The organism is Paenibacillus selenitireducens (assembly GCF_002021565.1).
Taxonomy (GTDB): Bacteria; Bacillota; Bacilli; order Paenibacillales; family Paenibacillaceae; genus Paenibacillus_K; species Paenibacillus_K selenitireducens.
The window spans coordinates 1-115343 of record NZ_MSZX01000001.1; the positions used below are offsets into that span (position 1 = coordinate 1).

The 115343-nt window shown below is 45.2% G+C and carries 105 protein-coding genes, 3 tRNA genes and 8 pseudogenes (1 of these 116 running past the window's edge); 78 read left to right on the forward strand and 38 right to left on the reverse strand.

Going from position 1 to position 115343, the window contains the following annotated elements; genetic code table 11:
- Positions 1 to 54: 54 nt before the first annotated feature.
- Positions 55 to 480 carry a DUF3888 domain-containing protein gene (locus BVG16_RS00005; protein WP_078496412.1) on the reverse strand — a complete coding sequence of 142 codons (426 nt, stop codon included), beginning with the start codon at positions 478 to 480 and terminating at the stop codon, positions 55 to 57.
- 225 nt (positions 481 to 705) lie between these two features.
- Here BVG16_RS00005 and BVG16_RS00010 point away from each other — a divergent pair, with 225 nt between their 5' ends.
- A complete protein-coding gene (locus BVG16_RS00010) occupies positions 706 to 1032 on the forward strand; it encodes a GNAT family N-acetyltransferase (protein ID WP_078496414.1) in 327 nt (108 codons plus the stop codon).
- A gap of 264 nt (positions 1033 to 1296) precedes the next feature.
- Positions 1297 to 1872 carry a dihydrofolate reductase family protein gene (locus BVG16_RS00015; RefSeq protein ID WP_053435337.1) on the forward strand — a complete coding sequence of 192 codons (576 nt, stop codon included), beginning with the start codon at positions 1297 to 1299 and terminating at the stop codon, positions 1870 to 1872.
- 146 nt (positions 1873 to 2018) lie between these two features.
- Here the strand turns inward: BVG16_RS00015 and BVG16_RS00020 are convergent, their stop codons facing one another.
- From BVG16_RS00020 to BVG16_RS00035, 4 genes are all read right to left on the reverse strand, one after another.
- Positions 2019 to 2543 (reverse strand): spore coat protein, encoded by a 525-nt coding sequence (locus tag BVG16_RS00020; RefSeq protein WP_078496416.1) that lies wholly within the window; start codon positions 2541 to 2543, stop codon positions 2019 to 2021.
- Positions 2544 to 3127: 584 nt separating this feature from the next.
- Complete coding sequence (locus BVG16_RS00025; RefSeq protein ID WP_078496418.1) at positions 3128 to 4183, reverse strand: alpha/beta hydrolase; 1056 nt, start codon at positions 4181 to 4183, stop codon at positions 3128 to 3130.
- 117 nt (positions 4184 to 4300) lie between these two features.
- Positions 4301 to 4969, reverse strand: a complete 669-nt coding sequence (locus tag BVG16_RS00030) for a TetR/AcrR family transcriptional regulator (protein WP_158081575.1) — start codon at positions 4967 to 4969, stop codon at positions 4301 to 4303.
- Positions 4970 to 5504: 535 nt separating this feature from the next.
- Positions 5505 to 5732, reverse strand: a complete 228-nt coding sequence (locus tag BVG16_RS00035; RefSeq protein WP_078497228.1) for a hypothetical protein — start codon at positions 5730 to 5732, stop codon at positions 5505 to 5507.
- Between the two features lie 807 nt (positions 5733 to 6539).
- On the opposite strand from BVG16_RS00035, the gene BVG16_RS33940 reads away from it, so the two are divergent.
- The gene (locus BVG16_RS33940) at positions 6540 to 6791 is read left to right on the forward strand and encodes a MerR family transcriptional regulator (RefSeq protein ID WP_078496423.1); all 252 of its coding nucleotides are present in this window, start codon (positions 6540 to 6542) and stop codon (positions 6789 to 6791) included.
- A 202-nt stretch (positions 6792 to 6993) separates the two neighbouring features.
- On the opposite strand, the pseudogene BVG16_RS00050 reads toward BVG16_RS33940, so the two are convergent.
- Positions 6994 to 7131, reverse strand: a pseudogene (locus tag BVG16_RS00050) (RCC1-like domain-containing protein); the annotation flags it as partial.
- Positions 7132 to 7323: 192 nt separating this feature from the next.
- Between BVG16_RS00050 and BVG16_RS00055 the strand changes: the two are divergent.
- Entirely contained in the window at positions 7324 to 9186 is a 1863-nt protein-coding gene (locus BVG16_RS00055; protein WP_078496425.1) for a terpene cyclase/mutase family protein, read from the forward strand.
- Positions 9187 to 10162: 976 nt separating this feature from the next.
- Here BVG16_RS00055 and BVG16_RS00060 read toward each other — a convergent pair.
- On the reverse strand, positions 10163 to 10375 hold the full coding sequence (locus BVG16_RS00060) for a hypothetical protein (protein ID WP_078496427.1): 213 nt from the start codon (positions 10373 to 10375) through the stop codon (positions 10163 to 10165).
- Between the two features lie 447 nt (positions 10376 to 10822).
- Positions 10823 to 10945: a hypothetical protein gene (locus tag BVG16_RS33625; protein WP_269845566.1), complete on the reverse strand. Its 123-nt coding sequence runs from the start codon at positions 10943 to 10945 to the stop codon at positions 10823 to 10825.
- A gap of 119 nt (positions 10946 to 11064) precedes the next feature.
- Between BVG16_RS33625 and BVG16_RS00065 the strand changes: the two genes are divergently transcribed.
- The 3 genes from BVG16_RS00065 to BVG16_RS00080 all read left to right on the forward strand — a co-directional run bounded on the left by BVG16_RS00065 (position 11065) and on the right by BVG16_RS00080 (position 12091).
- Positions 11065 to 11271, forward strand: coding sequence for a ribbon-helix-helix protein, CopG family (locus tag BVG16_RS00065; protein WP_078496429.1), 207 nt, complete (start codon positions 11065 to 11067; stop codon positions 11269 to 11271).
- Between the two features lie 83 nt (positions 11272 to 11354).
- Complete coding sequence (locus BVG16_RS00070) at positions 11355 to 11552, forward strand: hypothetical protein (RefSeq protein ID WP_078496431.1); 198 nt, start codon at positions 11355 to 11357, stop codon at positions 11550 to 11552.
- Positions 11553 to 11788: 236 nt separating this feature from the next.
- Positions 11789 to 12091 (forward strand): LexA family protein, encoded by a 303-nt coding sequence (locus BVG16_RS00080; protein WP_078496435.1) that lies wholly within the window; start codon positions 11789 to 11791, stop codon positions 12089 to 12091.
- A 64-nt stretch (positions 12092 to 12155) separates the two neighbouring features.
- Here the strand turns inward: BVG16_RS00080 and BVG16_RS00085 are convergent.
- Together BVG16_RS00085 and BVG16_RS00090 are read right to left on the reverse strand one after the other, a co-directional pair.
- Positions 12156 to 12329 (reverse strand): annotated as a pseudogene (locus BVG16_RS00085) (SpoVR family protein); the annotation flags it as partial.
- Positions 12329 to 12841: pseudogene (locus BVG16_RS00090) on the reverse strand (DUF444 family protein); the annotation flags it as partial. The pseudogenes BVG16_RS00085 and BVG16_RS00090, both read right to left, overlap by 1 nt.
- Positions 12842 to 13053: 212 nt before the next feature.
- On the opposite strand from BVG16_RS00090, the gene BVG16_RS00095 reads away from it, so the two are divergent.
- From BVG16_RS00095 to BVG16_RS00125, 7 genes are all read left to right on the forward strand, one after another.
- Complete coding sequence (locus tag BVG16_RS00095) at positions 13054 to 14016, forward strand: BadF/BadG/BcrA/BcrD ATPase family protein (protein WP_158081577.1); 963 nt, start codon at positions 13054 to 13056, stop codon at positions 14014 to 14016.
- 42 nt (positions 14017 to 14058) lie between these two features.
- On the forward strand, positions 14059 to 14787 hold the full coding sequence (locus BVG16_RS00100; RefSeq protein ID WP_078496440.1) for a sugar isomerase domain-containing protein: 729 nt from the start codon (positions 14059 to 14061) through the stop codon (positions 14785 to 14787).
- A 191-nt stretch (positions 14788 to 14978) separates the two neighbouring features.
- On the forward strand, positions 14979 to 16139 hold the full coding sequence (locus tag BVG16_RS00105; RefSeq protein ID WP_078496442.1) for an ROK family transcriptional regulator: 1161 nt from the start codon (positions 14979 to 14981) through the stop codon (positions 16137 to 16139).
- A 26-nt stretch (positions 16140 to 16165) separates the two neighbouring features.
- Positions 16166 to 17179: an asparaginase gene (locus tag BVG16_RS00110; RefSeq protein ID WP_078496444.1), complete on the forward strand. Its 1014-nt coding sequence runs from the start codon at positions 16166 to 16168 to the stop codon at positions 17177 to 17179.
- 14 nt (positions 17180 to 17193) lie between these two features.
- Positions 17194 to 18669 (forward strand): dipeptidase PepV, encoded by a 1476-nt coding sequence (gene pepV, locus BVG16_RS00115; RefSeq protein ID WP_233146852.1) that lies wholly within the window; start codon positions 17194 to 17196, stop codon positions 18667 to 18669.
- An 18-nt stretch (positions 18670 to 18687) separates the two neighbouring features.
- The gene (locus BVG16_RS00120; RefSeq protein WP_078496446.1) at positions 18688 to 20142 is read left to right on the forward strand and encodes a leucyl aminopeptidase family protein; all 1455 of its coding nucleotides are present in this window, start codon (positions 18688 to 18690) and stop codon (positions 20140 to 20142) included.
- Between the two features lies 1 nt (position 20143).
- A complete protein-coding gene (locus BVG16_RS00125; protein WP_078496448.1) occupies positions 20144 to 20839 on the forward strand; it encodes a copper homeostasis protein CutC in 696 nt (231 codons plus the stop codon).
- Positions 20840 to 20896: 57 nt separating this feature from the next.
- Here the strand turns inward: BVG16_RS00125 and BVG16_RS00130 are convergent, their stop codons facing one another.
- From BVG16_RS00130 to BVG16_RS00150, 5 genes are all read right to left on the reverse strand, one after another.
- Entirely contained in the window at positions 20897 to 21724 is an 828-nt protein-coding gene (locus BVG16_RS00130) for a carbohydrate ABC transporter permease (protein ID WP_078496450.1), read from the reverse strand.
- A gap of 16 nt (positions 21725 to 21740) precedes the next feature.
- A complete protein-coding gene (locus tag BVG16_RS00135) occupies positions 21741 to 22622 on the reverse strand; it encodes a carbohydrate ABC transporter permease (protein WP_078496452.1) in 882 nt (293 codons plus the stop codon).
- A gap of 76 nt (positions 22623 to 22698) precedes the next feature.
- The gene (locus tag BVG16_RS00140) at positions 22699 to 24030 is read right to left on the reverse strand and encodes an ABC transporter substrate-binding protein (protein WP_078496454.1); all 1332 of its coding nucleotides are present in this window, start codon (positions 24028 to 24030) and stop codon (positions 22699 to 22701) included.
- A 213-nt stretch (positions 24031 to 24243) separates the two neighbouring features.
- The gene (locus BVG16_RS00145; RefSeq protein ID WP_078496456.1) at positions 24244 to 25857 is read right to left on the reverse strand and encodes a response regulator; all 1614 of its coding nucleotides are present in this window, start codon (positions 25855 to 25857) and stop codon (positions 24244 to 24246) included.
- Entirely contained in the window at positions 25854 to 27650 is a 1797-nt protein-coding gene (locus tag BVG16_RS00150) for a cache domain-containing sensor histidine kinase (RefSeq protein WP_233146853.1), read from the reverse strand. The genes BVG16_RS00145 and BVG16_RS00150 overlap by 4 nt, the downstream gene beginning before the upstream one ends.
- Before the next feature lie 151 nt (positions 27651 to 27801).
- Between BVG16_RS00150 and BVG16_RS00155 the strand changes: the two genes are divergently transcribed.
- Together BVG16_RS00155 and BVG16_RS00160 are read left to right on the forward strand one after the other, a co-directional pair.
- Positions 27802 to 28062 carry a hypothetical protein gene (locus BVG16_RS00155; RefSeq protein WP_144027246.1) on the forward strand — a complete coding sequence of 87 codons (261 nt, stop codon included), beginning with the start codon at positions 27802 to 27804 and terminating at the stop codon, positions 28060 to 28062.
- Positions 28017 to 29570 (forward strand): recombinase family protein, encoded by a 1554-nt coding sequence (locus BVG16_RS00160; protein ID WP_078496460.1) that lies wholly within the window; start codon positions 28017 to 28019, stop codon positions 29568 to 29570. The genes BVG16_RS00155 and BVG16_RS00160 overlap by 46 nt, the downstream gene beginning before the upstream one ends.
- A 45-nt stretch (positions 29571 to 29615) precedes the next feature.
- On the opposite strand, the gene BVG16_RS00165 is transcribed toward BVG16_RS00160, so the two are convergent.
- Positions 29616 to 30470, reverse strand: a complete 855-nt coding sequence (locus BVG16_RS00165; RefSeq protein WP_078496462.1) for a DegV family protein — start codon at positions 30468 to 30470, stop codon at positions 29616 to 29618.
- A gap of 199 nt (positions 30471 to 30669) precedes the next feature.
- Positions 30670 to 31401: an NAD-dependent protein deacylase gene (locus BVG16_RS00170; RefSeq protein WP_078496464.1), complete on the reverse strand. Its 732-nt coding sequence runs from the start codon at positions 31399 to 31401 to the stop codon at positions 30670 to 30672.
- A gap of 65 nt (positions 31402 to 31466) precedes the next feature.
- Here BVG16_RS00170 and BVG16_RS00175 point away from each other — a divergent pair, with 65 nt between their 5' ends.
- The 4 genes from BVG16_RS00175 (at position 31467) to BVG16_RS00190 (ending at position 37230) form a co-directional block, all read left to right on the forward strand.
- Positions 31467 to 31985, forward strand: a complete 519-nt coding sequence (locus tag BVG16_RS00175; RefSeq protein ID WP_078496466.1) for a DNA-deoxyinosine glycosylase — start codon at positions 31467 to 31469, stop codon at positions 31983 to 31985.
- Positions 31986 to 32142: 157 nt separating this feature from the next.
- Positions 32143 to 35076 carry a DUF5107 domain-containing protein gene (locus BVG16_RS00180; RefSeq protein WP_078496468.1) on the forward strand — a complete coding sequence of 978 codons (2934 nt, stop codon included), beginning with the start codon at positions 32143 to 32145 and terminating at the stop codon, positions 35074 to 35076.
- Between the two features lie 55 nt (positions 35077 to 35131).
- A complete protein-coding gene (locus tag BVG16_RS00185) occupies positions 35132 to 35338 on the forward strand; it encodes a CAT RNA binding domain-containing protein (RefSeq protein ID WP_078496470.1) in 207 nt (68 codons plus the stop codon).
- A gap of 134 nt (positions 35339 to 35472) precedes the next feature.
- Complete coding sequence (locus BVG16_RS00190; protein WP_078496472.1) at positions 35473 to 37230, forward strand: ABC transporter ATP-binding protein; 1758 nt, start codon at positions 35473 to 35475, stop codon at positions 37228 to 37230.
- Positions 37231 to 37298: 68 nt separating this feature from the next.
- Here BVG16_RS00190 and BVG16_RS00195 read toward each other — a convergent pair.
- Together BVG16_RS00195 and BVG16_RS00200 are read right to left on the reverse strand one after the other, a co-directional pair.
- Positions 37299 to 37958: pseudogene (locus tag BVG16_RS00195) on the reverse strand (DUF444 family protein); the annotation flags it as partial.
- A 147-nt stretch (positions 37959 to 38105) separates the two neighbouring features.
- The gene (locus BVG16_RS00200; RefSeq protein WP_078496475.1) at positions 38106 to 38507 is read right to left on the reverse strand and encodes a hypothetical protein; all 402 of its coding nucleotides are present in this window, start codon (positions 38505 to 38507) and stop codon (positions 38106 to 38108) included.
- A 186-nt stretch (positions 38508 to 38693) separates the two neighbouring features.
- Here BVG16_RS00200 and BVG16_RS00205 point away from each other — a divergent pair, with 186 nt between their 5' ends.
- Positions 38694 to 39068, forward strand: a complete 375-nt coding sequence (locus tag BVG16_RS00205; protein WP_078496477.1) for a DUF423 domain-containing protein — start codon at positions 38694 to 38696, stop codon at positions 39066 to 39068.
- 22 nt (positions 39069 to 39090) lie between these two features.
- Entirely contained in the window at positions 39091 to 40773 is a 1683-nt protein-coding gene (locus BVG16_RS00210) for a putative bifunctional diguanylate cyclase/phosphodiesterase (protein ID WP_078496478.1), read from the forward strand.
- A 57-nt stretch (positions 40774 to 40830) separates the two neighbouring features.
- Here BVG16_RS00210 and BVG16_RS00215 read toward each other — a convergent pair whose 3' ends face one another.
- Entirely contained in the window at positions 40831 to 41139 is a 309-nt protein-coding gene (locus tag BVG16_RS00215; RefSeq protein WP_078496480.1) for a hypothetical protein, read from the reverse strand.
- A 201-nt stretch (positions 41140 to 41340) separates the two neighbouring features.
- On the opposite strand from BVG16_RS00215, the gene BVG16_RS00220 reads away from it, so the two are divergent.
- On the forward strand, positions 41341 to 41646 hold the full coding sequence (locus BVG16_RS00220) for a YunC family protein (protein WP_078496482.1): 306 nt from the start codon (positions 41341 to 41343) through the stop codon (positions 41644 to 41646).
- An 86-nt stretch (positions 41647 to 41732) separates the two neighbouring features.
- Here the strand turns inward: BVG16_RS00220 and mtnA are convergent, their stop codons facing one another.
- Both mtnA and mtnK read right to left on the reverse strand, forming a co-directional pair.
- Positions 41733 to 42791 carry an S-methyl-5-thioribose-1-phosphate isomerase gene (gene mtnA, locus BVG16_RS00225; RefSeq protein WP_078496484.1) on the reverse strand — a complete coding sequence of 353 codons (1059 nt, stop codon included), beginning with the start codon at positions 42789 to 42791 and terminating at the stop codon, positions 41733 to 41735.
- Positions 42788 to 44008 carry an S-methyl-5-thioribose kinase gene (mtnK, locus tag BVG16_RS00230; protein ID WP_078496485.1) on the reverse strand — a complete coding sequence of 407 codons (1221 nt, stop codon included), beginning with the start codon at positions 44006 to 44008 and terminating at the stop codon, positions 42788 to 42790. Before mtnK ends, mtnA begins: the two co-directional genes overlap by 4 nt.
- 212 nt (positions 44009 to 44220) lie before the next feature.
- Between mtnK and BVG16_RS00235 the strand changes: the two genes are divergently transcribed.
- From BVG16_RS00235 to sufB, 6 genes are all read left to right on the forward strand, one after another.
- Positions 44221 to 44808 (forward strand): DUF1802 family protein, encoded by a 588-nt coding sequence (locus BVG16_RS00235; protein WP_078496487.1) that lies wholly within the window; start codon positions 44221 to 44223, stop codon positions 44806 to 44808.
- 180 nt (positions 44809 to 44988) lie between these two features.
- Entirely contained in the window at positions 44989 to 45771 is a 783-nt protein-coding gene (gene sufC / locus BVG16_RS00240) for a Fe-S cluster assembly ATPase SufC (protein WP_078496489.1), read from the forward strand.
- 20 nt (positions 45772 to 45791) lie between these two features.
- A complete protein-coding gene (gene sufD, locus BVG16_RS00245) occupies positions 45792 to 47096 on the forward strand; it encodes a Fe-S cluster assembly protein SufD (RefSeq protein WP_078496491.1) in 1305 nt (434 codons plus the stop codon).
- Positions 47093 to 48319, forward strand: a complete 1227-nt coding sequence (locus BVG16_RS00250; RefSeq protein WP_078496492.1) for a cysteine desulfurase — start codon at positions 47093 to 47095, stop codon at positions 48317 to 48319. Before sufD ends, BVG16_RS00250 begins: the two co-directional genes overlap by 4 nt.
- A complete protein-coding gene (sufU, locus tag BVG16_RS00255) occupies positions 48306 to 48734 on the forward strand; it encodes a Fe-S cluster assembly sulfur transfer protein SufU (RefSeq protein ID WP_078496494.1) in 429 nt (142 codons plus the stop codon). Before BVG16_RS00250 ends, sufU begins: the two co-directional genes overlap by 14 nt.
- Before the next feature lie 33 nt (positions 48735 to 48767).
- On the forward strand, positions 48768 to 50165 hold the full coding sequence (gene sufB, locus BVG16_RS00260) for a Fe-S cluster assembly protein SufB (protein WP_078496496.1): 1398 nt from the start codon (positions 48768 to 48770) through the stop codon (positions 50163 to 50165).
- Positions 50166 to 50301: 136 nt separating this feature from the next.
- Here the strand turns inward: sufB and BVG16_RS00265 are convergent, their stop codons facing one another.
- Positions 50302 to 51372 (reverse strand): HD-GYP domain-containing protein, encoded by a 1071-nt coding sequence (locus BVG16_RS00265; RefSeq protein ID WP_078496498.1) that lies wholly within the window; start codon positions 51370 to 51372, stop codon positions 50302 to 50304.
- 498 nt (positions 51373 to 51870) lie between these two features.
- Between BVG16_RS00265 and BVG16_RS00270 the strand changes: the two genes are divergently transcribed.
- The 27 genes and pseudogenes from BVG16_RS00270 (at position 51871) to BVG16_RS00385 (ending at position 74178) form a co-directional block, all read left to right on the forward strand.
- Positions 51871 to 53313, forward strand: coding sequence for a bifunctional metallophosphatase/5'-nucleotidase (locus BVG16_RS00270; RefSeq protein ID WP_078496500.1), 1443 nt, complete (start codon positions 51871 to 51873; stop codon positions 53311 to 53313).
- Between the two features lie 34 nt (positions 53314 to 53347).
- On the forward strand, positions 53348 to 54193 hold the full coding sequence (locus BVG16_RS00275; RefSeq protein WP_078496502.1) for an undecaprenyl-diphosphate phosphatase: 846 nt from the start codon (positions 53348 to 53350) through the stop codon (positions 54191 to 54193).
- Between the two features lie 121 nt (positions 54194 to 54314).
- A complete protein-coding gene (locus BVG16_RS00280; RefSeq protein WP_078496503.1) occupies positions 54315 to 55409 on the forward strand; it encodes an HD-GYP domain-containing protein in 1095 nt (364 codons plus the stop codon).
- Positions 55410 to 55561: 152 nt separating this feature from the next.
- Entirely contained in the window at positions 55562 to 56707 is a 1146-nt protein-coding gene (gene yfkAB, locus BVG16_RS00285; protein ID WP_078496505.1) for a radical SAM/CxCxxxxC motif protein YfkAB, read from the forward strand.
- A gap of 26 nt (positions 56708 to 56733) precedes the next feature.
- Positions 56734 to 58062, forward strand: a complete 1329-nt coding sequence (locus BVG16_RS00290) for a hemolysin family protein (protein WP_078496506.1) — start codon at positions 56734 to 56736, stop codon at positions 58060 to 58062.
- A 162-nt stretch (positions 58063 to 58224) separates the two neighbouring features.
- Positions 58225 to 58452, forward strand: coding sequence for a spore coat associated protein CotJA (locus BVG16_RS00295; RefSeq protein WP_078496508.1), 228 nt, complete (start codon positions 58225 to 58227; stop codon positions 58450 to 58452).
- Positions 58449 to 58724 carry a spore coat protein CotJB gene (locus BVG16_RS00300; protein WP_269845567.1) on the forward strand — a complete coding sequence of 92 codons (276 nt, stop codon included), beginning with the start codon at positions 58449 to 58451 and terminating at the stop codon, positions 58722 to 58724. Before BVG16_RS00295 ends, BVG16_RS00300 begins: the two co-directional genes overlap by 4 nt.
- A 38-nt stretch (positions 58725 to 58762) precedes the next feature.
- Positions 58763 to 59332: a manganese catalase family protein gene (locus BVG16_RS00305; protein ID WP_078496509.1), complete on the forward strand. Its 570-nt coding sequence runs from the start codon at positions 58763 to 58765 to the stop codon at positions 59330 to 59332.
- Positions 59333 to 59481: 149 nt separating this feature from the next.
- Positions 59482 to 59928 (forward strand): MarR family winged helix-turn-helix transcriptional regulator, encoded by a 447-nt coding sequence (locus BVG16_RS00310; RefSeq protein WP_078496511.1) that lies wholly within the window; start codon positions 59482 to 59484, stop codon positions 59926 to 59928.
- 33 nt (positions 59929 to 59961) lie between these two features.
- Entirely contained in the window at positions 59962 to 60600 is a 639-nt protein-coding gene (locus BVG16_RS00315; protein WP_078496513.1) for a nitroreductase family protein, read from the forward strand.
- A 39-nt stretch (positions 60601 to 60639) separates the two neighbouring features.
- Entirely contained in the window at positions 60640 to 60936 is a 297-nt protein-coding gene (locus tag BVG16_RS00320) for a putative quinol monooxygenase (protein ID WP_078496515.1), read from the forward strand.
- Between the two features lie 175 nt (positions 60937 to 61111).
- Positions 61112 to 61186: transfer RNA gene (locus tag BVG16_RS00325), tRNA-Glu, on the forward strand.
- Between the two features lie 8 nt (positions 61187 to 61194).
- A tRNA-Gly gene (locus tag BVG16_RS00330) sits at positions 61195 to 61269 on the forward strand.
- An 11-nt stretch (positions 61270 to 61280) separates the two neighbouring features.
- Positions 61281 to 61360: transfer RNA gene (locus BVG16_RS00335), tRNA-Leu, on the forward strand.
- An 859-nt stretch (positions 61361 to 62219) separates the two neighbouring features.
- Positions 62220 to 62387 (forward strand): annotated as a pseudogene (locus tag BVG16_RS33945) (ATP-binding cassette domain-containing protein); the annotation flags it as partial.
- A 410-nt stretch (positions 62388 to 62797) separates the two neighbouring features.
- Positions 62798 to 63784 carry a radical SAM/SPASM domain-containing protein gene (locus tag BVG16_RS00345; protein ID WP_158081578.1) on the forward strand — a complete coding sequence of 329 codons (987 nt, stop codon included), beginning with the start codon at positions 62798 to 62800 and terminating at the stop codon, positions 63782 to 63784.
- A 74-nt stretch (positions 63785 to 63858) separates the two neighbouring features.
- On the forward strand, positions 63859 to 64008 hold the full coding sequence (locus tag BVG16_RS32655) for a hypothetical protein (RefSeq protein ID WP_158081579.1): 150 nt from the start codon (positions 63859 to 63861) through the stop codon (positions 64006 to 64008).
- 68 nt (positions 64009 to 64076) lie between these two features.
- Positions 64077 to 64226, forward strand: coding sequence for a hypothetical protein (locus BVG16_RS32660; protein WP_158081580.1), 150 nt, complete (start codon positions 64077 to 64079; stop codon positions 64224 to 64226).
- Positions 64227 to 64339: 113 nt separating this feature from the next.
- Complete coding sequence (locus tag BVG16_RS32665) at positions 64340 to 64489, forward strand: hypothetical protein (protein WP_158081581.1); 150 nt, start codon at positions 64340 to 64342, stop codon at positions 64487 to 64489.
- A 330-nt stretch (positions 64490 to 64819) separates the two neighbouring features.
- On the forward strand, positions 64820 to 66061 hold the full coding sequence (locus BVG16_RS00350) for a radical SAM/SPASM domain-containing protein (RefSeq protein ID WP_158081582.1): 1242 nt from the start codon (positions 64820 to 64822) through the stop codon (positions 66059 to 66061).
- Entirely contained in the window at positions 66058 to 67011 is a 954-nt protein-coding gene (locus tag BVG16_RS00355; protein WP_078496522.1) for a S8 family serine peptidase, read from the forward strand. The genes BVG16_RS00350 and BVG16_RS00355 overlap by 4 nt, the downstream gene beginning before the upstream one ends.
- A gap of 26 nt (positions 67012 to 67037) precedes the next feature.
- A complete protein-coding gene (locus BVG16_RS00360; protein WP_078496524.1) occupies positions 67038 to 68714 on the forward strand; it encodes an ABC transporter ATP-binding protein in 1677 nt (558 codons plus the stop codon).
- Complete coding sequence (locus BVG16_RS00365) at positions 68702 to 69376, forward strand: response regulator transcription factor (RefSeq protein ID WP_078496526.1); 675 nt, start codon at positions 68702 to 68704, stop codon at positions 69374 to 69376. The genes BVG16_RS00360 and BVG16_RS00365 overlap by 13 nt, the downstream gene beginning before the upstream one ends.
- Entirely contained in the window at positions 69364 to 70578 is a 1215-nt protein-coding gene (locus tag BVG16_RS00370; RefSeq protein WP_078496528.1) for a HAMP domain-containing sensor histidine kinase, read from the forward strand. Before BVG16_RS00365 ends, BVG16_RS00370 begins: the two co-directional genes overlap by 13 nt.
- Positions 70579 to 70639: 61 nt before the next feature.
- The gene (locus tag BVG16_RS00375; RefSeq protein WP_456299472.1) at positions 70640 to 71314 is read left to right on the forward strand and encodes an ABC transporter ATP-binding protein; all 675 of its coding nucleotides are present in this window, start codon (positions 70640 to 70642) and stop codon (positions 71312 to 71314) included.
- Positions 71311 to 73725, forward strand: coding sequence for an ABC transporter permease (locus BVG16_RS00380; RefSeq protein WP_078496529.1), 2415 nt, complete (start codon positions 71311 to 71313; stop codon positions 73723 to 73725). The genes BVG16_RS00375 and BVG16_RS00380 overlap by 4 nt, the downstream gene beginning before the upstream one ends.
- Positions 73726 to 73746: 21 nt before the next feature.
- Complete coding sequence (locus BVG16_RS00385; protein ID WP_078496531.1) at positions 73747 to 74178, forward strand: hypothetical protein; 432 nt, start codon at positions 73747 to 73749, stop codon at positions 74176 to 74178.
- 170 nt (positions 74179 to 74348) lie between these two features.
- Here the strand turns inward: BVG16_RS00385 and BVG16_RS00390 are convergent.
- Both BVG16_RS00390 and BVG16_RS00395 read right to left on the reverse strand, forming a co-directional pair.
- Positions 74349 to 74861: pseudogene (locus BVG16_RS00390) on the reverse strand (PD-(D/E)XK nuclease family transposase).
- Positions 74862 to 75155: 294 nt separating this feature from the next.
- Positions 75156 to 75362 carry a tyrosine-type recombinase/integrase gene (locus BVG16_RS00395; protein WP_198957393.1) on the reverse strand — a complete coding sequence of 69 codons (207 nt, stop codon included), beginning with the start codon at positions 75360 to 75362 and terminating at the stop codon, positions 75156 to 75158.
- Positions 75363 to 75719: 357 nt separating this feature from the next.
- Between BVG16_RS00395 and BVG16_RS00400 the strand changes: the two genes are divergently transcribed.
- From BVG16_RS00400 to BVG16_RS00440, 10 genes are all read left to right on the forward strand, one after another.
- The gene (locus tag BVG16_RS00400) at positions 75720 to 77516 is read left to right on the forward strand and encodes a cache domain-containing sensor histidine kinase (RefSeq protein WP_158081583.1); all 1797 of its coding nucleotides are present in this window, start codon (positions 75720 to 75722) and stop codon (positions 77514 to 77516) included.
- The gene (locus BVG16_RS00405) at positions 77488 to 78924 is read left to right on the forward strand and encodes a helix-turn-helix domain-containing protein (protein ID WP_078496535.1); all 1437 of its coding nucleotides are present in this window, start codon (positions 77488 to 77490) and stop codon (positions 78922 to 78924) included. The genes BVG16_RS00400 and BVG16_RS00405 overlap by 29 nt, the downstream gene beginning before the upstream one ends.
- Before the next feature lie 104 nt (positions 78925 to 79028).
- Positions 79029 to 80381 (forward strand): ABC transporter substrate-binding protein, encoded by a 1353-nt coding sequence (locus tag BVG16_RS00410; RefSeq protein WP_078496537.1) that lies wholly within the window; start codon positions 79029 to 79031, stop codon positions 80379 to 80381.
- Positions 80382 to 80634: 253 nt separating this feature from the next.
- Positions 80635 to 80781, forward strand: coding sequence for a hypothetical protein (locus BVG16_RS32670; protein ID WP_158081584.1), 147 nt, complete (start codon positions 80635 to 80637; stop codon positions 80779 to 80781).
- Between the two features lie 35 nt (positions 80782 to 80816).
- Positions 80817 to 84788, forward strand: coding sequence for an OmpL47-type beta-barrel domain-containing protein (locus BVG16_RS00415; protein WP_078496539.1), 3972 nt, complete (start codon positions 80817 to 80819; stop codon positions 84786 to 84788).
- Positions 84789 to 84838: 50 nt separating this feature from the next.
- Positions 84839 to 85219, forward strand: a complete 381-nt coding sequence (locus tag BVG16_RS00420; protein ID WP_158081585.1) for an S-layer homology domain-containing protein — start codon at positions 84839 to 84841, stop codon at positions 85217 to 85219.
- 522 nt (positions 85220 to 85741) lie between these two features.
- Positions 85742 to 86188, forward strand: coding sequence for a hypothetical protein (locus BVG16_RS33030; RefSeq protein ID WP_078496543.1), 447 nt, complete (start codon positions 85742 to 85744; stop codon positions 86186 to 86188).
- Positions 86189 to 86203: 15 nt separating this feature from the next.
- On the forward strand, positions 86204 to 87073 hold the full coding sequence (locus BVG16_RS00430) for a carbohydrate ABC transporter permease (RefSeq protein WP_078497233.1): 870 nt from the start codon (positions 86204 to 86206) through the stop codon (positions 87071 to 87073).
- A 19-nt stretch (positions 87074 to 87092) separates the two neighbouring features.
- Positions 87093 to 87941: a carbohydrate ABC transporter permease gene (locus tag BVG16_RS00435; RefSeq protein ID WP_078496544.1), complete on the forward strand. Its 849-nt coding sequence runs from the start codon at positions 87093 to 87095 to the stop codon at positions 87939 to 87941.
- Positions 87942 to 87961: 20 nt separating this feature from the next.
- The gene (locus BVG16_RS00440; protein ID WP_332888750.1) at positions 87962 to 88774 is read left to right on the forward strand and encodes a polysaccharide deacetylase family protein; all 813 of its coding nucleotides are present in this window, start codon (positions 87962 to 87964) and stop codon (positions 88772 to 88774) included.
- 154 nt (positions 88775 to 88928) lie between these two features.
- Here the strand turns inward: BVG16_RS00440 and BVG16_RS00445 are convergent.
- Positions 88929 to 89303: pseudogene (locus BVG16_RS00445) on the reverse strand (Rpn family recombination-promoting nuclease/putative transposase); the annotation flags it as partial.
- Between the two features lie 19 nt (positions 89304 to 89322).
- On the reverse strand, positions 89323 to 90159 hold the full coding sequence (locus tag BVG16_RS00450) for an Rpn family recombination-promoting nuclease/putative transposase (protein ID WP_078496548.1): 837 nt from the start codon (positions 90157 to 90159) through the stop codon (positions 89323 to 89325).
- Between the two features lie 258 nt (positions 90160 to 90417).
- On the opposite strand from BVG16_RS00450, the gene BVG16_RS00455 reads away from it, so the two are divergent.
- The 5 genes from BVG16_RS00455 to BVG16_RS00480 all read left to right on the forward strand — a co-directional run bounded on the left by BVG16_RS00455 (position 90418) and on the right by BVG16_RS00480 (position 97309).
- A complete protein-coding gene (locus BVG16_RS00455; RefSeq protein ID WP_078496550.1) occupies positions 90418 to 91029 on the forward strand; it encodes a CPBP family intramembrane glutamic endopeptidase in 612 nt (203 codons plus the stop codon).
- A gap of 339 nt (positions 91030 to 91368) precedes the next feature.
- The gene (locus tag BVG16_RS00460; protein WP_078496552.1) at positions 91369 to 91914 is read left to right on the forward strand and encodes a M15 family metallopeptidase; all 546 of its coding nucleotides are present in this window, start codon (positions 91369 to 91371) and stop codon (positions 91912 to 91914) included.
- Positions 91915 to 92357: 443 nt separating this feature from the next.
- Complete coding sequence (secA2, locus tag BVG16_RS00470) at positions 92358 to 94643, forward strand: accessory Sec system translocase SecA2 (protein WP_078496556.1); 2286 nt, start codon at positions 92358 to 92360, stop codon at positions 94641 to 94643.
- A gap of 178 nt (positions 94644 to 94821) precedes the next feature.
- Positions 94822 to 96276: a YheC/YheD family endospore coat-associated protein gene (locus BVG16_RS00475; protein ID WP_078496558.1), complete on the forward strand. Its 1455-nt coding sequence runs from the start codon at positions 94822 to 94824 to the stop codon at positions 96274 to 96276.
- Entirely contained in the window at positions 96185 to 97309 is a 1125-nt protein-coding gene (locus BVG16_RS00480) for a YheC/YheD family endospore coat-associated protein (protein WP_144027248.1), read from the forward strand. The genes BVG16_RS00475 and BVG16_RS00480 overlap by 92 nt, the downstream gene beginning before the upstream one ends.
- Positions 97310 to 97374: 65 nt before the next feature.
- On the opposite strand, the gene BVG16_RS00485 is transcribed toward BVG16_RS00480, so the two are convergent.
- From BVG16_RS00485 to BVG16_RS00510, 6 genes are read right to left on the reverse strand one after another with little or no spacing between them, the layout of a single operon-like run.
- Positions 97375 to 98583, reverse strand: coding sequence for a YheC/YheD family endospore coat-associated protein (locus tag BVG16_RS00485; RefSeq protein WP_078496560.1), 1209 nt, complete (start codon positions 98581 to 98583; stop codon positions 97375 to 97377).
- A 6-nt stretch (positions 98584 to 98589) separates the two neighbouring features.
- Entirely contained in the window at positions 98590 to 99057 is a 468-nt protein-coding gene (locus BVG16_RS00490; protein WP_078496562.1) for a GNAT family N-acetyltransferase, read from the reverse strand.
- Between the two features lie 41 nt (positions 99058 to 99098).
- A complete protein-coding gene (locus tag BVG16_RS00495; protein ID WP_078496564.1) occupies positions 99099 to 100208 on the reverse strand; it encodes a YheC/YheD family endospore coat-associated protein in 1110 nt (369 codons plus the stop codon).
- Positions 100209 to 101582: a YheC/YheD family endospore coat-associated protein gene (locus BVG16_RS00500; RefSeq protein WP_078496566.1), complete on the reverse strand. Its 1374-nt coding sequence runs from the start codon at positions 101580 to 101582 to the stop codon at positions 100209 to 100211.
- Complete coding sequence (locus BVG16_RS00505; protein ID WP_078496568.1) at positions 101579 to 102709, reverse strand: YheC/YheD family endospore coat-associated protein; 1131 nt, start codon at positions 102707 to 102709, stop codon at positions 101579 to 101581. The genes BVG16_RS00500 and BVG16_RS00505 overlap by 4 nt, the downstream gene beginning before the upstream one ends.
- A 14-nt stretch (positions 102710 to 102723) precedes the next feature.
- The gene (locus tag BVG16_RS00510; RefSeq protein ID WP_078496570.1) at positions 102724 to 104082 is read right to left on the reverse strand and encodes a YheC/YheD family endospore coat-associated protein; all 1359 of its coding nucleotides are present in this window, start codon (positions 104080 to 104082) and stop codon (positions 102724 to 102726) included.
- A gap of 175 nt (positions 104083 to 104257) precedes the next feature.
- Between BVG16_RS00510 and BVG16_RS00515 the strand changes: the two genes are divergently transcribed.
- The 6 genes from BVG16_RS00515 to BVG16_RS00535 all read left to right on the forward strand — a co-directional run bounded on the left by BVG16_RS00515 (position 104258) and on the right by BVG16_RS00535 (position 110679).
- Positions 104258 to 105424: a DUF445 family protein gene (locus BVG16_RS00515; RefSeq protein ID WP_078496572.1), complete on the forward strand. Its 1167-nt coding sequence runs from the start codon at positions 104258 to 104260 to the stop codon at positions 105422 to 105424.
- Positions 105425 to 105458: 34 nt separating this feature from the next.
- Positions 105459 to 105794, forward strand: coding sequence for a YlbF family regulator (locus tag BVG16_RS00520; protein ID WP_078496574.1), 336 nt, complete (start codon positions 105459 to 105461; stop codon positions 105792 to 105794).
- Between the two features lie 178 nt (positions 105795 to 105972).
- The gene (locus tag BVG16_RS00525) at positions 105973 to 106275 is read left to right on the forward strand and encodes a hypothetical protein (RefSeq protein WP_078496576.1); all 303 of its coding nucleotides are present in this window, start codon (positions 105973 to 105975) and stop codon (positions 106273 to 106275) included.
- A gap of 6 nt (positions 106276 to 106281) precedes the next feature.
- On the forward strand, positions 106282 to 106434 hold the full coding sequence (locus BVG16_RS32675) for a hypothetical protein (RefSeq protein ID WP_158081586.1): 153 nt from the start codon (positions 106282 to 106284) through the stop codon (positions 106432 to 106434).
- A 72-nt stretch (positions 106435 to 106506) separates the two neighbouring features.
- The gene (locus tag BVG16_RS00530) at positions 106507 to 109257 is read left to right on the forward strand and encodes an Ig-like domain-containing protein (protein ID WP_158081587.1); all 2751 of its coding nucleotides are present in this window, start codon (positions 106507 to 106509) and stop codon (positions 109255 to 109257) included.
- Positions 109258 to 109341: 84 nt separating this feature from the next.
- On the forward strand, positions 109342 to 110679 hold the full coding sequence (locus BVG16_RS00535; RefSeq protein WP_078496579.1) for a DRTGG domain-containing protein: 1338 nt from the start codon (positions 109342 to 109344) through the stop codon (positions 110677 to 110679).
- A 172-nt stretch (positions 110680 to 110851) separates the two neighbouring features.
- On the opposite strand, the pseudogene BVG16_RS00540 reads toward BVG16_RS00535, so the two are convergent.
- From BVG16_RS00540 to BVG16_RS00560, 5 genes and pseudogenes are all read right to left on the reverse strand, one after another.
- Positions 110852 to 110989: pseudogene (locus BVG16_RS00540) on the reverse strand (erythromycin esterase); the annotation flags it as partial.
- Positions 110990 to 111492: 503 nt separating this feature from the next.
- On the reverse strand, positions 111493 to 112440 hold the full coding sequence (locus tag BVG16_RS00545; RefSeq protein WP_078496581.1) for a metallophosphoesterase family protein: 948 nt from the start codon (positions 112438 to 112440) through the stop codon (positions 111493 to 111495).
- Positions 112441 to 112470: 30 nt separating this feature from the next.
- Complete coding sequence (locus tag BVG16_RS00550) at positions 112471 to 112776, reverse strand: YtpI family protein (protein ID WP_078496583.1); 306 nt, start codon at positions 112774 to 112776, stop codon at positions 112471 to 112473.
- A gap of 52 nt (positions 112777 to 112828) precedes the next feature.
- On the reverse strand, positions 112829 to 113269 hold the full coding sequence (locus BVG16_RS00555) for a hypothetical protein (RefSeq protein ID WP_144027250.1): 441 nt from the start codon (positions 113267 to 113269) through the stop codon (positions 112829 to 112831).
- Positions 113270 to 113332: 63 nt separating this feature from the next.
- Entirely contained in the window at positions 113333 to 113659 is a 327-nt protein-coding gene (locus BVG16_RS00560) for a YtrH family sporulation protein (protein ID WP_078496587.1), read from the reverse strand.
- Positions 113660 to 113757: 98 nt separating this feature from the next.
- Here BVG16_RS00560 and BVG16_RS00565 point away from each other — a divergent pair, with 98 nt between their 5' ends.
- Positions 113758 to 115343 carry the 5' portion of a DNA polymerase III subunit alpha gene (locus BVG16_RS00565; protein ID WP_078496589.1) on the forward strand. It continues 2029 nt past the right edge of the window, so the window shows 1586 of its 3615 coding nt (coding positions 1-1586); the start codon lies at positions 113758 to 113760; its stop codon lies off the right edge, out of view.

Here is a 115343-nt window from a genome sequence, read left to right on the forward strand (position 1 = left end):
STRCSSATNDATACTNTRYCHNAGCDCTAACGGGCAGGTTAATCGAATAGTTAATCACGGATTTTGCAATTCAGGAGGTAAATCATATGTAGCTAAATGGGTGTGGTTAATTAACTCTACTGAAGGTCCATACGAAATTCGATACGTTAATCGGTCTTTTCCTACTGGAACATGGTGTCCTGCAGTCGGCTCAATTTCAAATGAAATTTCTAATTTGAAGCCACGGAATCCATTTATTCTTTTGGTTTCGGTTACTTCAATTTTCCACGGTGTAATTTCAGGCGAAAAAGTTTTTGAAATATTTGGGCGGTAATAGTTATCAAGAACTTCACTAATATAAGGAGTTAGCAAGTTCATGAGCATATCCTGTAGCCTAAGTTCTTCTGAGTCCTCAACGGGTTGATTTGCCGAAGCTATATTGGTTTGAAAAGAAGAAACAAGAACAAGCGATAAAAAAAAAGAAAAGATTATTTTTTTCATTTTATTTACAGACTCCTTTTATGGTTATTATTTACCAACTCCTTTAATTTATGTGGCTTATTAAGCTAACGGGACACGATAGCTTAATAAAAAAATAAAACGCGGCTGTCGGCATGATCGGCAACCGCGTTATGCTAATGGGCATGATATTACAAATAAAGGGAATAAATCCGTTGAGAACGAATACTATCTTTATTAATCAATTTAAGAAGGAGTCGAAATCTGATGATTCGAGAAGCTGAAAGATCAGATAAAGATCAAATATTCGATCTCTATAGCATGTTAGTGCCAAACAGAAAGGAAATGAATGTAGTCGAAGAACAAATTGAGACAATTAGAAGGGATCCAAACAATTTTTTACTTGTATTCGAGGAAAATGGAGAAATATTAGGTACGGTTACGTTAAATATTTGTTTGCAGCCTTTACATGGCTTTAGACCATATGGAGTAGTGAAGAATGTAATTGTTCATGAAAATTATGAACAAAAACTTTTACAGTATATTGAGGATTACTGCAAATCAATTGAATGTCATAGAATTATGTTTAGATAATATCTACATGTCAAAGAGCACATTAATTGAAATGGAAGGATACAGGATACAGTGGGTCAGTGTAAGGGATCTTCTATGAGATGGTCGTTCAACTAACGGGACACGATAGCGGAGGAGCTTGCAGCGATGCGGCTCCTCTTTTCTTATTGAAGTAACGGGCAGGTTTGGGATTAGCAATCCATAAGAAACAACCCAAGTTGAATTATGCTAAAATGTAGTAAATGTATAATGTAGATATCCCTCATGAACAAAGGAGAACTGAAAATGAGAAAACTCGTTCTATTTCTGCACGCATCGCTTGACGGTTTTGTAGAAGGGCCGAATGGTGAAATGGACATTGGCTGGGTTTCCTACGATGCTGATTTGGAGAAACACGCGAAAGAAATTCTGAGTACTGCCGACACTGTCATTTGGGGGCGTGGGACTTATCAGATGATGCACAGTTACTGGCCATCTGTGCCTTCGAACCCATCAGCTTCGCAGCATGAACGGAATCATGCCGAGTGGATCGAAAAGACAGCCAAAATCGTTTTTTCCACGACGCTGGAGAAAGTCGAATGGAATAATTCCAGACTCGTGAAAGAAGATGTCGAGGAAGAGATCAATAACCTCAAACAGCAGCCAGGCAAGGATATGGTCATCCTCGGCAGTCCTAGATTCGCACACCACCTTATGCAGCTTGATTTAATTGATGAGTATAAAATTACGGTTTCTCCCGTCCTGATCGGTAAGGGATTGCCGTTATTCCAAGGTCTCAAGGAGAAGATCAATCTTAAGCTAATCGAAAACAAGACCTTTGATTCTGGAGCCATAGGTCTCGTTTACCAGACGGTAAGATGACCTTGTCACCTAAGGTGATTACGCTAACGGGAAACGATAGTTTCATACCGTAAGGGCTGCCGAGTGGCAGCCCTTTATTCCGCTAACGGGCAGATTAGTTCGCCGGCAGGGCCCTTTGAATGATGTAATGTTTCGTTGACTGCCCCTTACATGTCCAACGCTTTCTGCGCGTGGGCCACATCCATCGCAAGTAGCAGGCCAAGGTCATACGCCGGGTAGTAACCGCGTTCCAACATGTAATTGAACACTTTTCCGTGCATATGAATGACTCTGTTCATATGTCTTTGAAACGCATCGCGCAGCTGTGGGGTTGCCGATTCCGTAAGGGGTATCGCATAAGCGCGGATCGACGATTTAAAGTAGGCGAGCAGATTTCCTCCATAAAACGCTGTCATATCGCCCTCTTTCCCCATAAACCCGGGCATTTCTTGGACACTGTCATCCCGGAACGGCGTCGGAGCCATCGGATAAAAAAGGAGCAGTTCTCTCAAGTCCATGTCGGTTTCTTGGATCGCTTCGACGTATAAAGCGCGCAGCGCCGGATCTTGGACGGAATGAATCTGCCTTTTTAACTCGATCAAGTGGCCGGACAAATAACCGACCGTTTCGTGCAATTGCAACGTTTCATGCAATGCGAGATGATGTTGAGGCTGCTTTAGATTCGAATACATCGTACGTTCCTCCTATAAAAATCGGTTTAGCCTTTAAAATAGACTTCCCGATACTTTATGCGAGCCGGGCAAAAGGGTTAATGCCTACAAAGTATCTGGTCGAAGATTAGCTGTGATGGGTAATGAAAAGAAAGTTTCTCCTTTTAATGTGTTCGTTCATCCAAAAGCTGCAGAGACTATTGAAAGAAAGTACCGGGAGAAACATTAATTGAAGATGAGTGATTGAAGTAACGGGACACGATAGCGGAGGAGCTTGCAGCGATGTGGCTCCTCTTTTCTTATTGAAGTAACGGGCAGGAATGTTGAAGAACATACACGGTGAACCGTACCATAAGTGAACACGTTAAATTTTGATTCAACTTTAAAACCAGTCAATACATTTCACTAGCGCTACCTGAGTTGGTCCGTTCCGGTTCAGATTTTTAATGTCATAAGGGGTAGTGATGGCTTTGTATGATTCATTCCTCCCGAAAAAGTCAAAACCCCTCGTAAAAGGGTCTTCGACTGGTTCAAGAACATTTATAGTTGGAAAGTAAATTGCTTCAATAGTACAAAGGCATTTAGAGGAATCGGGTTATTTTCTCTTAGCTAGAGGTAATGACTTCCTTAAGAAACTCCTTTGTCTGCTTCAGGCTACGTATACTAGCCGGGGAGGCCATATCAAACTGAAAGCCATGACCTGCTTTCATCACGGCGGGGTCGAAAAACAGAGAGGTGACTGGAACGCCCTTTTCCTGAAGAGCTGCCACGAAAACCCTAGCCTGGTTTTCAAACGAATTCGTGTTGCCGTCGGTTACAAATGCAGGGGGAAAGTCTTTTGTGATGTACTTTGATAGATTTAAGACATCAAACTTCGGGTTGTTCATCCAGTTCTTATCGCCCAATATGCCCCAGCCCATACGCTTGAGCATGAATTGTTGCACGGGTTTTGCATCGCTATGCTGAAATGCTGTGATATCGTAGGGAGCGCTATATAACAATAAGCCTTTAATTGTATTAGTCGGCACGAGTTGTGGGATCCCCACGAGCTCAGCATATTCGGTATTGGTTTGGATCAGGGCAAACTCCCCGGCCAAGAAAGCCCCCGCTGAGGAACCGGCAAAAATCACCCGTGATGGGTCCAAGGGGTATTTCTGAGCCAAATGTTGCAAATAAGACCATACCTCGCCGACTTGTTTCGTTTGATCGAACAGAGTTGCTTCGGGAGCCAACTCGTAGTTCATTGATATTACGGCAAAACCGTCAGAGGCCAAACCCCTTGAATAGTTGGCGGGCATAAATTTATCTCCCATAACGAAGCCTCCGCCGTGGATAAAGATGATGACAGGAAGCGGCTTCGAATCACCTTGAGGGAGGTAAAGGTCGATTTTATTTTCGTGGTACTTAGACGGATATGAGATGTCCGAGATCACCTGAGTTTGCACCATGAGCTCGGGAAGATCGGATGGCTTGGAACCAAAATTGTCCGGACCGATCTTGCTGGATAGCAAGCGGGCCAGCCAAATGGTTGGCTGAGGTGTCCAGATGGTGAAGGCAGCCGTAATTAGAACAATCGTCAAGACAGCAATCAATGTAAACTTAATTAATTTGAAGATGCGCTTTTTTTCTATTCGTTGATGGGATACTTGTACTTGTGTCATCGGGTAGCCTCCTTCAGTCATTTTATAGTGTCGTATGGACTCTAGATGCTGTTTAGTTGTATAAGGGAAAACCTCATGTATGATTTGGTAAGGAGAGTCTGATTTTTACGCAGCCCTTCATTCTACTTCGAAGACGAAGGGGTCAGGTTCAGCACGAACGAATTGAGATAAGAAATTCATCAAGTATGTTAGGATTTGCTCCGGATCGAGTCCAAATTGCTTTTGAATAAGATGACCTCGAGTTGCCATTCGAAGCACCATGCTTGTGAGGGTATGCGAGATCATGCTCCCAAGTAGGGCGGGATCAAAAGTAAGAAGAATAGATCCATCTTTCATGCCCTTTTCAATGGCGGCTATCAAATTCCCTCCATAGCTTTCCATCGACTTCTTATAGCGCTCGCGAAGTTCCTCGGAAGGGAAGGAATCCCGGTAGAAATGGTCAAACTGCGCAATGAATCGAAGATGATCGGGATGCTCATGGTATAGCTGAAGCCAGCCGTTAATCATGAGCGCTAATTGATCCGCTCCTGTCTTGGCGGAAATGTCTTCGGTCTGAGAATAGCCGGTGATCTCATTGATGATTTTAATCTGAATTTCAAAGACGATCTCGTGAATGGAACTAAAATAATTATATAACGTAACCCGGGTTACCCCGGCATGGGCTGCTATATGGGCCATCGTGATGCTTGCGATGTCTTTCTTCAAGAAGATCTCCTTGGCAGCCTCCAAAATCTGATCTCGCCGCTTTATGCGCAAATCGTCTAATTCCTCTTCCCATTTCTTCAAATCCTCAACCTCTTTCCTCATGAACTACACGTTTAAAACAAATTCGATGAAAGTAACGAATAATCTTTTTCACTATCAAATTATACTACATATCGCGTTGGTTTTATACAAGGTGTAAAATGTGTTTAACAACATGTAAAGTAATTGATTTTTGATTGTGACACAATCCTTAGACAGATTAGGACAAAATAAAAAGCACACACATCTTGTGAGTGCTTAGTCGCACTATCTTTCCGGGCGGCCATACGCCTGAATCGAAAGCGCTATGCCTCAATTTATTTCAATGAGAAGCTACTTTATCAGTCCATTTTAGATTATCAAATCCGAAAGAAGAGGGAATTGCATTAAAGTAACGGGACACGATAGTTGAATTAACTAAGTAAAGTTTTTATTTGAAAATCAACATTAGACCCCACTAGCTGCGACTGGTGGGGTTATTTTAGTTTGTTTAGGCTATGTTATTCTTGATTGTTGATTTTGAGCAAAAGAAAACCGCCATCATTAGGCGGTTAGTTTGTTTAATAAGCTGTTCATTTTAATGATGCCACCATGACTCCACGATCTGATGTGCAACTTGCGGGTAGTAACCTTTTCCAACTAGATAGGTGATAGCTGCAGCCTCTCTTAAGGCATGTTCGGTTGATATCGTTTGAGCTTCTCTCAAACCGTTTTGAACCCATGGTTCAACCACAGTTAAAGTTTCCTGCATTAAATTGTGAAAATGAGGATTGGGTGCCGAATACGCATTATACGGATAAGTCATTGCCAAAGTATTATCATCCTTTCGATGTTTGGATATACTTCAGCATATGCCCAATCCAATTTTTGTTGAGCCCAAAATATCACATTATCGACATTAGGCCTAAAGGTACTATATCTACACAATTAGATACCGAAACCACCCATACAACTGCAAGCGACAATAACTAACAAGATGAACAATACGAGGATAGTACCTGTGTTTGTAAATAAACCTCCACCTAATTCGCCCATTTAAGCACCTCCCTATTATAGAGTACTCATTATGTTATGAAGGCTGCTCTTCCTTTGTTTGGATGATTGTTACTAGTTATGTAATCTATTTTTTTATCAATGTTATCAAAAAAAACCCGGATCTCTTCGATGACTTATTATGCACAAAAAAAGCATGGATACTGTATTTGCTTATCCATGCAAGTTGAAAGGGGGAAATGAATTGTGAAATTGAATGAGGTTGTAAAATACTATATGTATCTAATAGAAGAAGAGATACAAGAATTGATAAAATTGGTTTACTCAGAAGTATATAAAAAAGTGTAAACGTATGAAACAGCGGCAGACTAGGGCTTGTAAATAAAGTCCTAGTCTTCCGCTGTTTGTGTTGAACTAACGTGTCCCGCTAGCTTAATAATACGTAGGGCACTCACTCGGGCATGCATTAGCAACCCGTCCAAGTTGGTACCATGGTTCATATTACTTTTTTCGTATGGTTACATATGTGTATCGCCAAAATATAACCAACTTAATGAGAAGAAATATGTTTTCATACATATACTGAGTTAAAAAATAAAAGTAGGTGTCATTAATCATTATGAAGCAATATCTACGCAAGTATGAACTTGCGGCTCGCCTAGATGTAAACAGACACACCCTTGGAAATTGGATCAGTGACTTTCGGGAATTTATACCTATTCATATACAAGGTGATGTGGAATGTTTTGATCTTGAGGCTATAGCTGTTTTGATGAGAATTAAAACCCTTCGAAAAGAGTTATATTCAAAACGATCAATTAGGGGAATTTTAGCTAATGAGGGTTATCCTATCCAAACAAATAATCGGTAACTTCAATATCAAATTTACAATATTTTATAATTTTCCAAATGATTGAACTATCTTGCCCGTTACTTCAATAAGAAAAGAGGAGCCGCATCGCTGCAAGCCCCTCCACTATCGTGTCCTGTTAGCTTAATACCTTCTCGTAACATTCCTGTATTCACGACGTCCTACCGACTTAAGGCTTTATATGTATTATTAATTTTGAAAACTAATTGCCTGGCAGTTGGATGCCATGCCAGCCGCTTACATCGCATTGATCATATTCATTATCACCCACAGCAACCACTGTGCCGTCCGATTTTAGGCCGAGAGTATGAGAGCAACCCGCAGCAACCGCAACAATATCGCAAACAGCCCCCATTCCTTTAAACAGGTGGGGGCTGTTTTACGCCTACGCATATAGATTCTCCTCCACAGCACTGCTCATCTAGGCAAAGATTGAAATTCAGCCTGCTTGGGTGAAAACCTCCACCGAAGTATCACACCGTACATAGTATGAGACAAATACGGTGTGAACCGCCTGTTTCGGGGTGTAAATATGGAATTACTGGAGAGAGTACAATTAGAAATTAAACGGTGCATCAGCCGTCTGAAGACGGAACAACATGTAGACGGATCTTGGAGGTATTATTTTGAAACAGGCCCTGTGACAGACGCCTATATGATGATTCTCTTAAGCACCCTTAACAGCCAAGATAAGAGGCTCATTCCCTTACTGGGTAAACGCTTGCTGAGCAAACAGGCAGAGAATGGAGCATGGAAGCAGTATGACGATGATGAAGGTCATCTCTCTTCTACGATCGAGGCTTATACCGGGCTGCTGCTTTCTGGATATTCAGATCGGCATGAACGCCATATGCAACTGGCGGAAGCCTTTATCCTTCGTAACGGTGGAGTTGAGAATGCTCATATTTCCACCAAGTTCATGCTGGCTTTAAATCATCTCTACCATTGGCCTGCCTTTTATCCGACCCCATTATTCTTATTGCATATGCCTAAGTTTATCCCCTTTAGCTTTTACAGATGGAGTTCCTATGTTCGCACTCATTTTGCCCCCGTATTGATTCTTTGCCACCGGAAATTCTCGCTAAGGAAGCCATCCGCACCGGACATCACTCACTTATTTGTAACTCGTAAATACAAGAGACTTGATAGCAAGGGTCGTTGGTTACAAGTATTTTCGAAACATTGGCCAGCCAATCCTGTCTCTAAGGCGGCAATTAAGAAAGCGGAGCGTTATATGCTGCAAAATATAGTACAGGATGGTACTCTCAGCAGTTATGCGAGCGCCACCTTCTTCATGATTTATGCTCTTCTGTCTCTCGGTTACCAGTCCGATTCTCCTATTATACAGCATGCCATTCAGGGGTTAACCTCTTATGGATACCAAATAAATGATGAGGCCCATATTCAGAACTCTCCTTCTACGGTATGGGATACGGCGCTGATCTGTCATTCTTTACAGGAAGCGGGACTAACGACAGAAGATCCGATGATTCAGAATGCCGCTCAATATTTACTTGCTCTTCAGCAAAGAGAACTAAAGGAGGGGGGAGGAAGCACTTTTGTTCAACTTGCAGGAGGATGGGGATTTTCTGAAAGCAGCACGACAAATCCGGATGTGGATGATACGCAGGCTGTTTTGCGGGCGCTTACGCGGTTTGCCGACCATCAATTAGACTATCGGGAGGCGTGGAGAAAAGGAGTTAACTGGTTGTTAGGAATGCAAAATGATGATGGGGGCTGGGCGGCCTTTGAAAAGAACAGCATCCCATCTATAACTCGCCTATTCCGTATACAGAATTTTGCCGATACGGCTGCAGATCCTTCTGCTGCGGATGTAACAGGTCGTACCCTTGAATTTTTGGGCAGTCACTTAAAGTTGGCAATGACTCATCACCGGGTTCAAGCCAGTGTACACTGGCTTATCAAAAATCAAAAAAACGATGGATCATGGTATGGCCGGTGGGGAATTTCTTTTATTTATGGTACATGGGCCGCTGTCACCGGGATGAGAGCAGTTGGGATGCCTGCCGATCATCCGACCATTCAACAAGCGGTTGACTGGCTGTTAAAGATCAGGCAATTGGACGGTGGATGGGGTGAGTCTTGCAAGAGCGATATACACAAAAAGTATGTTCCTGCTCCCTACTCTACGGTGGTTCACACGGCCTGGGCACTCGATACCTTAATTGCCATCCATGATCAGCCAACTGAAGAGATCAATAAAGGACTGGCCAAGTTAATGGAATGGAACAGGCAGGAGAGCAAACGATCATCGTACCCAACTGGTGCCGGGCTGCCCGGGCATTTCTATATTCATTATCACAGTTATCCCCATATTTGGCCCTTGCTCACCTTGAGTCATTATATGAAGAAATACAAAGACTACGACATGTAACCAATTTCACTTTTACGAGAAAGTAGCCCTGTCCATTTCTGAACGATCACATATGCTAAGCTAATCGTCACAAAGCCGGAGAAAGCTTTTAAAGGCGAGAAAAACGATCAATACGAAAGGAGAAATTGGAGAAATTATGGCATACCTTGACCCGCAATTAATGAGAACGTTTCGCTGCAAATTCATGCACCCTCGGCATTTCCACCGTGTTTGTGGAATTCTTAGGTCCCATCGATATGAAGATTTTAAAGACCATGGTAAGTGCTGCGGTATGATTGATCGGCTATCCGATTGTTTGGGAGTGCCGGTCACACCCGATCAAAGAGAGAATGCAGCCCAGTGGCTGATGAATTGCTGCGTAGATCCTGAAAATCTTCGCCATCGTAGACGGATGTGGAGTCTAATCCATGGATTTTGATATCGTATAGAGTGATATGGAGCTGTCTAATGGGCAGCTCTTTGTTTTGAGTACTTGGCTGAATATCAAGTACGGCACCCTGGACGCGTTGAATCATGCCCGGTTATAACAATCTGGAGCCATAGAGGCCCGGCATGCTTTGGTGGGAACAGCCGTTGATGCGAGGTAGCCGTCACTGCAGCTGACTTACCGTGTGCAAAATTCCTGATTTGAGCTTATGTAAGCCCTAATCTTGATTACCATGTGGGAAGTCTTATGACTCGTTAACTAATGTGGAGTTGATTTGTTCGGAGAAAGATGCTGTTGCCGCTGGATATAAGAAAGCAAAAAACTGAACATGTATGAGCTTGGGACAAAGATCTCAGGCTCTTTTTTGTTTTCCTAAATCAAGGTGAGCTTTACATGATCCATCATTGAAAAGAGCCCGGATTGCTCCGAGGCTTTTTATTCTGTTGTGCAAAAAAAAAGCACGGCGCCATAAGTTGGCAACCATGCTTTATAGGGGTGACTGTACGATCTCGTGATATATTATGCAAAGAATGTGTTAAATGTGCCGGATCACTCCGAGGCTCTTTTCATTTCTATAACCCTTGATACATGCTTAATCTCCGACATAGGTACCCAAGTAACCTCATAAGGCGACCTGATCGTAACTAGCCCGTGTACACCGATCTTCTCAGGTATCCCCATGGTGATCTTTCTGTCCATCGTTATCACCTTTACATGTTGCCGCTTCGCGATCGCGATCCGTAACTCTTTATCCCAAGACATAAAATACCACCTTTCTACGCTAGATTGTCGCTGAAATGGTGGTATTTGTAAAGTCACTACAAAGTGCTTCTATAATTATTGCATGCATAAACTATGTTTTGTATCCTTGTTAGACAGTCGTTACTTTATAAATCTTTTATTAACAATGCGTTCTCGACCCAAAGGAATCCTAACACATCCAGACTGTTACAGTTCCATACGCCACGACTTGACCAATCTAATTTCTTTAGATCAAGTAAGGATGTAAATTCTTCGACAGTGTTACAATCAATTAATCTGATCATCTGCGAGCCCTCCACGAGCGAACCAATGCTGCGATACTCAGGGCCAAAGCTGCTACTATAATGATCCACGTAACGATATTCATGACTTATACCTCCCAATTTATTTTTCATTTCGTTTATGTTAAGATTGGAGGAGGGGAATCCACTCCCCTCCGAGGAACTTTTAACGTTTGCGTGGTGGCGTGCGTTTGGTTCCTTTTTTGTTTTTCTTTCGGCTTTCTCTTAGAAGTATGTAGGCTGTAATGAGTTGAATGAGAGCCGTTAGAAGTTGTACCCAATCTTTCATTGCTTGTCTCACCTCCTTTCCATACTCTAATTATATACTGGTACCAGTATAATGTCAACAGTTATCTATACTGGTTACAGTACATTTTGTGTGCTATAATAATGCCGAGGGGTGATACTATGGAAAAGCAAGGAAAAGCATCTACAAGGGCAAAGGATAAGTATAACGCAGCTAATTATGATCAAATAAAGATATGGAGTAAAAAAGGCGATAGAGGTCGAATAGACGAAGCAGCTAAAAAAGCTGATAAGAGTAGGAATGCATTCATACTAGAAGCGATTGAAGAGAAAATAGAGCGTGACCTGAACAAAACCACGGAAGCCTAATGCTTTCGCGGTTATTTTTTGTCCTTGTATAAGAACATACATTCCCTTATAATAAGAACAAATATTCGCATGAGGTGATTTCGATGCCAAAGAAATACGTAGGTGAACTTGTGGAAATCATATATTTATCTAAGTCTGGAGCGTTTACACAGCGCAAGGTTACCATATCAAGCATCAAGGATGGAATTATTAGGGCCATCGATAAAGGCACAGGAGAGTGGCGGACATTTCGCGAGGATAGCATCATGGCATGGCAGCCAGTGATTAATAGTGCTGTCTGATATCGAGCGTAAGACCTTAAGGGTACTGTTTAATTATTCTCACAGTCATAAAAGGATGCCGACGTTTGAACAACTAGAGCTAATGATCGGCAGGAACAGACCAACGGTATACCAAACGTTAAAAGCTTTAGAAAAAGATAATTACATTACCTGGGCAGATGGTAATATGAAATCAATTGTTGTGATAGATCCATGGGAACGATCCTATTTAGGCTTTGCTGAAATAAGAAAACGATATGAAAGAAGCGTATAGAATGGGAAAGAAACTTGAGGAAAACGGTGATAAGTTTTATCTTAAAGTTACAACTAAAGTTCCTTTTAAAAAAAGTATTCAAATAGGTGATGATATACTTGTATGTAAGAATGTAACTATAGAAAATGGGGATATAGTTGCAGTTAAGCTTAACTCACAGGTTGTTTTAAGCAGAATTAAACGCGTTATCAGAAGATACATACTGATAGATTATTCATCAGTTATAATTGATATAGATGACCGCAGGATTTTGGGTAAAGTCGTTAGAGTGATTGTAAATTGTTAAATGATAAGGCAAAGTGTAATTTTTTTTATACACCTTGCCTTTTTTCATATAATTGAATATTTGTTTTCCCGAAGCTCCAGTGCGAGAAGCGGGTTGGCATCCCATAAGCTCCGAACGTATAAATGATTTCCGCGGGACAAATCTCATAGCGCATCGGATAATAGTCGAGCCCGAAACCGTCGGCAATCTCCATGATCTCTGCAATTGCGTATTCTAATTGTGAGATTTCTTTATCCATTATTTTCGAGCTCCTTCCGGTGATTTGTGAAAGAAGGTTTTGAGCGCTTTGTAGACTTCTCCCTTTTCTTTGATCACATAATACATAAAATGCTCTTTGTTAATGTGCCGGTAGGCTGACATGAGTGTACTGCTGCGATTATACTGGTTCACTTCGCCATAGCCGAACATATTGCAGCGCTTCAGCAATTCGCCAATCAGCTTCACACACCGATCATTGTCGGACGTCAGGTTATCACCATCGGAGAAGTGGAATGGATAAATATTATAATTGGCTGGCGGATAACGGCGATCGATAATTTCAATGGCTTTGAGATACGCGGATGAACAGATCGTTCCCCCGCTCTCCCCACGCGTGAAGAATTCTTCTTCGGTGACTTCCTTGGCTTCGGTATGATGGGCGATGAAAACAATTTCGACCTTCTCATACTGCTGGCGCAAGAATCGAGTCATCCAGAAAAAGAAGCTGCGCGCGCAATATTTTTCGAAGCTCCCCATGGATATGGGTGTCTCACAATGAACCGAAAAAAGTATTGAACGGAATGCGGGTCTTCGCTATAATACAGGTGTATTTGAAGATATTTCCACACCCAGACTTCTTCTCATTTTTTTCTTCTCTCTACCTCTTCTAGATGAATACGCACGTACAAAATTCGAAGGTAATCAGCACATTTCACAGTTCAGTTGTATCCATGCTACACCTCAAGGGAGGTAATGGGTTTATCGTGAAATATTACTTGAGTGCCGATGGTGGCGGAACGAAGCTTACGGCGATTCTATTCAATGATCAATTCCAATTGATTGCTTATGGCAGCGGACAGGCTATTAACTACACCTCACAAGAAAATATTATCAGGTCCATTGCGGATTGTCTGGATCCTTGCCTGCGTGGGCACGAAGGAATCGAACTGGAAAACGTGTATTTTGCGATGCCGGCTTCTATGGACATATTTATAGAACAGTTGCGTAAGCGAGTACAGGTGAATGCTGCGCAGTGGTTAAGCGAAGGCCGCATGGCATTATTAGCTGGTGTGCAGCAGAAGACGGGCATCGTAGCGCTATCTGGCACAGGCTCTGGCGTATTCGGTATTCAAGAAGGAACGGAAGTGCATATCGGAGGATGGGGACATTTACTCGGTGATTTAGGAAGTGCTTATGAAATCGGCCGGGATGCGATCATGGCGGTTCTGAAATGTTATGAACAGCGAGGCCCAGCCACGATATTACAGGCAATGTTCCGGGACGAGTGGCAGCTGTCCAGCAAGATGGATTTCATTACCCAAATCTACCTTCCATCGTATTCGCGCCGCAAAATAGCTTCCGCTGCCAGACTGGTTGCCTCAGCCGCGAAGCAAGGCGATGGAGTTGCGATACGAATTCTGGAGAAGGCAGGAGAAGAATTAGCCGAACAGACGAACGCCATGTTACAACAACAGCCCGAGGATAAAAATCCAATTGTCATGTTGGCAGGCAGCGTGTGGAAAGGTGCACGGCCTATGCATGACCGGTTTACGCAGTGTGTTCTGGAACGATATCCCGGAGCTCGAATTTGCATTCCTGCGTTCGAACCTGTCATGGGAGGGTTATTCGCTCAATTTCTTGCGCAGGAACAGGAAAAGTTGGAGCAGGAGAGAGTTATCGCGGAGTTCATGCAGCATGACGCCATGATTTACAGAACCGATTGGTAGTTCGGAATATTTTATCTTCATCACCTTAAGGAGGAGTAAAACATGTTAATGGACCGTTATTTCCAAGCGATCGAACAATTGCAGGAGAACATTCGAACGACCCAACGAGAGAGCATCGTCCGTGCAGCCACGAAGATTGCAGAAGCAGCAGCCCAAGGCCGAGGTGTACATTTGTATGATACAGGACATATTGTCGACCACGAGCTCATTCGTCGTGCAGGCGGATTATTGCTCATGAAGCCGCTCCGTGTTTCCCTCCAAATTGATAATCCGATACGAACCAGAGAATTATACGGCAAGAATAAGTCCATGGAAGGGTTGGGGGAATATTTCCTGCGTGCTTCGAATGTGCATGAAGGAGACGTGTTGATCATGGGCTCCGTCTCAGGCAAAAGTGTCGAGGCGGTCGATATTGCCCTGGCCGCGAAGGAAATGGGGATTACGTTAATCGTGCTAACTTCGCTGACATACTCCTCTCAAGTGAAATCGATGCATTCTTCCGGTAAACGGTTGTTTGAATTAGGGGACGTTGTGTTGGATAACGGTGCTCCGCTAGGTGACGCATTATTGCAGGTCGAGGGAATCGAGACAGGTATTCTTCCGGCGTCGGGTTTATCCGCGGCTTATATCATGTGGGCCGTGACGGCAGAATCCATTGAACAACTGCTTGCGAAAGGGATTACTCCTTCCGTTTACAAGAGCTATAATTACGCGGACGGATGGGACTATAATGATAAGCAAGAGAAGACCTATGCGGAACATGGCTATTAAAAATAGACGATACATCTGGATGCGGATAACATAAAAACTTCGATGGATATGAGAGATGATTAAGAGGCTAGGGATGTGCACGCTAGCTTCTTTTTTTGTACGCAAAGTTCTGTCATTTCTACCAATTGACAGGGATAGGAAATCATTTTATATTAATAACACCACTGGAGAAATTAATTGAGGAGGCTGAAATGCAGAAGCACGATCAGGATTATATCAAGCGGAAAAATAGAGATACCGTCTTCCATCTGATTAAAAATCATGCTCCCGTCTCGCGGGCGCAACTTGCTCGCATGACTGGGATGAGTCCCACCACCGTGAGCCGGATCGTCGCAGAGTTGGATGAGCAGGGGTATGTACTGGAATCGGAATCCGTGACATCGGGCGTCGGGCGGAAGGCTGCATGGCTGACGTTAAATCGCGCGATGGTATTGACCATCGGGATCGAGCTGGATAAGACAAGGTTTCGGATTGGCATTATGGATTTGGATGGTGAACTCGTTGTCTTGAAAGAATACGAACGCATTCCTACCGAGACACCTGAAGCGACGGTCATGCACATCCAGCGTACGTTAGATCAACTTTTTGATGAGGAAAAGATAGATCCTGCGAAGGTGATTGGCGTGGGTGTCGGAATTCCGGGCATTATAGACCATCGAAGCGGCGTGGTGATCTTGTCTGCTCAGCTTGGATGGCATCATGTCCCTGCAGCTGCATTGTTTCATGAGCATTTAGGGTATGAGACGGTCATCGACAATGAATTAAAGGCCAGAGCACTCGCGGAGCATGTGAAGGGTCGAGCGATCCATTCCCGCAAAACCGCATTGATTCGATTTGGGAGCGGCGTAGGTTCAGCCCTGATTATCGAAGGCGAAATCTATCGTGGCGAAAATAATAGCGCGGGTGAAATCGGCCATACCGTCATCGATCCCATGGGAACGACGTGTGAATGCGGGAAGGTTGGGTGTCTGCAGACATATATCGCCGAAGGAGCACTCCTCAAGGAGGCAAGCAAGTACAGCAGTATTACGAATCTGCCGGAGTTGTTCGAAGCTTCGCGAAGCGGTCACGTATGGGCCGAACAGATCGTTCGCAAAGCGATGGTCTATATGGGCGTGACGATCAATAATATTCTATGCATGTACAATCCGGACAGTATCATCTTGAGCGGCGACATCGTGGAGAAGTTCCATGAGGTTCGGACGTTTATGGATGAGGGCGAATTGCATGCGATGATCTGGGAACCTCTACTGCATTCATTTGACATTCATTACTCGAGTCTAGAAGTTGAAGGCGTCGTCCTCGGGTCGGGGATGCTGGCGCAGAAGAAATTTTTTCGTGTAACCCATTAAAAGAAGTGAAGGGACGGGGAGTTCTTATGAATTATAAGGCACTGGTAGAGCAAGATCGCGGGGGAATTTTAGAAAATGTTCATTTTGGCGTCGTATGCGGCGTAGATGAGCAGAGCGAGGTATCATTTTCTGTTGGCGATCCTGAGCATCATACGTTTTTGCGTTCGGCAGCAAAGCCGTTTCAAGCGATTCCCGCAGCTCTCCATCGCATTGACGAGATCTATGGGCTAACCAGCAAAGAGGCTGCTTTGTTCGCGGCATCCCACCGCGGGGAAACCTATCATATTGAAGGCCTTCAGTCGATCATGGAGAAAACCGGCTTGCATGAAGAGTCTCTGGTTGTCTTACCGACGTACCCGCTGAATGATGCGCCGAAATATGAGCTTCTCCGTCATAACGAAGAGAAACGCCGAATCTATCACAATTGTTCAGGCAAACATTTCGGTGTCCTAGCCACTTGTAAACATTTGGGGTACCCTTTAGAAAACTACTATGAAGCGGAGCATCCTTTGCAACAGGAAATTTTGAAGGTATTCGCTTATTTAACGGAATACCCGCAGGAGCAAATCGGGATCGGCGTAGATGGATGCGGTTTTCCTGTGTATGCCCTGCCGCTCAAAAATTTAGCGATTGGATACCTGAAGCTGGCTTGTCCTGACCTGATCGAAGATGCAGAAATTCGCGCAGCTGTCGTGAAAGTCGCAGGATGGATGAATGAAAATCCAGATATTATTGCTAGCCACGAATTCATTTGCTCCGAACTCTTGCGCGATCCGAATATCGTCGCGAAAGGCGGCGCCAAAGGGGTATATGGCGTGGGCTTGAAGAAGGAGCGTATGGCATTTGCGCTCAAAGTGATTGACGGCTCTGAATTGGTATGGCCGACAATTGTGGCATCCATCTTGGAGCAAATCGGTTACGAGAATAAGGAGACCATTGCGCGGCTATATGCGCTTACGCCTTCGGAGATTCGTAACGATAACCAGCGACTTGTCGGAGAGAACCGCGTAACATTCGATATTCGCCAGCAAAATGAATAGGGAGGTGATCTACGATGCAGGATGAACAATCACTTGATAGCGCTGCCAATACCATCGATTGGCGAGTTGAAGTCGAGCATAGAAGGAATGATTTGCTCGAAGATTTGAAAGGGCTCTTGCGTATTCCAAGCGTAAAGGATGAGCAGACGATGGGGCAAGGCCACCCGATGGGACGCGAGATAGGTCGGGCTTTGAACTATATGCTGGAGCTTTCGCAACAGGCAGGGTTTCGCACGAAAAACCTGGATGGGTACGTCGGGTATGCCGAATTTGGCGATGCAAGGAACGAACGGCATATCGCGGTGCTGTGTCACTTGGATGTTGTACCGGCAGGTGAAGGCTGGACTTCCCCGCCTTTCGAACCGACGATTCGCGAAGGCAAGCTCTTTGCTCGTGGGGCGATCGATGATAAAGGGCCTACGATGGCCTCCTTTTATGCCTTAAGACTACTGCAAGAATTGAACTTGCAGACCAAGTCTAACATTCGCTTAATTTTCGGCACGGATGAAGAGAACACGCATCTGTGCATGGAGCATTACAAGAAGCTGGAGAAGCTCCCTGCAATTGGGTTTGCGCCAGATGCAGAGTTCCCGATCGTGCATGCAGAGAAGGGGCAGATCAATACGAAGATTGTTATGAAACCTTCCGAGGAACGGGAGACAGCCGGGGATGAAGGATTCTCGCTGCTCACATTCCATGCGGGCGGTATCGCCAATATGGTGCCGGATACGGCGCAAGCGGTCATTAGGGGCGAACAACAGGCGCTATCGTCGTTAGCCGAAGCTTTTCAATCCTTTTTCGCATCCCGGAAGCGTGCATGCCACGCTAATATCGACACGGCTGTATCACAAGTTACGTTAACGGTGAACGGGGTATCGGCCCATGGCATGGAGCCGGAAAAAGGTGTGAATGCAGGGTTGGAATTGATCCATTTCCTGCGGGGAGCTTCGTTCCAATCGGATGCGGATCGTTATGTCGCTTGCCTGGACACCTACCTGTTCGAGGATTGCCTAGGTCAACGGCTGGGGGCTGCCTACGAAGACGATATTTCCGGACCGCTGACAATCAATTCAGGAATCATGCAATTTGAAGTCGATGGTGAAGCTTTTTTCCACATCAATCTTCGGTTTCCCGTAACCGATCATGAGGATCGGATATTGGCAAAAATCGCCGAGGCCACCGCTAATTATGGGTTTGCGATCGAACCGCCGAATATAAAAAAACCGCATCATGTAGATCGCAATCATCCGATGATTCATCGCATGCAGCGAATCTATGCGGAAGAAACGCAGCTGGAACCAGCGCTGTTAACGACTGGCGGAGGCACCTATGCCGCGCACATTCCGAGTGGGGTTGCATTCGGACCCCTATTTCCGGGTCAGGAGTCCACGGCCCATCAACGGGATGAGTACATGGTTGTAGACGATATCCTGACAGCTACGGTAATTTATGCGCGTGCAATGTACGAATTGGCCAATTTAGAGGAGTAACGAAGGGGAGGAATCGAAATGCATATCGTGGCAGGTCAAGATCAGACGGTTGACACACTTATTTATCCGTTATTCGAAGAAGATCTCGCGCATCATTTAGCTTATGAGGTACGTCCTCATATGAAGCAGAGAGGTCAAACGACATGGTTCTTCGGGCAACGTGGAGAACAACATTTGCTCGTTGTTGGCATGGGGAAAAGAACGGACTTCCAAGCGGAACGGCTTCGTGAGGCGGCAGGAAACGCGGGGCGTGCTGCTGAACGGGAAGGCGTCCGCTCCGTTGGGGTAAAGCTCGAGGCGCTTCAAGTGCTCGCCGCAAATGAGCTCACGATGGCGTCATTGATTACCGCATGGGTGGAAGGCTGGTTGTTGGGCACGTATGTGTTCGATACTTATAAGTCGAAGAAAACAGTCCGGACTATCGAGCAGATGCAGCTGCACGTCGATGCAAGTTCTGAGATAGATGAGGCCATTATGACAGGCCGAATTCGTGCGAAGGGAACGATCTTCACACGGGAGATGGTTAACGAACCTGCGAACCAGTTGAACCCGGATTCATTCGTTGAGCGTATTCAAGCCCACTATGCCGAGGGAAAAGCACAACTTCGAGTCTACCGCGGGGAACAACTTGAACAGCTGCAAATGAGAGGGCTCATCACTGTAGGGCAAGGAAGCCCGCATCCGCCTGCTTTCGTAGAACTGCGTTATTGCACAGATCCTTCCTTGCCGTTGACGGCGCTCGTGGGCAAGGGAGTTACCTTTGACATGGGCGGTATGAATGTCAAATCAGGCAAAGACATTAGCGATGCCCGGTTTGATATGGGCGGTGCGGCAGCTGTCCTAGGAGCCATGGACATACTGATGGAGTTGGAAGTGAAGACCAATGTGGTCGCGTTGCTTGTGATTGCAGAGAATGTACCGGACGGAGCCGCTTATTTGCCCTCGGACATTATCCAGTATCCTAACGGCATCTCTGTGCAGGTTGGCAATACCGACGGAGAGGGCAGATTGATGCTGGCGGATGCGCTGCTCTATGCTCACCGTATCGGAGCACAAGAGGTTGTTGAATTGGCGACATTAACCGGCACGATCGGCGTTGCGCTCGGCTTAGGCATCGCGGGTATTTTCGGAAATGAAGGACTCAGTCATGCCCTGATTCGTGCAGGGGAGAAGAGCGGGGATCGATTGTGGCCGCTTCCGATTATAGATGAATATGAGACGTTTTTGAAAAGCGATTATGCAGATTTGAATAATAATAGTTCCAGCCCGTATGGCGGGGCAATTATGGCGGCGTTGTTTCTGCGTCATTTTGTCGATCCATCCCAACGTTGGGTGCATATCGACATGGCGAATACCGTGCAAGCCCACGCAGCGTGCGGACATTATATACCGGGAGCGACAGGGTACGGGGCAAGGTTATTAACCGACTATATCATGGAGCGCTCGGCATCTTACATGCAAGGAGGAATGTAGCATGATTCTAGAAGTCATTGCCACAACGTTAACGGATGCGGTCTTGGCTGAACAAGGCGGAGCCGATCGGATCGAATTGATTACCGGGTTTGCGGAAGGCGGGTTAACGCCAAGCCAAGGGTTAATCGAAGCTGTGGTCGGGTCCGTTCATATCCCCGTTCAGGTGATGATTCGTCCACACAGCCAATCGTTTACGTATAACGAAGCGGATTTTCGTACGATGTTAACGGATATTCGCGTTGTGAAGAAGGCGGGCGCTCGAGGTATCGTGATTGGAGCTTTGACAGAAGCGCATCGTATTGATGTCGATATCATGCATCGGCTGCTGGCAGAAGCGGAAGGGATGGACGTCACCTTCCATCGGGCTTTCGACGAGGTGGAGGACCAAGTCGAAGCGCTTGGATTATTATCGCAGTTCCCTCAGATTCGACGTGTGCTCACTTCCGGCGGAACAGCGCCGGCACCGCAAGCGATGCCGCAAATCAAACGATTGGTGGAAGCATCGCTACAGTACGGTATTGAGATTCTCGCGGGTTATGGATTAGCGCGGGAAGGATTGGAAGCCTTTATCGAACACACGGGTGTCCGCGAAGTGCATTTCGGATCTGCTGTTCGCGAGAACGGCAAATCTACAGCTCCCGTGGATGTCGAACGGGTTGCTGCGATCCAACAAGTATTAAAGTCATATCACAGATAAGATGCAGAAAGGCGACCCGCATGCTTAGGAGATGCGGGTCGCCTTTTTGTCGGCAGATTATTCTTTCACCGCCCCAGCACTTAAGCCAGACTCGACTTTTTCTTGGAACAGCAGGTAGATGACAATGGTTGGGATAATGGTGAGAATGATGCCTGCGAACGTCGGTCCCATCTGCGAGCTGCCGCGTTCGCCGACAAAGGACATGAGCGCCATGGAGATATTGAACATGTTACGGTCGCTGATAATGATCACGTTCCAGATCAGGTCATTATAAATATCGAAGAAGGCCAGAATCCCAGCGGTGGAGATTGCTGGCATCGTTAACGGCGCCAAAATTCGAAATAACAGGGTAAACGGGCCGCAACCGTCCATCACGGCGGATTCATCGATTTCCTTATTAATGCCTTTCATGAAGCCGGTGATGAGGAAGATCGTCAATGGCAATCCAAAAGTTGCATATAGAATGATCATAATTAGATAATTGTTAAAGCCGTTAATGGAGCCGATCATTCTGGAAATCGGGATGACAAGCGAATACACCGGAATCATGAGCCCCATGATGAAATAAATGTAAAGCGTATTATTCCATTTGAACGAAAACCGCGTTAGCATAAATGAGGTCATTGTTCCCAGGAGCAAGGTCAATACAGTTCCGCCTGCCGCATAGAAAAAGGAATTCAGAACGGCACGATCAATATGTGCGGTCGAGAAGGCTAAGGAATAGTTATTCCACAGCCATACTTGAGGCAAGGAGAACACGGTATTATAGATTTCATTATTATCTTTGAAGGAAGATAGAACAGAAAAAAGTAACGGATAGATAAAAACGGCGGCACAAATCAATGAAAAGACATACACCGTTATTTTTTTGGAGCCGATCGTCATTGTTTGGTCACCTGCCTTATTTAATCGTCTTCGTATTCATTAGTTTATTGAGGATGACAGTCGATAAGAGAGCCGCGACGATAATAAACGTGCCAATGGCATTTCCCATACCGAAGTTGTTGTATTTAAAAGATTCATAGTATAAGAGCGTCGTCGGCACATCTGTCGCCCCATTGGGACCCCCGCCCGTCATGACGAAGATTTGTCCGAACACCCGGAGCGACTGCGTAACGGCTAATATGGAGAAGATCTTGAGCGTCTCCTTCATGAGCGGAACCGTAATATATATCAGCTTCTTAAGACCGACAGCCCCGTCCATGGCCGCCGCCTCGTAGAGCTGCTCTGGAATCGCCACCATCCCGCTGGCGAAAATAATCATATTTAATCCACAGTAAATCCACGCGTTCACAACGACAACCGTATAGATGGCAATGGAGGGTTCCCCCAGCCAATCTCTCGTAAGTGAGCTTCCCCCGAGGGCGGATAAAATCATATTGACGAGACCGCCATCCCCTTTCAAAAGGAACTGCCACATCAAACCGACCGCGGTAAGGGGGAGAACAGAAGGCATAAAAAAGGCGATTTTGAAGAAACGTCTGCCTTTTAACTTACTTGTTACGATATGCGCCAGCAAAAAGGCTGCAGGCAGAATCAATAGGAAGGAAGCGAGAATGAACACACCGATATTTTTAAGGGCGTGATAGAACTCTGGCTTTTGGAACATTTCACTGTAATTCTGAAATCCGACAAATTCGAGTGCGACATTTTTAATCCCGTTCCAACTAAAAAAGGACATGTAACCGGTCTGGAAAATCGGAACGATAAACGCAAGGGTGTATAGAAGCAATGCCGGCAATACGAAGATTGCTGCAGTGAAATACGGTTTTCTGCCGACCATCTTGGTTTCCTCCTGACATCTTGAAATGCATCATGCCTGCCTGTATGAGAGGAAGGCAGGCATGACGTAAATGGGTTTATTTCGTGTTGGACTCGACGAATTTCTGAATCGTATCGGCTGTTTTTTGTGCGTCGTTGCCTGCGAACATGCCTTGAATTTCATTTCTTACTTTGTCTTGCAGCTGCATGATCGGGCTGTATTCTTCAATTTCGCCTTTGAAATCTTTCGCCGTGCTTTGGGCTTTAATATATTCAGCGGTTACGGGATCCAGGGAAGCCGGATCGATATCCATTTTAACCGGATAAACGCCGCCTTTGGTTTCTTGCAAAAATAATTTAGAAGCGTCTACGGACGTAAGGTATTTCAACAATTTGATGGTCGCGTCTTTCTTTGCGCCTTCGACCGCTTTGGAGACGGAATACCCGCCAGCGCCGCCGAACCAGTTATCCTTAAAGTCAGGTTTGTCGGAGAAGCCTGGGAACGGAATAACACCGATTTTATCGGCAAGCGGCGATGAAGCCAACGAGGAAATCGCCCATACGCCTTCAAACATCATCGCGCTTTTGCCGCTTAAGAACATGCTTGTAATTTGGTTGCCATCGGTTGTGTTCATGTTTTTGCCGAAAATACCTTTATCCTGCCAGCTCTTCATCAATTCAAGCAGGGACACCATATCCGGATCGTTCCATTTCGCCGTGCCGCTCATGAGATCCTCGGTTTTTTGGAACCCGTATTTTTTCAGCGAGAGATTGGTGAGCAAGTGACCGCCGCGGAAGTTATCTTTATCGGCCATAGCCATCGGCACAACACCGATTCCTTTAAATTTCTCCGCTACGGCTTCGAACTCTTCAATCGTGGTAGGAGGTGCGGCATTGATTTGTTGGAACAGCTCTTTATTGTAATAGATAGCTACACTGTAGAATTCATTCGGAACGCCATAGGTACCCGGGAAATCGGTGAACTGCCATGTGCCGAACAGAGGCAAAAATGCGTCGGACCAAGTCTTGTCTTCATCGATGACCGGCTGCAAATCCAATGCGATGTTTTTCGCATAATCTTTAAAAGCAACGCCGCCGTAGTTCATCCAAATCTCAGGTACGTTCCCCGTTGCCACAGCCGTTTTCAATTTGTTGTTGAATGCGGCTTCATCATTCAGGGATTCATCGACGACCGTAATGTTCGGGTTTTCTTCCATAAATTTTTTGATCAGGGACTGAAAGGCCAGGGATTTCGGATCTGTGCCTGCAATCCGTGTAAGAATTCGAATACTGACTTTGTCACCGCTTTTCGATTCGCTGCCCGTGCTGCCGTCAGATGGTGCACTGTTTTCTTTGGTTCCGCAGCCGGATAGCAGGGTTGAAGCGGCCAAGATTAACGTAAGGATCATTGTAAGCGCTCTTTTTTTCATATAAAAACCTCCCCAATTATCTTGCGTATGTGTGGTGTTACTGGTGAATTATTGTCATTATAAGTGACTTGCATCACACTTTTGAACGTAATATCTTTACGCGTACAGTAAAATTTTTAACATTATGCTCCATCCATCCTGGGCAAATCCTCGACAGGTCTAACGGATGAATGAAAAAACCTCCACAGCGGGAGGTTTGCGGCTTATAGGTCTTCAAAGCGATGAATCGGTATCTCGCGAAATAAATTTGGAGGGCGGAACGCTAAAGTGCTTCTTGAAACATTTGCTGAAATATTGCGCATCATTATAACCGACCATCTCCGCAACGAAATATAGGTTTTTACAGCCGCTCTCCATGAGTTCTTTGGCTTTGACCATACGGCATTTCGTCAAATATTCAACGACTGTAAAACCGGTTTCGATCTTAAAAATACGACTCAAGTAACTGGGGTTAATATAAATGCTCTTCGCAATTCGCTCCAAATCAAGCTCTGAAGCGAAATGTTCGTCGATGTATTGCTTGGCTTTCTCGACCAGCCTCGCCGGCGTGGATTGTTTCAGGCTGCGCGTTTCGTCTAATACACCGTGATAGAGATTACGAATCCAGTCCTTAATCTCTTCCAGACGCTCTAACTCGTCGACGAGCTGTGCAGGTTGAAAGGTATCGCCGACGGATTGCGTAATATCCAGTTTATTTTCGGCTGCGTACATATTCAGGGTGAACACCAGCTCATATAAGGTCACATATAAGTGGTTCAACGTTAAGGTGCCCCATGATGCACGCATGAGCATATGATGAAGCTCGCCTTCAATGGTCTCCCAATTCCCCAATCGAAGATGAATGATCATCGTCTCCCGAATGTAGGTAAGTGGCGAAGTATGCGCTTGTTTGGGAATATGATCGAAGGAAATCACGCGGTTCCCGCCATAGATGGTACGATGCCTTACAGCATAGAGGGCTTCTTTATATCCCTGAGAGATGCGGTCAAATCCATGCACGGTACCGCCAATGCCAGCCGTTACGGTGAATTTCAAGAATCGCGCTACTGCTTGTACGGCCTCGGCACACCGTTGCTCTACCGTATCTTTGCGAGCCGCCCGCTGGTTTTCGATCGGTCGATTCATCAGGAGGACCAAGCGTTCCTCTTCGTCCCATGAGCATTCGACTTGCTCCATAGGGGCAAAGAATTCGCTAAATATATTCAACACAGCAAACTGCTGCCAGACAGGCTGGTTCTTCCCCAAAGCGTTCGTTTTATCGATCGAAATCACCATGACTGTCAGCTCATCACCGTTAAGATTGGGGCAATGCTGATGAATTTTGTGGATATCGGCATGGGACTCCGCGCCTGCTAACAAGCCTTGTATGAAGGTTCTTCGCAGAATCGAATAGCTTTCTTGTACGCTTTTCTTAAGATCTTCGGTTAGTGATTTCTGATGCTGTTGTTCGTGAATTTGGACAGCGATCTTGTTCAATACCTCTGTCATCTCCACCATGTTCAATGGCTTCAGAAGATAGTCGGACACGCCGGCCTTTAAAGCAGACTTGGCATATTCAAAGCTGTTATAGCCTGTGAGGATCATGATTTTAAGCTCTGGATGGTGTTGATGTGCCGCTTCGGCAAACGCAAGGCCGTCAACGATCGGCATGTTGATGTCGACGATCGCCAATTGAATGGGGGTCGGTGCATGCTCCAAGAGCAGCAGCGCATCTTCGCCATTGGCAGCCTCGCCAACAATCTCATACCCGAGCTCCTCCCAGTTCACGCTGATTTTCAGACGTTCTCGAATTAAATACTCATCATCCACAATAATGACGCTGATCATTTACCATCACTCCAGTTCATGTTTGCAGGAAGCATAATGCGCACTGTTGTGCCTTGCCCAGGAACGCTGTCGATTTCCAGACCGTATTGCAGTCCAAAATATAATTGAATACGTTCGTTCGTGCTCTTAAGGCCAAAGCTTTTATCTTTATAGTTATCGGGTTCTTCTGTCAGAATCTTGTGCAGCTGCTCGGGTGTCATGCCAATGCCGTCATCTATAATTTCAATCCATACTTTTCCATCATTCACCCAGCCTTTGATGATGATGTGTCCCATGCCTCGTTTGTGCTTAAGTCCGTGGTAGATGGAGTTCTCCACAAGCGGTTGGAGCAGCAGCTTAATTGTCACGTATTTATAGATTTGTTCATCCAGTTCGAAGATGTAATCCAATTGGTCGCCGTACCGAATTTTTAGAATTTCTAAGTAAGACTGCGTAATGACCATTTCATCTTCGATAGAAATAATATGACTTCCCTTGCTCAATACACCGCGGTAAAATAACGCCATTTTACTGACCAGGCTGACGATATCGTTATTTCGCTGCAAATCAGCTAACGCGCAAATACTTTCTAGGGTGTTATACAAAAAATGAGGATTGATTTGCGATTGCATGACGGCGAGCTCATACTCTTTTTTCTTCTTCTGTTCTTCCATTCGATTGTCCATGAGAAATTTCGTTCGCTGCACCATCTTGTTGAATTCTCTGGCTAAAGCACCGACTTCGTCTCTTGTTTTCAATTCAAGCGAGACATCGAGGTTTCCCCGCTGCACTTGCTTGATCGTCTCTTTAATCCGATTTAGCGGTCTCGTAATGGATTTGGCGACAAGGATGGTGAGGATGATGGAAAGCCCAATAAAGACCATGCTCAGCACGTAAAATTTATCGGTTAGCACTTGATTGTCCTTCGTAATCTCTTGGATCGGGACGACACCAACGATGGTCCAGTTGAGTCTAGGATAGCTTTGCGACACGACGAGATGTTCAATACCGTTGAATGTGAATGTTTTGCCGCCTGCATGCCCGAGCACCCAGGAGAAATAAGGCTGTTTTGTGATGGAAGTATATAACTGGCTTTTATCTGGATGCGAAGCGATCCTGCCGTCTTTGTTCACGATAAAGATGTGACCGTCATGTCCGATATCAATATTCGCATATTGGTCGGCAATGTAGCGCTCATCGATGGATAATTGAATAATGCCGAGCGGGCTCCCGTCCTTGGAGGAATTGAACTTCTGGAATAAGGACACGACGTTGTGGCTGGATTCTTCTTTGACATAATTGCTGATTGCCGTATTGTTCCATACGAGCCCATAGGGAGAGCCTGCAAACCGATTGAAATATTGACGGCTAACGTCGGATACATTTTTCAGACTGCCAGAGGTATAGATCTGGCCGTTGTGATCATAGATCAGCATGGAATCCACGAAAGTTTTGGAATCCACAATGTCCGCGAGCGCATTCGATACTTCCACATACCGATTGTAGGTTTCTACCGGGTTAGAAGTAGGAGGATCGCTTAGAATGCGTTGCACATTGCTGTTGGTAATCGCGATTTTGGAGTAATTTTCTGCGTTGTCGAGAATAATTTCAAGCTTTTCAGATACTAATCGGAGGTGCTGTTCTGTATTTTCAACCGCCTTGCCGATCAGAATGTCGGATGAAATACGATAGGTAAAAATCGACATGGAAATGATGAGTACGGAAACGGCGATTATGAACGATAACGTGATTTTCTTATGAATCGATAAGGAATAGAAAAACTCGAGCATTCGATTTTTCATTCGTACAAGCAAGTTCTCCAGCCCCCAATTTTTGTAAGCGCTTACGAATTTAATGTATGAACGGCGAGGTTGTGACCTTTGTCATAACTATACTGTAAATCCTAAGGTGCTTGGGTAGGGTTGTCAATCGTATTTTACGAGGGTGTGTCGAACAGGGGGGAGCATGAGACAAGTTCGGGCGCGCATACATTGTAAAAAGACAACCGGGGAGGCGAGTCCCGTGCATTTTACCATGCAGGAGAAGTTCGGTGATAAACCGGTATCGGATTGGATGGAGACACGCCTGAAAGCCGAAGTGCTTCAAGTTCACGGCGTCGTTATTCAAGTAACTGTTCATCTTGCGAATGCAACCATGGGGTCAGACGGGGGGGACAGCGTATGCAAGCCGACACCCGGATCAAGTGCGCCATCTACGCACGGGTAAGCACGGATCAACAAGGCGATTCCATCGACAATCAAGTCAGCCAATGCGAGGAATATATTCACCGCTTAGGGGAGCAATACGATGTCTCTGACATTATCATCTATCGCGATGAAGCCGTCTCGGGATATTATACAAGCGTATTTGACCGGCACGAAATGAGACAGGCGATTCAAGATGCGAGGGAGCATCGGTTCAAGCTGCTTGTATTCAAAGAGGTTAGTCGGGTCGGTCGGGATAAACAAGAGAATCCTGCGATTATCGGGATGTTCGAGCAGTATGGCGTACGCGTCGTCGCCATTAATGATAACTATGATTCCTTGAATAAGGACAATATTACCTTTGATATTCTATCCGTCTTATCGGAGCAAGAGAGCAAGAAAATATCGTCACGGGTAAGCAGCGCCAGGAAGCAAAAAGCGCGACGAGGCCAGTGGGGCGGCGAGCCGCCGATTGGCTATGTGGTCAATCGGGCAACGAAGCGGCTGGAGACGGATCCCGTCCAGCGGCATATTCCAGCCCTTATGTTTGAGCTGTATGTCCATCATGGGTTAGGCACGTTCAGAGTTGCCCAAGAGTTGAATCGCCGGGGGATGCGAACCAAGAACGGCAATCCTTGGACGCGTGAGAGCGTGAATAAGATCCTCCGCAATCAAGCATACATCGGCAACGTTGTCTACGGTACGCGGCGTAATCAGCTGAAGCGGCAATATGATGACTCGGGTAAAATGTCCAAACGAAAGGTACAAATCCGTACAAATCCTTCAGAATGGCAGATCGCCGAGGGAGCTCATGAAGCCATCGTAGATCCCGAGCTGTTCCAAGCCGCGCAGGAAATACTCCAGCGTAAGAGCAAATCCACTTCGCCGCGCCGTGCATATCACCCTCTAACGGGATTGCTGTATTGCGGTCGGTGCCAGCAGCGCATGGTCTGCCAGAAACGTGCGTCCGGGGGGAATGCCTATCGTTATTACGTCTGTTCCACCGCCCACAAGTATGGCCGGGAGTCATGTTCACAACCGAATATCTCAGCGGATCCGTTAGAAATGACTGTGCTTGATGCGATTCGCAGACAACTGGATCAGATCAAGAAGGAGCAATTCGATATCACCATTGATCGATCCCGAGATGTGGAGCGGTTGCAGCAGGAGCTTGCCATGAAGCAGACGCAGCGCAACAAGCGGAATAAGGATCAGCTGGATCTGTTTCGTCAGAGGGAGCTTTTCGAGCACGATACCTATACGCAGCAAATGCTAGCGCTAAAGGAACAATTGGTACAGTTGGAGGAAGAGATCGCTGCAACGATGAGACAAATGGCTGTACTGAAGCAGGCAGAAGGGATGCCGGATATGCTGCAAGCGGCTATTCAACGGCTGAAGGCATTGCAGGTCGAAGGGGCAGAGGCGACGCGCGCTGTATTCCAGGAGCTGCTGAATCGCGTGACCATTACGAACAGACATATCGAATTGGTGTATGATGTTTTTTTTGTGAGGGAAAACATGATGAGATAAGAAAAGGCGGCTGCGCTCGAATGATCGAGTGCATAGCCGCCTTTTTTAGGATCCATTTCGGGATAATACGATGCCCACCGTATGAGGTCCGCAATGGCTGGAAATCACACATCCCGTTTCCGCAAGAAGCACTTCCTTGGCATTCGTCTCGCGCAGCAAGATTTCACGGACTTGAATAGCTTCTTCCTCTGCTAGGGCATGAGTGACGGAGATGGTCTCCCCCTCCAACTGATCTTTGAAATGCAGTGCATTTTGAATCAGCTGCTCTAATGTTTTTTCGCGTTTGCCGCGCAGTTTGGCAGCAAGAATCATTCTTCCGTCTACGACTTTAACGACTGGACGTATTTTGAGCAGGCTGCCAATGAAGTTCTGAAGACTGGAGCAGCGGCCGCCTTTATGCAGATAATCCAATGTATCAATGATGAACTCCGTCTCGATACGATCGCGAGAGTCAAGCACGATTTGTTCGATCTCTTGAAGCGTACGGCCTGCTTCGGCTGCACGTACAGCTTTGAGTACGAGTAGACCAATTCCTGTAGATAGATTACGAGAGTCTACAACCGTAATACGGCCCTCTGGGAAACTATCAGCCGCAATGATGGCATTCTGACAGGTAGAGGATAATTCCGTGGACAATCCGATAAAGATAATATCGTCACCAGCTTCAATAGCTGGAGCAAAGGCTTGAATAAAATCACCCGGTGAAGGTGAAGCGGTTTTGGGCAAATAACCCAATTCATCTACTTTGTGAAATAGCTGCAGCGGTGTCATTTCAACACCATCCTTGTAAGCATCCTCGCCGAATGTTACGTAGAGCGGAATGATACCGATCTGATGCTGTTCGCGCAACTCAGGCGGTAAATCGCAAGTGCTATCTGAGAAGACCCGAATTTTGGACATGGATCATAACCTCCTGAAATATATGTATCGCGTGACCGTCGTTGATCTCTTGAGACGACAATTCATCTATTATAATACAACTCACCCTATTGTTAAGTAGGGAAATATTGACATTCGATTCATTGTAACCTTGCCGAGTCATCTGAACAAGCATCAATAGGATACACGACATATGTTAGTCCTGCCCCGTATTAAGGGGTCAAGCATGCAATGCATCCTGTAGTACTTTGCCTACAAGATCATGAATGACGACGTGTGCAAGGGAATCATACGGAGTAGCTTCCTTATTAATCAGAACGAGATGCTCCCCGCGGTAATAGCGAATCAGACTGGCTGCGGGATTCACCCGTAACGAGGTGCCTCCGACAATCAGAACATCTGCCTTGGCAATATGATCGATCGCGGCTTGAAGCACGGCCTCATCCAGCATCTCTTCGTATAATACGACATCGGGTTTAACAATACCGTTGCATTGTTCACAATGAGGGATAGGGTCAGAGGTACGTAATACATATGGAAGATCGTACGATTGTCCACAAGTTATGCAATGATTCCGATGAACAGAGCCATGAAGCTCCAGCACATGTTGACTGCCAGCCATCTGATGCAGTCCATCAATATTCTGTGTGATGACAGCGGTAAGCTGCCCCCTGCGCTCGAGTTCAGCCAAGGCGTGATGCGCAGGATTGGGACGAGCATTTGGATAAATCATTTTTGAAATATAGAATTGATAGAACGAAGCTGGTTGTTTTTTAAAAAAACTATGACTTAACATAACTTCTGGCGGGTATTCGAAGCTTTGATGATCTTGATAAAGCCCTGTTGCGGATCGAAAATCCGGAATGTTGCTTTCCGTCGAGGTTCCGGCACCTCCGAAAAACACAATGCGTTGGCCATGTCGGATGATATCTTGAATTTGTGAGTGAGTCATGCGATCTTACCTCCGTTTTTCGTCTTGCCTATAAGATACTACAAGTATACACAAAGGAGAAATATATGCGCGTCCAATCGTTTAAGCCTGTTATCCATGAGACTTGCCGTATCTTAATTTTAGGTTCTATGCCAGGGGTCAAATCTCTGCAGGAGCATCAGTATTATGCGCATCCACGCAATCATTTCTGGCCTATCCTATATGGGCTGTTTGACAAGACGCCAGTATCAGATTATGAACAGCGTCTCCAGTTCGCGCAATCGAAAGGATTTGGACTCTGGGATGTGCTCGGGGAATGCGAACGGGAAGGCAGCTTGGATACGAATATACAACATGCGGTACCGAATGATTTTGCCGGCTTGCAGGTCACGTATCCGCAGATCCATCATTTCTTTTTTAATGGGGCAAAAGCGTATGAATTGTTTATGCGTCACTGCGCCTCCCAAGTATCGTTGGAACATGTGACACTGCATAAATTACCGTCCACGAGCCCCGCGAACACGGCTTCCTTAGCAAGTAAACTGGAACAGTGGAGGACCGAGCTTCAATCGGTATCCATGCATTCTCATTTTGATATGGAATAAATCACAAGTAGTCAAAATTTTGTAAAGGAATTTTTAGAGGAATGTTGAAATATTAGGGGTAAGGTTACAGTCTGATGCAAGGGAGGGGATCTTGAAGGCGTGCAACACTTGTTGGTCATGAAAGTTCAATTTTGTTAGCAAAAGGGGAACGAGATCCATGGCAACCATTCAAGCAAGAACTGCACATGCAAGCACAACGCAAATTCAAATTCCTACGTATGACGTATTAGACCACGATGTGAATCCTATTTTCGATAAACATTTAAATCCGTATCCGTACACGATGCAGAATTATCGTGCTTCCGAGCAGGTTATGAAGACCTATGATGCGGTTATTCTGGAAAATGAGTACCTGCAGCTGACGTTTCTTCCGACGCTAGGAGGCCGATTATACCGTGCGCTAGACAAACGGACACAGCAGGAATTTCTCTATACGAACAAAGTCATTAAACCTCGTATGATTGGTACGCGAGGCGCCTGGTTCTCTGGCGGTATGGAATTTAATTTCCCGATCAGCCATTCGCCAACAACCATGGACCGGGTAAATTGTACGACCCTGGATCATCCCGACGGCAGCGCGTCCGTAATCTTCGGAAATATCGAACAGCTGTCGATGATGAACTGGAAGGTGGAAATCAAGCTGTATCCGGGCAAGGCATATATGGAACAGCGCGTACATTTAACCAATCCGACCCCGAAAGAAAATCGGTTTTATTTTTGGACCAACACCGCCGTAGCTTACAATGAAAGCGTCGAACTGATCTATCCGTTCGATTGGTGCCTCAACCATCTCGATGCCAAGTATTTGAAATGGCCTTTCTATCAAACATACGATTGCCGTAAAGCCAGTGAAATTCCCTTTGCTTACGAAACGTTTGGCAAGCTGATGAACCATAACTTTTTCGGGATTTATAATCATGATGAGCGATTTGGAGTCGTTCACTATGCGGATCGCAAGAAAGTGAAAGGGGCTAAATTCTTCTCCTGGGGGAATGACGCAAATGCCAAAGCTTGGAACCAATCCTTGACAGATGATGCTTCCGAGTACATTGAAATTCAGAGCGGACCGTTCGAGAGCCAGATGGTGTATAAGTTCTTGCGGCCGCATCAGACCCTATCATGGCGTGAGTATTGGTATCCAGTATCCAATATGAATGGATTTCAGTACGCGGAGAAGGAAGTGGCTGTTCAATATGAGATCACATCGAATTCCATCGTCTTTACGTTAGCGGCGACGGAGAGGTTTGATCATAGCTGCATTCAATTTCAACTCCGCGGGCAAGAGCAGCAAGTCGAGTTAACGCTGACGCCGGATCGGAATGAGCGCGTTACATTTATGCTGGATGCCCCTATCGCCGATGATCGGTTTACGCTGGAAATTCGTTGCGGGTCGCGTACCATTCTCAGGATGGGAGAACGCGAGGAATTCGTACATGAGTACCCTGATACGGCTATATTTGAAGATTCTCGAAGCGTCATGGGAGAAGAAGATCAAGAGAAGCTCTATAAAATGGCGGAACTGAAGGAGTCGCTGGGGCTCTATGGTGAAGCCATAGAACGATATGAGCGGAATTTAGCCCAACAGCCTGACTGCACATTAACGCTGAACCGTCTCGGACAGCTCTATCTTGCCAGACAGCAACCCGAACTCGCAGTACCTTGCTTGACGAAGGTGCTCCGCTACGATAACCGCAATAGCAAAGCTCGCTTTCATCTCGCGATGGCAGAGAAAATGATCGGAAATTATAGTAAAGCTCGTAGGCTGCTTCAAGATATCGCAGGGGATGCAGAATATTATCAAGCATCTGTGATCGAGCTCTCAAAGCTGAATATCATGTTCGGATACTGGCGCGAAGTACAGGGGAATGCGGATGAACTGCTGCGTGCCGGGGACACCTATAGCCGAACATTGTTAGCGATAAGCTACAAATACGACGGATGTATGGAAGAAGCCGAAGCATTGCTCAGGGATGCCGTTGGATCGAATGGGAATCAGGTTCCGCTTCTTACCGTACATGAGCATATTCTCGTTGCTCGTTATTTATTAGGTAAATCCGAAGCGAGTAAGGAATCATTGATTCAGTACACGCAAGGGGACGAACGGGTGCTGCTTCCGATTGCGTTGGATTATCAAGAGATGGGATTGCATCAAGATGCTGAGGAAATCGTGAGCTTGATTGAAGCGCCTACCATGAAGACGAAGATCGCATTTGCCGGACTGCAGCGGGCTTCGGATGAGGCGGAACGGACGGTGCTGCTGCAGCAGATCCTATCGGAGTCCCTGGATTATGTGTTCTTGAACGAGCCACAGCTCATCGCATGGACGGAGCGATTCAAGGGTACGGATGCAAGCGGTAAGCTGAATTATTTGCTAGGCAATTATTATTATGCCGTTGGCCGCTTTGAAGATGCCCGAACAGCCTTCGAAACGGCATATGACAAAGGGCTGCGTTACACCGTGCTGTTGCGAAATTTAGGCTATAAAATCTACTATCAGCAAGATTGTAATCTTGTGCGCAGTGAACAGCTCTTAGTGGAAGATATTCAAATCAATGGCGGCAACAATGTCGACAGCCTCCTCACATTGAATCAGATTTATGCAGTATGGGGAGAAAATGAAAGACGCAAGCAAATTATTGAGCGAATGAAGCAGGTGGACAATCATTCTCTTGTTCTAATCGCGCAAGTTGATGCGTATAAAGCTATGGGGGAAGAAACGAAGGCTTGGGAGATTCTGAATACAGCGGAGTTCGAGAACTGGGAAGGGAAGGAACTCAGCGGTCCTTGTTATCGTGATTTTGTGATTCATATGGCGATGAAACATGTCGCTGAAGACCAGTTAACCGAGGCGAAGCAGTGGATAGATCTTGTGGATCAATACCCTCGTCAACTAAATTACGGGGATTCGCTTCGAACCCCGTTATCGGAAATGAAGTATTACAAAGCTATCATCTATCGCAAGCTAGGGGATGATCAGACGGCGAAGGCATTATTCAAGCAAGGGTATTTAGAAGCGAGCCAGGCAGAGATTTTCGCGAATGAACGAAGCCATATATACAGCATGCTCTGTTTACAAGAGTTGCAGAAGTAGCATTGGATGCGTGAATGGATGAGAAGCATAATTATATACCGTTGGAGGGATGACGATGTCGGATCGTAAAATTAACCAGATTTTATCCCACAATACCGTTATTGTGAGCAGTTCGACGGGAACGAAGTCGATTCTTTTTGGCAGAGGAATTGGATATATGAAGAAACCGGGGATGTTCGTGGAGCAAGCGGACATCGCCGAAGAGTATTTGTTGTTGCCTGTCTACCATGCCTCCAATGTAATGATGAAGAGCTGCGTCTAGCAGCATCCATTGAATCGCACATGTACAAAAACCTGTATCGCAGAACATTCCGTTCTCGGTACAGGTTTTTGTTTGTATTGGTTTACAATATTTTCTATCCGTGATATATATTCTCTAAGAAACGAAGAGAAAGGTTGATCAGATTGAATGTGCAAGGCGTCTTCAAACGATTAAGCAAGTATATGTTGAATTATAAGCTTCTTTATACAGGATTACTTCTATCCATGTTCGTGGGGATCGTCATGGATTTATTTATCGCTTGGTTTCTCTCTTTTGTATCCAATGCAGCCGTTCATGCACAAGTAGGGCAATGGAAGAACATTATTGTGCTTGGTATCGTGATGCTCGTGGTCTTATTCGTGAATTCGTATTGTGATACGCTTCTTAAGAATAAAATATCGGTTAACATTCGCAATGATCTCCGCATGGATACGATGAAGCATGTGATGAGATTGCCGCAGTCGTATTTTGACCGCAATCATTCGGGAGATTTGCTATCGCGGTTCACCAATGACAATCAATCGGTGGGAGATGCTTGCGGCGGGACGATCATGGGGTTGATCCGGAATCCGCTGCTAGCGTTAGCGGCGTTCACTTATCTATTATATATTCACTGGCTGCTAGCTATCATTTGTTTTGCGATGGGGCCCTTAATATTTTTGATTGGAAAAGTGTTCGGAAAAGCGATGCGCATCAACAGCGTGCAGCATCAACAAAAGATGGGGGTAGCGACATCTTTTCTGAATGATATCTTAGGCAGCAGCGCGATATTTAAGACGTTTAAGTTGGAGCAAAGACTATTAAAACGGTACCAGCAGCATAGCGAGGAAATCTCTGCCTTAGAACAGACAAAAGGGAAAATTGAAGGCGCAACCAACGCAACATCCCAGGTTGCAGCCAACTTAACCTTCTTGATGGCCATTGTCATTGCGGGGTACTATGTTTCGCAAGGGGATTTGGAAATCGGTGCGATGCTTGCTTTTATCCAATTAATGAACTATCTAGTCTCTCCCTTCTCGGCATTACCGGGCTTGATTGCTTCCTTACAGCAATCCCTAGGGGGAGCAGAGCGAATTTTCGAACTTATGGATCAGAAGACGGAATACGAAGACTTGCCAGAGGACTTGAACCAGAAGCAGCACTTCGAACAATTACAATTGGATGCTGTCTCTCTCTCCTACTCGGAAGAAGACCCTAAACCTGTATTGCAAGATATTCATCTTCAGGTGAAGTCTGGTGAAATGTTGGCAATTGTGGGTCCAAGCGGTGGAGGGAAATCGACCTTGTTCAAAGGATTATTAGGATTCTATCCGTTCACACAAGGATCCATGCGGATCAACGACGTTGATGTGGAAGAGATGACGTTAAGCAAGCTTCGTGATTATTTCGCATTTGTTCCGCAAGAAACACATCTGTATACAGGAACGATTCGCGATAATTTATTGAGCGGGGACCATCTTGCAGATGATGCAGCGATACATACCGCATTGCGACGAGCAAATGCATACGAATTTGTGATGGAATTGCCGCAGGGGCTGGATACCGATATTGGCGAGCATGGCTCCCGATTATCAGGAGGACAAAGACAGCGGTTATCGATCGCAAGAGCTATCCTGAAGGATTCTCCCATTCTCTTGTTGGACGAAGCAACGGCGGCACTCGACAATGAATCGGAGAAAATTGTTCAAGACGCGCTTCGTCGATTAATGAGTGAGAAAACGACGCTTGTCATCGCGCATCGACTGTCTACGATCCAGAAGGCGGATACGATTGTCGTGATGGATAATGGACGGATTGTTGAGCGGGGTACACACGAAGAGTTGTTAGCGGGCAAAGGAAGATATCATGCTCTATATTATAGTCAAGTTGAGCGTGATGAGGTTACGGCTTAAAGAGGGGATTACAGGTCAGCTGGGATACTGGCTGGCCTTATTTGTGTGGTCTTAGTTCCTTATGAGATACCCAAGGAACCGGAGGTATCCATCATGGCAATAATAACAGCATTGGAATGCGGCGTGACGACTTCTTCCCAGGTCTTATAGCGTAAATCTTCAGGCGTGATACCGTGGATGCCAGGTTCTCCGGCTGTGGCATTCCGTTTCAGATTTTCAAGAATGGTTCTCTTCTTATCGATATTGGACATGATGCCTTTGCGCCGAATATCATTGAAACGAATTTCTGTCGTTTCGAGTTGGTCTTTATCTTTTTGCTGCAGATGCGGGAGTTCCAGCTCTTCGAATAGTAGGGTCTCAAGTTCCTCGATGCTGACTTCGGCTTCCACATAATCTCCGCCGGGCTGATCGCCGGCTTTATCCCCTTTGCCTGGACTGCTCTTCGGATCGGTTCCTAAGACATCGCCGACTTGACTGTCACCATCCCCTTGACCTACATGTTTCTTCTTGTTGTAGTTATAAATGAAACGAAACTCATCCAGACTGCGAATCGGCACTTTGATGATCTGCTTGCCATCGGACATGATAATATTCTCTTCCGTCACCAGATCAGGTAAGTTTTGCTTGATCGCATCTCGAACTTTTTGTTGATGGCGGGATTGATCCTGAAATCCTTTACGATGTAAAGACCAGTCTTCCCGCGATACAATGGACATGTTTGGATCCATGCAAGAACACCTCCTCGAGATGGGCACTTTAGCGTTGATTAACCTGTTGTTATTCAATATATTCAAGAATGCGGACGATATGTGACCACATTCTATTCAGGTTCTTCGTACAAGTATGAAGAGGAGGTACGGGGAAGAGGGAATGTATTAATGATTCGTGATCCCTATTGCATATAATACGATGATGCCGATCATAAGAACCGCATGGATGATCGTGCCTGTGATCGCGAAGCCTTTTTTTCGATGCTTCATCGCAAGGCCTATGATACCCAGGATGAGTCCGACGAGGTTCACGAGTAGGAAGAATAGAATCAGAAACCCTACGACGACGAGTCCGCCCATGTTTGCCGAGGATGCCATACTTGTCGTGACGGATTGAATATCGCCTGCGATATTTACGACCAATCCAACAGCGCCGACAATGGTTCCGATATATCCTAGCAGACAGACCAAGCTCAGAACGAAAGATGTGATGCCTAAACCGGATGATTTGAGCGCTGGCGGTTGTTCTTGGGGTTGAAACGTCCCGGGTGTGTAATTTGTGTTCATTTGCGAATCACTCCTTTTTTGATGTGCGATACCATGTTTGGATTTACAAGTCTTATTTTCCACATTCCGGATGTTTTTGCAAACATAATATTTGTCGTTTTCATGTTCAATCTGGAAAAATCCGTCGTTTTTTATTATGATAGATGGGGATTCAGAAAATTTGAAGTACACAAAGGAGTATTGAGGATGTTACGTAAGTACGTTGTCATTGGCAGTTTAAATTTACTCGTTGCCGTTGCTCTTGGTGCCTTTGGCGCCCACGGCCTTAAATCCATATTGACAGTGAGTCAACTGAATACATATGAGACCGGTGTCCACTACCATATGATTCATGCACTCGGAATTTTGTTGATTGCTGTGCTCTCTGCACATTTGAAGCCGTCCCGTCAATTACTGTGGTCGGGTAGAATGCTGTTTGCCGGGATCATTTGTTTTTCTGGCAGCTTATATGTGTTGAGTGTTACAGGAATTACTTGGCTTGGTATTATTACACCTATTGGAGGCGTCGCTTTCATCATTGGATGGTTACTGCTTGCCGTTGCGGCGTTACGTAACTCGTAGATAAAGAGAGAGGATCGTGCGTATGAACGCGAAGATGCTGTCTTCAAATGAACAGTTGCTAAAGGCAATTTTAGAGCATTGCCCGATCTCTGTTATTGAGCTAGAGACATCGGGGAAAATCGTGGCTGTAAATCGCCATACCTGTGAGATGACGGGATTTGATGAACATGAGTTAATCGACAGGGATTATCGGCTGTTTCTTAGTGATGAAGTGAATATAGACAGTAAAAGTGTTTATGAACGCATCATGCTTGGAAAATCCATACAAAGAGATACCTATTTCGTACATAAGCAAGGAGCTCAAATTGATTTGCAGATGCTGATTTTCCCGATCATGCGGAAAAATCAAGTAGATCGTCTGATGTTAATTAGTCAGGATATTAGCGATCGCAGACGAGTTAATGATCGTATTCGGTATATGTCTTATTATGATGATGTTACAGGGCTTCCCAATCGTAAAATGTTCATAGAGAGGTTAGCGGAATTGCTGGAAGCTACACTTTCTACCGATGTGGGGATTGCTGTGGCTTACATGGATTTGGATCGGTTTAAACTGGTAAACGAGTCGTTCGGACAGGAGTTCGGAGACATGCTTTTGATGCAAGTTGCTGAACGTTTGACCCGCGTGGTCACAGAATATGATTTTGTTGCCCGAATGGACGGCGATGAATTTATTTTCTTTTTTGTCAACGTGACGTCGAAGGATGAAGCGCTGCTGAAAGGCCAACAAATTCAGAACATTTTGGAAGAACCCTTTGTATTAAAAGATCAACCGATTACGCTTACGGCAAGCATTGGCTTATCCATGAATTGCAAAGCGGATAATGATGCAAAAGCGCTGATTAAGAAAGCGGATATAGCGCTTTCGATCGTCAAGAACAAAGGGAAAAATCACTATCAGCTCTATACTACGGATATGTCTCCTAAATCATTAGAACGGCTGACACTTCAACATGATTTGCGCAAGGGAATGCTGAATGGCGAATTTATTCTTCACTATCAACCGCAGATTCGCATGGAAACCGGACATATTGTTGGTGCGGAAGCGTTAATCCGATGGATGCACCCGGAGAAAGGTTTGGTACCGCCGGGGATGTTCATCCCGCTGGCTGAAGAGAACGGACTTATTGTTCCCTTAGGCGAATGGGTATTGGAAGAGGCATGTAGACAGAATAAAGCCTGGCAGGATGCGGGTTTACCGCATATCCCGATCTCTGTGAATTTGTCGATGAGACAGTTTTTGCTGCAGAACTTGAATGAAAAAGTAGGGCAGGTCCTTCGAAAAACGGGGCTTGAAGCAAAATATCTGGACTTGGAGATTACCGAGAGCATGACGATGGATGTAGAATATACGTCGAACTGTTTGATGGAATTGCGTGAGCTCGGCGTTGGCATTAGTATCGATGATTTTGGAACCGGCTACAGCTCGTTTAGTTATTTGAAGGACTTTTCCATTAATCGTCTCAAGATCGATCGCTCATTTGTCCGTAACATTAATGAGGATCCTAGTGCAGCCGCGATTGTTGCATCCATCATTTCGATGGCCCACCATTTAAACTTACAGGTAATTGCGGAAGGCGTGGAATCAGAGGATCAAGTTCATTTTCTGAAGGAGCATTCATGCGATGAAATTCAAGGCTATTATTATAGTCCGCCTGTTCCTGTCCAAGAGATTGAGCAATTATTAACGGGATATTGTTCATGAATATCACCATACATAATCAAAGGGAGTGCCATGGCGGCACTCCCTTTTGCTGTCTCATTACACGATAAATTCGTCAATTTCATTCAGTTGTAGAATATATACTTGCTTCTCGTCAACGTGGTAGACGTGAATGAGTGAACGTGCTGGATCAAAATCTAGAATACGTCCGGGAATACTCTGTTGCACTCCCCTGCCTTTATTAACGATAAAACGAATCAACTTCGATTGGTGGATCGCAGCGAAAATAATATCATGAATGGAAAGCTCAACATCAGCAGAATTATTGGCTTGAAGTGCTTTGGCCAAGTCAACTTGGTTCAAATAGTGCATTTGCTTGGATGTATTAGATGATGTTGTATTATCCATATATCTCCCCAGCGCCTCCGACTTTATAATCATCTACACCTATGGCGTAGAGTACTATTGTACCACGAATTTTATTTCCTCCATAGAACTAAAAGAATGGGTAAGGAGTGGGTACAAAGTAGGATGTAAACAGGGTCTCACTCGTTGAATTCTTTCGCATATATTGTTAAAAATCGATTGCGTGTAGGAGGGCGGTAAGATATGGTTCGGGTTGAGCCCATACAAATTGGTGACGTAACAGTCATCGGTGTAGAAGTAAAGCTTCCGAAGACAACATTAATTGCTGTAACAACAGATCGCGGTTATATTATGTGCGGAGCGCTTGATGTTGGCTTGTTGAACGACCGATTAAAGGATCGTCAAATTATTGCAGGTCGTGCTGTTGGTGTGAAGACATTAACGGAATTGCTGGAAGCTCCTTTGGAATCTGTTACTTATGAAGCTGAGGCCTTAGGCATTCATCCGGGCACGATTGGCAGAGATGCCATTCTAAAGATGTTAGGTTGAGTGTAAAAAGGAAAGGTACAGCGGAAATCATCGCAAAAGATTCACTGTACCTTCTTCTTTTTCATTCTAGTGTTCGCGTGCTGTGATTATTGAAACAGCTTCGGCAAGTTCACATGAAACGGTGGTTTAATGATCCCCTTCTCCGTGATGATGGCGCTGACATACGCATGCGGTGTTACATCAAAGGCAGGGTTAAATACTTTTACGCCAACGGGTGCGGTACGCTTCCCGAAGCCTTCGGTAATCTCCGATTCAGGACGTTCTTCAATCGGGATATCGGCTCCGCTTGCTGTCTGTAAATCAATCGTAGATAACGGACAAGCGACGTAGACAGGAATATTGTGTGCTTTGGCCAGGACGGCGACGCTATATGTCCCGATCTTATTCGCTACATCCCCATTCGCAGCCACACGGTCAGTCCCTACGATGACAGCTTGTACCCAACCTTTCGACATGACATAACCAGCCATATTATCGCAAATCAAGGTAACATCTACGCCTGCTTGCTGTAATTCAAATGCCGTGAGGCGAGCACCTTGCAGGACGGGGCGTGTTTCGTCTGCAAATACTTTGAGTTGTATCCCCCGTTCCTGAGCGAGGTAGAAAGGAGCAAGCGCAGTTCCGTACTTCGCTGTCGCAAGTCCCCCCGCATTGCAATGTGTCAGTACACCCATACCATCCTCGAACAAGGTCAGCGCATGTTCGCCGATCTGACGGCAGACTTCTTCGTCTTCTGCTTGTATACGATGCGCCTCATGAAGTAAGGCGTTATTGCGTGCTGTAAGAGATAGAGATGTATCTGCTGCGGCCTTCTCCGCACAGTGCGTCATACGATCCAAAGCCCAGAAGAGATTGACGGCCGTTGGACGGGAAGTTGCTAAATAATCTGCGATTCGACGAATTTCCCCGAGCCATGCTTGGGGTTCTTCTTGGGTTGCTGCTTGCGCTCCTAAGGCAACACCATAAGCAGCGGCAATGCCGATTGCAGGGGCTCCACGAACGGCTAAGTGGCGAATAGCTTCCCATACTTGCTCTACTGTGGTTAGCGGCAGCATGACAATTTCTTCGGGAAGCAAACGCTGATCGAGCAGATCTAGATGTGTTTCTGCCCAGCGGACAGATTGAAGCGGTGGTGTTATTGTCATGATACTTGAACTCCTTTAGTTGCTTGTTCTAAGGTGTCGATAAATGCGTCAAATGATGTAACTTGACGATGTTGCAGGATCAGTGCGCGCCCCACGGTAAGCGCAAGCCGTTCGGCACGTTCACGGACGCGGTCGTCCGAAATAGTGTCAATATCCGCTACATGCGCTAGACCAATGGTACGGCGAATGATTTTACAGCCGGCAAATCCGATCGAATCTTGAAGCAGCTGCTGCATATACAGATCTTGATATCCTGGAACTTTCGCTAATGGATCTACAGCATGCTCGTTCCAAAGCGCACGGAATTTCGTATCAAATTGAGACCATGTATCACGCAAGGTATCTATGAGATATTCTCGATAGGAAGCACGCGCTTCTTCGGAACGGCTCCAATGCTCCTGCCCGATGTAGTTCAATGCTAAATTCGCAAGAACGGCGCCAATATCGAAACCCATAGGTCCGTAGTAAGCAAATTCAGGGTCAATGACTTTGGTGGATTGCTCCGTTACGAAGATACTGCCGGTATGCAAATCCCCATGAAGCAATGCTTGCGCAGAGGTTAAGAACTTCATGCGAAGCAACGCAACCTCAAGGTGCAGCGGTTGATCAGCCCATAGTGCTTCGACAGCATCACGAATGGCTGCATTGAAGTTATTTGTTTCGGCATCAACATACGGATCAGCGAAGATAAGATCCTCTGTAATTTTGCAAAGGTCCGGATTAATGAATTGTTTCACGGATTCCTTCTTCGCTTGTTGGTTCTGACCCAAGTCCGATGTGAAGAAGAGCGTCCGCGCCAGAAAATCAGAGATATGCTCAGCAAAGAGCGGGTAGCGATTTCCTTCAATTAGCCCTTTACGCATAATGATATGATCGCTTAAATCTTCCATAATGGTCATGGCTAGCTCTGAATCATAGCGATATACCGTAGGTACAAGCGTAGGGCAGAGTTGATATGCAAGAATTAAGGCTTCACTCTCGATGCGGGCACGATCTAGGGATAACGGCCAGGATTCACCGACGACTTTGGCATAAGGCAACGCTTGCTTCAGAATAATGCTCTTGCTGGAATTGGAATCCGTGATATGAAAGACGAGATTAAGATTGCCGTCCCCGATTTCTCTAACTTGCAGGTTGGACTGTTCGTCGAATAAATTCGGAATTTCCTGGGCGATTTGAATCGCCTCATCGAGCGTTAACGGATGATAAGCTGACATTTGCGTCGCACCTCCACAATACATTTTTTCCCCATGGGAATGGTCTACTTTATTTCTAAGTATAGCGGATATAATTGGATGTTAAAATAGAAAAATTGTGACGATGTGATAAAAATCATGGTCATTTATACATAAACTTTATTGTTTGAAGTGAACTCTCGTAGAATTCGAGGTATAATAGAGATATTGACTGATAGAAAGGCGGTAGTTGAATGCCGAATTTAGCACAGCCTGTGGCTTTGAAAGAATGGGCGGTTGCGATTCAAGCACTTGCGGACGGGAAGCAAATACTATTGATGCGAAAAGGCGGGATTATTGAAGAAACACGACATTTCGAGCTGAAAAGTCATTCCTTTTATTTATACCCTACCTTTGAACATCAGCGCAGGGAACTGCTTAAAGATGCGTATCAATCGGATCTGGATGCGACTTTAGTCGGTTGGTCGGCGGAGGATACTCGCGTGCCGTTGCAATTGTATGCTGAAGTTGTTGAGGATATCGAAATTCATGATCAAGACATGTTGAATCGTTTGCGCGATTTTCATATTTGGACGGACCAATTTGCAGAAGAGCGGCTGAAGTGGAAGAAGAAGCTGCCGCTGCATGTTCTTGTTTTACGGGTGTACAAGATCGTTCCGTCGGTAACACTTGATATAGAATCGGAGTACTTAGGTTGCAAATCATGGATTACGATGCCGAAATCAGTAACAGCAGTAGATTACACCAACTTCGTTCCGGTATTGCGTGATGAAGCATTTCAAGAACAAGTGGATGCGATTCACAACGTACTTGAAGGATAATTGTCAGTCAGAAGAAGCGTAAGACCGTAATCGGGCGCGTTCATTGCGTTCGATTGCGAATTAAAGTAAAATTATAGTTGATAATCAATGAGAATCACTTTAGAATGATTATAAGGTAAGATTTGTTTTTTAGTTTTGATTTTAAAAATAAAACATAGATGCTCGAAGGGAGTACCAATCATGGCAACAAAATTCAACATTGATGGTTTAAAAGCAACGATTGAAGGTAAGGAGATTCTGAAAGGAATCAACTTGGAAATTAAAGGTGGAGAGATTCATGCGATCATGGGTCCGAACGGTACAGGTAAAAGTACGCTAGCTTCGGCATTGATGGGTCATCCAAAATACGAAGTAACAGACGGCAATGTGACGCTTGATGGTGAAGACGTATTGGAGATGGCGGTTGATGAACGTGCTCGTGCCGGTCTATTCCTAGCGATGCAATACCCAAGTGAAATTGCAGGCGTAACGAACTCAGACTTCTTGCGCAGTGCGATCAATGCACGTCGTGAAGAAGGAAGCGAGATTTCCCTAATCAAGTTCATTCGCCAAATGGAAGGCAAAATGAAAGAACTTGAGATGAATCCTGAATTTGCTCATCGTTATTTGAACGAAGGTTTCTCCGGCGGTGAGAAGAAACGTAACGAGATTCTTCAAATGTTGTTGTTGGATCCGAAAATTGTGATTTTGGATGAGATTGACTCCGGTTTGGATATCGACGCATTGAAAATTGTAGCGAACGGTGTCAACACGATGCGTAGTGAAGAACGCGGATTCTTGATCATTACGCACTACCAACGTCTATTGAACTACATCAAACCAGACTTCGTACACGTGATGATGCAAGGACGTATCGTGAAATCCGGCGGACCTGAATTAGCAGAACGCCTGGAAAACGAAGGTTATGATTGGGTGAAAGAAGAGCTAGGAATTGTTGATGAAACGGTAGGTCAAGAAGCATAATCGAGGAGGAGACAAGAAAGATGACAACACAAACAATCCTTCCTATTGACCGTGAAACGTTAGCGGCGTTGTCGCAGAGCAACAATGAACCAGCTTGGTTGTCCACGTTACGTTTGGAAGCTTTGGAGCTTGCAGGTCAATTGGAATTACCCGTCGTAGAAAAACAAAAAATTAGCCGTTGGAATTTAGATGCTTACGGTTCGTATAAAAGCTCGCCAGCGATTCAGTCGCTGAGTGAATTGCCAGAATCCTTGCAGTCGCTTGTGAATTTGGAGGAGAGCAGCAATATTCTTGTTCAACGCAATTCGAGTGCTGTATTCCAGAAATTGTCCGCGGAGTTAGCGGCAAAAGGCGTTATTTTCACAGATTTGAACACAGCTATTCAACAACATGGTGAATTGGTACAGAAATACTTGTTCACAGCGGTGAAAAAAGACGAGAACCGTCTTGCAGCATTGCATGCAGCACTATGGAACGGCGGCGTATTCGTATACGTACCGAAGAATGTCGACGTTGAGCTTCCATTGCAAGCGATCATGTTATCGGATGATGCAACAGCGACATTTGCTCCGCATGTACTCATCATTGCGGAATCGAACAGCCGTCTCACCTACGTAGATAATTATTTATCGACGGATGGCGTTGGGCTAGACCAAGCCGTTCATAACGGAGTTGTGGAAGTATTCGTGAAGCCAGGCGCGAACGTTCGCTTCGCATCCGTACAGCACTTGAACGCAACGAATGTAACTTATCGCCGTGCCGTAGTCGAGAACGATGGCCGTATTGAGTGGATCATTGGTGAAATGCACAATGGTAACGCGGTATCGGAAACGATGTCTGTGTTGCAAGGCAACGGATCCTCATCAGATATGAAAGTTATCTGTGCGGGTACAAATGAGCAGAAACTTAGCATTACTACGAAAGCAGTTCATTTCGGTAAAAGTTCCGATAGCCAAATGTTCACACGCGCTGTAATGAGAGATGCGGCAAGCGCGATTATTAACGGGATTACGAAGATTGAAAAAGGTTCAACCAAAGCAAACGGTGAGCAAACCGAAAAAGTGTTAATGCTTAGCCCGAAAGCTCGTGGAGATGCGAACCCTATTCTCTTGATCGATGAAGATGATGTAACAGCAGGTCATGCAGCATCTGTCGGACAAGTAAATCCTGAACAAGTGTACTACCTCATGTCCCGTGGTATTCCGAAATCGGTTGCTGAACGATTGATTATTCATGGTTTCTTGGCACCGGTTATTTCGGAAATTCCTTTAGAGAATGTCCAAGAGCAGCTTCGCAGCTTGATGGAAAGGAAGTTAGGACAATGAACAGTGCGCAAATTCGTAAGCTCTTCCCGATCCTAGACCAGGAAGTTAACGGACATCCACTTGTCTACTTAGACAGCGCGGCATCTTCGCAGAAGCCGATCTCGGTCATCGAAGCGGTGAAGCATTACTACGAGCATGATAATGCCAATGTACATCGAGGCGTTCACACGCTTGGCTCTCGTGCTACTGATGCTTACGAAGGCGCGCGTTCGAAAGTGGCTCGGTTCATTAACGCGAAACGATCCGAAGAGATCGTATTCACGCGGGGAACAACAACATCTTTGAACTTAGTGGCTAGCTCGTATGCACGTGCAAACTGCAAAGAGGGCGATGAGATTGTGATTACTCCCATGGAGCATCACAGCAATCTGATTCCTTGGCAGCAGGTTGCCAAAGCAACGGGTGCAACGCTTAAATATATTCCGCTGCAACCGGATGGAACGATTCTCCTGTCAGACGTGGAACAAGTGATAACAGATCGGACGAAAGTCGTATCGGTGACCCATGTTTCGAACGTTCTCGGTGTCATTAATCCGGTGAAGCAAATTGGTGAAATCGCCCACCGTCACGGAGCCATTATGGTCGTAGACGGTGCGCAGAGTACGCCGCACATGAAAGTGGATGTACAAGATTTAGATTGTGATTTCTTTGCATTTTCTGGTCATAAGATGTGTGCACCAACAGGCATTGGCGCATTATATGGTAAGAAGGCACTTCTGAATAACATGGAGCCAATCGAATTCGGCGGTGAGATGATTGATGAAGTGGGGTTGTATGATTCCACTTGGAAAGAGGTTCCTTATCGCTTTGAAGGTGGAACACCTATTATTGCAGGTGCTGTTGGTCTAGGTGCAGCGATTGATTTCCTACAAGAAATCGGCATGGATGAGATTGAACAACATGAGAAACAATTATCAGCATACGCATATGAGCGCTTGTCTGAAATTGAAGGCATCACGCTCTACGGTCCAACGAAAGATCGTTCAGGTTTGGTTACCTTCAATCTAGGAGAAGTTCATCCGCATGATGTTGCTACAGTATTGGATGCCGAAGGCATTGCAATTCGTGCAGGGCATCATTGCTGCCAACCGCTAATGCGGTGGTTAGAAGCCAGCTCTACGGCGCGTGCGAGTCTTTATCTGTATAATACAGAGGAAGATGTTGACCGTTTAGTGAAGGGTCTAATCCAGACAAAGGAGTATTTTGGCTATGCAATTGGATGATTTATACCGTCGTGTCATTATGGATCACTATAAAAACCCGCGTAACCGCGGTACGTTCGAAGGGGACGCGGTTACCATTAATTTAAATAACCCAACCTGCGGTGATAAAATATCGTTACAGCTTCAAGTTGAGAATAATATCGTGCAAGCCGCGAAATTCTCTGGCGAAGGCTGCTCGATCAGTCTTTCCTCTGCATCGATGATGACAGATGCAGTGAAAGGCAAGACCGTGGAAGAAGCGATGGATTTGGCGAATCGATTCTCTTGCTTGATGAAAGGCGAAGCCGCAGAATTTGATGAGTACGAAGATATTGAAGCGTTGTCGGGTGTGAATAAATTCCCTGCTCGCATTAAGTGTGCAACATTAGCTTGGAACGCCTTACGCAAAGGCATCGGTTCTGAAGATCAAGAATAGATTGATAATAACAAAAGGGTAGGTGGTTCGCTCATGGCTAAGAAGATGCCTGAAATGGAAGAATATAAATACGGCTTCCGCGACGAGCACAAGGCGGTTTTCCAAACCGGTAAAGGTTTGACAGAGGAAATCGTTCGTGAAATTTCAAAAATTAAAAATGAGCCCGAATGGATGTTGGATTTCCGTCTTAAATCCCTGAAACAATTCGAGAAAATGGCTATGCCAAAATGGGGCGGAGATTTGGATGACCTTGATTTCAACGACATCCAATATTATGTTCGTCCTTCTGAGAAGCAAGGGAAAACATGGGAAGAAGTTCCTACGGAAATCAAAGAAACATTTGATAAGTTAGGTATTCCAGAAGCGGAGCAGAAGTTCTTGGCTGGGGTATCCGCTCAATACGAATCTGAGGTTGTCTATCACAGCATGCAGAAGGATCTGGAAGATCAAGGCGTTATCTTCACGGATACCGATACGGCACTTCGTGAACACCCAGAAATCTTCAGAGAATATTTCGCGACAGTCATTCCTCCTGCAGATAACAAATTTGCAGCGTTGAACAGTGCTGTATGGTCTGGCGGCAGCTTTATCTATGTACCGAAAGGCGTTAAATGTGAAATTCCTCTTCAAGCGTATTTCCGGATCAACTCCGAAAATATGGGACAATTCGAGCGTACATTGATAATTGCGGACGAAGATAGCTTCGTACACTACGTTGAAGGATGTACGGCTCCGATTTACAGCACGAACTCCTTGCATAGTGCGGTTGTAGAAATCGTGGCTCGCAAAAATGCACGCGTTCGTTATACAACGATCCAAAACTGGGCGCCAAACATTTATAACTTGGTTACCAAACGTGCGGTGGCTGAAGAGAATGCAACGATGGAATGGGTTGATGGTAATATCGGTTCCAAGTTGACGATGAAATATCCTGCAGTTATCTTGAAAGGCCGTGGCGCAAAAGGGATGGTTCTTTCCATCGCGGTTGCAGGCAAAGGGCAGCATCAAGATGCAGGGGCGAAAATGATCCACTTGGCTCCAGATACCACTTCAACGATCGTATCCAAGTCGATCAGTAAGCATGGCGGTAAAGTAACGTATCGCGGTCTGGCATCATTCGGCCGGAATTCGGAAGGATCGAAAGCCAATATCAAGTGCGATACGCTTATCCTTGATAATGAATCGACATCCGATACCATTCCATACAACGAAATCTTGAACGATAACATCACGTTAGAGCATGAAGCGACGGTATCCAAAGTATCGGAAGATCAATTGTTCTACTTGATGAGCCGTGGTCTGACAGAAGCTGAAGCAACACAAATGATCGTTATGGGCTTTATCGAGCCATTTACGAAAGAGTTGCCTATGGAATATGCGGTCGAAATGAACCGTTTGATCAAGTTCGAAATGGAAGGTTCCATCGGTTAATCGATGGTTCTGGAATAAGCAAAAAGCCGCCCAGGATGGGCGGCTTTCTTTCGGTTATGTTACGTTACCACATCAGAGTAAAACCTACATCTAATCGCGGTCGCTCATCTTCGAAAGGCCGAGGGTAGAGGTTTTCTCACATATAAATTTCTTGAATTTCAAGTGAACGGTCCAACGAGAGATCGACAAATTGATCTTTGACTTGGATGAGGGGTCGGAAGTAATCTGAATTATTGGTCAGGATGATTTTACCGAGTTCACCATTATGCAGAAGTACCTTCTTGCCGATGAAGTTAGGGATCATTTGCGAAATAAAGATATGCGTCACCGTGGGGTCTAATTTCGTAAAGCTCATTTCATGTAATTCTTTGAGCACGGTTAACAAGTCTCGCTTCGTTTGATAGATTCGTTCCGTAATCATAGCACAATATACATCTGCGACGCTGACGATTTTGGCATATGGATGTATATTCGTTCCTTGTAAGTGGAAAGGATAGCCGCTGCCATCCATGCGTTCATGATGCTGCAAGGCGACCACGGCGATGGAATACGGGTATATGGAATTACGAATGATTTCGTAGCCATGAATGGTATGCTGCGTCATCATTCTAAATTCATAATCGGTTAGCTTACCAGGTTTGTTCAGAATCTCATCATCCACGCGACATTTCCCGATATCGTGGAGATAACCGGCTTTGCCTATCAGTTGTGATTCTGTCTCATCGTATCCCATCCAATTCGCAATGAAGTAGGAAAGAATGCCGACTTGAATGGAGTGCTGAATGGTATAATCATTCTGATTATTTAACATAAGAAGGAGATCCACCACATCTCGCTGGTCTTTGACATGGTTGGTTAACGGGATAAACGTGTCTTGTACAATTTTATCATTGATGACACCTTCAGCAAGGGCTTCTTTAAATAGCGATTCCGTCCCGGTAATTGAATCTTCATATATAGGCTTTAATAATCGGAAAGTTTCATCCGCAAGTGTATTAAGTTCGGTTAATAAGGATTCGGGTTCATCGAGTTGCTCAGGCTGCTGTCTCGTCTCAACATCCACATAATCGATCTGGTGCAGTAGCAATTTGGAAATCTCTTGGGAACGGAGAAGCGTTCCACGGGATAAAACATGAAGACCATAAGAGTTAAATGTATCGGCAGATAAACGATCTCCAATATCTAAATCCATGACATGCACTCGCATCGGGGTGCCCACCTTTTTCATCGTTGATATGTATAAGATTGGAAATGTGTAGTAATACAATTTTATCAACAAAAGAAAAAAATGACAATAAACCAATGATTTTGTCAAAAAAACGCGACTTTTGTTCTATGACTAAGGTTGCTATAATGAGATGTTTGATGAGAGGGATTCTATATTATTGGGTTCCAAGGACCTATATTCTCAATATTGGAGATGTATGATCGAGATAACGAGCTAGAGGTTCGGTTCATCTGTTAGGATTTGGCTGTAGTGCCAAGGAAACATCATTTCTAAATGAATCCAGGAAAGTGTTTAAGTCATTCGGATGCTCCCGGGTTGTTCCTACAAAAGTCAGGTATACGCTCGGCATGATCTTTGCTTTATAATAAAGATGAAAGAATACCATAATGAACTGGAAAATGTTATGCTAGAGCAAGACGTATCTGTTAGATTGAACCTTTGATATGAATAGAATAGGGCATAGCCCGAGGAGACGATATGAAGATAGAGAAACGTAGCTTGGTGCTATTACATTCTAATGATATCCATAGCCATTTGGAGCAAGCGGCTCAAATTGCGACAATCATCGAACAGGAACGTGTAGGAAGGCACCCAGATGATTTGATCGTGCTTGATATCGGGGATCATATGGATCGAATGCGCTTAGAGACCGAAGGCAGTAATGGGGCGGTCAACGTTGAAATTTTAAATCAGACCGGATACGAAGCCATTGTACTTGGCAATAATGAAGGTCTTACATTTACCCCTGAACAACTCAAGCAGATGTATTCGAAAAAAAAGGATTATGAGATTCTAGGCAGTAACATCAGAGAAAGCACGAGCGGTGAAATCCCCCATTGGATGGTTCCCTATCATATTCTTCATAAAGGGGACTTGCGAATAGGATTGATCGGCGTCACGGCTGCTTTCTCGGATTTCTATGAACTGCTGGGATGGGATGTGCTTGAGCCGTACCAGGTCGTCTCTGAGCTCACTACGATACTCCGTCCGCAAGTTGATTTGCTTGTGGTTATGTCACACTTAGGCTTGAAGCATGACCGTTATATTGCAGAACATGTAGAAGGTATTGACCTGATCCTTGGAGGGCATACACATCATTTATTTGAACAAGCGGAGCAAATCGGGCATACTTATATTTGCGCTGCAGGGAAGTTCGGCTCACATCTGGGACGGGTTGAGTTCGAGTTCGACGTATTAACTCGGCGATGTACCGTGCAACGAGCGATTGCCGTACCCACGGCAGGAGTCCCTGAACATCCGGGAGTTCGTGCATGTATTCAACATTTTCTCAAGACAAGCCGACAATATTTAAGTACAACCGTTGCTCACCTGCACACTTCTCTGCCTGCTCACCCTGAACAAGAGTCTGCACTCGTGAATCTATTAGCGGCGGAGTTGCGTCAATGGACAGAGGCAGAGATTAGTCTTGTTAACGCAGGGCAGCTGCTTCATTCCTTAGCAGAAGGTGATGTAACGCTGGAAATGCTGCATCAGATTTGTCCGTCTCCGATTAACCCGTGTCGGCAGAAGCTAACAGGATCTCAGATCCTGATTGCGCTCGAGGAGTCTCTACTGCCGGAGTTTCAACAGAAGGCGATTAAAGGATTCGGATTCCGCGGTGAGGTGCTTGGGATGTTAGGGATCGATGGGATGGAAGTGTTCTATGATCCGAGCCTACCGCCCTATCAACGTATACGTGAGGTGGTCGTGTCAGGGCATCCATTACAGCCGGATAGGCTTTATATGGTAGGCACCCTGGATATGTTTACTTTTGGTGTAGGGTATATGACCTTGAAAGAAGGGACGGAACGCAAATATTATCTGCCGGAGTTCATTCGAGATTTGCTTGGTACAGCATTGCAGCAGGAAGCCTTGGTTGCTTCAAGCTTTGAAGCGCGTTGGCATGTGGCGCACCACTAAATTATTATGAAGAAAAAAGGAGTTAGCGAAGATTATGGATTCCATTTTAGTAGCGATTATATTAGGGATTGTCGAGGGTCTGACAGAATTTATCCCTGTCTCATCGACAGGGCACATGATTTTGACAGACAAGATCATCCATCCGGATGTTCCACAAAATTTGCTGAGTTCTTTCGAAGTTATCATTCAACTTGCAGCAATACTTGCCATTGCGATCGTATACAGAGAGCGGATATTCCAGTTGTTCGGATTGAAAAAGAGTTCGCGCGAATCCACATCAACTTCAACGAGCCGCGTTCAGAAACCACGTTTGAATTTAATCCACGTGTTTCTTGGAATCGCTCCTGCACTGATCACCGCGTTTTTCGCACGTGATTACATAAAGAGTAAGTTTGAGTCTTCCTCAACCGTACTTTGGGCGTTAGTTGTCGGCGGTCTATTCATGATATTCGCGGAGTTCTTCTCCCGCAATCGCGTGAAGCTGACGGCGCCGGATATGGATGATATTACATATAAACAAGCATTTCTTATCGGAATCTATCAAATCCTATCTGTCGTATGGCCGGGATTCAGCCGCTCGGGTTCAACGATGTCTGGTGGGATGTTGAGCGGGGTCAGCTATAGAGCTTCAGCAGACTTCTCCTTTTTAATCGCCATTCCTATTATGTGTGCGGCTTCAGGCTATGAGCTCCTTGATAATTATAAAGTGATTTTAGAAGGGGATTGGCTGTTCTTTCTTGTTGGTTTTATCGTATCCTTTGTGGTAGCTTACATCGTCGTCGTATGGTTCCTGAAGCATATTCAAAAAATTCAACTTCGCCACTTTGCTTACTATCGCTTTATCGTAGCTCTTCTGTTTTGGTTCTTTATCTTGCGCTAATCCGTGGAGTATCCAGGCAATAGGAGCAATATCATAGAACTTCAAGCTTGTTTATGGCATAATATATGAGGCGTCTTTTCGCCACAGATATGAATTTATTTACGGATCAGGGGTTTTGAAATTGCGCTTATTGCCTATTCAGTTTTGTCAACCTGGAATGAAACTTGGTAAAAAGATTTATAATGAAGAGGGTCTTGTCCTATTATCTGAGCATGCGGAATTAACCCAATCTATTATTCTGCGATTAGATCAACTTGGTCTAAAGTATGTGTATATAGAAGATTCTCGTACGGATGATGTTTTAATTCCTGAGTTAATAACCGAAAAAACGCAACGCGAATCCATTCAAGAAATTCGAACGAATTTTCGGGTTTTGATGGATAAGCCATTTACCGAGAAACAGTCGGCATACCCTAGCTTAGGTAAAAATTTTCGCAAAGTGATTACGAATCTCATCGATGAACTCAGCGGTCATGAAGATGCGATGATTATGCTGTCGGATCTGCATACAACTGATTTTTATCTCTATCGGCATTCGTTAAATGTCTGTATTTATACGGTGATGATGGGTCTATCTAAGGGTTACAATGCCGAGGAATTGATGACGATTTCGTTGGGCGCCTTACTCCATGATATCGGGAAAACACAGGTACCGTTGGAAATCTTGCAGAAGCCCGGCCAGCTGACGGACGAGGAATTTAGTAAGATTAAAATGCATTCGGAATTAGGATATAAAATGCTTAAAGATGAACCTAATATTCCATTATTAGCAGCGCATTGCGCATTCCAGCATCATGAGCGCGTCGATGGAACGGGATACCCGAGAGGCATCAAAGGGTCAGAGATTCACGAGTATTCCAGAATCATAGGCATTGTAGATTCCTATGATGCGATGACGAGTCATCGTGTATATCGACCGGCATTGATGCCGCATCAAGCGCTGGAGATTTTATATACGGGTTCAGGAACGCTGTATGAGCAAGGCTTGTTAGAATTGTTCCGGGATCGAATTGCCATCTATCCGATCGGCATCACCGTCAAATTAAACACAGGGGAAATCGGCGTTGTCGTGGACTTGAACGCCATGGCTCCACAACGTCCTATTATTCGTGTGCTATATGGTCCAGATGGGGAAGAGTTGAAATCCATCTATGAAATTGATTTATCCGTCCGACTCAATGTGATTATTGTAGCCGTACTAACGGGTGGCAGTTGAGTACCTTCTTCCAATCAAGTAAAATGTTCTTATACATAACCGCTTGTAAAACCTGGGCACTTGACCAGGTTTTTTTAGATGTCTGAACTGTTTTCTGCAACGAGCAAGATGCATATACGTAATATTAACGACAATAGTAGGGGGAAACAGCAATGCAATCTAATTCATCGTCTTCTATAGGAGATACAATTTCGTTACAACCGTTATCACCGGTTAATGATCCATGGGATCCTATCCGATCCTTGCAACAATACGGAAAACATGTACTGACGAGCGTAGAGTTTACGATTACGAATCTATGTAATATGCGATGTGAACACTGTGCCGTCGGAGATACATTAACCCTGATTGAACCGGACAAAATTCCATTGACGCAATTGTTAAAGCGATTGGACGAAGTGGAGCATTTGGAGACGATCAGTATCACGGGCGGAGAGCCTTCCTTCCATATGAAAACGGTACATGATTATATCGTTCCATTGCTCAAGTATGCACGCGAGCGTGGAGTCCGTTCACAGATTAACTCGAATCTAACGCTGGATTACAAACGCTACGCGCCGCTTTTACCTTATTTGGACGTCATGCATATTTCATTTAACTATGTTAAACCGGAAGATTTTCATGAGGTAGGATTTAAGCATTCAGGGCATGCTGTAAGTCTTGAGGCAGCCACGAAGCTCTATGATCGGATGATTGAGAATACACGCCGACTGAGCTCAGAAGGCATGTTCATTTCTGCGGAGTCCATGATTAATTACCGGACCCACCGTAAGATGTCGGAGATTCATGAATTGATCGTGGATATGGGATGCTTAAGACATGAGGTTCATCCGATGTATCCGTCCTCTTTTGCGGTTGATTTGCCGATGTTATCCCAAGACGAGATGAGAGCTTCGATTCATCAATTGCTGGATGTACGCCATCAAGACATTTGGATGCTCTTCGGTACACTGCCATTCTATGCTTGCAACACCAATGAAGCGGATCAGCATTTGCTGCGCAGGCTTAGAACAGAGCCGAATGTAACGCTTCGTAATGATCCAGATGGGCGCAATCGAGTCAACGTCAATGCGTTCACAGGCGATGTATTTGTGACCGATTTTGCAGATATCCCTTCGTTTGGTAATATTGAGAAAGAACCACTGGATCAAATATTCGATCGTTGGTTATCAGAGCATCCATTGAATCAACGAATCAATTGCCATTGCAGCAGCGTGAGTTGCTGTGGACCGAATTTACTTGTAGCAGATATGTATTATAAGAATGAGGATTTCAAAACTAGAAAAGCCATCATCTAGATTCAAAACTGAAGAGGTGTTCGCAGGTGTCCCATTTCGATCCCGGGCAGATTGTTCTCAATCTGGCTCTTGTCCTTGTTTTAGTGTTATTAAATGGTCTATTCGTCGCCGCTGAGTTTGCCCTTGTTAAGGTAAGGCAGACCCGATTGACCCAGCTTGCGAATGAAGGCAATAAGCGTGCCGAATTTGCATTAACAGTGAATCACAAATTGGATACATACTTATCCGCGACGCAGTTAGGGATTACGCTTGTCTCCCTCGGTTTGGGTTGGGTAGGTGAGCCAGCTGTATCGCATTTAATCGTTGAGCCTTTCCTGGCTTGGATTGGTGTTACCGATCCTACCCTGACGAGTACGATTGGATTTGTCGTAGCCTTCTCGATCATCACCTTCTTACATATCGTTCTGGGTGAATTGGCTCCCAAAACATTGGCGATTCAAAAGGCTGAACAAACTTCCTTATGGTTATCGGCGCCATTGCTGGTCTTCTATAAAATCTTTATGCCGGCCATCTGGGTGCTAAATTCGGCTGCAAATGGGCTATTGAAGCTGTTCGGCATGGAGCCTGCTTCCGATCATGAATTAGCACATACCGAGGAAGAAATTCGGATTCTGGTGAGCCAGAGTGCGAAAAGCGGGTTCATTGATAAAGACGAAATGAAGCTTATGGATAACATCTTTGATTTCTCAGATCGGTTGGCTCGGGAAGTGATGCTTCCTCGTACAGATATGCAATGTCTATATACGACGCATTCCCTCGCGGATAATATGGCGATTGTCTATACTACGAAGCATACGCGGTATCCGATGGCGGTAGAGGATAAGGATCAAATTATTGGATTTGTACATATTTCAGACCTGTTCATGACACCGCCAGAGTCCGAAGAGGACATGCGTGCTTTAATTCGTCCGATTCTAAGTGTCCCAGAGTCCATGGAAGTCAGCCACGTGTTGCGTTTGATGCAGAAGAACCGAGCACAAATCGCGCTTGTTGTGGATGAATACGGCGGTACCGCAGGGATGCTGACGACAGAAGAAATATTGGAGGAAATCGTCGGAGAAATTCAGGATGAATTTGATATCGATGAGCGTCCGAATGTAGAGATCATGGATGGCGTGAAGTCTGTCGATGGGCGTATGCTGCTTGAAGATGTGAATGACATCCTAGGGATTACGATCGAGGATGATGAGGTCGATTCCATTGGCGGTTGGCTCTTTAAGCAATTGGAAGGCGAAGTTGTCAAAGGGAAGAAGATTCAGATTGAATCGGTCTGGTTTGAAGTCGCTGAAGTGGATCGATTGCGGGTGACGCGGGTTCACATTTATAGGCAGAAAGATGGATCTGCGCCAAGTTAGATGAGAGGCCCATTCTTACTGGCCTTTTATGAAGTTTGAATAAAAGATGAAGTTTGTAGAATCCGTTCAAGTTTTGGCTTGGACGGATTTTTTTTGTTGTTCAGATGGACTAGGCTCCAGTCATAAAGTAATAGAAGGTCTAGAAGAAGGAGGCGTTAATGGATGAATGATCAAGAGCGTACATGGATTCCTTATATCGGTCCATACGATCCTTGTCCACCGATTCGAGTAAAAACCTATGTCGTGCCGCCGAATCAGTATATCGTGTTTCAACCGTTAGACTTACCACAGTTCTCACTACAAGAAGCTTTAAGATATGGCACGTTGTGGCCGGCATTGTTCAGTCCTTATGAATCCAAAAATCTGCGTAGAGGAGGGAGAACTCTGTGAGCGAAGCGAATACAAAGCCGATTGATGCACAGTATTACAAATTGCTCGAAGAGCTGCAAATGGTTGATTTCGGTTTGTTAGAGCTTTCGTTATATCTAAATACCCATCCGAACGATATGAAGGCGATTCAGCAGTTGAATCAATGGTCGGAACAACGCCATAAGATCGCTCAACAATATGAATTGGATTATGGTCCGCTGCTGCAATTCGGTCATAGCTATTCGAAGTTTCCTTGGCAGTGGATTGAGAGTCCATGGCCTTGGCAGGTGTAACGTCGTGCAATGCAAAATGAAGGGAGGCTGTACACGGCATGTGGTTATATGAGAAAAAGTTGCAATATCCTGTACGCGTAAGTAAATGCGATCCACGTATGGCAAAACTCCTGCTAGAACAATATGGGGGTGCTGATGGTGAATTAGCGGCTGCATTACGATACTTAAATCAGCGTTATTCGATACCAGATAAGGTTATCGGGTTACTTACGGATATCGGGACGGAAGAATTTGCCCACCTGGAAATGATTGCCACCATGGTCTATAAGCTGACAAAAGATGCAACCATCGAGCAGATAAAGGCGGCCGGGCTTTCTGAGATTTACGCACAGCATGATCGAGCACTCTTCTATACCAATGCTGGGGGAGTTCCTTTTACAGCGGCCTATATTCAAGCGAAAGGTGATCCACTCGCCGACCTTTATGAAGATATTGCCGCAGAAGAAAAGGCTCGCGCGACCTACCAATGGCTGATTGACTTAACCGATGATGTAGATCTGCAGGATAGCCTGAAATTTTTAAGGGAGCGGGAAATTGTACATTCCCTCCGTTTCCGCGAAGCTGTGGAGATTATTAAGGCAGACTGGAATACGAAAAAAGTGTATTAAGTAAGGATTAGGGGACCATAGGGAATGGTTCCCTTTTTTTCTGCCAAAAAATAAATATTATGGTTAAATTACATACTTGCAAAACATAATAAGATTCGATATATTAATTGACATATCAATCATTGATAGATCAATGGATTGCACATTTAATGTTAAAGGAGGTCCCTATTACGAATACACATCAAGAACAAGCCACGTTATTGTCTAGCATGCACATGCTCAACAAGCAGATTAGCGCGAAATTTGAAAAGTGTACGGGCATTGGCCAATCGCGTTTAGGCATTCTACATTATCTGTATCAAGTCGAGGAAATGAGTCAGACGACGTTGCAGAAGGAAGTGAACATTGATCATGCGGCGATTACCCGCCATCTGAAACAGTTAGAGGCTTCAGGCATGGTGGCACGCCGCAAAAGTGCGGAGGATAACCGTGTAACGCTTGTCTGTCTCACAGAAGAGGGACGCTCTAAGATTTTACACTACCAGAATGAAAAAGATCATTTCATCCAACAGATGCTTTCAGGCTTCAGCAAGGACGAGCTTAACCTTCTTGCGGACATGGTTGAACGGATGAATCAGAATATCAGTCGTTTCTAATTACATCGAAGAATGACAACAAGGAGAATACACATGACAACGACAACAAAAATGAATGATTTCACAGAAATTATTACTGGACGGCGTTCGATTCGCCAATACGACCCGACCGTTAAAATCAGCCGCGAAGAGATGACAGAAATTTTAACGGAAACAACGCTTGCGCCATCTTCGGTGAACATGCAGCCATGGCGGTTCCTCGTGATTGAAAGCGAAGAAGGAAAAGCTACCCTCGCGCCGCTTGCACGATTCAATCAGCAACAGGTAGAGACTTCTGCGGCGGTCATTGCTGTATTCGGAGATTTGAAAAACTTTGAGTATGGCGAACAGATCTACAGTGAGGCGGTTGAACTTGGGTACATGCCGCAAGAAGTGAAAGAGAAGCAAATGGCTGCATTGACGGGATATTTCAATCAGATAGATCCTCGGGATATGAAGGATGTTGTTCTCATCGATGCCGCACTTGCTTCCATGCAATTGATGCTTGTTGCTCGGGAGCATGGCTATGATACGAACCCGATCGGCGGTTTTGAGAAAGATAAGATCGCTGAGGCTTTTGGATTGAACAAAGATCGTTACGTTCCCGTGATGCTTATTTCGATTGGAAAAGCTGCGGTTGAAGGTTACAAATCCGTTCGTCTTCCGATCGAACAAGTCGCGCAATGGAAATAACCATATAACTTGATGAAAGTAAAGGAGATGAAGGATTCCATGATTATCATTCATGCCGTATTCCATATTCATGCAGAGCGCCAACAAGCATTTTTAGAGGAAATTCAACCATTAATTGCAGCTTCAAGAGCAGAGGGCGGTAACGTGTCTTATGACTTGCTTCAAGATACGGAACAGGACCATGTATTCCGGATGGTTGAAATTTGGCAGGACGAGCAAGCAGTGGCGAGCCACAACAGCAGTGATCATTTCACAGGTTTCGTCGCGAAGGCAAGCCGCTTTTTGACAGCGCCGTTAGAGGTCAAAGCGTATCAAGCCGAAGCATTAAAGGCATAGCATATACGTTCAGAATGATCAGTAGAAGTAGACAACCTTTGCTCGATCGCAGGTCGATCAGCAGAGGTTTTTTATTGCGTTCTGGTTGTAAAAAAATACCTGTAGTCAACCTCTGAAAATTATGGTAGAGTATATCAAGTCGGGTGATTAAACAACGACAATTGATAGCTAGCATGGCCCGTTGGTCAAGGGGTTAAGACACCTCCCTTTCACGGAGGTAACAGGGGTTCGAATCCCCTACGGGTCACCATGAAATATGCGGACGTGGCTCAGCGGTAGAGCATCGCCTTGCCAAGGCGAGGGTCGCGGGTTCGATTCCCGTCGTCCGCTCCATAACTTCATAAGCCGGTGTGGCGGAATTGGCAGACGCGCGCGACTCAAAATCGTGAGGGAAACCGTGGGGGTTCGAGTCCCTTCACCGGCATTACTAAAACAGGTTTATAAAATTGCTTTCGAGCAGTTTTATGAGCCTGTTTTTTTTGTGTTCAACATAGTGCTTCCATATTCTTTGTGATAATGTATGTGGGATAGATTCAAGGGAGCTTATAGTAACAGAGACGCTTCGAAAGAGGGATGAGGCATGCCAAATATAATATTAATTGCTGATGATGAGGCAGATATCGTGAACCTGCTGCAGGAATATATTGAAATAAACGGTTATCAAGTGATGACGGCACGGAATGGAAGAGGTGAATGTTGATGCTGACATGATTATGTGGATATTTGAAAATATGCTCTCCAATGCAATCTGATTCGCAAACCACACAATTTCCGTCCGCTTTGAAATAGTAAAAGGAATGTTGGTCATTACATTCAGCGATGATGGGAGTGGTTTTTCAGACGATGATCTTGAGCAAGCAACCAAACCTTTTCATAAAAAGTAAAATCATTGATAACGGTGTTCATTTTGGTTTATGACTTTATATTTGCAAAATATTTTCCGAGAAGCACGGTGGCGGGATTGAGCTTGCCAATAACGAGAATAACGGTGCACGTGTGACTGCAATGTTTCAAAGAACGGTAACAAAACCCTCTGATAATGATTAAGTTGATAAATTGTAGAGATTTTTCCCTTATCCTTTCCTTGTAGCGTAAATGCAAGAGGGATATTTTTTTTGGAAAAATAACATGAAAGGAGCAAATTATTAATCTTGTGCCGTCTTTAAACGTGAGGGTGAATATTATTTTGCCGATTGGGCTGGACGGAAAGAAGGCGGATGTTGACTACATCGAAGATATATTACATACACTAGGTTTTCGAGAAAAGAACCAATCTTCCGACGACGTTGTCCGGCGGTCAGCAGCAGCGAGTTGCTATTGCCCGCGCCATTGTGTCAAGACCGACATTCGTGCTTGATAGGGAACCTGGACAGTCGTTCCAGCGAAGACGTTCATCTGCTACGTTTGTCTGTACAGAAGTACAATTAGACGTTAATTGTCGTTACGCATGATCATGAAGTCGCCGCATTGGCCGACCGAACGGTTCGGGTCGTTGACGGCTCGATCGCTGTGGAGGAATTACAATGAAGATTACAATTTCTAAGAAGAAGTTGCGCTAATTTTTGTGGAGTTAACCTACTTCCATTCCGACGATCAGCGCCGGAAGCGGAAAGCCATTAACGAGTTAAATGCATATCATGTCCAATATAAGCACTTGACATCGGAACAATTACAATAGATAACCTCCAATCAAAGCAAAAAGTAAATGTTGTATAAATTTATATAAATTGGATACATTTCATAAAAAAATAATATAATCCAATAAATGTAATTATCAATGATAGATTTCATATAATAAATTCATATTCTGTATTATTATGGGTTTACAAGGAACCCATATAAATCAATGGAGCTGAAACCTATGATGGTGCACGTTTTTGTAACCAATGATTGTAATTTAAGTTGTGATTACTGTTACGTATCAGAACTAAGAGAAAAACTATATTTTAGAACAGAATTTATTGATTCTTTAATCTCTTTCATCAATAGAGCTTTAAGCCTCAATAAATCAGAAAAAGTGCTCCTGAATTTTTTTGGAGGAGAACCTCTGCTCAATAAGCGTGTAATAGAAGAAATTATTTTAGCTTCGAACAAAATAAACGTAAAAACAAATTTTATGATGACAACAAACGGCACGCTTTTAACAAAAAGTATCATAGATTATCTTGCAGAACATAATTTTATCTTGTCAGTAAGTCTTGATGGTACTCCAGAGGTTCATAACCGGCATCGAACGTACGCTAACGGGGAACCCTCATGGGAAAAAATAAAGCCTAATCTGGAGTATCTACTAAAAAAAATTCCTGGGTCAACTGCAAGGATAACCTACAATTCTGACAATGTTTCAGAACTCTATCAAAGCATCTTATTTTTAGCAGATCAGGGCTTTCAAGAGATTAAGCCTATACCTAACTTTTTAGATGAAGGTTGGGAAGATGAACATTTTTCTATTCTCAGAGAGCAGTTTGATAAAATCGCAAGCTTCTCGGAGAAAAATAAGAATATAGGTCTGTCTATGTTAAAAAAAAAATTACGTATACAAGGGGATTGTTCTGGAGGATTTGATAGTTTTTCAATTAACGCAAATGGCGATATCTACCCATGTACATACGTTGTAGGCGAAGAAAAATTTCGTTTAGGAAATATAAACAGCGCAGATAATTACGAACTGCAGAAGTTTCCTACTGATCATAAGCAGCGGACAGATTGTCAAGGGTGTTCTTATTTTGAGTCCTGTACAAGTTCCAGGTGTATTTTTGTTAACTACAAAATGACCGGAGAACTATGTAAACCAAGCGGTTTCTTTTGCGCATATGAGCGAATGGAAAGTTCTTATGCACTAAGATGAAAGATATCGTATAGCCCTCTACCTATAGTAGAGAGTTATTTGATATATATATTAAATTATGAGGAGGAGAAAAGATGAAAATCAAGCCGGAAAAAAGGGAAGACCTGAGGTTGGATGTTAAAGGATACGGTTGTTGGGATGACTGTGATGTTTATTATGCAAACGCCTCAAATGAATATGGCTGTGGTTGGAAAAAGACTGCTTATAATAATCCATTCGCCTAAAAGTGATGGAAAATGGAAAGCTCTTATACACTAAGATGAAAGATATCAAATTATGAGGAGGAGAAAAGATGAAAATCAAGCCAGAAAAAAGGGAAGACCTGAAGTTGGATGTTAAAGGATACGGTTGTTGGGATGACTGTGATGTTTATTATGTAAACGCCTCAAATGAATATGGCTGTGGTTGGAAAAAGACTGCTTATAATAATCCATTCGCCTAAAAGTAATGGAAAATGGAAAGTTCTTATACACTAAGATGAAAGATATCATATAGCCTCTACCCCTTAGTAGAGAGTTATTTGATATATATATTAAATTATGAGGAGGAGAAAAGATGAAAATCAAGCCGGAAAAAAGGGAAGACCTGAGGTTGGATGTTAAAGGATACGGTTGTTGGGATGACTGTGATGTTTATTATGCAAACGCCTCAAATGAATATGGCTGTGGTTGGAAAAAGACTGCTTATAATAATCCATTCTCCTGAAAGTGATTTGAAAAAGAAGTGCGTTGTATAAACAACGCACTTTTTTTCAAAAGACTAAACTTAAGAATGAAATTATATGTTAACCATCTGAAGGAAGTTAATTATTGAAAATCGGTCAGAAAAGAATGAAAAACTTAAATTAGATGGTAAATGATTTCGATGCCATGGCGATTGTCATGCTTATTATGCTAATAGCGCTAGTACTTATGGATGCGATATATTCTGCTTACCTTAGTACTTTTATGTAAAAATATCCATAAAGCAGTGATTCTGATTATCTGGTATACGGAAATTGGAATATTCCGAGAACAAAAGAGGATGGCGATAGAGATGGCGATGGTAATCAATGCGTTTCAAAAAGTAAATTTCAATAGTAACTGCAGAACATTGGAACATGATAATCATGTTGTTTTAGGAAACATATTAAATGGTCTGTGGATTAAATGCCCTAGTTATGTTTATGATTTCATGAATAATTGCATACAAAAAGAATACAGCGTTAGTGAGATATTAAGTGAATGTCAGGATCAAGAAACAAAAGTATATATGGAGAAATTACTCAGTACATTAAAAAATATAGAAGTTATCAACTATGATACAGAACGTATGACGGTTAATCAGGAAATTAAGCATGTTACCATCGAACTCACTACAGGATGTAATTTGAAGTGTAGTCACTGTTGTGTAAACTGTGGAGACATTCCTAGAGAAGATATGAGTCTAGAAACTTTAAAGGAGTTAATCGATTGGTGTGAGAATAGCGGGGTTTCCGGCATTGCATTAACCGGAGGAGAAATCTTTATTAGAAAAGATATTTGGGATATCCTGAATTATGTTCGAACCAAATTCACAGGTCAAATTGAAGTTATGACCAACGGAACATTAATCAAGAAATCTATGATTCAGACTCTTCGAACTCTGGTTGACAACGTCTCAATTAGCTTAGATGGCTATGATGAACACAGTGTTACAAAAATTCGTGGAGCAGGAGTTTTGGGGAAAGTAGAAAGTACTATAAATAATTTGAAAGAAGTTGGCTTTAAAAGTATTAGTCTGTCAATGGTTTTAACTAAAGAGACAATAACACACAAGGATAAATTTGAAGGATTATGCTTGTCGTTAGATGTTAAGTCTGTTACGAGAGTATTTACACCTGAAGGAAGGGCAGAAAGCAATTATGAGATGTTAAGCCCGCCTTTTAAGATGAGAGTCAAAGATGATTTTTCAGAGAGCGAATGGAACGATCTTCAGAATGCAGCCAGTTTTAAATGCGCCTGTAATTTGGATACTAAGATTTTGGTTTGTTGGAACGGTGATATATATCCTTGTTTTCTTACCAAAAATGAAAATAATCATTTAGGTAATATTTCTGATTTAATAGATGGTAATTTCAAAAAAATACAATTGACACCAATTGTTGACGAAATAGAGCCGTGTCAGCAATGTAATGTAAAATATTTCTGTGCCAGTGCGTGTCCAGGTCATGACAGCAATATATTCTTAAATGAAGAATATAGAAGTGCGATGTGCACGCAGATGAAAGATTATTACACAAAGGTTGTTTGGCAATGAATAACGACAGTAGCCATTTTGGTAAAGAAAAAGTTGTAATAGCTATTATTGATAGTGGAGTAAGCAGTGATTTAAATATCAAAGCCAAGATTAAATACTCTTGTAATATGTCAAGGAACCGTAGTATTGAGGACGGACATGGCCATGGAACTGCACTCGTTGGTATGCTAGATGAGTTTTGCGATAACAAGGTAGAATTCTTAATTATCAAAGTTCTTGATGATCAATGCAGGTGTACTTCCAGCACACTGTTAAGAGCTTTAGATATTGCTATTGAGATGGAACCGGATATTATAAATCTTAGTTTGGGAACAGAAGATTTATCCTTAAGAAGCCAATTTGAAGCCAGATGGAGGACAGCTCTCTCCAAAGATATTCTTTTAGTGACGACAACAAATGAAGATAATATGAGTTTGCCATTCATGATAAGTGGGACTATTGGGGTGAAAGCTAATAGGGCTTTATTAAACGATAGGGAATTGTACGTGGACGATCATTCTGTATTCCATGCAATTGGCTCTCCACACATTATACCTTGGATAAAGGGCAAGTATGTTTTTATTAATAAAAACAGTTTTGCACCACCTTATTTTATACGAGAATTTGTTAACTATAAATTAAATAATTATTCATCTGATAACTATAGTGCTCTGGTTGAATTTATGAAAAAATGTCCTCTCATTACTAAATTAAATATAAAGACTTTAAATGCTGAAATGCCCAATGATTTGGAGTTATACAGTAACTTACTTACTATAGTTCGTAAAATAATTCCAGGGTTCAAAGAGGAGAGAAGCACATTTTCTCAAGGATTAACGATGAACGGATGTTTGGATATTTTGTTTTCTTCGGAAATAATCTTGGATCACAAAATACCATTTACGCATTTCAATCTTCATGATTTTGAGTATCTTTCTAATTTATCTAACAAAATTCAAAAAAATGTTTAAGGGAGTATCTCTTACAAGGAGGGTCAATGAGTAAGCATAACGAAATTATTATCGATCGCTTAAAAGATGTTAAATCCCAGATTATTTGGATTATTCTTTTAACGGTTGTAGCGGCGTTGTTAGAACTTACTATCCCTTTTCTGATGCAGAAAATTATTGACTCAGGGATTATGAAAAAAGACTTTGAATTTGTGGTAATAATAAGTGTTTGTTTAGTACTACTTTATAGTATTATGGCAATTCTGAATTCTTGTATTAATTTAATGTTTGCAAAGTCAAGTGTAAAGGTTATTACAAATTTTAAAAAAGAGATTATTACCAGATTATTAAGATATCCTGTTTCTTTTTTCGATAAAAATAAAACAGGGTATGTGATTTCAAGAGTAGATGAAATAGATTCTCTTAATTCGCTATTTTCTCCGGTTCTGATGAGCTTTTTTAAAAGTATGATTTCATTTATCGGTGCCTTTTTAGTGATTTTAACAATAAGGTGGGAATTGCTGATAGCTGCAATTATATCCATGCCTGTTATCTTCCTGATATCCAGACATACGTCAAAACGAGTATTAAACACTTCAAAAGAATTAAATGAATCTGCAGCAGAGGCGCAAGGTGAAATTCACGAGGATATCGCTGGGCTTTCTGAAATGAAAAACTTCAATTTAGAGAATCATAAAGAAAATGAGATTAAACGTTATTATAATATTATTGCGAAAAAAATAATGAAAAGGAACATATCTACAGTTATTGGCAACGAGGCAGTTTCCTTATTTTCACTTATTTTCAAATCACTATTTATTGTCTTGATCAGTTATTTTATTATTAATGATAAGCTAACGGTAGGATCCTATTTTTCTTTATTGGCTTATATCTCGAATTTATTCACGCCTGTGCAAATGTTCTCGTCTATTAATCTCTCTATACAACCTGCATTTGCGGTTTTGTCTAGAATTAATTACTTTATGGATAATGAAATTGAGGCAGGAAGCAATGGGACAATCATGATTGATAGCATTGATAAAATCCAATTTAAGAATGTTTCCTTTACATATCCCGAGACTGATTGTGAAATCCTGCAAAATATAAACATAGAATTGAGTGAAGGTAAAAAGTTATTTGTTTATGGTCCAAATGGAAGCGGAAAAACAACAATTATTAAATTGATACTGGGATTTTACACTAATTATCAGGGAGATATATTAATTAATGGGTATAATCTTAGAGACATCAATATTAACGCTATGAGGAAAAAGATCGGGATTGTTTCTCAAAAAATATATCTGTTCTCCGGAAGCATTATGGATAACATCAAACAGTGGGATGACGAGATTACGGATGAAGAAGTGTATAATATCTTGGAGAAATACGATTTGTCAGGTGTTCTGAAAGATGAGAAATATAAAAATCATCCCATAAGTGAATCAGGTAAGAACTTGTCTGGAGGCCAAATGCAAGAAATTGCTCTGTCAAGAGCTGTTTTGAGACAACCAAGCTTATTTATATTTGATGAGCCGACGGCGAATCTTGATTCATTGAAAAAAGAAAAATTTATACAGCTCCTAAATAAACTGAACAACAAATTATGTATTATCATCACTCACGATGATTTTTTGATGTCTCAAATGGACCTTGAGCAAGATTTGCTTTTGGATTTATCAGAGACAGAGACGCTTCGAAAGAGGGAAGAGGCATGCCAAATATAATATTAATTGCTGATGATGAGGCAGATATCGTGAACCTGCTACAGGATTATTTTGAAATAAACGGATATAAAGTGATAACGGCGCGGAACGGAACGGAGGCTTTGCAGCAGGCTGGAAATAGCCCGGACATTATATTATTGGATATTAATATGCCTGATGTGGATGGGCTTGAAGTATGTACCCGAATCCGCAATTTCGTGTCCTGTCCTATTATATTTTTAACCGCTAAAGTGGAAGATGTCGATAAAATCAACGGGTTTCGTGTCGGTGGAGATGACTATATTGTCAAGCCGTTCAGCATTGATGAACTCGGAGCTAGAGTGTCTGCACACCTGCGCCGCGATCAAAGACAACACTTTAAGACCCAAACGAAATTTATCGATGATTTAGTCGTTGATTATTCTGCCCGGGTGGTTTATTACAAAAACCATTCGCTTTCTTTTGCCAAAAAAGAATTTGATATTATTGAATTGCTGTCCATGAACTGCGGGCAAATTTTTGATAAAGAGCGCATTTATGAGAGGGTTTGGGGGTGTGACAGTGAGGGGGACAGCACTGTTGTTGCCGAGCATATCCGCAGAATTCGCGCCAAGCTGTCTGCGGTCAATGACCAGACGTATATAGCAACAGTATGGGGTGTGGGATATAGATGGGTAGGATAAAAAGAGTACTCCACAACCTGTCGATTAGAAAGACCTTTATGCTGTACATGCTTATATTTTTACTGGTAGCAGCTCTGCTTAGTGCAATTGCGATTAGCCAAGCGGGTCAGATGCGAAACCATATGTTTTTAAAATATAACGACTCGTATACGCCAGCAGATATTGAAAATCCGGCGATTAGCTACAACATGGAGCAAATCAATACTAGCTATACGTCTAAAGACAAGGATATTATCAATATTTGCGGCTTTGTTGAAACATGGTCAATCCCAATATTTTTTGGACTGTGCATCATGTTGTCCTCTTTTTTGTTTTATCGCAACAAACTGAAAAAACCTATTGAAATATTGAGTCTAGCATCTAAAAAAATAGCGGACAATGACTTGAATTTTTATATTCATCATGACAGCAAGGATGAGATGGGCCAACTCTGCAACTCCTTCGAGAAAATGCGGGCCGCTTTGGATGAAAATAACCGACAAATGTGGCGTTCTATGGAGGAACGCAAACAATTAAACGCTACTTTTTCCCATGACCTACGTACACCGCTGACGGTACTTCGGGGGTATACGGATTTCTTGAACAACTATCTGCCGCAAGGGAAAGTAGGCGAGGAAAAGGTAATGTCCACCGTATCGACAATGTCCGCACATATTTTGCGGCTGGAGAACTATGTGCATATGATGAGTGAGACACAAAGGCTGGAAGACACCTGCATTTCCACAGCAAAAGTGAATGTAGTTTATTTTATTGAACAGCTTAGAAGCACCGCCGAGGTTTTAGTGCAAGGTCAAGCGTTCAACATTACATTTGTAAACACTATTGTCGAAACAGAACTGAACGTTGACGCTGACATTGTTGTGCGGGTATTTGAAAATATGCTATCCAATGCGATCCGATACGTAGACCGCACAATTTCCATACGCTTTGAATTCGTGAAAGAAATGTTGGGCATTACAGTTAGCGATGATGGAAAAGGTTTTTCAGACGAGGATCTTGAGCAGGCAACCAAGCCCTTTTATAAAAGTAAAACAACTAGTGACGGTGTTCATTTTGGTTTAGGCCTCCATATTTGCAAAATATTATCCGAGAAACATGGGGGCAGTATTGGGCTTACGAACAGCGAGAATGGCGGTGCCAGCGTGGCCGCAATGTTTCTATGTACGACGACAACTACATCTAACAACTTCTCTATAAGTTGATAAAAATTAGAGATTTGTGCGTTATCCTTTCCTTGTATTCTAAATGCAAGGAGGAATTCAAATGATTCTGGAAGGAAAAGCATTATGCAAATATTACGGGGAGGGTGAAAATCAGGTTAAGGCTATTCATCAGGTGGATTTCTCCGTGAAGAAAGGGGAATTCATCTCTATCGTGGGCCAGTCCGGCGCGGGTAAAAGCACCTTGATGCATATTATTGGAGGCTTGGATCGTCCAACAAGCGGCGAAGTTATCATCATCGGAACTTCAATCTATTCACTGCCGGTCAATCAATTGGCGGTATTCCGCAGACGGGAGATCGGATTTGTCTTTCAAGGTTTTAATCTCGTGCCATCTCTAAACGTGTGGGAGAATATTATATTGCCGATTGGGCTGGACGGAAAGAAGGCGGATGTCGGCTACATCGAAGATATTTTAAATACACTGGGCATTTACGAGAAAAGAACCAATCTTCCGACGACGTTGTCCGGCGGTCAGCAGCAGCGTGTTGCTATCGCCCGTGCCATTGCATCAAGACCGGCGATCGTGCTTGCCGACGAACCTACGGGGAACTTGGACAGCCGTTCCAGCGGAGATGTTCTGGATCTGCTGCGTTTGTCTGTACAGAAGTATAACCAGACGTTAATTGTCGTAACCCATAATGATGAAGTTGCCAGGCTGGCAGATCGAACGGTGCGGGTCGTTGACGGCTCGATTGCTGTGGAGGCATTGCAATGAGAAATACAATTTCCGTAAAGGATATCTCACTTAAAAATTCGCTTCATCATAAAAGCAGAACCATGCTGACGATACTTACAGCAGCACTATCCGTAGCGCTAATTTTTGTTGTGTTAACCTACTTCCATTCCGACGATCAACGCCAGAAGCGGGAAGCCATTAACGAGTTAGGTGCATATCATGTCCAGTATGAGCACCTGACAACGGAACAATTACAACAGATTACCGCCAATCCAAAGATAGGGAAGTATTATCTTTCTTATTTCACACCCGAGATTGCTTCTAAAATGTTGATGGATCTGAACATATATATGACCATCGGATATACAGAGGGTATAAACGGCGGATTGATCGAACTCAGAGAAGGACAGGCGCCGGTAAAGGAAAATGAAATCGTGCTGGATCAATGGGTCATTGAGGAACTGGGGTATGCCCCCAAGCTAGGTCAGCAGATCACACTGAACTTGCAGGTTACGAATGGCAGCAAGACAGAAGAACTCACACAAACCTTTAAGCTGGTCGGCATTACGGATGATATCGCCGTACGCAAGGCTGCCAGGGCCGGGTTGATGTTCATCTCCAAAGCTTTTGCCCAGCGCTACAGTTCTGACCCCAATGTTACTGTTTTTGCGCTTTTGAAATCAGATTTCAATGCCTCTTCAAATGCGCAGAAAGTTGGTGAAAAGGTAGGATTACAAAACGCTCAAATCAAGATTAATGAGCGTTATACCGGTGCCTATGAGCGGAATCCGGTCTCAATCTTGCAGTCTATACTGGTTGTACTTGTTATTGTGTTGAGCGCCGGAATCGTCATCTATAACATCTTCAACATTTATATTGACCAACAAATTCGTCTGTTTGGAACGATGAAGGCCATAGGCATGGCTCCAAGGCAATTACGCCACATGATTCACACCGAAGGGCTAATTATTTCTCTGATCGGCAGTTGTGTCGGTATTCTGTTGGGAATAGGCGGCAGCCTTGCATTTATACCATTTCTCGGTAGTGCTTCGGTTTCCTCTATGTATGTGGAGATAACACCATATATTGTTGGCGGTTCTTTCATGTTAGGTCTTATCCTCGTCACACTATCCATCCATGTTCCAGCCAGAAGAGTGGGGAGAATCTCGGAGATTGCAGCGATTCGTTATAACCCGGCTGCTGATACGGGGAAGAGATCCAGCAGAACAAGATTAAACAATTCTCTTAGCATTCTAACCCTTGTATTTGCGCAAATCATTCGGCACCGAAAGCGTACCTGGATTACGATAATTTCCATCACTTTGACTGGTCTTGTATATCTGGTTGCTGGCAGCATTCTAAGCAGTATGAACACAAGCAATCTGGTCGGTAAAATGGTTGCCGGCGATTACAAGCTAAGCAGTTCCCTCCGGTCAGATGAAAAGAGCGATCCGATAAATAATGAAGTGATCAAGCAGATCCAATCAATGGAGGGGGTTCAGTCGGTCCTTACCGAGATGTATGACGGCCTTACCTATAATAGGCAGGATGCATCCGCTCACCTATCGGACCTGGACGAAATCAGAAATCCTTACATCTCAACTGCAATTTATGGTTATGACGATGCACTGATGCAACGGGTGATTAAGGGGTTGGGAAAAGGAGGGCTTACACTTGATGAGATGAAGAACGGCAACTATCTCATTGCCATTGCGGATGGCGGTGGAACCTATCAGGCAGGCGATAAAATAAGAATGGCTCAGTACGGGAAACAGCAGGAAGAGCGTGAATTTACTGTTGTCGCTGTACTGCCTTCCTACATTTCCTACAAAGGTAACTCAGAGGAGGGCGGGAGCTTCATCGCCCATCAGAGTATGTTCAAGCAGCTCGGAATGGATCAACGGATCAAGCAGCTCAGCGTGGCGGTCGATAAGGAACAGCAGGCACAGGTGGAGCAAGGTATGAAGGCCATCGCCGCGGCTGACCGAAAGATTGAGTTCGGCTCATTCCGTGAGATATACCAGGAATTTAACGGAATAAAAAAAATTATGGAGCTGGCGGCTTATGGTTTTATTGCTGCGCTGATGGTAATCAGTATTTTTAATCTGGTCAATTCCAATCTAACCAGTATGATCTCAAGAAAACGCGAGATCAGTATGATTGAAGCCATTGGTTTGTCACGGGGCCAGCTAACCCTACAGCTTGGAAGTGAAGGCCTGATAGTGATTGTGGTCAGTCTACTGCTTACTTTCGTCGTGGGGATTCCCGCTGGATACTTGGGAGTAGAAATGTTCAGCCGTGAGGCCACCTATGTGCAATACCAGTTTCCGCTTGAACCTGTTGTGATGCTAATCTGCTCTTACCTTACGGTTCAGGCGCTAACTACCTTATATATGCAAAGGCGGTTTCGGAGAGAAGGTCTAATGGAACGGATTAGATACAGCGAATAACAAATTAAATGGGGGACGGCCATGAGAAAAACGAAAATTGATTTGCTCAGCATTGCTTGGGTACTAGGAATTATTCTCCTAATGACTGGTTGCGGCAGTGGCAATGGAAGTGCAGAGTACAAGGGTGTCAATTACGACGGCGAAGGTAAGACCAAAACAATGGTTGATGTGGCTATTCTAAATGAGGATGAAATCCTGTTCCTACAGCAGGTGAAAATTATCGATGACCATCCTACCGTCTGGAAGGCGCTAGAGGCGATTTCCATGAATGAGAAGGAGGAAATAAACATTGAGAAAGATCAGGAAGGCCACATCAGCAAGATTAACAATCAACAGAATGATGAGCAGAGACAATGGATTCTACAGATAGATAATATTCCTGAAGAGGGAAATGTGGAAGATATTCAGCTTAGCGATGGCCAAGGTATAACATTATCTTATCATGCAAAATGACGGGGCAGCATTCGGGATGGCAAATATATGTTGAGGTGCTTGGGAAATGTTCTGTATAAGAACAGTATACTTGGCAACTTCTATTAGGAGCAAAAGAGAGAGTACCCGCCACAAAAAGGATGTACCTTGCACAAGAGGGAGCACCCGCTCAATGGGTATTCCCTGATGATTCACTTCCTCAGCGCGTTGATCTCCTGCTCCGATAATCCAGTAGCCTTAACAATGGTTGCTATATCCAAATTCAAGGCAAGCATGTTCTTCGCCACTTCCTTGAAGCCTGCCTGCCACGCACCTTCCATCATAGAAGCTTCATCATGCAGATATTTCTGCCGAGCTTCATATAAACGTCGGGCTTCCGAATCCTGGCTCAAGTATTGCAGGGTGTCCATCGCCTTTTTCAATTCCGGTTCATTCATCTTCAGCACCTCCCATTCTGATGTATCGGTACCTTTCAGGAACAACAACTTTCCCTCTACGGTTTTGGCGTAAACGTCAAAAATGGATTGCTTGTCGAGCGGATCGTCCTTATCGGTGTAAGGATTCATCAAGATAATCTCCGTCAGCGGCGGTTCACCAGCTTCAGTGAAAATCCGATTGAGGAAGGCTAATAAAACATCTTTGTTGTTCTAACTGCCAAAAATTCGTTTGAATACAAAGTCCTCTCTGGGGTTAAGCGGCTCCATTACAACCAGCTCCGATACATTTATTATATCATCATCTTCAAGCTATTAAACCAAATAGAAATTGAAAAAGCTATGAGCCCTTTCACGTTTTTAAAAGTTCTCTGGGGAATAAAGAAATCAATATCGCCAGTGAAAAAGAATTATTAGCCGCTGTAGAATCGTATCTTAACGAACAAGATTCAAATGAGAAGTTAACATAAGATCAAGCTGATAAGATTCTAAACGAATGATTTGTGGGGAAATAGTTAAACAAAATAATTATAAGTAATAGTAAGGCCAAGCTTATGAGCCTTTTTATATTTTCAGGCAGTTGCTCATGGAGGCTTTGGCTGAAGAAATTATTGCACTATAATTCAAGTGTGCGTGTATGTTGGCCGTAGTTGAGAAATCACTATGACCCAGCCATTCCTGAATCTCCTTCATGCTCACACCATTGGCCAGTAGAAGACTTGTGCAGCTATGGCGAAGGTCGTGGTATCGTTTACGCGGCAGCATGTTCATTTCCTTAGTAACGCTAGAGGACTAAATCGGGTTACAAGGCCAACATGAGATTCATAAGTTTTGTTATATCAATATATAAGTTTTGAATCTACTGACATCTTGTTATAGCGTGATACAATCTGATTGCATGAGGAGATTCCTCTGGCGTTGTAACCGCTCGCCGATAATCCTTTAGAAATGGGGGGTTAACATGAGACTGAATGAAGTATTGTCTTTAGCCCAAATCGTCTCTTAATCTTAGCAGGAGGCGTTTTTAGTCTGTTAAAAGCCTTCTCTGGAAGCATAAGGTATCGTACGCATCGTCATGATATGATGGTGGAGAATTACTATCATGTTATTGGGAGTGAAAAAACAAATATGCCAGCCTGGCAGACAAAGTTTCCGGGTACCCTGAAGCACAGACTTTTCGTTACCTACATTACATTGCTCATGCTTCCATTATGTATAGCGGTTCTCTATTTATTTCAGCATTTCGAATCCATTCGTCAAAAAGATATGATTGATCGCATGTCGGAACGTATGCAACAGGTTCATGTTTCTCTGACAGATATGATGGCCTTTGCTTATAAGACTCATATCATGCTGAATCAGGACCAAAGCTTGATTCAGATTATGCATGCCCCGGAAAGATATGAGCCTATCGAGAGAAAGAAAATGATAGAAAGCAAGATGTTCGGAATTAATAACAGCTTCTTCTTTCATCAGACGGAGTTGTACTTCAAGTTAATCGATCAAAAAGGAAATGTATATACATCCTATTCGCCCAATGGCCAGCTGACAAATGCGCTGGATGAATTTCAGAATTGGAAGAAAGAATTGAAAAGCGGGCCGCATCCTTACCGATGGGTAGCTGATGATTGGAACGATGTTAATAATAGTCAGGGGAATAAGCTTTTGAGTTTGTATACCGTTCTTGAGGATGAGCTTAGGGGAACTTACGGTGTGGCGCGCATAAGCATTAACATACAGGAATGGTTTCGGAGTACGCTAAAGAATAGCCTTGTCAAACAGGATTTGATGATCTTTACCGGACAAGGTGAGGTTCTGCTTCAAAATAGAGATACAGGATTCCGTAAGGAAACAATAGAGCGAATTGTGTCTGCAGATCATTCAACAGGTCACTATAAAGATGAAAGCTCCCAGTTTCTGGTCAACTATAGCTATCTAGAGGAACTGGACTGGTATGTAGTTAACCAAGTGCCTTTAAATGAACTACTGCATGAATTGCAGCAATTAAGACTGATTTTCTTCCTTTTTTTGAGCCTTCTGATTATTTCATTCGTACTGGCGACCTTCTTTCTGTCGGCTCGAATGACCCGGCCGCTTTATGCGCTTCAACGCAGTATGGAGGAGGCATCAGACAAAAAGCTCAATGTGAAAATTGACATAGGTACCCATGCAACAAGTGAGGTGCGGTCGCTTGGAAAAAGCTTTAACCTGATGATAGATGATATTGTTGCGTTAATTAACAAGCTTAAGCTGGAAGAACGACAAAAACAAGCGGTGCGCTTCCAAATGCTGCTGTCTCAAATGAACCCTCACTTTTTGTTGAACACATTAAATACAGTGAAGTGGATGGCTCGAAAAGAAAAGCAAGAATCTATTGTCGGCATCTGTACCTCCCTGGGGTTAATTTTGGAGGTAAGCCTCAATTCGGAAATCGAGTTAATTCCCTTGGAAGGGGAACTGAAACTTTTGCGCTCTTATGAATCCATTCAAAAATTCCGTTTTCGCGATCATTTCGCTATTATTTATGAAATTGATGAGTCCATTCAGTATGCGCTTGTTCCTAAACTCAGTTTGCAGCCGCTTGTAGAAAATTCCATTGTGCATGGTTTTGATACGGATCAAAGTCAGGGTACCATTTGGGTAAGGGCCCGGGTAGAGGGAAAAGTGCTTATCCTTGAAGTAGAGGATAACGGTATTGGTATGGAGGAGGCATCACGTAAGCCGGGAAGGAGAAGCGGTCATGGAATCGGATTAAGCAACCTGAAGGAACGGCTGAATCTTCTGTTTAAGCAAGAGGCCTCAGTCGAATTCGCGACCGGACCCGAAGGAACTCTTGTGCGGCTTCATTTGCCATTGCTCATTGCAACGCCATATTCGCTAGGAGGAGAAGATAGTCATGTGGACAGTTTTTCTGGTGGAGGATGAAATATTTGTCCGGGAGGCTATTCGGGAAACCGTGGAGTGGGAACGCCACGGTTTTTGCGTTGCGGGAGAGGCGGGAAACGGGAGGGAGGCTCTGGCGGCTATCCTGGAGATGAAGCCCGATGTCGTGATTGCCGATATTGTCATGCCAGGCATGGACGGGATTGAACTGCTGAAGGAAACGCGGAAGGCGGGAATCCGCAGCCGGTTTATTATGCTGACGGCCATGAGCCACTTTGATTACGCCCGAGACGCCCTTCAATATGGCGCCTTTAACTATCTGTTAAAGCTGTCTTTAAATGATGAGGTTCTGTTGGAAAACCTTGCACAGATCAAGGGGGAATTGCTTGAAGAGCTTAAGGGGGTGGGAGAGGCGCTTTATCCCCTTTATCATCGTACCTGGTCGGGCATCTGGGGTACACGCGCATCGGCTCATGAGGATCTGGGCGGAACGGTTGCGGCGGCGGAGAAATTCCGTAGTCTGAAACTTGATATTATTGCCGTGTTGAGCGGAGCCGTTCCCGCTGCTGCGGATCAGGCGGGCATCAGGCCGGAACAGTATCTATTGGTCCAATCCTTTTATGATGCGGGACTGACAACCTTCTTCTGCTGGAACTTTCGAATGGAAGCGGAACATGCCCGCTGGAACAAGCCGAACCGTCCTGCTGGTTTGGCGGCAGGCAGTAGTCTGGCCCGTCTATCCGAGGATTGGCGGCGGGCGCTGAATCAGTTGAACGGCGAGTGGTACGGCCGTGAGATAAGCACGATTAAGGTGTGGCACGAGCTGCCGCCTATCGCGGAGCTGGAAGCCGAGCTGATCCGCTGCTTTGAAGAACGCAATGAACCCAAATGCGCCGAGGCGACAACCCTGATGTGGGAGAGCATGGAAGCCTCGTCGTACTCCCAAATGGAAGTGAAAATGCTGGCGAACCATCTTCTTCATATCCTAACGATGCTGGCAGGACGTAAGTCGGAAGATCGGGAGGGAATCAACGCGGCCATCAGCCATGAATCGCTGCTTGCGCAGGTGCTGCAAACCATACGGGAGCTTATCCGGCACCTGAAGGAGGAAAATGTCAGTTTTACGGACCATCCCGAGGTGAACAGGGTGATTCAATATATGCTGGAGCATTACAAGGAAAATATCAAGGTTGCAGATTTAGCCAGGCTGGTGGCCATCAATGTGGACTACTTAAGCACCGTGTTTCGCAAAAAAACCGGACTGACGCCTGTCAACTATTTGCAAACCATCCGGATCGAACAGGCGAAGCGCTTGCTGCTGCATTCCAAGCTGAATGTAGAGGAGATCGCCTTTCAAACGGGCTTTGCCGACGATGCCTATTTCATCAAGGTATTCAAGCGCATGGTTGGACAAACGCCCAGTTCCTTCAGGCGGGAGAACAATATCTAAGTTTTGTACTATCAACCTACAAGTTTCAACTCTAAGAAGATAAGGCGTAGCTTGGTAAAGTTGGGATGAATCAAATATCCGATTACAGGGAGGTTACAGGTAAGATGAGGAACAGAAAATGGATGAGAGCAGGACTGGTTGCGCTTGTGGCAGTGCCTCTGGCGCTTGTCGGCTGCGGTGGAAAGGGGGACAACAATCAAACGAAGGGAACGGTTTCGCCTACGGTAAGCACGGAGCCTAGCGCCGCGGCAAATAAAGATCCGATCAAGCTTACCATGTGGGGAGGCGTGCCGCCCGAGAACGGTCCCCAAGCGGTTGTAGACAACTGGAACAAGGACAATCCGGATATCCAGGTGGAGTATGTGCGGTACGTCAATGACGAAGCGGGCAACCTGAAGCTGGATACGGCACTCATCTCCAGCCAGCCCGTGGACATGTTCATGAACTATGATTTCAGCGTCTACGAGAAGCGGATTAAAGCGGGCAACGCTCTTGATCTGAGCAAGTTCACCGACTACAATGTGGACGATAAAATGGGCACAGGCGCCTCTTTGTGGAAGGTGGACGGCAAGTATCACGGCGTTCCCACCTCGAAGGGCTTGTCCTTTGTTTGGCTGAACAAGGACATGCTGGATGCCAAGGGTCTTCCGGTTCCCACGGACTGGGGGCTGGACGAGTTCAGGGATTATGCGAACAAACTGAAGGGAGACAAGGTGTGGGGAGCGGCACAATCCGATTATTACTTTAATGTGCCGATCAACGGCTCTATTCTGAAGCAAAGTGTGGTGCTGACGAAGCCGGACGGCACCTCGGCCTTCGACAATCCGCTGACGGTCAAGGCGCTTCATGTATATTCGGACATGATGTTTAAGGACAAGAGCATTATGCCGCATACGGAGCAGCTCACCTCGAAGCCGGCCCTGGATCAGATGTTCGTTAAGGGGGAAACGGCGATGCTGTTCTCCACCGCCCAAATTTTCAGAACCACCAACAATGTGAAGGATTATCCCCGCAGCTTCAAGGTAGCGGCAGCGCCGGCTCCGAAAGTAAATAAGGATCAGACGGACTACATTAACGCCGGAGGATTGGGCGACGTGCTCTCGATCAATCCCCGCACCAAAAGTCCGGAAGCGGCCTGGAAATTTGTCAAGTGGTATGCGGATGGCGGGATGCTGCCGATGGCGGCAGGGGGCCGCGTGCCTTCCTCCAAAGATTTCCCCGTCGATCAGGCGGTCAGCTTGATGTTCAAGGGCGTAGAGAACACGTATGACCTCGACTCGATCAAGCGGGTGATGTTCGGCAACATTCCGGTTGGCTTAAGCACTTTGGACAAAAAGACGGGAAGTGAGCAGCAGGTCGTCTATGACAACATCTTCTCGCAGAAGCTGACCCCCGAGGAAGGTGCGAAGGAGCTGGCGCGGGTGCATAACGAGAACCTGCAATCTTCCAAAAAATAGGATAGCTGAAAGCCAAAGGAGAGGCAGGGACATTTGTGCCGTGCTTCTCCTTTGCTGTAAGCCCATGCCGGGGCTGTTTAGATATTCGGCGTATTTATGAGCCGGCAATTTTTATGAGCATTCCCCATGAAATATCCGAAGCGGCCTTCATTGACGGGACGGGGCATTACCGGATTTTACATGGACCAGGAACGATTATGAGAATACGCTGATTTTCCTGCTGAACAAGAAGCTTTACACGGTTCCGTTTGGTATGCAGAACTTCATGCTGGAAGCCGGTGTGGATTACAACTTGATGATGGCTGCCGCCACAGCAGGCGTCGTGCCCCTACTCATCGTATTCTTCTTGGGCCAAAAGTATATTATTCAAGGCTTTTCAAGCTCTGCCGTCAAAGGATAATGAGCTACGGCAAGCAATAACAGGAGGTGTAATTTATGGTGAAAAAATTATATATATTTTTTTTCTCTGCCGTAATTGTACTATCTACCGTCCAATTTACGTGGTTGAATTCAGGTGTAGCCTCTGCTTCCGCCTCCGACCCCTTGCCCTACTCGAGCACGTTCGATAACTGGACTGTCGGTCGCAGCGGTTCGATCAACGCTGCCTTCACCGCAACTCTCAATGGCCACACGGGGGCCGCTCTCAGCATCGTCAATCAGACGCCCAAAGCCTCGAACACCTTCGCCCAGATCTATCAGACGGTCACGGTCAAGCCTACTACGCTCTACCGCTTCAGTGCGTGGGTCGCGTCGGATGGGTTACCCTCCACTGGCGCGCTGCAGGCCATTCTCAGCGATGACTGGGGAACGCGGTACAGCTTCCCCAGCGGAACCTACGCGTGGCGTCAGGTGACCTGGACCTACACGACGACGTCAAGCCAGACGAGCATGACGCTCCGCCTCGGCATACAGGAACCGACCCCTGGGGTGCGTATCGACGACATGACGATGGTCGAGGACGGCACCACTCAGAACCTGCTTAGCAACGGTGGCTTCGAACAGCACTCCTACTACTTCGGAGTCTCGAACAGCACGCTGCTGTTGGATCCGGACACGGCGGCGATCAACTTCATCACCGACGCGCCCAACCCCACCTCGGCCAGCTGGACGGTCCGTGATGTCCGAGGCCTGCCGGTCACGAACGGAACGGCGACTTACGCCAGCGGAAAAGCCAACGTGGACCTCTCCGGCCTCGGCAACGGCTTCTACACCATCGAGGCGACGTCGATCGCTGACAACGGCCCCCTCAACCTGACGACATCTTTCGGTGTCGTGCCGCCCATGCCCGCAGCCGCGAAGTCCTCTGATTCGCCGTTCGGTGTTGGAATTCACGGTCTCGACAGCACCGTGATCGCGGGTCTGTCGCGCATCGGCATTACGCACGCGCGGACCGACGCTGCGTGGTCGTCCGTTGAAAAGTCACCGGGCGTCTACACGTTTCCGAGTACACTGACCGACGGCCTTGCTGCGCTGCACAATGCCGGGATCGAGCCGCTGCTGATCTCCGACTACCGTAACACCCTCTACGACGATAACCTGACCCCGAGCTCACCTGAAGGTCTGGCCGCCTACGGCAACTACACCGCTGCGCTAAACGACCAGTTCAAGAACTACTCGCAGGCCACGGAGGTTTACAACGAGTTCAACATCAACTTCAACAACGGCAAGTGCGGTCGCACTCCGGCCTGCTACGTGCAGTTGCTGAAGGCAGCCGGGGCGGCAGTGAACGCGAAGAACCCCGACGGTGAGCTCGTCGGGCCGGCGATCTCCGGAGCGTCGGTGGACTTCGTCAAGCAGGTGCTCCAGGGCGGCGGCTCCGACATCCTGAGCGCCGTTTCGATCCACCCTTACCGGCACCCGCAGGCGCCCGAAGGCATGGAGAACCAGATGTCCTCGATGGTGAAGACCATCAAGGACACCGCGGGCAAGGACATCCCGCTGTGGCTGACCGAATACGGCTGGCCGACAAACACCCCAGTCAACGGCATCACCGACTCCATGCAGGCCGACTATCTTGTCCGCTCAAGCGTGCTTTCGATGGCTGGCGGCGTGGCGAGACTGTATTGGTACGACGCCCGGGACGACGGAACCGACCCCAACAACCAGGAGCATAACTTCGGCTTGTTCGAAGTGCGCCGTGCCACCGCGGTGAACGCGGCCGAGCCCAAGGTCTCCGCGGTCGCGCAGGCTGTCATGGCTGCAGAGCTGGCGGGCAAGACGCTAACCAGCCGCGATTCGCTCGACTCATCGACGTACTCATACGTCTTCGGATCGGGAAGCGACGCGACCCGCGTCATGTGGGCTCCGAGCGGCGGAAAGACGGTCACGCTGACCACCGACCAGCCGCTGACGCTCACCGATGAGTACGGTGCGCAGACCACGCTGACCCCATATGCGGGAGCGGTGAACGTCGCGTTGACTGAGCACCCGGTCTACGTCACCGGTGCACCCACCGTTGTCGCGCTCAGCACAACTCCCGGCGTCACGCTTCAGACCTCTTCGACGGTCGCACAGGGCGAGAGCATCGAGGTGCGGGCCGTGGTCGATCGCAGCGGTGCCAACTGCCAGTCCGTGCCGTCGACCGTCACCTTCAACATCGAAGGTCAGCAGAAGGACGTCCAGGTGGACGGATGTACCACCGGCGAGGCCGTCTTCGACGTGCCGACCACTGCGTCGCAGACCGCCAGCTGGGTGACTGGCAAGGCGTCCACGAACGGCGGTAAGTTCGCGAGCCTTGCGATCTCCACCATCTCGATCACACAGGCCGTTACGGCGAACGTCGATCTGCAGCTTGTTCGCGATGGCGACGGGTACGCCGAGCAGGCGGTCATCACCGTTGCGAACAAGTCTCGCATCACGCCGATCACCCTGAACAACATCACGTGGAAGGTCGGCAACCAATCGGACACGATCGACGAAACCTCGACCGTCGAGGCCGGCAAGAGCGTACAGCACAGGCTCCCCTTGCCAAGTCTTCAGCTGTGGAAGCAGGGATACCTCGACCTGAGCGTCGGCGTCCAAGACAAGGATCCGGTGACTCTGCACCGGTCCGTGGGTATAGGTCCGATCGAGCCGGACAGTAACGCCACCGTAGCGCCGATTGACCTCGCAACTGATGTTACGTGGCAGAAGTACACCGCGGACTGGGGCGGTGCGTCCGATCTCAGCGGAACCGTCAAGATCACCGAGACCTCCAGAGGGATTCACTTCCACGCAGAGGTGCAAGATGACGTGTTCTATCAGACGAACCCTGCGGGCAACATGTACAACGGCGACTCGATCCAGATGTCGTTCTCGCCGGCACAGCCGGGCGCCTCGCAAGAGCGCACCGAGATCGGTCTTGCCCTCACGCCGAGTGGCCCCGCCGCCTACACCTTCGCAGCGACGGGACTTGCCGTGACGGGATCCACCCCGACGGATAGCCTCTCGATTACTCAGTCTGGCACCGTGACGACTTACGACGCCGTCATTCCGTGGCAGAGCTTTGGGCTCACCGCCGCACCTACGGGAACGTTCGCTTTCTCGTTCCTCGTGAACGACGACGATGGCGCCGGCCGTAAGGGCTTCTTGGAGTGGTCGTCCGGCATCGGGAAGAGCAAGGACACCAGCGTCCACTTCCCCATGCAGCTCACCAGTGAGTTGCACGCACCGGACGAGACCGCACCCGTCAGCGTCACACGGATCAGCCCGGAGGAGCCGACCGGCTCTAACGGATGGTATACGTCGGATGTAACGGTAACCCTCAGCGCTTCGGACGATCTGTCGGGCGTAGCGAAGACAGAATACAGTTTAGATAATGGAGCAACCTGGACACCTTATACGGCACCAGTAACCTTCAATCAGGACGGCATATATACCGTTAACTATCGTTCGACGGACCAAGCCGGGAATGTAGAAGTGGCTAAATCCGTCAGCTTCAAACGAGATTCGAAGGCGCCGACCATCACGGTAACCGGTTTGGTATACGGTTCTTATCCCGACTCCGGGGAGATTGTGCCAATCGTTACGCTTAGCGATCGATTGTCCGGTGTGGACAGCACGAAATTTGAGGTAAAGTTGGATACGTATGGGGTACAACCGGGATCGACGATTCCCCTCTATACTCTTCCGCTTGGTCCGCATACGTACAACGTAACGGCTATAGATCTGGCGGGGAACGCAGACAGCCAAACGATCGTATTCGAAACGACGACGAGTATAGAAGCCTTGAAGTCGTTAATTGCCAACTTTAAGAATACCGGTTGGATTGATAATGCCGGTATTGCGAATAGCTTGCAGCGCAAATTGGACGCGCCTAATCTGACTGGATTTGTAAACGAAGTGAAGGCACAAACCGGTAAACATCTGACAACCCAGGCGGCAGACTATTTACTTCGGGATGCCCAATACTTAATGGAGTTGAAGTAACCAAGAATGCATGAATGAACATACCGGGATCCCGACTCAGGGATTCCGGTATGTTGCTACTTTCAGGGCGTTGCAAAAACTCGCACGGGATACACACCAGCACCCACTTCCACGTGCAGCTCACAAGTGAGTTGCACGCCCCGGACGAGACCACACCAACCACAGTCATTACCGTAGCACCTTACAATACTGCTCCGACAAACCAAGACGTCGTCGTTACGGTATCCGGTCAGGCAGGGAGCCAAAGCCCGGAACTAACCAAGGTTTTCTCGGACCATGCCTATATCCCGCAATGGGCCGTCGGGTATGTATATGAAGCAGCCAGGAAGGGCGTTATAGAAGGGGATGGGGAACGGTTCTATCCGGGAGAACACACAACACGGGCAGAAACGGTTATTGCCATTCTAAGGTTGATTTCCCTTAAGCGTTAGCCGCCATGGGGAGTAAGCTCAACAGGTAATATGAAAAGGGAGCAAAAGCATTCCGGTTGTCTTCTGCATAAGCAGACAGCCGGAGTTTTTTTGTATGACCATCCGGTATTATGGGATGTATTCGAGAATAACCAAAGGTCTGTGCAAGAAGTTCAGCAGTTAGTGGTAGGAAACGGCCAATCATGCTATACAATGACTTCACAACAACTTGGGAGAACCTGTAAACAATATCTAAGTTTTGTCCTACCAATCTGCAAGTTTCAACTCTTATGAGCCTGCTCCCTGCCTGATATAGTAGGGATGAAAAGAAAACATACAATCCGCAGGGAGGTTATTTAGAAAGATGAGAAACAGATAATGGATGACTGCATGTTTGACGGTTCTTTTGGCACTGCCAATGGTGCTGTCCGGTTGGAGGGGCACAGACAGTGGTCAAAAAAATGAGGGGACGACTTCTTCATCATCGAATGCACCTAGCTCTACGGCAAAACAAGATCCAATCAAGCTTACGATGTGGGGGCTGTGCAGGCTGAGAACGGTCCGCAGGAAGTCGTAGATAACAGGAATAAGTTGAACCCGGATATTCAAGTGGAGTATGTGCGTTTTGTCAATGATGATGCGGGGAACCTGAAGCTGGATTTCCTGGTAGATCAAGCGGTAAATTTGATGTTAAAAGGTGTGGAGGATACGTATGACATCGATTCTATAAAACTTGTTATGTTCGGCAATCTCCCACTCGGGCTGAGTCAGCTGGATAAGAAAATGGGAACCGAGCAGCAGGTCGTGTACGACAATGCTTTCTCTCAAAAACTGACCCCTGAAGAAGCGGCTAAGGAATTGGCCCGCGTTCATAATGAAAACTTGGCGGCATTGAAAAAAATAACGCCGCTTGAATTTAAGGGAGAAGTCGGGGGGCTTGCGCCAGGCTTCTCCTTTGTTGTTTACCATTACTTTAGAGAAAGGCGGTGACCCATCGTGAGTTGGATGAAACGGCAGCGGCTGCTTGGCTATGTATTTATCGCTCCTAATCTGATAGGAATGATTATATTCATGCTGATTCCGGCCTTGTTTTCCTTTTACTTGATGTTTACGGATTGGGTATTCGCTAGCGGTCAACCCCCACATTTTATTGGATTGGACAATTTTAGGATGATGGTGAAAGATGATCTCTTTGCCGTATCGGTCAAAAATACGTTGCTCGTATTAATCCCTGTTCCGATTTCCATTCTTTTTGGTTTCTTGATCGCTGTTATGTTGAACAATCGTGTATATTTCCAGAAAACATTGCGGGCCTTTTTCTTTGCTCCTTATTTCACCAGCGGCATTGCAATAGCATTTGTATGGATGGTTCTATTCCAACCAACCAACGGCCCTATCAACGCTTTTCTAAGAGCGGCAGGTATCACGGATCCTCCTAAATGGTTTGCATCTCCCGATACGGCCATGTATGCCGTGCTGATCATGCTCATTGCAGGAGGAATCGGCTATAACATGATTATTTATCTGGCCGCTCTGCAAGAAATATCATCGGAGCAGTTGGAAGCTGCCAAAATGGATGGAGCGCGGTTTGGGCAATTACTGCGTCTGATTATTTTGCCGCTTGTTAGTCCAACCACTTTTTTTCTAATGATTACCGGCTTTATCGGTTCCATCAAGGGATTCGGTATGATCTATGCCATTACACAAGGAGGACCGGCCAACAGTACAACGGTCTTCTCGATTTTTGCCTATAAGAAAGCATTCAGTTTCTATGAGATGGGTTATGCATCCGCCGTATCGTGGACGATGTTCTTGCTTATCCTGTGCATTACTTTGATTCAATGGGCAGGTCAAAAAAGATGGGTCCATTATTAAAGGAAGGGGTACACATGACATGAATTTGAAACTGTCCAGAATTGTCAAAGAGCGAATCGGCAAAGGAATAAAAACGATCATCATGGTGCTTGCCAGCCTGCTCTTGCTGTCGCCCATGATCTGGATGATCAGCACCTCGTTTAAGAAGGCTAAAGATGTCTTTACCTACCCCATCCAGTGGATTCCGCAGGAGCCGGTATTAAGCAATCATATTAAGGTGTGGACTGCAGGAGATGGCTTCGCTCTTTATTATATGAATTCCCTGAAAATATCCTTGATACTTATGATCGGTGCACCTTTAATGGCTGCGCTGGCTGCTTACGGGTTTAGCCGTATTGAATTTAAAGGTAGAAACGCCATCTTTGTGCTATACCTGTGTTTGATGATGATTCCGCAGCAGGTGCTTTTTGTACCCAAGTTCATTATGTTTGAATGGATGCACATTTATAATACGCATTGGGCTCTAATCTTGCCGGGATTGTTTACCGTATTTGGTGTTTTTATGATCAGGCAGTTTTTCATGAGTATCCCGCATGAAATATCAGAGGCAGCTTTGATAGACGGGGCAGGGCACTTCCGAATATTCATGAAGATATTCCTGCCGCTGTCCAAACCCGTATTGGCTACCTTTGCCATTATTGACTTTACATGGACCTGGAATGACTATGAGAATGCACTTATCTTCCTGCTGGATAAAAAGCTTTACACCGTTCCGCTTGGCATGCAGAATTTTATGTTGGAAGCGGGGGTGGACTACAATATGATGATGGCTGCCGCGACAGCAGGGGTCGTGCCATTGCTGGTCGTATTCTTCATTGGCCAGAAATACATCATCCAAGGCTTTTCAAGCTCTGCTGTTAAGGGATAATGAAGTAAGGAAAGGAATGAATGAATGTAATGAACGTTCAACTCAATCTTTTTCCCGGCGGCGTGTCGAAAGCCATGACACTCAGTTATGATGACGGGAGGGAGCATGATCGGCAATTGGTTGAGATCATGAATCGTTATGGAATTAAAGGCTCCTTCCATCTTAACTCCGGGTTCTTGGGCAAAGACAGATATGTTACTGCAGATGAAGTATCAAATCTCTACAAGGGGCATGAAGTGTCTGCTCACACGAGCACGCACCCATTTCTGGAGATCATCCCTCGGGAAGGTGTAGTGATGCAATTGCTGGAAGACCGGAAACAGTTGGAGAAACTGGTCGGTTATCCGATAAGAGGTATGTCTTATCCTTACGGAACTTATAATGACAATGTGTTGGCTATGCTTCCAGGATTGGGTATTGAATATTCAAGAACTACACGCAGTCATGGTACCTTTGAATTGCCGACGAAGTGGACGGAATGGCACCCTACTTGCCATCATCGGGATATGTTGAAGTTAGGGAAAGATTTTTTGGACAAGAAGGCAAGTAATTCTTCGATGCAGCTTCTTTATGTATGGGGTCACAGCTATGAATTTAATGACAACAACAATTGGGAGGATATCGAACATTTTTGTGATCTAATGGGGAACCGCCAAGATATATGGTATGCAACAAATATTGAGATTGTCGATTATATCCGTGCTCTTAAGGAACTACGATTCACCGTGTCACAAACCAGTGTTTACAACCCCTCTGCTATTGACGTATGGATTTCAGTACATGGGGAACCTTGCAAAGTATCCGCTGGTCATACAGCGACAATAGGTGAGTAAACAGGACACAGTATGATATTTGCGATTTTAGTGATAGAAAATATTACATGTCGGGTGCTTGGGAAATGTCCTGAAATACAAATAAAGGTCTTGGCAACTTCTAGTGGCAAGCACAAAGGGGAGTACCTGATCAATAGGTACTCCCCCTGATGGTTCACTTCATCAGTGCGTTAATCTCCTGCTCCGTTAATCCAGTAGCCTTGGCGATGGTCGCTATATCCAGATTCAAGGCAAGCATATTCTTCGCCACTTCCTCGATCCCCGCCTTCACGCCTTCCTGCTTCGCAGCTTCTATCATGGAAGCTTCATCATGCAGATATTTCTGCCGGGCTTCATACAAACGTCGGGCTTCCGAATCTTGGCTCAAGTATTGCAGGGTGTCCATCGCCCTCTCCAATCCCGGTTCATTCATCTTCAGCACCTCCCAATCTGATATATCGGTACCTTTCAAGAACAACAACCAGTTAACTGAACCGCCTTGAGGTAAGACCGCATCGTCTAACTTCGGCAACTCCAGAAAGTGAATTTTTTGGATGCACCCTAATAATTCACTTCATCAGAGCGTTGATCTCTTGCTCCGTTAATCCAGTAGCTTTGGCAATGGTCGCCATATCCAGATTCAAGGCAAGCATGTTCTTCGCCACTTCCTGCCTACCTTCCTTCAAGCCTTCCTTCAAGCCTGCCTGCTTCGCAGCTTCCATCATAGAAGCTTCATCATGCAGATATTTCTGCCGAGCTTCATATAAACGTCGGGCTTCCGAATCCTGGCTCAAGTATTGCAGGGTGTCCATCGCCTTTTTCAATTCCGGTTCATTCATCTTCAGCACCTCCCATTCTGATATATCGGTACCTTTCAAGAACAACAACCAGTTAACTAAACCGCCTTGAGGTGAGACCGCATCGTTTAACTTCGGCAACTCCAGAAAGTGAATCTCAATGTCATCAACCAGCGATATTCCCGTCCGGTCTTCGCGCAAGTGGAATACATTATGATATTCTTCGTTAAGTAAGAATGAATAGTTCAGAATGTTGATGGTAACGCATTTCTTTAGTTGCGGATACTTCTCGCCTTCCTTAAGCTGACTGGCGTACCGTTTGCTCCAGTAAAACAGCGTCCGCTTCTCGATGTCGTATTTGTTGAAAAGCTGCATCTCGATATCAATCAGCTTTCCCTCTACGGTTTTGGCGTAAACGTCAAAAATGGATTGCTTGTCGAGTGGATCGTCCTTATCGGTGTAGGGATTCATCAAGATAATCTCCGTCAGCGGCGGTTCACCGGCTTCAGTAAAAATCCGATTGAGGAAGGCTAATAAAACATCTTTGTTGTTTTCACTGCCAAAAATTCGTTTGAATACAAAGTCCACTCGGGGGTCAAGCAGCTCCATTACAACCAGCTCCGATACAATTATTATATCATCATCTTCAAGCTATTAAACCAAATAGAAATTGAAAAAGCTATGAGCCCTTTCACGTTTTAATAGAGTAGTACTTTCGATAGTTAGGATTATAAATCTTAATGAGCTTGACACTAATTTTAGTCAATTGTGAAAGCTTTTATCTATGATAAAATCCATCATAGCGCTTCCATATTCTTTGTGATAATGTATGTTAGTTGGATCAAAGTGAGCTTTTAAGGAGGCAATATGAACACAATCAATTCACTGGTGAGTGCACTATTGCAAGTCGCATTGTTTTCAATCATTCCGGTCATGTGGTGGCTGATGACAGCCCGGAAACAAGTCACGTTCTTTCAGTGGATCGGCTTGAAGAAAATCTTAGTCAATAACAAGAAACGCTTTGTTTTTCTATTTGTATTGACGTCGGTGCTACTTTCAGCCATGTCTTATTTGATCATACCTTTATTTGCAGACAACAGCGTAATGGCTACTTCGCAATTCGCGGGCAAAGGCATATCCGTCATTATTTCGGCTTTAATCTATGCTTTTGTGCAGACAGGCCTATCAGAAGAGATCTTTTTTCGCGGGTTTTTGGGTAAACGGTTGATAGGCAAATTTACATTCATGATTGGTAATACGATACAGGCCATACTATTTGGGCTGCTTCATGGAATCCTGTTGTTCGGAGCTATCGGAGTAGCTGGCGCCATTGCAGTCACTGTTCTCACGGGAGTCATAGGATGGGTGATGGGGTACATCAACGAAAAGCAATCGGGGGGCTCTATCGTCTCCAGCTGGATATTGCATGGAATCGCCAATACTTTATCGTCGTTTGTCGCAATGTTCAGTTTAATATAAGGAAGTATGTTGGGAAGCAGCGGGTTTGATAAACTTGATGCTTCCTTTTTATATATTACGAATTGCTATAGTTTTCTACTTGTATGCAATGGAGGGGCCAGTGAGAATCTAGTTAACGTTCATCAGAATACAAATGTGCAGAGATGTATGCCATTTGATCTGAGCCCAAAATTCATGCAAAATAATACTGAAGCAAAAAACATATCGCAACGGAAATGTTACTAACCGCATGGCTTAAGGAGAATGATGATGCAGCAAGCAAAACTTGTACGATACGATTTGAACCCCAAGCATTCATCCCTAACTAATGGAAGGAGGCCAAGGCGCTGGTTGCGCCGAATGTTTTTGGTCCTGCTTCTGTTTGCCGCTTGGAGACTCATCGATGGTCTGGGGCTTATACCCGATTTTCAGCGTAATTCCTTACCTATCGTCGGACTTCACCCTACTGTAGAGAAAAAAAGTAAAGAGCTAGTCGAACTGGCGGCCAAGAAAGGCATCCGCGTGGTAATAACCACTGATTTCCGTAGTATAGAGGAGCAGAACCGGCTGTATCGTCAAGGACGGGATTCCAAAGGAAAGGTTGTCACGAATGCGGAGGGTGGCGAATCATATCACAATTATGGGCTAGCGATTGATTTTGCCTTGCAAGACAAGGCTGGCAATGTGCTGTGGGACATGGAACGGGATAATAATAAGAACGGAAAAACCGATTGGCTGGAGGTAGCGGAACTGGCGAAGGGCCTGGGTTTCAGCTGGGGCGGAGATTGGAAGCAGTTTCCCGATTTTCCCCACCTTCAAATGGACTTTGGCTATACGATCAGTCGACTGAAATCCGGTCATTATCCGAAGGGTTCGCTTACGGAAAAGCAATCACAGGATGCCTGAAAATAACAACGGATCTGAAAAAACTCATCTGATGTTCATATAGAAATGGTGCTTTTTGTGATTAATGCAGCAGTAGGTATATCAGTTGATAAATCGTTTTTTAGGAGGCGTCATGAAGATGGAACGTATTGGGAATTTATTGCTTTACCTATACTTTCTTCTTTTTTATAACGCTAAAAATGCCATACCTGACTTGAATCGAGTCCCTCTATATTTATATATTGTTGATTTGAACATCGGTTTTTTTGCTTGGACACTTCTTTATAATTTTCAAGTTAATAAGGTGTGCCTCTCAAATCACATCGTACAATGTTATGATTTAGTATATACAGAGAGCGACTCGATCCTCATTCGATTTCAAATGTTCAAGGAGCCCGATTTGATCCTCTTTTCTTATTGAATAACGGAAAACGTTTGGTTCAATGAAGGAGGATTTTTTGCGCATGGATAAAAATAACATGTTCACAAAAATGAATACAATGTTCAATTCGTACAGACTTAAGCCCTATTATGAAAAAGTAAAGCGTATTAAAGAAATTCAAATGAACAACTGGAGCGACTCGGAAATTAAGGGACATGCTGAGGAGTTAAAGTTCAGGGCTCTAAATGGTACTCCGCTTACCGAATTACTACTTGAAGCGGCCGCACTAGTCGATGAAGTGGTGTGGCGATTCATGAAAATCCGATTGTTTGATGTCCAATGGGTAGCTGGCATGGCCCTTTGCGAAGGTAACCTGGTGGAAATGCAAACTGGGGAAGGGAAAACATTATCGGCTGTCCTTCCGGCTTATTTGAATGCACTTCAGGGAAAAGGTGCTCATGTTTTTACGTTCAACGAATATTTGGCACACCGTGATGCTGAATGGATGGGACCCATTTATCAATTTTTAGGTCTTACTGTCGGATGTATTCAAGAAGGGCAGCGTATGGCAGAAAAGAAGGCCGCGTACGATGCTGATATTACTTATTTGACAGCAAAGCAAGCTTGTTTTGATTACTTGAAGGATTCTCTTGTCTATGATCAGAGAAATAAGGTGCAACGGCCCCTTCACTTTGTATTGGTAGATGAATCGGACTCCATTTTAATTGATGAGGCGAGGGTGCCACTTGTTATTGCAGGAGAAATGGGCGAATCGCGAGTCGATTTTTATGATATGACCCGCATTGTGAATCAGCTCGTACAAGGTATCGATTACGATACGGACGATAATAAACGAAATGTGTATGTAACGGATGAAGGCGTGGAAAAGGTTGAAGCATTACTCGAATGTGACAATTTATACGAACTTGAACACCATGATAAATTGACTGAACTTCATTGCGCACTGCATGCCGAAGCTTTATTAAAGAGAAATGTCCATTATATCGTTCGAAACGGAGCTGTACAACTTATCGATGAGTTTACTGGACGGATCGCTGACCAAAGACATTGGCCTGATGGTTTACAAGCAGCGGTGGAAGCCAAAGAAGGACTAACGATTCAATCCAGTGGGAAAATTCTGGGATCCATGACGCTGCAGCATTTTTTGAGCTTGTATGAAAAAATATGCGGAATGACCGCAACGGCACAGTCATCAGCGGATGAGTTTAGAGATACGTATGCTTTGGATTTGATTGTGATACCCCCAAACAAACCGTGTAGAAGAGTCGATTTTCCACATACGATATTTACGCATCTGGAAGCAAAAAGAAATGCAATCATCAACGAGATCATGTCTGTCCATCAGATGAAACGGCCCATTTTGGTCGGGACAGCTAGTGTAGAGGAATCCAATCAACTAGCGGCCGATTTGATGAGTAAAGGAATTTTGTGTAACGTTCTGAATGCAGAAAATGACCAAAAAGAAGCAGAAATCATTGCTAGAGCAGGCGTGATGGGCGCAGTCACCGTTTCAACAAATATGGCTGGACGGGGAGTGGATATCCTTCTTGGCGGTGGTGATCCTGAGGAATATAAAAGAGTGACAAAACTCGGCGGATTGTATGTCCTGGGAACGAATCTTCACGGGAGCTTGCGTGTAGACAATCAATTAAGAGGTCGAGCAGGCCGGCAAGGAGATCCCGGTTCGTCTCGGTTCATGATAAGTTTAGAGGATGATTTCCTCCTTACATTTGGATTGAAGGAAGAGCTTCCTAAGGAATATCAAACTTTACATCAGGAAGGTCCACTAAAGGACCCCAAAATCCAGAGCGTGATCAATCATATTCAACTAGTTATAGACGGGCAAAATTATGAGATCAAAAAAACATTAAATAGATACGCCGATCTTCTAGAGCAGCAGCGAAGCATTTTATTTCAAAAACGGAGTGATGTGCTCTGTAATATCCTAAAGCCAACGATTTTAGAATCAAGGGTACCGGAACTGCACGAACAATTATGTCGCGCCTTAGGCAAGGATAAAGTTGATGAAACAGAAAAGTATGTGCTGCTGGTTCAAATCGACAAATGCTGGGCAGATTATCTGGATTATGTTGCTTACATCAAGGAAGGTATACATTTAGAGAGCTTAAGTCATAAAAACCCTTTGGACGAATATAATCGACTTATTATTCAAGCCTTTGAGAGTCTGGAAGAAAAGATTGAAACTGCGGTAGTGGACATATTCTTCTCCATGGATGTGGACCAAGGGGAGTTTGATCTGCATGTGCCAGAACTAAAAGTTCCATCTGCAACATGGACGTATATCATAAATGATCGTTTTTTTCAGAACAGAGTTAATCTGTTTTAGCTGATTTGTACGACAATAATTACGCACCAGAACCCTGGATTCAGGGTTCTTTTTTAGGTTGGCAATGCTAAAGCGCTGGATCGAATAATATCGAACATTATTCTCTCCGATTCTGTGACCCTTCTCGGCGACTCCCCATAAACTGTTGTTATATCCATTGAAGTGTGGGAGGATACCGATGAGTTCAACAACTTGCAACATACGAATTGCCCCCGGGAAAGATATCGTGGTATCCAGCCGATTACTGCAAACCCTTGGCATCGGTAGCATTCGTCAATTACGTCTAACCTTCGGCAGCAAGTCTATGAACACTTCATTAAAGTCTGTTCGAAGGAATGACCATTTGCTTAAGTTACCCGTCTCCGTGGCTTCCCAATTGATGCTGCCGCGTGGGGGAAAATGCCTTCTCTCGACTCGAGGATCGGACGAAGTGCGCATCGGGCCGCTTGTAGGCATACTCGCAGCCCGTTCTAAGTCGGTTTCCAATTCTTTTGGGAGCATGTCTAGTTTTTTTCGGCAATTGGCTGCCATCGGGAAAGATCGGTCTTATTTTTTTGTGTTTAGTCCAAAAGACGTGGATTGGGAGAACGAGACCGTAACAGGTTTTTTTCCGAACCCATCAGGTGTATGGCTGCGTAAGGAGGTTCCACTGCCAGATGTCGTGTATAACCGATTGCAGAGCAGGCTTGCCGAAGGGGTGACGGCGATGAACAGCTTCAAGGAAAGTTTCTTACGCCGTTCCATCCCGATATTTAACTGGACATTCTTTGATAAATCCGATGTGTATAAGCTGCTGCAGGGCGATGACGTCAATAAGTATGTGCCAGAATCGATGATGGGCCCCTCGGGAACCGATGTGAGGGAAATGTTAACCCGACATGGAACGATTTATATGAAGCCCTCCAGCGGAAGCCTTGGTCTAGGCATATATCGTATTCAACATACGGCGAATCGAGGATATACGGTAAGATATCGATCCAAGGGCAAAAACCATGCCGTGGGTTACAAGAACTTTGATGCCGTCATGAATCTATTGCTGAGACATCAAAAAGGAAGATTAAGCCGTTATGTAGCGCAACAAGGAATTTCGCTCATTGAAGTAGATGAATGTCCGGTGGATTTCCGGTTCCATATGACGAAGAATGGAGAGAATCAATGGGTCGTTGCAGCCATCGGAGCGAAGAAGGCGGGGAAGGGCAGCATTACGACACATGTAGCAAGCGGTGGGAAGCTGATGAATACGGAGCAGGTACTTCAACAAGCCTTTGGTTCCAATGGTTCAAATGTATTGCAAAGAGCAAAGAATACGGCCGTGGACATTGCGAAAGCACTGGAACGCAATTATCCATATTTGCTGGGGGAAATCGGGTTCGACATCGGCATTGATAAATCAGGAAAAGTGTGGATGTTTGAGGCCAATTCGAAGCCGGGACGGTCCATCTTCAAGCATCCAGATGCAAAATCGCAAGAACGGGATACACTGACCAACCTGTTTGACTATTGTTTGTACCTCAGCAAGTTTAGACGAGGAGGGAATGATCATGATCACCGCTCAGGCAAAAGCGGTAAAGCGTCCCGTCGTAGCTATCTTAGCGGCAAAAGACAGCGGTCGAAGGTTGCGAGGAGGCTTTAAGAATTTCAAGGATTTAATTCGTGTAGGTAAATCGATGGGTGCGACAGTATATGTCACGACCGTCCAGGATTTGAAATTGTCACAAGAGAAAATTACAGGCCATTATTATGATAAACATCTAAAAGCGTGGAGCACGAAATCTTTTCCTGGTCCGGATGTGGTCTATAATCGCATTCCATATCGTAAGTATGAGGAGTCTTCTGAAGTGCAGAAGGTGATTCAATTATGCCTGCTGGATCGCTCCGTCCACTTGTTTAATCCATCATTTTTTAATAAATGGACCTTGTATGAATGGTTGTCGAACTCGAAAACAACGAAATCCTACATCCCCGAAACAGATAAGTTGACCTCCATGCAAGTGCTGAATACTTATTTAAGCGAATTTAAGTCTCTGTATATGAAGCCTATACATGGCAAAGCAGGCAAAGGAATCATGCGCGTGTCTCGTATCAGCGATGACACGGGTACGAAATATCGATTAATCTATCATGATAAAAACATGAGGGTGTCGGATGTCTACCTCAGCGTTTATGATGCATGGAAGACCATAAAAAGGCAAATGGGCGGGAAGGATTATATTATTCAGCAAGCAATTGATTTATCAAGGTCGAAGGGGCAGCCATTTGACCTACGCATTCTTGTGCAGCGAAATCGAGACAATGTCTGGGAGTTAACCGGTATGGGAGCGCGTGTGGCGGGGAAGCGAAGCATCACGACCCATGTGCCGCGTGGGGGCTCGATAAAGCCTGTCGGGAAGCTGCTGAAAACCGCATTTGGAGTTGATAAAGCATTGGAAATCAAACAAAATGCGACGAAGCTTGCACTCGTCATTGCACAGCAAATTGAGAAATCATCGGGACATACTTTAGGGGAAATGTCGATGGATGTCGGTGTGGATACGAACGGCGGGTTATGGTTCTTTGAAGCCAACTCCAAGCCCATGAAGTTCGATGAACCCAAAATTCGTAAAAAGTCGCTCCGTACCTGGATACAGTATTGTATGTTCCTAAGTAATCACAATTCATCGAAATAAAATAAGCCCTTGAATCTGTCGAGGATTTGAGGGCTTAACCTTTACATAGCGAAATCTCCCTTCATTTACAAGGGAGATTTCTTAAAGATGGATCGAAGCGAGAAGAGACCGGATAACGTGGAGACGCGTGCCTTCCGTCTTCGTCTAGATTTAGATTTCAATTTAGATTTGACTTTGATCTTCGTGTTATAGACAAATAGGGCATATTCAATGGGTTTTACAATGGCCTGATGATAGATATCATGCTCCCCAGCTTGGGCGAACACCTCCCGTGCAGGCTTGGGATTGACTTCCAAGATCCAGGGGTGGCCTTCGCGGTCGATGGCAAGATCTAATGCGAGTTCACAGAGTGCGCCATATTTCTCCTCAAGGAAAGATGCCGTCTCGATGCCTAACTCCTCGATCTTGAGTCGGATGGAATCGACTTTCTCATCATCTCCAATCCATTCCTGGAGCAGCTTCATCATGGGAACGGCTTGACCCCCGCCGTGCAAGTTGGACGTTACACTACGCGATGGTCCGATGCGCCCAGCACAACCTGTATAACTCCAGTTGCCTTCTCCGTTCTTCTGCACGAGCAGACGGTAATCATGAACACGGCCATTCGGCAGTTTAATCGCAATCCCCTGTTGAACGATGTAACGATCACGCGCATTCCAATTCGCCAGCTTTGAGGAAAGTAGGGACGGCGATATCCGCTGAGGGCGAATAATACGGCGTTGATGGTCGCGTCCTTGAATATCATACTTAACGCTTCTTGCCTTGATTTTCTCGATACGGAGGATTCCGCGTCCACCCGTTCCGTTAATAGGTTTTAGGAAGACGAGCTTTTCTTTTTTCATGAGTTGGTGCACATCATTCGCAGAGGAATAGAGCTTCGTCTCAGGTAAATAAGGGTGAATCTCGGAATTCGTGCGCAGCATTTGATAGATGGTCCATTTATTCCGCAGCGGGCGGTTCAGGAAATTCAAATGGCTGTATCGCGCACGAAACCGAAGGAGCTCACGAAAACGATACGTATTCTGTATGCGGCAGCGGTCAAAAATGAGGTGTGGGAATGAAGTCCATTGGCGGGTCCATTGGCGCTTCTTCGGATTGTAGAACATGCCGTTAATTTGCTTTTTATCGGAATCTACATCTTGCGGTGTAAAGACGAAAGCTTCCATGCCCAGCTTATGGCTTGCAGCGATCATGCGCTGATAGACGGGGCGTTCTTCCAGACGTTTATTTTCATTTAAATACAACGTGAGTATACCAAGTACCGGTTGAGACAAGATGATTCACCTTCTTGCATCATATTCAAAAGCTAAGGTCGGTTTTCCCGTCGGACCTTCCGTTAGACGGTGTGCCGTAAGACCCGCTTGAAAGCACATACGTAGACTTGAGATATTATCAAGCGCAACCTGGCAGGTGAGGTATCCAAGATAGGATATCTGTTCGCTCATGAGTTGTGTACCGAGATGCATACCGCGCCAAGTAGGATGTACTACGATCAGGCAAGTCTGTTCGCCATAATGTCTCACGAACGATACCCCGATCAACCGCGGTTTCCCTATCGGAACTCGCTCAATGGCAAGAAGGAGTTGTGTTCCTGTCTCCAGCAGCTGTTGTTCGGTCACGGATTCCAACTGGATCATGGCATCTGCGGTAATTCGCTGATCACCGTGCTGAGTGATAAATCGAAGGCATTGTGATCGCAGTACATTCCATTGATCCGTCTGGAGTGAACGAATAGCGCGAATTTCCATCCCGAGATCCTCCTTGCGATCGTGCTCGATTGTTGAGGCAGCTAAGCTTGGCGTGTAAGGTACGTACTGTATTGAAAGATACGCTCGATGGAACGTTTGCGAATATGAGGTTCATCAAACTTCATCGGCTTCGAGTTTGCTTCAAAGAACCAGATGTGACCCTGTTGATCGACCCCCATATCCATCGACATTTCACCTAACATGTATCCTGATCCGCGTTCTAACTGCCTTGCAATGATGAGTGCTGTGTTTTTGGCACGAGCAAGAATGCGTTTGGGAGAATCCAAGCCAAAAGCTGCGATAAGCAGCTTTTCCGGATCTTCGATACTCCCGCCACGAGGTACATGTGTTGTAATACTAAGCGATCCTGCCATCCTTGCACCAATGCCTGTGACTTCCCAATGCCCTTTTCGATTTTTCTGGATGAGCACACGAAGATCAAAGGGTCTTTTATCGATAGAAGCGAGTTCGATGCCTTGTTGTACGATATAGTGTGTAGAGCCGGTTTCTTTTTTGATACGCATCCATAATTTTTGTAACGATGAACATTTATAGGAAATGCTTTTCTTTTTATCCTGTATTTTGAGGCGGAAAGGGAGGGTTCGGTTCGGTTGGTATTTGACCATCATAATGCCTACGCCAGCTTTTCCAGACTCCGGTTTTAAGTACAGGTAGGAATGGCGGTGCAGCAATTTACTGAGCTCCAGGGATTTGGTGAGTCGATGTGTATTGGGAATATGCGGTTTTGTGGACTTGGATTTTTTGAGCCATTCGAAGAGCTGCCATTTGTTGAAAAAGTAGGGGTTATATAGTTTAATATCTGGATGCACTAAACATTCTTGAATTTTATTCTGCACAGCCGGCGTCATTTCATCTTCGCGAAGGGGAATGCGGTTGTAGATGACATTGGGTAGGGGGAACCATTGCGGCGCCCATACCTCTTGTTCAAAGTTATACGTATAACCTCGGATTTTGGGCATATTCGGCTTCAGGTCCTTGACTGTTACGATATAGACCGGGTAGTTCAGCTCCTGCCCTACCCGGAGAATATCGATAAAATTGTCGCGGTTCCCCCGAAACATTAACTCGTCATCTTCTATTGTAAGAATAGCGACGACCGGTTTCGTCCCCTCTTGGTCGATACTCTCCATCTAACTCTCACCTCTCCGAAATTTGCTGAGATACATGCAGTGATCAATGATGTGGATAAGTGATGCTCTGCCTTCTTTACGGAGGGAGGGGTGTTTGAAGATTGAACGTCCAGGTTTGGCATTGGCCTCGAACATCCATACCTGTTCATCTTCGTCGATACCAATATCAAAACCAAGCTCTCCTAGCAAATGGGGATAGTTCTTCTCAATCGATTCTGCCAGGCTAATGGATATTTCTTTTGCACGTTCCAGCACTTCATTCGCTCTTAAGCCGAAAGATTTATTTAATGCTTGTTCTGGTGTAAGAAGCTGGCCCCCATTTTTAATATGGGTTGTAACGCTTCCTTTACCGGCTTTTTTCGCGCCGATTCCGACGACGACCCATTCGTTATTGCCGTTCTTATGCATATGGAAGCGAAAATCAATGGGGCAGTGATCAATTTCAATCAACCGAATGCCTTGTTGAATCACGTAGTTGCGCAAGGAACGACCATGGCGCGCCTGCAGCATGCGCATCAGGCTGTTAAAGTTGCTGAATCGTAGTAACACATTGCTTCCCTTCGCACGATAGCGGGCAAAGTAGCCTTTTTTCGGGTGATGGGTAAGGCGATAGATTCCGTTACCCAAGCTGCCTGCTGTTGGCTTGTAATAGACGAATTTATGTTTATCGAGCATTTCTTTCATTTTTTCGCTGCTTGGTCCCATGATGGATTCGGGAACAAATTGATTGGCTTCCTCATCATCCTTCAATAGTTCATAGACATCGGATTTATTGAAGAAGCTCCAGTTAAAGAAAGGGATTTTCCGCTTAATAAATCGTTCGCGCAATGTGGCTATCGTGGATCCTGTCTCTGCGCGTCGACTGGGTAAGCGATTATAGATTACATCAGGAAGCGGGACGGTCTTACGGGACCAGCCGCCAGACTCATTCAGAAAGAATCCAAGGACGGTATCATCTTGCCAATTGATATCTCTTGGCGCAAAAGCGAAGAAGTATCCCTTTTTGTTACCTTCACGCAGCAGCGACTTGATAAACTCCGTTCGGCTGCCGAATGGACTTGTTAACGTACGAACTGCCGCATCAGACAGCACCCCGATCAAGGGCCCAATCTGGACTTCATCCGTTTGAGCATTAAGAATATGGACGTTGCCGGATTTGGGAATACGGATGGTGTTACGAAGGCCGGAGGTCAAGTAAAGGTGTTTGCCCGACTTCTTAATCGGTTTCATGGTCGCTGGCGTCGAGACTTTACCGAAGCGAAGATGAATGGACTTTTTGCCGGAAAGATTCAACACCTTCATTAAGGCATTGGACACATAGACGACCTTCTCGGGCTGCTGCGTAAAATGAACATTACAAACCATTAAACTCATGAATTGACCCTCCTAAGTTGTCGAAGCAATAAATAGCGCGCATAACAAATCGGATTTTCCACAGATTTTAACGCGGTCACTCGGTCATTCATCTGTTGAAATACGGACCGTCCAGGCTTGGAGTTTACTTCTAGAACCCAGAGGTTGCCGTTGCGATCGATGCCAAAATCTATACCAAGCTCCGCTAGTCTACCATGACGTTCTTCGAGTAGAATGGGAATGCGCTGCGAAAGCTCTTTGATCGTCTGTATAAGAGTTGTTGATTTCACTTCGCCAAACTCCCTTTCAAGAAAGGGAACGACGGGTTCTGCATGACCTCCGCCGTGTAAGTTCGACGTGAGTGAGCCTGCTTTTCCTCGACGTACAGCCATTCCTGTCATTTGCCATTCTCCAAATTCATTCTTTTGCATGAGAGAACGGATATCAAAGGGCTCTTCATGATGGTTGTTTAAATACAAATAAGGTTGCATAATGAACTTTCGGGCTCGGATCCACTGATGGATATAGCGATATCCCACGGACTCTTGGCGAAATGTGCGGTCGAATATTTCGTTATTCGAAGTCCTTCCGCGGATGGACAATGTATTGTCGATCGTACGAATGAAGAGTGTGTTTCTGCCGTGACTGCCGCCATGCGGTTTCAGAAAAGCTTCGCCCCCGCATTGTTCCAGCCATGTCCGCAGACTTGCTGGTGATTCATAGAGTGCTGTGGATGGCAAATAGGGACGGATTTCTTCGTGCGGAGACAGCATTTGGTAGACATCCCACTTGCCTTTTAAACCGCGTCCTAGAAAATTCACGGCATATTGATCGGTGAGACGACGAATCGCCGCTTTCATTTCCAGATACTTCTCCAAATTGGGATAATAGCATCGATCGTAGATCAATGTTGGAACGGGGAATACGCCGCGTTCCCAGCCTTTTTGCGAGTACGTATAGCCAATTACGCAACCTAACTTGGGCCTTACCCATGTAGGCGAGAAAGCGAAAACCGTGATGCCATGCTTGCGTCCGACGATGCATAAACGACGACAGAACGATTTCTCGGGAATCGGAACAGTTCCTGTTGCCTCGCATACCATCACGCCTAGATAATGGGTAGGCTTATAAGCTTTGTTTTTCGACATTGGCTCAAACTCCTTTAAAATCCGGACAGAAAGCGTGAGTATTCGATCATCTGTTTGACGGATGGCCGGATTTTGTTCTCTCGCAGCGGTGTATTGTCATTCTTAGATGGCTTAGAGTTGACTTCAAGCAGCCAGACATGACCGGATGTATCTAATGCAAGATCAATTCCTAATTCACCAAAGTGAGCGGGAATTCGTGTGTCAATCCCTTTGGAGATTTCTAAGGCCGCTTTATGCAGCTTAAGATGGGCTTCTCCTTTGACGCTTTGAGGGAGATTGGATTTCATTACAGCTTCCTTCACGGTGCTAAGAGATCCGCCTCGTGCAAGGTTGGATACGAAGTGATTCGACCCTGCAATGCGACCCACAATCGATGTGACATGCCATTTGCCGGTGGCATTCTTCTGGACTAACGCACGGAAATCAACAGGGCGGCTCGTATTATCAATTAACATGAGCCCTTGTTGCATTTGGTATTTTGTCGTTTTCATCTTTCCGGATAAACTTTCAAAGAGCTTAAGCAGGGAGGGGTAGCTTAGTTTCTTAGTTCCGTTGATGGTGGCGTATTGAGCTAGGTACATCGTGCCTTGCCGGCTGATTCGAATGATCCCTTTGCCCAGACTGCCGCGAACCGGTTTGAGAAACACGGTGCTGTATTTGGCGCACATGGTCTTTAATCCGGCGTAATTTCGCAGAAGACGTGATTCGGGTAAATAACGTTGCAGTGCGGGATCGCCTCGAAGCGCATCGAATACTTCCGTCTTATCGAGAAATTTTTCGTTAAAAAATTGTGTATTGTAGCGAGATTTTACTTCTTTTAAAAATTGCTGTACGCTTGGTTTGTTCTCGAACTTTCTCGATGTTAGCCGATTGTTAATGACATCAGCAATGGGCATCATGACTTTCTGCCAACGTTCATGGTATACCCACCCTTGTATGGAATTTGTGCTCGAACCGATATGCTCTGGCGTAAAGAAATAGACATAGGCACCTTGGGAACGACAAGCGTCAACAAGTTCTTTGCAGAATAATGTGATGGTACCAAAAGGCTTCTCCAAGTTGTCTGGATCATCGCGTGTAACGAGTACGCTGATCAGCGGGCCCAACCGCAGCGTTCCGTTTCTGAAGTGAAATCGAAGCTGAGCACCTGAGAACAATCCCATTCTTCGCGCCAATGGCGTCTGAATCCGCAGTCCATTGTACTTTGGAACGGATACGATTTTTACATGCTCCTTGAACGAGCCGAACTGTAGCATGACATATTGATGTGTCGGGATTTTCCATTGTTTAATCGTACTTTCGCCAATCATGAGCACGTCTTCTTGTGTAACGCCGGAGCTGGTCACCTGGATCGATATTTTTGTCTTAGACATTGTGGAGCTCCTCTCGACTGCAACTTAAGTGACTTGAGGTCTTGAACATACTTTTGAACAGAGAAAATGACCTACTGAACTACACTGCATAGATTCATCATATGAGGACATATTTCCCTTGGTGATTGACCCGCTATTTAAAATAATGAGATCTCAAACGAGGAGGGGGATGTATATGCCGACATGGCTATATATTGTCGTAAGTATTGCGGTTGCTGCATTTGTAGGTGGATTGACGAATCATTTTGCTATTAAAATGTTGTTTCATCCCAGAAAAGCGCTATATTTGGGCTCATGGCGCGTACCATTCACGCCGGGTCTCATTCCGAAGCGAAAAGATGAGATTGCCAGCTCGTTAGGCGAAATCGTGGCAGATTATTTGGTGACGGCCGAAGGGTTGCAAGAGATGCTTGCGAAACCCAGTTTTCGCAATACATTGGAACAGAAGCTGGTTCATTACATAGAGAATATGGCAAGGGAAGAACGTACTGTGAAGGAGATGGCCTTAGGCGTCATGTCCGAAGAGACGTGGGAAGAGCACAAACAACGTGCCATTCTGTGGATGCAGCAAGCGGTTGACCACGGCGTGGTCTGGCTATGGAATCGATACGAGCTGGCAGATCAACCGCTGCATGAGATGATTCCGGGATGGTCTCCCGCGTTAAAACAGCAATGGTCATATTTAGCGACGGATGGTATTCTAGATGCCGTTCGTAGTGAATTGACATCGATGAAAGGGCAGCGTATGCTCCGCCAGCTTGCTTCCCAATTGGTCGGACAAACAGGCGGATTTCTAGGTGCGATGGCGACGATGTTCATGGATGAAGAGAAATTGGTGCAGAAAATGACACCCGTCCTCGTCGAGCAGCTGGAATCTGAACAAGTGCGAGAGGCCGTCTCTCAGTTTATTGAACGCAAAATGGATGAAATCACGAGTCTGCCGCTTGAGCAAGTTTTTCGGACAGTTACAGGCGAAGATGGGGTAGCTTGGTTATCACGTCAAGCACAGAACGTGTTACAATGGAAACATTGGGTAGAGAAGATAGAAGAGATGCAAGTGTCGTCTCTCGTGAGTCGATATGAAGAGCGTCTCATCGTATACGTGCCCAGAGGAGTTCAGCAACTCCTGACTATACTGCAGCGGATGATTCCGAACATTATGAAGGCCATTCAATTGCCTCAACTTGTTCGGGAGCAGGTGGAACGGTTCCCTATCGAACGCTTAGAGCACGTTATTCTTAGCGTATCCGGTCGAGAGTTTCAAGCCATCACTTGGTTAGGTGCTCTGCTAGGCGGGCTGATTGGGTTGTTCCAGGCGATCTTCATGCTGTGGTTAGGTTAGTCGAATAATGGAATGGATAAAGGAGATATGAATCATGAATGTGTACGATAAGGCTCATGAATTAGCGAAAGCATTGAAAGAATGTCCTGAGGTAGCAGAAGTAAAAAGCATGATGACTTTAATCAATGCGGATGCAGAAAGCAAACAAATGTTGGATGACTTCCGTCTTCGTCAGACGCAAATGCAGCAAAAGATGATGTCTGGCGAAATGCCGGATCAAGAAGAGATGGAGAAGATGGAGAAGTTATTCGACGTGCTCCAAATGATCCCGAATATTAGCAAGTTGTTTGATGCTGAGCGTCGTCTGAGCGTCATTATTGAAGATGTGAACAAGATCGTCTTGCAAAACCTAGAGTTCCTTTATCAATAAAACGCTACATGAGTATCGGACTTTTGAGGATGAACGCAAGATTCGATGCCGAATTAGCTTCTTAGATATACTTCGTGATCAAAAGTTGCCCTGTTGCCCCTTTGGATGATGTCATATTTGGGTGTGTGTAGGCATAGTCATTAGAATAGGACAATCATACAAAGGAGTTGTGGGTTGTATGCGTACATGGAATTTAGCGAAATCCGTCATTTATTTAGGGATCGCATTGGGCATGCTCCTATTCGCATGGCCGAAGCTGAACGTACTGCTCTCTTGGTCCCAAGGAACGGCATTCGTCATCGCTTGGCTTGTGTTAGCCTTGCTTATTATTGCATCGCAGCTTCATTTCCTTCTGATCGCGAGTGAGAAGCAAGAAGCGAAGATTCAACGGCTTCGTCGTTATCGCAGGCTGCAATGGCAGCAGAAAATGACCCAAACATTGGAACGTCGAGCAACCGTGAAGAGCAAATCTAGAAGGTAATATCACATGTTTAATCGTTCGAAAATGGAATACATGAATACTGCAGCGGCCGCTTTTCCGTCTATCGGAGAGTCGGCCGCTGTCGTTTTCTCGGAAGCTATTTGTCGAGGAACGGTGCGGGTTTTCGGTGTTTTTGTCAAAAAATATTTGGGTCTCTAGAACTGCAACTTTATGAGAATTATGACGTCTATATCCATGCATTTCAAACCAGTGGGATATGGGGGAATACACATGCGAAAAAAATGGGTTTCACTCGTCATGACATTGATGCTGACCTCAGCATGTTACTCTAGCATTGTATCAGGTGCAGGCACTTCACTTACAACGCAAGACAAGTTTGAAGTATTAAAGGGCAAAGGGATTTTCACGGGATTTACAGATGGCAGCGCAAGGCTCAATGAGCAAATGTCCCGCGAGCAATTTGCAGCCGTATTGTTCCGACTGATGGAATTGAAGGATGTGTCTGGACCGCCAAGCTATAATGACGTGCTCAAAACCCGTTGGTCCTATGGGGAAATCGAGGCTGTAACGGAAGCGGGCTTAATGAAAGGGATGGGCGTCGGCAAATTCCAACCGGGTTCACCGGTTACGGTAGAACAGCTAGCTACCATCTTGGTGCGTGCTTATGGCTCGGAGGGCAGCAGCAATAACGGGGTCGGCGGCAAAGTGTCTTCGTGGGCTAAATCCGCGGTAGCGGTAGCCATTGACAAGGGCATTATTCCGATCATGTATGACTACACCGGGAATGCAACCCGCGGGCTGCTCGTCGATGCGACCTATGCCGCCTATCAGAAGATGTCCACGCCAGAATATAAACCATTGCATGTGAAATCATTAGATGTCATCTCCAATACCAAGATTATCCTCACATTGGATGAACCCGTTTCCGTGCTGAAGCCTGACAATATCACCATCCGCAAAACCTACGGAAGTTCGAAGTTAATTATCCGACAAGCCACGCTAAGCGCAGACGGTAAAAAGGTTGAGATTGTAACCGATCCGCAAGAAAGCGCAACGCAATATATTTTAACGGTGGATGATACGACGAAATCATTCGTTTCCCTCTCGGTAGATACAACAAAACCACGTATCATTAATTTCCATGCTGTTTCGAATTATTGGTTATCGATCACCTTCTCAGAGCCTGTTGATGCAAGTTCTGCAACGGATTTGAAAAATTACGGCGTCAACAATGGTCTGTATATGTACCGCGCAGAGCTGTCGAATGACGGTCGAACGGTCACCATTCAGACGAACGAACAAAACGCGAAAACGAAATATACGTTCGTAGCATACAACATTACCGATTTAGCAGGGAATACGTTGGATCCTGTCACGTATACGTTCGGTGATGAAGACCAATCCGCTCCAACAGTGAAGAAAATAACGTCAGATACCAACCGTGTTACGTTATGGTTCAGTGAACGATTGGATCGCGACTCGGCTGAAAATGTGGCGAATTACGTGATCAATGGGAATTTAGGTTACCCAACGCGGTTGGATTATAACGACACGAACCAGACGGTCACGTTAACCACTGCAGACCAAGAAGATGGAAAAGCATACACACTTACGTTAAAAAATATTAAAGATCTTGCAGGGAATGCGATCAAGAACCCGACAAAAGTGAATTTTACCGGCGTCAACAATGATGTTAATTATTCGTTATATGTGCAGAGTATTCGGTCGTTGAATTGGAATACACTTGAAATTCGGCTCAATAATGCGATTACGGCCAATGACCTTTCCCAATTTAATTTGATTGTGAATCGTGACAACGGTGCTTCCGTGTCCATGTCTGGCTGGCAATCCTATGTGACGCTGCAGGACAGCAAAACGATTCGTGTTCAATATCGTACCGCGGATCAATCGAATCCGAATCTATTCCGTGAACAGCATTTAATCGAAGCATCGGTATATGGCTTACCGAAGCTGAATACGCGGAATAATGCCAACGTAAAATCGTTTGCTGGGACAGATGCGGTGAATGATGTTCCTTCGGTTAGAGAGATTAAAGCGTTAGATTCGCGTTCTGTTCAAGTGCTCTTCAGTAAGCCTGTTCGCAATATCTCGAAAGACGCTTTTATCCTGCAAACGAAAGATGGCGAATATGTATCGATTGCCTCGGAATCGGTGAATAACCGTAATAAGGTGGTCGATAGCGTTGTCTTGTATCTGGATTCACCGATGCAGTGGAACACCAATTACGCACTCCGTTTCACGGGGGCCGTGACGGACGCAGCCGGTTGGAATGCGATGAAGGTGACGGATGGGGCGAATCCTTATACCGTGTATTTCAAGGGAATTGGCGATAACAATAACAATAACAATGCGGCTCCGCGCATGGCAAACATTTCGTCTGAGGATCCTTATAATATCGCAGTAACCTTCAGCGAACCTGTGAAGAACGCAGCCAAAGGACCTTATAGCTTGTGGACTAATGACGATAGGAAGATCGTGGATCTCAAAGAGGGTGAGAATGCTACGTTCGAGGTCTCCGAAGACCGTACGAAACTGTATATCCACCTTTTCGCCGATCAATTGGATTCGTTAACGTATAACAAGAGCTATAAGGTAATTTACCAGCGGGATGCAGGGAAAATTGTTGATGATGAAGGCAAAGGCTTTGATGAAGGAAAAGGGGCGAACGAAGCTGGATTTAAAGCGAAGGGGAAAGAACACACTGCACCTTACATCGATGATGCCTATGTGAAGGACGCGAAGCTTGTCCTTGTGTTTAGCGAAGCCATTCAAGGATATTCGAATCAAACGAATTATTTTGAGATCAAGATCAATGGGGATACGATTACACCGGATGCCGGACAGCTCGTGAATGACAAAGAAATACGCTTATCGCTGCCGAAATCATACTTCAAGCGCGCTTACGGATCGATTACTGTAACAGATGCGGGAGCGGATCATATTACAGATATCAATCATGTGAACGTACTCCAGGAATCGGTTCCCTTTCGAATCAAATAAGATTATCGGATTTAGCGTGTAATAAAGGCCTTCGAATGCTATAATGGAGTTATAGTACAGATACGGAACTAGAGGTGACACAGCGTGGATATTCATGAAGAGGCGCTGACGAAGCATGAATTATTGCTACAGTATATCGAAGGCTTAAAGATCGGCTCTAAAATTTCAGTTCGGAAATTGGCAAAAGAATTACATGTCAGTGAAGGTACGGCATACCGTGCCGTGAAGGAAGCCGAGAATATCGGTTACGTGATGACGAAGGATCGGATTGGTACGATTCGGGTGGATAAAGCTTCAAGGCGTCACATGTCCGAACAATTGACCTATGAAGAAGTGGTGAAAATCGTCGGAGGACATGTGCTTGGGGGGAGCAAAGGGCTCGTGAAACCCCTGCACAAATATGTCATCGGCGCCATGGAGCTCGAGGATATGATCGGATACATTGACGCGGGCAGTCTATTAATTGTCGGTAACCGAGAGAGTGCGCACCGTCTTGCATTGAAGCAAGGAGCGGGGATTCTGATTACCGGGGGATTCGATGCCAGCCGGGAAGTGAAGTTGATCGCCGATGCGCTCGACCTGCCGATTATTTCGTCGAAGCATGATACGTTTACGGTTGCCACATTGATTAACCGCGCCATATATGACCGATTGATCAAAAAGAAAATTATGCTTATTGAAGATATCGTTTCGCTCGATGCGAAAGTGAATGCCTTGAAGGCCCAGAGTACGATTCGGGATTTTCAACTGATGCGGGACACGACGGGACAGTCTCGATTCCCCGTCATCGATGAGTGGAACCATGTCATTGGGATGATTACATCGAAAGATATTTCCGGTTTATCGCCTGATTCGACGATCGATAAACATTATACGCGCAGTCCGATCACGGTCTCGATGAGTACGTCCTTGGCCTCCGCCGCACATATGATGGCGTGGGAAGGGATCGAAGTGCTTCCGATTGTGGATCGGAATCGCAAACTTATCTCCACGGCATCGCGCAAGCAGGTTCTGCAAGCTTTACGGGATGCACAGAAGCTCCCGCAGCTCGGCGAGACCTTTGACGATTTGATTTGGAGCCATTTTGAAGAAGATCGGGATGATTCTAACCGCTTGTTCTTTCGAGGTGTGATCACGCCGCAAATGTCGAGCCACATTGGTACGCTGTCCAAAGGGGTGTTTTCGACCATTGTGACGCAAGCGGCTTATCGTGCGATTCGAGACCTCCCGCGGGGGGATCATGTGGTGGAGAATATGACCGTCTATTTCCTTCGCCCCGTTCCGATTGAGAAAGAAATTGTTGTTCGTGTAGAAATGATCGAAGTGAGCCGACGCTTCTGTAAGCTGGATGTGAAAGTCAGCCAAGATGATCAGATTGTATGTAAAGCCATGGTTACCGCACAAGCATTTGACGGTGCGTGAGGGTAACATATTATCTCTTTCATCAAAGAGCCATTAGAAAAAGCGTGTTTTGAACAGATTGTTCAAAACACGCTTTTCGTATATTTAAATAAATCATTCTATTCCTTTGAATTGGGAAGGGCTTGTTTCACGGATATGGAAAATGATGTCGAACTGTTCTAGCAGTGACGCATCATAGTCCCTCCAGTTGAGATGGACTCACTTGTTGAATTTGAACAAGGATGTCAAATGATTTACCTAATGATACATCAACCGTTGTTGGGATGTCGGGACCTTCGGTAGTTATTCCAGCGAAAATGGGATGGTGCTCTAGAGGTTTTTCTCACTATCTAGAATTTGTAACTTTTCGAGAGATTGCCGAAATCAAATTAGGTTGCAGGGAACGCAACGAGAAATGAACGGACACAGGAGACCTTAATTATGCCAAAAGCACTCAAAATGCAGGGTGAAAGGACACAGCAGCTCTTATCATGCTAAACATAAGCTATATACTCATGATTCGAATGGAATAAGGGCATCTAGGTCCGAAAAACGTCTAATCAATGAGCATAGCAGACAATAAGGTCTCTTGTGTCCGTTATAGACAAAGAGCTTATTTAATTTGTCAAGATTTCGTTTCTACGACAGCTGAAACTGAAACACCAATCCATCTCTCCTATCCACCAACGTATAGGTTCACACAATAAAGGACCGTCGGGTGCCCCCCTGACGGTTTTTCACACTTAACAAATGCAATACAAAAAAATAACCTGCCGCCCAAAATACAGGGATCAGGTTATTTCGTAAAGAATCAACATTCACTTGTCATAAATTTTACAGAGCTAGAGTCTCTTTTATTGCAGATGGATCATGTTCGGGTTGTTCATGGACAACAGATCCGTCCGCAAGACGCAACCACGAGTCGAATTGCCGCTCGCCTTCTTGCAGCTGAATCACCCGGGCGCCGCGAGGGAAGTCATCCCGACCGTACGTGTTATACCCGGTAGCTCGGCCATAGCAGAGTCGGATGCCGTGTAAGGTCCCCCAGTAATCATTGAGATGGTCATGACCCGCGAACGTTCCCATCACATCTCCTTGTTCTACCAGTGCTGCGAATAACCCGGTGTTGATCCGCGGACAGCACACATCTTCGTATTTGTGCCCATAGCAAAGTTCTTGTTCCCATACAAGATGATATTCCGGTAGTGGGATATGGAAGAAAGCGAGTGCGGGTAGAGGAATACCGCCATTCTGTGATGTATAAGCAGCCGACTGTGTTTCATACCATTGGATTTGGTCTCTAGCAATCCAACCGTAGCCTGGGACATGAGAGATGGTTGATCGATTCCCGGAATCAAGCGCATACAATAAGGCGGAAGGCTGACCTGTACGACCTATGACTTCGAGCGCGTAGTTTCCGACCCCGTTCATATCCGTAGGACCCGCTTGTGCAAGCGAATGCGAATAGGATAGAGCCTTGTCCATCAATTCGGCGCGGGGAAGCGTCCCTTCCGTATCATGATTGCCGAACACGACAGACCAAGGAATCTGGCGATTGTCGACAAGCGAGACAGCCAGATCAAAGCGGTACAGCGGATCATCGCAGGAAGATTCCTCGATCACATCGCCCGTGAAGAAGACCAAATCGGGTTGTTCCGCATCCAGAATTTTTCCCATAAGCGCTAAAGTTGACTCATCCTTTTCCCCGCCAGATTTCATGTGAACATCGGTAAATTGCACGATTTTAAACGTACCATCTTCGCGAAACTTGAGTATGCTCATGATATCCTCTCCTCATCCTATGCGCCTGATTTAGGCGTTTTTTTGTCCCATTTTACTGAAATAACTATAATTTCGGAACCCGGCGTACAAGTTAAAGCAGCCGAGCAGCAAGAATAGCGCCCCCACAACGACGCGAATGGAGGAACCGCTGAACACGAATAGCTGGATGACAGCAAGCAGAATTAGTAAGGAACCTAGACTGATATTCATGCGCGCCGCGTAAATTCCGCGTTGCCGCGTATCCTTCGCCCGGTGAGATTTTGCACTATGAAACACCGATGAGATGAGCGCGATGGCTAGTAAAACATAGAGTACAGTGAGTATGGTACCCATCATGTGAGAAGCAGCCCCTTTTCGATAAATGCTTCATCTATTGTAACATATTTCCTTAAGGACGGTCAGTCTTTGCTTTGGCATCAATCCAAATTTGTAATATGCCGTCATTTGCCAGCATGGTGCGGATTTGCACGTTGTATTCTTGGCCGCGGGAATCTTGATAGGTTTTGTTTTTTAATAGTTTCTGGGTAAGGATGGCGTCCGAATTGATTTTATAGATATCTCTACCGATTAAGCCGTCGAGATCGGTTTTGATTTTTCTCTTAAGCTCATTTTCACTATGAGTGTCAATAGGTGTATCGGGATCGTCCAGAATAAATAATTGCAAGGTTCGAATAATCGTCTGTTTATTTTTGTACTTGCTTAGACTCTTGATTTCTTCTTCTTGTTGACCGATCTGGGTAAGGAGTTCACTCCGAATGGTCGTTAATTGATTGACTTGGAAATGGAAAATCGAATTATATACGGCGGCGCCGACAATCATGCCGCACAAGAAGATTGCCCCGGAGCGGAGGAATGAGCTATAGCGATGAAAAGGAGGGACTCGCATACAATGTTAGCCTCGCTCTCTACAAATCCAAGCGACAAGCTCCGTAGCCGTATGAGCCCCACAAAAGGCGCATAAAATATAGAGAATTTGCTTAATCGCAGGATTCAAGTCCCCAGCGAAAAAGTTGCTCTCGATGACGCGTAAAGGGTCAATGGTTCCTCCAACGGCTGCGGCAAGCGCCCATATTTTCAAAGATTTGGCGACATGGAGCATCGTGAGCGTCGGAGGTTGAAGCGCAATGACGGCACCGATGCCTCCGAGCATGGCCCCTCCTAATACGACGCCAAAAGCAATAAAGAAATCCAGCAATGCTTTGGAAGCGAATGTTTCCATGGGAATAACCCCTTTCCTCTCCGTTATTGACCGAGAATCGTGTATAATTAAATCTATGGGAGTTGTCCATAGAATAGACTAGGAAGTGAGGACAGACGATGAGCGGATTTGTACATTTACATGTTCATAGCGAATACAGCTTGCTCGACGGCGCCGCAAGGATCGAAGCGTTAGTTGAAACCGCTGTACAGCACGGTATGAAATCGCTGGCGCTAACAGACCATGGCGTGATGTATGGGGTTGTCCCCTTCTATAAAGCGTGCATCGCACGTGGCATCCAGCCGATCATCGGCTGTGAAGCTTACTTGACGACGAGTTCGATGCAAGAGAAAGGATCCCGTCAAGAGAATCCAACCTACCATTTGATCTTGCTTGCGAAGAATCAACAGGGTTATCAGAACTTGATGAAGCTCTGCTCGCTCGGTCATTTGGAAGGATTTCATTATAAACCGCGGATCGATTTGGAAGCGTTAGCGAAGTATGCCGAAGGAATCATTTGCTTAAGCGCGTGTCTCGGGGGAGAAATCCCGCAGCATCTGCTGCATGGACGTGTGGAGGAAGCGAAGGCTTCGGCTTTGCGATATAAGCAAATTTTTGGCGAAGATTTTTATTTGGAATTGCAAGACCACGGGATTGCGGAACAGAAGCGTGTGAACCCGATGTTGATTGAGCTGAGTCAGGAGACGGGAATCCCGCTTGTTGTAACGAATGATGTGCACTATGTCGTTCCCGAGGACGCTTCGATGCAGGATGTGCTGATTTGTATTGGTACCGGGAAAACCGTGGATGCAGAAGACCGATTGCGAATCGCGACAGATCAATTGTATTTAAAAAGTGCAGAAGAGATGGCGAAGCTGTTCCCTTATGTCCCGGAAGCACTCTCGAATACGGAGTTGATTGCGGCCAAATGCGCCGATTTTCGACTGGAATTCGGTCGATCCATTCTCCCAGCTTTCCAGCCTATTCCCGAGGGGCTTACGTCACCGGAATATTTGGCCGTATTGTGCCGTGAAGGGTTGAATCGAAGATATGCATCGCTGCCCGATTGGGAGAGTCCAGCATATCAAGAGAACGTGGAACAGCGCCTCCAGTATGAATTAGGCGTGATTGATCGTATGGGGTATTCGGATTATTTTCTGATCGTATGGGATTTTATTCGATTTGCTCACGAGCACGGAATTGCTACGGGCCCAGGTCGGGGATCTTCCGCAGGGAGCTTGGTCGCCTACGTATTGAACATTACGGATGTGGATCCGATCAAATATAAGCTATTGTTCGAGCGTTTCTTGAATCCAGCTCGGGTCACGATGCCCGATATCGATATTGACTTTAGTGATGTCCGCAGGGATGAAGTGATTGCCTATGTGGTCCAAAAATACGGGATGGAGCATGTCGCTCAGATCATTACGTTCGGTACGATGGCGGCTCGAGCCGCTGTTCGTGACGTAGGCCGCGTGTTGAATGTACCGTTTGGGGAAGTGGATCGCGTAGCGAAGATGATTCCGAATCAGCTCGGCATTACGATTGAAGAAGCCTTGCGCTTGAATCCGGATCTGGCAGCGCTTCAGGAGCGCAATGAACGCGTGATGGAATTAATTCATATGGCGATGAAGGTGGAAGGGATGCCGCGTCATGCTTCCACGCATGCGGCGGGTGTCGTGATTTCTCAAGAACCGCTAACCCA

What these genes read in the sequence shown, in the direction of transcription:
- BVG16_RS00140 (WP_078496454.1), bottom strand. Translation starts at nt 24,030, where the DNA reads ATGAAAAAAAGAGCGCTTACAATGATCCTTACGTTAATCTTGGCCGCT.
- BVG16_RS00210 (WP_078496478.1), top strand. Translation starts at nt 39,091, where the DNA reads ATGAACGCGAAGATGCTGTCTTCAAATGAACAGTTGCTAAAGGCAATT.
- BVG16_RS33940 (WP_078496423.1), top strand. Translation starts at nt 6,540, where the DNA reads ATGAAGCAATATCTACGCAAGTATGAACTTGCGGCTCGCCTAGATGTA.
- BVG16_RS00295 (WP_078496508.1), top strand. Translation starts at nt 58,225, where the DNA reads ATGAATGATCAAGAGCGTACATGGATTCCTTATATCGGTCCATACGAT.
- BVG16_RS00175 (WP_078496466.1), top strand. Translation starts at nt 31,467, where the DNA reads ATGCGCGTCCAATCGTTTAAGCCTGTTATCCATGAGACTTGCCGTATC.
- BVG16_RS00110 (WP_078496444.1), top strand. Translation starts at nt 16,166, where the DNA reads ATGAATTATAAGGCACTGGTAGAGCAAGATCGCGGGGGAATTTTAGAA.
- BVG16_RS00185 (WP_078496470.1), top strand. Translation starts at nt 35,132, where the DNA reads ATGTCGGATCGTAAAATTAACCAGATTTTATCCCACAATACCGTTATT.
- BVG16_RS00560 (WP_078496587.1), bottom strand. Translation starts at nt 113,659, where the DNA reads ATGGAAACATTCGCTTCCAAAGCATTGCTGGATTTCTTTATTGCTTTT.
- BVG16_RS00365 (WP_078496526.1), top strand. Translation starts at nt 68,702, where the DNA reads ATGCCAAATATAATATTAATTGCTGATGATGAGGCAGATATCGTGAAC.
- BVG16_RS00355 (WP_078496522.1), top strand. Translation starts at nt 66,058, where the DNA reads ATGAATAACGACAGTAGCCATTTTGGTAAAGAAAAAGTTGTAATAGCT.
- BVG16_RS00530 (WP_158081587.1), top strand. Translation starts at nt 106,507, where the DNA reads ATGCGAAAAAAATGGGTTTCACTCGTCATGACATTGATGCTGACCTCA.
- BVG16_RS00370 (WP_078496528.1), top strand. Translation starts at nt 69,364, where the DNA reads ATGGGTAGGATAAAAAGAGTACTCCACAACCTGTCGATTAGAAAGACC.
- BVG16_RS00385 (WP_078496531.1), top strand. Translation starts at nt 73,747, where the DNA reads ATGAGAAAAACGAAAATTGATTTGCTCAGCATTGCTTGGGTACTAGGA.
- BVG16_RS00410 (WP_078496537.1), top strand. Translation starts at nt 79,029, where the DNA reads ATGAGGAACAGAAAATGGATGAGAGCAGGACTGGTTGCGCTTGTGGCA.
- BVG16_RS00005 (WP_078496412.1), bottom strand. Translation starts at nt 480, where the DNA reads ATGAAAAAAATAATCTTTTCTTTTTTTTTATCGCTTGTTCTTGTTTCT.
- BVG16_RS00510 (WP_078496570.1), bottom strand. Translation starts at nt 104,082, where the DNA reads ATGTCTAAGACAAAAATATCGATCCAGGTGACCAGCTCCGGCGTTACA.
- BVG16_RS00125 (WP_078496448.1), top strand. Translation starts at nt 20,144, where the DNA reads ATGATTCTAGAAGTCATTGCCACAACGTTAACGGATGCGGTCTTGGCT.
- BVG16_RS00055 (WP_078496425.1), top strand. Translation starts at nt 7,324, where the DNA reads ATGGAATTACTGGAGAGAGTACAATTAGAAATTAAACGGTGCATCAGC.
- BVG16_RS00420 (WP_158081585.1), top strand. Translation starts at nt 84,839, where the DNA reads ATGTTGCTACTTTCAGGGCGTTGCAAAAACTCGCACGGGATACACACC.
- BVG16_RS00165 (WP_078496462.1), bottom strand. Translation starts at nt 30,470, where the DNA reads ATGTCCAAAATTCGGGTCTTCTCAGATAGCACTTGCGATTTACCGCCT.
- BVG16_RS00490 (WP_078496562.1), bottom strand. Translation starts at nt 99,057, where the DNA reads ATGGAAATTCGCGCTATTCGTTCACTCCAGACGGATCAATGGAATGTA.
- BVG16_RS00495 (WP_078496564.1), bottom strand. Translation starts at nt 100,208, where the DNA reads ATGGAGAGTATCGACCAAGAGGGGACGAAACCGGTCGTCGCTATTCTT.
- BVG16_RS33625 (WP_269845566.1), bottom strand. Translation starts at nt 10,945, where the DNA reads ATGAAAGATTGGGTACAACTTCTAACGGCTCTCATTCAACTCATTACA.
- BVG16_RS00120 (WP_078496446.1), top strand. Translation starts at nt 18,688, where the DNA reads ATGCATATCGTGGCAGGTCAAGATCAGACGGTTGACACACTTATTTAT.
- BVG16_RS00025 (WP_078496418.1), bottom strand. Translation starts at nt 4,183, where the DNA reads ATGACACAAGTACAAGTATCCCATCAACGAATAGAAAAAAAGCGCATC.
- BVG16_RS32660 (WP_158081580.1), top strand. Translation starts at nt 64,077, where the DNA reads ATGAAAATCAAGCCAGAAAAAAGGGAAGACCTGAAGTTGGATGTTAAA.
- BVG16_RS00215 (WP_078496480.1), bottom strand. Translation starts at nt 41,139, where the DNA reads ATGGATAATACAACATCATCTAATACATCCAAGCAAATGCACTATTTG.
- BVG16_RS00505 (WP_078496568.1), bottom strand. Translation starts at nt 102,709, where the DNA reads ATGTCGAAAAACAAAGCTTATAAGCCTACCCATTATCTAGGCGTGATG.
- BVG16_RS00550 (WP_078496583.1), bottom strand. Translation starts at nt 112,776, where the DNA reads ATGATGGGTACCATACTCACTGTACTCTATGTTTTACTAGCCATCGCG.
- BVG16_RS00070 (WP_078496431.1), top strand. Translation starts at nt 11,355, where the DNA reads ATGCCAAAGAAATACGTAGGTGAACTTGTGGAAATCATATATTTATCT.
- BVG16_RS00345 (WP_158081578.1), top strand. Translation starts at nt 62,798, where the DNA reads ATGATGGTGCACGTTTTTGTAACCAATGATTGTAATTTAAGTTGTGAT.
- BVG16_RS00405 (WP_078496535.1), top strand. Translation starts at nt 77,488, where the DNA reads ATGTGGACAGTTTTTCTGGTGGAGGATGAAATATTTGTCCGGGAGGCT.
- BVG16_RS00100 (WP_078496440.1), top strand. Translation starts at nt 14,059, where the DNA reads ATGTTAATGGACCGTTATTTCCAAGCGATCGAACAATTGCAGGAGAAC.
- sufD (WP_078496491.1), top strand. Translation starts at nt 45,792, where the DNA reads ATGACAACACAAACAATCCTTCCTATTGACCGTGAAACGTTAGCGGCG.
- BVG16_RS00035 (WP_078497228.1), bottom strand. Translation starts at nt 5,732, where the DNA reads ATGACTTATCCGTATAATGCGTATTCGGCACCCAATCCTCATTTTCAC.
- BVG16_RS00200 (WP_078496475.1), bottom strand. Translation starts at nt 38,507, where the DNA reads ATGAACACAAATTACACACCCGGGACGTTTCAACCCCAAGAACAACCG.
- BVG16_RS00020 (WP_078496416.1), bottom strand. Translation starts at nt 2,543, where the DNA reads ATGTATTCGAATCTAAAGCAGCCTCAACATCATCTCGCATTGCATGAA.
- BVG16_RS00320 (WP_078496515.1), top strand. Translation starts at nt 60,640, where the DNA reads ATGATTATCATTCATGCCGTATTCCATATTCATGCAGAGCGCCAACAA.
- sufU (WP_078496494.1), top strand. Translation starts at nt 48,306, where the DNA reads ATGCAATTGGATGATTTATACCGTCGTGTCATTATGGATCACTATAAA.
- secA2 (WP_078496556.1), top strand. Translation starts at nt 92,358, where the DNA reads ATGGATAAAAATAACATGTTCACAAAAATGAATACAATGTTCAATTCG.
- BVG16_RS32655 (WP_158081579.1), top strand. Translation starts at nt 63,859, where the DNA reads ATGAAAATCAAGCCGGAAAAAAGGGAAGACCTGAGGTTGGATGTTAAA.
- BVG16_RS00145 (WP_078496456.1), bottom strand. Translation starts at nt 25,857, where the DNA reads ATGATCAGCGTCATTATTGTGGATGATGAGTATTTAATTCGAGAACGT.
- BVG16_RS00170 (WP_078496464.1), bottom strand. Translation starts at nt 31,401, where the DNA reads ATGACTCACTCACAAATTCAAGATATCATCCGACATGGCCAACGCATT.
- BVG16_RS00065 (WP_078496429.1), top strand. Translation starts at nt 11,065, where the DNA reads ATGGAAAAGCAAGGAAAAGCATCTACAAGGGCAAAGGATAAGTATAAC.
- BVG16_RS00265 (WP_078496498.1), bottom strand. Translation starts at nt 51,372, where the DNA reads ATGCGAGTGCATGTCATGGATTTAGATATTGGAGATCGTTTATCTGCC.
- pepV (WP_233146852.1), top strand. Translation starts at nt 17,194, where the DNA reads ATGCAGGATGAACAATCACTTGATAGCGCTGCCAATACCATCGATTGG.
- sufC (WP_078496489.1), top strand. Translation starts at nt 44,989, where the DNA reads ATGGCAACAAAATTCAACATTGATGGTTTAAAAGCAACGATTGAAGGT.
- BVG16_RS00450 (WP_078496548.1), bottom strand. Translation starts at nt 90,159, where the DNA reads ATGGAGCTGCTTGACCCCCGAGTGGACTTTGTATTCAAACGAATTTTT.
- BVG16_RS00515 (WP_078496572.1), top strand. Translation starts at nt 104,258, where the DNA reads ATGCCGACATGGCTATATATTGTCGTAAGTATTGCGGTTGCTGCATTT.
- BVG16_RS32675 (WP_158081586.1), top strand. Translation starts at nt 106,282, where the DNA reads ATGTTTAATCGTTCGAAAATGGAATACATGAATACTGCAGCGGCCGCT.
- BVG16_RS00480 (WP_144027248.1), top strand. Translation starts at nt 96,185, where the DNA reads ATGATCACCGCTCAGGCAAAAGCGGTAAAGCGTCCCGTCGTAGCTATC.
- BVG16_RS00415 (WP_078496539.1), top strand. Translation starts at nt 80,817, where the DNA reads ATGGTGAAAAAATTATATATATTTTTTTTCTCTGCCGTAATTGTACTA.
- BVG16_RS00460 (WP_078496552.1), top strand. Translation starts at nt 91,369, where the DNA reads ATGTTTTTGGTCCTGCTTCTGTTTGCCGCTTGGAGACTCATCGATGGT.
- BVG16_RS00250 (WP_078496492.1), top strand. Translation starts at nt 47,093, where the DNA reads ATGAACAGTGCGCAAATTCGTAAGCTCTTCCCGATCCTAGACCAGGAA.
- BVG16_RS00060 (WP_078496427.1), bottom strand. Translation starts at nt 10,375, where the DNA reads ATGTCTTGGGATAAAGAGTTACGGATCGCGATCGCGAAGCGGCAACAT.
- BVG16_RS00305 (WP_078496509.1), top strand. Translation starts at nt 58,763, where the DNA reads ATGTGGTTATATGAGAAAAAGTTGCAATATCCTGTACGCGTAAGTAAA.
- BVG16_RS00010 (WP_078496414.1), top strand. Translation starts at nt 706, where the DNA reads ATGATTCGAGAAGCTGAAAGATCAGATAAAGATCAAATATTCGATCTC.
- BVG16_RS32670 (WP_158081584.1), top strand. Translation starts at nt 80,635, where the DNA reads ATGCAGAACTTCATGCTGGAAGCCGGTGTGGATTACAACTTGATGATG.
- yfkAB (WP_078496505.1), top strand. Translation starts at nt 55,562, where the DNA reads ATGCAATCTAATTCATCGTCTTCTATAGGAGATACAATTTCGTTACAA.
- BVG16_RS00520 (WP_078496574.1), top strand. Translation starts at nt 105,459, where the DNA reads ATGAATGTGTACGATAAGGCTCATGAATTAGCGAAAGCATTGAAAGAA.
- BVG16_RS00395 (WP_198957393.1), bottom strand. Translation starts at nt 75,362, where the DNA reads ATGAACATGCTGCCGCGTAAACGATACCACGACCTTCGCCATAGCTGC.
- BVG16_RS00380 (WP_078496529.1), top strand. Translation starts at nt 71,311, where the DNA reads ATGAGAAATACAATTTCCGTAAAGGATATCTCACTTAAAAATTCGCTT.
- BVG16_RS00440 (WP_332888750.1), top strand. Translation starts at nt 87,962, where the DNA reads ATGAATGTAATGAACGTTCAACTCAATCTTTTTCCCGGCGGCGTGTCG.
- BVG16_RS00155 (WP_144027246.1), top strand. Translation starts at nt 27,802, where the DNA reads ATGAGACAAGTTCGGGCGCGCATACATTGTAAAAAGACAACCGGGGAG.
- BVG16_RS00105 (WP_078496442.1), top strand. Translation starts at nt 14,979, where the DNA reads ATGCAGAAGCACGATCAGGATTATATCAAGCGGAAAAATAGAGATACC.
- BVG16_RS00475 (WP_078496558.1), top strand. Translation starts at nt 94,822, where the DNA reads ATGAGTTCAACAACTTGCAACATACGAATTGCCCCCGGGAAAGATATC.
- BVG16_RS00350 (WP_158081582.1), top strand. Translation starts at nt 64,820, where the DNA reads ATGGCGATGGTAATCAATGCGTTTCAAAAAGTAAATTTCAATAGTAAC.
- BVG16_RS00430 (WP_078497233.1), top strand. Translation starts at nt 86,204, where the DNA reads ATGAAACGGCAGCGGCTGCTTGGCTATGTATTTATCGCTCCTAATCTG.
- BVG16_RS00220 (WP_078496482.1), top strand. Translation starts at nt 41,341, where the DNA reads ATGGTTCGGGTTGAGCCCATACAAATTGGTGACGTAACAGTCATCGGT.
- mtnA (WP_078496484.1), bottom strand. Translation starts at nt 42,791, where the DNA reads ATGACAATAACACCACCGCTTCAATCTGTCCGCTGGGCAGAAACACAT.
- BVG16_RS32665 (WP_158081581.1), top strand. Translation starts at nt 64,340, where the DNA reads ATGAAAATCAAGCCGGAAAAAAGGGAAGACCTGAGGTTGGATGTTAAA.
- sufB (WP_078496496.1), top strand. Translation starts at nt 48,768, where the DNA reads ATGGCTAAGAAGATGCCTGAAATGGAAGAATATAAATACGGCTTCCGC.
- BVG16_RS00310 (WP_078496511.1), top strand. Translation starts at nt 59,482, where the DNA reads ATGTTAAAGGAGGTCCCTATTACGAATACACATCAAGAACAAGCCACG.
- mtnK (WP_078496485.1), bottom strand. Translation starts at nt 44,008, where the DNA reads ATGTCAGCTTATCATCCGTTAACGCTCGATGAGGCGATTCAAATCGCC.
- BVG16_RS00180 (WP_078496468.1), top strand. Translation starts at nt 32,143, where the DNA reads ATGGCAACCATTCAAGCAAGAACTGCACATGCAAGCACAACGCAAATT.
- BVG16_RS00400 (WP_158081583.1), top strand. Translation starts at nt 75,720, where the DNA reads ATGCCAGCCTGGCAGACAAAGTTTCCGGGTACCCTGAAGCACAGACTT.
- BVG16_RS00015 (WP_053435337.1), top strand. Translation starts at nt 1,297, where the DNA reads ATGAGAAAACTCGTTCTATTTCTGCACGCATCGCTTGACGGTTTTGTA.
- BVG16_RS00235 (WP_078496487.1), top strand. Translation starts at nt 44,221, where the DNA reads ATGCCGAATTTAGCACAGCCTGTGGCTTTGAAAGAATGGGCGGTTGCG.
- BVG16_RS00130 (WP_078496450.1), bottom strand. Translation starts at nt 21,724, where the DNA reads ATGACGATCGGCTCCAAAAAAATAACGGTGTATGTCTTTTCATTGATT.
- BVG16_RS00500 (WP_078496566.1), bottom strand. Translation starts at nt 101,582, where the DNA reads ATGAGTTTAATGGTTTGTAATGTTCATTTTACGCAGCAGCCCGAGAAG.
- BVG16_RS00545 (WP_078496581.1), bottom strand. Translation starts at nt 112,440, where the DNA reads ATGAGCATACTCAAGTTTCGCGAAGATGGTACGTTTAAAATCGTGCAA.
- BVG16_RS00360 (WP_078496524.1), top strand. Translation starts at nt 67,038, where the DNA reads ATGAGTAAGCATAACGAAATTATTATCGATCGCTTAAAAGATGTTAAA.
- BVG16_RS00270 (WP_078496500.1), top strand. Translation starts at nt 51,871, where the DNA reads ATGAAGATAGAGAAACGTAGCTTGGTGCTATTACATTCTAATGATATC.
- BVG16_RS00455 (WP_078496550.1), top strand. Translation starts at nt 90,418, where the DNA reads ATGAACACAATCAATTCACTGGTGAGTGCACTATTGCAAGTCGCATTG.
- BVG16_RS00160 (WP_078496460.1), top strand. Translation starts at nt 28,017, where the DNA reads ATGCAAGCCGACACCCGGATCAAGTGCGCCATCTACGCACGGGTAAGC.
- BVG16_RS00525 (WP_078496576.1), top strand. Translation starts at nt 105,973, where the DNA reads ATGCGTACATGGAATTTAGCGAAATCCGTCATTTATTTAGGGATCGCA.
- BVG16_RS00375 (WP_456299472.1), top strand. Translation starts at nt 70,640, where the DNA reads ATGATTCTGGAAGGAAAAGCATTATGCAAATATTACGGGGAGGGTGAA.
- BVG16_RS00435 (WP_078496544.1), top strand. Translation starts at nt 87,093, where the DNA reads ATGAATTTGAAACTGTCCAGAATTGTCAAAGAGCGAATCGGCAAAGGA.
- BVG16_RS00315 (WP_078496513.1), top strand. Translation starts at nt 59,962, where the DNA reads ATGACAACGACAACAAAAATGAATGATTTCACAGAAATTATTACTGGA.
- BVG16_RS00080 (WP_078496435.1), top strand. Translation starts at nt 11,789, where the DNA reads ATGAAAGAAGCGTATAGAATGGGAAAGAAACTTGAGGAAAACGGTGAT.
- BVG16_RS00135 (WP_078496452.1), bottom strand. Translation starts at nt 22,622, where the DNA reads ATGGTCGGCAGAAAACCGTATTTCACTGCAGCAATCTTCGTATTGCCG.
- BVG16_RS00275 (WP_078496502.1), top strand. Translation starts at nt 53,348, where the DNA reads ATGGATTCCATTTTAGTAGCGATTATATTAGGGATTGTCGAGGGTCTG.
- BVG16_RS00205 (WP_078496477.1), top strand. Translation starts at nt 38,694, where the DNA reads ATGTTACGTAAGTACGTTGTCATTGGCAGTTTAAATTTACTCGTTGCC.